The sequence below is a fragment of the Paenibacillus sp. NPDC056579 genome, assembly GCF_042793215.1.
Classification (GTDB): Bacteria; Bacillota; Bacilli; order Paenibacillales; family NBRC-103111; genus Paenibacillus_S.
This window is the reverse complement of sequence record NZ_JBHTVD010000003.1, coordinates 1-115343: the sequence shown is the minus strand read 5'-3', so window position 1 is coordinate 115343 and position 115343 is coordinate 1. Positions and strand designations below refer to the sequence as shown.

119 protein-coding genes, 1 rRNA gene and 1 pseudogene (1 of these 121 running past the window's edge) are annotated in these 115343 nt (G+C 49.0%); 117 read left to right on the top strand and 4 right to left on the bottom strand.

Annotated elements, in window-relative coordinates; all coding sequences use genetic code 11:
* The 8 genes and pseudogenes from trmD to ACFQ88_RS13005 form a co-directional block, all read left to right on the top strand.
* On the top strand, positions 1–671 hold the 3' portion of the coding sequence (gene trmD / locus ACFQ88_RS13040) for a tRNA (guanosine(37)-N1)-methyltransferase TrmD (protein WP_239626483.1). 91 nt of this gene lie to the left of the window's left edge; 671 of the gene's 762 nt are visible here — the last part of the coding sequence; the start codon falls outside the window, past its left edge; the stop codon is at positions 669–671.
* 183 nt (positions 672–854) lie between these two features.
* A complete protein-coding gene (gene rplS, locus ACFQ88_RS13035) occupies positions 855–1196 on the top strand; it encodes a 50S ribosomal protein L19 (RefSeq protein ID WP_239626480.1) in 342 nt (113 codons plus the stop codon).
* 98 nt (positions 1197–1294) lie between these two features.
* Positions 1295–1870 carry a signal peptidase I gene (gene lepB, locus ACFQ88_RS13030; protein WP_239626477.1) on the top strand — a complete coding sequence of 192 codons (576 nt, stop codon included), beginning with the start codon at positions 1295–1297 and terminating at the stop codon, positions 1868–1870.
* 36 nt (positions 1871–1906) lie between these two features.
* The gene (gene ylqF, locus ACFQ88_RS13025) at positions 1907–2794 is read left to right on the top strand and encodes a ribosome biogenesis GTPase YlqF (RefSeq protein WP_379454424.1); all 888 of its coding nucleotides are present in this window, start codon (positions 1907–1909) and stop codon (positions 2792–2794) included.
* Positions 2795–2928: 134 nt separating this feature from the next.
* A pseudogene (locus tag ACFQ88_RS13020) lies at positions 2929–3567 on the top strand (ribonuclease HII); the annotation flags it as partial.
* A 101-nt stretch (positions 3568–3668) separates the two neighbouring features.
* The gene (locus tag ACFQ88_RS13015; RefSeq protein ID WP_379454423.1) at positions 3669–5780 is read left to right on the top strand and encodes a hypothetical protein; all 2112 of its coding nucleotides are present in this window, start codon (positions 3669–3671) and stop codon (positions 5778–5780) included.
* A complete protein-coding gene (locus ACFQ88_RS13010) occupies positions 5777–6115 on the top strand; it encodes an EscU/YscU/HrcU family type III secretion system export apparatus switch protein (RefSeq protein WP_239626467.1) in 339 nt (112 codons plus the stop codon). The genes ACFQ88_RS13015 and ACFQ88_RS13010 overlap by 4 nt, the downstream gene beginning before the upstream one ends.
* Positions 6105–6479, top strand: a complete 375-nt coding sequence (locus ACFQ88_RS13005; RefSeq protein WP_239626465.1) for a YraN family protein — start codon at positions 6105–6107, stop codon at positions 6477–6479. Before ACFQ88_RS13010 ends, ACFQ88_RS13005 begins: the two co-directional genes overlap by 11 nt.
* Before the next feature lie 35 nt (positions 6480–6514).
* On the opposite strand, the gene ACFQ88_RS13000 is transcribed toward ACFQ88_RS13005, so the two are convergent.
* A complete protein-coding gene (locus ACFQ88_RS13000; protein ID WP_379454422.1) occupies positions 6515–8059 on the bottom strand; it encodes a YifB family Mg chelatase-like AAA ATPase in 1545 nt (514 codons plus the stop codon).
* 175 nt (positions 8060–8234) lie between these two features.
* On the opposite strand from ACFQ88_RS13000, the gene ACFQ88_RS12995 reads away from it, so the two are divergent.
* The 103 genes from ACFQ88_RS12995 to ACFQ88_RS12485 all read left to right on the top strand — a co-directional run bounded on the left by ACFQ88_RS12995 (position 8235) and on the right by ACFQ88_RS12485 (position 111847).
* Positions 8235–8495 carry a hypothetical protein gene (locus ACFQ88_RS12995; protein ID WP_239626461.1) on the top strand — a complete coding sequence of 87 codons (261 nt, stop codon included), beginning with the start codon at positions 8235–8237 and terminating at the stop codon, positions 8493–8495.
* Between the two features lie 335 nt (positions 8496–8830).
* Positions 8831–9991 (top strand): ADP-forming succinate--CoA ligase subunit beta, encoded by a 1161-nt coding sequence (gene sucC, locus ACFQ88_RS12990; protein WP_239626459.1) that lies wholly within the window; start codon positions 8831–8833, stop codon positions 9989–9991.
* 63 nt (positions 9992–10054) lie between these two features.
* Positions 10055–10987, top strand: coding sequence for a succinate--CoA ligase subunit alpha (gene sucD / locus ACFQ88_RS12985; protein ID WP_379454421.1), 933 nt, complete (start codon positions 10055–10057; stop codon positions 10985–10987).
* 117 nt (positions 10988–11104) lie between these two features.
* Positions 11105–12208 carry a DNA-processing protein DprA gene (dprA, locus tag ACFQ88_RS12980; protein ID WP_379454420.1) on the top strand — a complete coding sequence of 368 codons (1104 nt, stop codon included), beginning with the start codon at positions 11105–11107 and terminating at the stop codon, positions 12206–12208.
* A gap of 46 nt (positions 12209–12254) precedes the next feature.
* Positions 12255–14339 (top strand): type I DNA topoisomerase, encoded by a 2085-nt coding sequence (gene topA / locus ACFQ88_RS12975; protein ID WP_379454419.1) that lies wholly within the window; start codon positions 12255–12257, stop codon positions 14337–14339.
* 30 nt (positions 14340–14369) lie between these two features.
* Positions 14370–15698, top strand: coding sequence for an FADH(2)-oxidizing methylenetetrahydrofolate--tRNA-(uracil(54)-C(5))-methyltransferase TrmFO (trmFO, locus tag ACFQ88_RS12970; protein WP_379454418.1), 1329 nt, complete (start codon positions 14370–14372; stop codon positions 15696–15698).
* A 163-nt stretch (positions 15699–15861) separates the two neighbouring features.
* The gene (gene hslV, locus ACFQ88_RS12965) at positions 15862–16407 is read left to right on the top strand and encodes an ATP-dependent protease subunit HslV (RefSeq protein WP_379454417.1); all 546 of its coding nucleotides are present in this window, start codon (positions 15862–15864) and stop codon (positions 16405–16407) included.
* Positions 16408–16430: 23 nt separating this feature from the next.
* Positions 16431–17825 (top strand): ATP-dependent protease ATPase subunit HslU, encoded by a 1395-nt coding sequence (gene hslU / locus ACFQ88_RS12960; protein ID WP_275590421.1) that lies wholly within the window; start codon positions 16431–16433, stop codon positions 17823–17825.
* A gap of 57 nt (positions 17826–17882) precedes the next feature.
* Complete coding sequence (codY, locus tag ACFQ88_RS12955) at positions 17883–18656, top strand: GTP-sensing pleiotropic transcriptional regulator CodY (protein ID WP_239626447.1); 774 nt, start codon at positions 17883–17885, stop codon at positions 18654–18656.
* Between the two features lie 216 nt (positions 18657–18872).
* Entirely contained in the window at positions 18873–19274 is a 402-nt protein-coding gene (gene flgB, locus ACFQ88_RS12950; protein ID WP_239626445.1) for a flagellar basal body rod protein FlgB, read from the top strand.
* Positions 19275–19277: 3 nt separating this feature from the next.
* Positions 19278–19724 carry a flagellar basal body rod protein FlgC gene (gene flgC, locus ACFQ88_RS12945; RefSeq protein WP_379454416.1) on the top strand — a complete coding sequence of 149 codons (447 nt, stop codon included), beginning with the start codon at positions 19278–19280 and terminating at the stop codon, positions 19722–19724.
* Positions 19725–19754: 30 nt separating this feature from the next.
* The gene (gene fliE / locus ACFQ88_RS12940) at positions 19755–20054 is read left to right on the top strand and encodes a flagellar hook-basal body complex protein FliE (protein ID WP_239626441.1); all 300 of its coding nucleotides are present in this window, start codon (positions 19755–19757) and stop codon (positions 20052–20054) included.
* Between the two features lie 48 nt (positions 20055–20102).
* Positions 20103–21695: a flagellar basal-body MS-ring/collar protein FliF gene (fliF, locus tag ACFQ88_RS12935; RefSeq protein ID WP_379454415.1), complete on the top strand. Its 1593-nt coding sequence runs from the start codon at positions 20103–20105 to the stop codon at positions 21693–21695.
* Positions 21696–21706: 11 nt separating this feature from the next.
* Positions 21707–22723 carry a flagellar motor switch protein FliG gene (gene fliG, locus ACFQ88_RS12930; RefSeq protein ID WP_239626437.1) on the top strand — a complete coding sequence of 339 codons (1017 nt, stop codon included), beginning with the start codon at positions 21707–21709 and terminating at the stop codon, positions 22721–22723.
* Positions 22716–23537 carry a FliH/SctL family protein gene (locus ACFQ88_RS12925; protein ID WP_239626435.1) on the top strand — a complete coding sequence of 274 codons (822 nt, stop codon included), beginning with the start codon at positions 22716–22718 and terminating at the stop codon, positions 23535–23537. Before fliG ends, ACFQ88_RS12925 begins: the two co-directional genes overlap by 8 nt.
* Complete coding sequence (gene fliI / locus ACFQ88_RS12920; protein ID WP_379454414.1) at positions 23538–24860, top strand: flagellar protein export ATPase FliI; 1323 nt, start codon at positions 23538–23540, stop codon at positions 24858–24860.
* Between the two features lie 9 nt (positions 24861–24869).
* On the top strand, positions 24870–25310 hold the full coding sequence (fliJ, locus tag ACFQ88_RS12915; RefSeq protein ID WP_239626429.1) for a flagellar export protein FliJ: 441 nt from the start codon (positions 24870–24872) through the stop codon (positions 25308–25310).
* Between the two features lie 26 nt (positions 25311–25336).
* Positions 25337–26260, top strand: a complete 924-nt coding sequence (locus ACFQ88_RS12910) for a MotE family protein (RefSeq protein ID WP_379454413.1) — start codon at positions 25337–25339, stop codon at positions 26258–26260.
* 26 nt (positions 26261–26286) lie between these two features.
* Positions 26287–27756 (top strand): flagellar hook-length control protein FliK, encoded by a 1470-nt coding sequence (locus ACFQ88_RS12905; protein ID WP_379454412.1) that lies wholly within the window; start codon positions 26287–26289, stop codon positions 27754–27756.
* A 35-nt stretch (positions 27757–27791) separates the two neighbouring features.
* Positions 27792–28241 carry a flagellar hook capping FlgD N-terminal domain-containing protein gene (locus tag ACFQ88_RS12900; protein WP_239626422.1) on the top strand — a complete coding sequence of 150 codons (450 nt, stop codon included), beginning with the start codon at positions 27792–27794 and terminating at the stop codon, positions 28239–28241.
* Positions 28238–28615 carry a TIGR02530 family flagellar biosynthesis protein gene (locus tag ACFQ88_RS12895; protein WP_239626419.1) on the top strand — a complete coding sequence of 126 codons (378 nt, stop codon included), beginning with the start codon at positions 28238–28240 and terminating at the stop codon, positions 28613–28615. Before ACFQ88_RS12900 ends, ACFQ88_RS12895 begins: the two co-directional genes overlap by 4 nt.
* A gap of 93 nt (positions 28616–28708) precedes the next feature.
* Complete coding sequence (gene flgG, locus ACFQ88_RS12890; protein WP_239626417.1) at positions 28709–29533, top strand: flagellar basal body rod protein FlgG; 825 nt, start codon at positions 28709–28711, stop codon at positions 29531–29533.
* A gap of 58 nt (positions 29534–29591) precedes the next feature.
* Positions 29592–29813, top strand: coding sequence for a flagellar FlbD family protein (locus ACFQ88_RS12885; RefSeq protein WP_239626415.1), 222 nt, complete (start codon positions 29592–29594; stop codon positions 29811–29813).
* On the top strand, positions 29814–30290 hold the full coding sequence (locus ACFQ88_RS12880; RefSeq protein WP_239626413.1) for a flagellar basal body-associated FliL family protein: 477 nt from the start codon (positions 29814–29816) through the stop codon (positions 30288–30290).
* Positions 30291–30328: 38 nt separating this feature from the next.
* Entirely contained in the window at positions 30329–31327 is a 999-nt protein-coding gene (gene fliM / locus ACFQ88_RS12875) for a flagellar motor switch protein FliM (protein WP_239626410.1), read from the top strand.
* Positions 31317–32603 carry a flagellar motor switch phosphatase FliY gene (fliY, locus tag ACFQ88_RS12870; protein ID WP_379454411.1) on the top strand — a complete coding sequence of 429 codons (1287 nt, stop codon included), beginning with the start codon at positions 31317–31319 and terminating at the stop codon, positions 32601–32603. Before fliM ends, fliY begins: the two co-directional genes overlap by 11 nt.
* Before the next feature lie 26 nt (positions 32604–32629).
* Positions 32630–32992, top strand: coding sequence for a response regulator (locus ACFQ88_RS12865; protein ID WP_239626406.1), 363 nt, complete (start codon positions 32630–32632; stop codon positions 32990–32992).
* A gap of 47 nt (positions 32993–33039) precedes the next feature.
* Complete coding sequence (locus ACFQ88_RS12860; RefSeq protein WP_239626403.1) at positions 33040–33687, top strand: flagellar biosynthetic protein FliO; 648 nt, start codon at positions 33040–33042, stop codon at positions 33685–33687.
* 23 nt (positions 33688–33710) lie between these two features.
* Positions 33711–34445, top strand: coding sequence for a flagellar type III secretion system pore protein FliP (gene fliP / locus ACFQ88_RS12855; protein ID WP_379454898.1), 735 nt, complete (start codon positions 33711–33713; stop codon positions 34443–34445).
* Between the two features lie 34 nt (positions 34446–34479).
* The gene (gene fliQ / locus ACFQ88_RS12850; protein ID WP_379454410.1) at positions 34480–34749 is read left to right on the top strand and encodes a flagellar biosynthesis protein FliQ; all 270 of its coding nucleotides are present in this window, start codon (positions 34480–34482) and stop codon (positions 34747–34749) included.
* A gap of 11 nt (positions 34750–34760) precedes the next feature.
* Complete coding sequence (gene fliR, locus ACFQ88_RS12845) at positions 34761–35540, top strand: flagellar biosynthetic protein FliR (RefSeq protein WP_239626398.1); 780 nt, start codon at positions 34761–34763, stop codon at positions 35538–35540.
* Between the two features lie 18 nt (positions 35541–35558).
* Positions 35559–36650, top strand: a complete 1092-nt coding sequence (gene flhB, locus ACFQ88_RS12840; RefSeq protein ID WP_239626396.1) for a flagellar biosynthesis protein FlhB — start codon at positions 35559–35561, stop codon at positions 36648–36650.
* A gap of 25 nt (positions 36651–36675) precedes the next feature.
* Positions 36676–38709 carry a flagellar biosynthesis protein FlhA gene (gene flhA, locus ACFQ88_RS12835; protein ID WP_239626393.1) on the top strand — a complete coding sequence of 678 codons (2034 nt, stop codon included), beginning with the start codon at positions 36676–36678 and terminating at the stop codon, positions 38707–38709.
* The gene (gene flhF / locus ACFQ88_RS12830) at positions 38706–40049 is read left to right on the top strand and encodes a flagellar biosynthesis GTPase FlhF (protein WP_379454409.1); all 1344 of its coding nucleotides are present in this window, start codon (positions 38706–38708) and stop codon (positions 40047–40049) included. The genes flhA and flhF overlap by 4 nt, the downstream gene beginning before the upstream one ends.
* The gene (locus ACFQ88_RS12825; RefSeq protein ID WP_239626388.1) at positions 40042–40923 is read left to right on the top strand and encodes a MinD/ParA family protein; all 882 of its coding nucleotides are present in this window, start codon (positions 40042–40044) and stop codon (positions 40921–40923) included. Before flhF ends, ACFQ88_RS12825 begins: the two co-directional genes overlap by 8 nt.
* A gap of 56 nt (positions 40924–40979) precedes the next feature.
* Positions 40980–42134 (top strand): protein-glutamate methylesterase/protein-glutamine glutaminase, encoded by a 1155-nt coding sequence (locus ACFQ88_RS12820; RefSeq protein WP_379454408.1) that lies wholly within the window; start codon positions 40980–40982, stop codon positions 42132–42134.
* Between the two features lie 53 nt (positions 42135–42187).
* The gene (locus ACFQ88_RS12815) at positions 42188–44236 is read left to right on the top strand and encodes a chemotaxis protein CheW (protein WP_379454407.1); all 2049 of its coding nucleotides are present in this window, start codon (positions 42188–42190) and stop codon (positions 44234–44236) included.
* 51 nt (positions 44237–44287) lie between these two features.
* Positions 44288–44749, top strand: a complete 462-nt coding sequence (locus tag ACFQ88_RS12810) for a chemotaxis protein CheW (protein ID WP_239626382.1) — start codon at positions 44288–44290, stop codon at positions 44747–44749.
* 37 nt (positions 44750–44786) lie between these two features.
* Positions 44787–45374 (top strand): chemotaxis protein CheC, encoded by a 588-nt coding sequence (locus ACFQ88_RS12805; RefSeq protein ID WP_379454897.1) that lies wholly within the window; start codon positions 44787–44789, stop codon positions 45372–45374.
* On the top strand, positions 45371–45865 hold the full coding sequence (locus ACFQ88_RS12800) for a chemotaxis protein CheD (protein ID WP_239626378.1): 495 nt from the start codon (positions 45371–45373) through the stop codon (positions 45863–45865). Before ACFQ88_RS12805 ends, ACFQ88_RS12800 begins: the two co-directional genes overlap by 4 nt.
* Positions 45866–46012: 147 nt before the next feature.
* Positions 46013–46294, top strand: a complete 282-nt coding sequence (locus tag ACFQ88_RS12795; RefSeq protein WP_239626376.1) for a hypothetical protein — start codon at positions 46013–46015, stop codon at positions 46292–46294.
* An 18-nt stretch (positions 46295–46312) separates the two neighbouring features.
* Positions 46313–47095, top strand: a complete 783-nt coding sequence (locus tag ACFQ88_RS12790) for a FliA/WhiG family RNA polymerase sigma factor (RefSeq protein WP_239626374.1) — start codon at positions 46313–46315, stop codon at positions 47093–47095.
* 22 nt (positions 47096–47117) lie between these two features.
* On the top strand, positions 47118–48527 hold the full coding sequence (locus ACFQ88_RS12785) for a flagellar assembly protein A (protein WP_379454406.1): 1410 nt from the start codon (positions 47118–47120) through the stop codon (positions 48525–48527).
* A gap of 27 nt (positions 48528–48554) precedes the next feature.
* Complete coding sequence (locus ACFQ88_RS12780) at positions 48555–48881, top strand: hypothetical protein (protein WP_239626370.1); 327 nt, start codon at positions 48555–48557, stop codon at positions 48879–48881.
* A 68-nt stretch (positions 48882–48949) separates the two neighbouring features.
* Complete coding sequence (locus ACFQ88_RS12775; RefSeq protein WP_239626368.1) at positions 48950–49561, top strand: DUF6115 domain-containing protein; 612 nt, start codon at positions 48950–48952, stop codon at positions 49559–49561.
* Positions 49548–50042 (top strand): hypothetical protein, encoded by a 495-nt coding sequence (locus ACFQ88_RS12770; protein ID WP_379454405.1) that lies wholly within the window; start codon positions 49548–49550, stop codon positions 50040–50042. Before ACFQ88_RS12775 ends, ACFQ88_RS12770 begins: the two co-directional genes overlap by 14 nt.
* Before the next feature lie 205 nt (positions 50043–50247).
* Entirely contained in the window at positions 50248–50946 is a 699-nt protein-coding gene (gene rpsB / locus ACFQ88_RS12765) for a 30S ribosomal protein S2 (RefSeq protein ID WP_239626364.1), read from the top strand.
* A 92-nt stretch (positions 50947–51038) separates the two neighbouring features.
* Entirely contained in the window at positions 51039–51689 is a 651-nt protein-coding gene (gene tsf / locus ACFQ88_RS12760) for a translation elongation factor Ts (protein ID WP_239626361.1), read from the top strand.
* A gap of 207 nt (positions 51690–51896) precedes the next feature.
* On the top strand, positions 51897–52622 hold the full coding sequence (pyrH, locus tag ACFQ88_RS12755; RefSeq protein WP_239626359.1) for a UMP kinase: 726 nt from the start codon (positions 51897–51899) through the stop codon (positions 52620–52622).
* Between the two features lie 3 nt (positions 52623–52625).
* Positions 52626–53180: a ribosome recycling factor gene (gene frr / locus ACFQ88_RS12750; protein WP_379454404.1), complete on the top strand. Its 555-nt coding sequence runs from the start codon at positions 52626–52628 to the stop codon at positions 53178–53180.
* Between the two features lie 58 nt (positions 53181–53238).
* On the top strand, positions 53239–54006 hold the full coding sequence (locus tag ACFQ88_RS12745; protein ID WP_239626354.1) for an undecaprenyl pyrophosphate synthase: 768 nt from the start codon (positions 53239–53241) through the stop codon (positions 54004–54006).
* 20 nt (positions 54007–54026) lie between these two features.
* Entirely contained in the window at positions 54027–54824 is a 798-nt protein-coding gene (locus ACFQ88_RS12740) for a phosphatidate cytidylyltransferase (protein WP_379454403.1), read from the top strand.
* 20 nt (positions 54825–54844) lie between these two features.
* On the top strand, positions 54845–55984 hold the full coding sequence (locus tag ACFQ88_RS12735; protein ID WP_379454402.1) for a 1-deoxy-D-xylulose-5-phosphate reductoisomerase: 1140 nt from the start codon (positions 54845–54847) through the stop codon (positions 55982–55984).
* A gap of 164 nt (positions 55985–56148) precedes the next feature.
* Positions 56149–57402, top strand: a complete 1254-nt coding sequence (rseP, locus tag ACFQ88_RS12730) for an RIP metalloprotease RseP (RefSeq protein ID WP_379454401.1) — start codon at positions 56149–56151, stop codon at positions 57400–57402.
* Positions 57403–57432: 30 nt separating this feature from the next.
* A complete protein-coding gene (gene proS / locus ACFQ88_RS12725) occupies positions 57433–58881 on the top strand; it encodes a proline--tRNA ligase (RefSeq protein WP_239626344.1) in 1449 nt (482 codons plus the stop codon).
* Between the two features lie 125 nt (positions 58882–59006).
* Complete coding sequence (locus ACFQ88_RS12720) at positions 59007–63323, top strand: PolC-type DNA polymerase III (RefSeq protein WP_379454400.1); 4317 nt, start codon at positions 59007–59009, stop codon at positions 63321–63323.
* A 195-nt stretch (positions 63324–63518) separates the two neighbouring features.
* Complete coding sequence (gene rimP, locus ACFQ88_RS12715; protein WP_239626340.1) at positions 63519–63977, top strand: ribosome maturation factor RimP; 459 nt, start codon at positions 63519–63521, stop codon at positions 63975–63977.
* Between the two features lie 33 nt (positions 63978–64010).
* Positions 64011–65108: a transcription termination factor NusA gene (gene nusA, locus ACFQ88_RS12710; protein WP_239626338.1), complete on the top strand. Its 1098-nt coding sequence runs from the start codon at positions 64011–64013 to the stop codon at positions 65106–65108.
* Between the two features lie 47 nt (positions 65109–65155).
* On the top strand, positions 65156–65470 hold the full coding sequence (rnpM, locus tag ACFQ88_RS12705) for an RNase P modulator RnpM (RefSeq protein ID WP_239626336.1): 315 nt from the start codon (positions 65156–65158) through the stop codon (positions 65468–65470).
* Positions 65460–65786 carry a YlxQ family RNA-binding protein gene (locus tag ACFQ88_RS12700; protein WP_239626334.1) on the top strand — a complete coding sequence of 109 codons (327 nt, stop codon included), beginning with the start codon at positions 65460–65462 and terminating at the stop codon, positions 65784–65786. Before rnpM ends, ACFQ88_RS12700 begins: the two co-directional genes overlap by 11 nt.
* The gene (gene infB, locus ACFQ88_RS12695) at positions 65779–68577 is read left to right on the top strand and encodes a translation initiation factor IF-2 (protein ID WP_379454399.1); all 2799 of its coding nucleotides are present in this window, start codon (positions 65779–65781) and stop codon (positions 68575–68577) included. Before ACFQ88_RS12700 ends, infB begins: the two co-directional genes overlap by 8 nt.
* A 5-nt stretch (positions 68578–68582) precedes the next feature.
* Positions 68583–68939 (top strand): 30S ribosome-binding factor RbfA, encoded by a 357-nt coding sequence (gene rbfA / locus ACFQ88_RS12690; protein WP_239626329.1) that lies wholly within the window; start codon positions 68583–68585, stop codon positions 68937–68939.
* Complete coding sequence (locus ACFQ88_RS12685) at positions 68936–69943, top strand: DHH family phosphoesterase (protein ID WP_379454398.1); 1008 nt, start codon at positions 68936–68938, stop codon at positions 69941–69943. Before rbfA ends, ACFQ88_RS12685 begins: the two co-directional genes overlap by 4 nt.
* Before the next feature lie 2 nt (positions 69944–69945).
* Positions 69946–70863, top strand: a complete 918-nt coding sequence (truB, locus tag ACFQ88_RS12680; RefSeq protein ID WP_379454896.1) for a tRNA pseudouridine(55) synthase TruB — start codon at positions 69946–69948, stop codon at positions 70861–70863.
* A 38-nt stretch (positions 70864–70901) separates the two neighbouring features.
* Positions 70902–71849, top strand: a complete 948-nt coding sequence (locus tag ACFQ88_RS12675; protein ID WP_239626325.1) for a bifunctional riboflavin kinase/FAD synthetase — start codon at positions 70902–70904, stop codon at positions 71847–71849.
* 154 nt (positions 71850–72003) lie between these two features.
* Positions 72004–72273, top strand: a complete 270-nt coding sequence (gene rpsO, locus ACFQ88_RS12670) for a 30S ribosomal protein S15 (RefSeq protein ID WP_239626323.1) — start codon at positions 72004–72006, stop codon at positions 72271–72273.
* A gap of 201 nt (positions 72274–72474) precedes the next feature.
* Positions 72475–74577 (top strand): polyribonucleotide nucleotidyltransferase, encoded by a 2103-nt coding sequence (gene pnp, locus ACFQ88_RS12665; RefSeq protein ID WP_239626321.1) that lies wholly within the window; start codon positions 72475–72477, stop codon positions 74575–74577.
* 185 nt (positions 74578–74762) lie between these two features.
* Entirely contained in the window at positions 74763–75812 is a 1050-nt protein-coding gene (locus ACFQ88_RS12660) for a polysaccharide deacetylase family protein (protein ID WP_239626318.1), read from the top strand.
* Between the two features lie 51 nt (positions 75813–75863).
* On the top strand, positions 75864–77114 hold the full coding sequence (locus ACFQ88_RS12655; RefSeq protein ID WP_379454397.1) for a M16 family metallopeptidase: 1251 nt from the start codon (positions 75864–75866) through the stop codon (positions 77112–77114).
* Positions 77107–77553, top strand: coding sequence for a dUTP diphosphatase (dut, locus tag ACFQ88_RS12650; RefSeq protein ID WP_239626314.1), 447 nt, complete (start codon positions 77107–77109; stop codon positions 77551–77553). Before ACFQ88_RS12655 ends, dut begins: the two co-directional genes overlap by 8 nt.
* A gap of 181 nt (positions 77554–77734) precedes the next feature.
* Entirely contained in the window at positions 77735–78634 is a 900-nt protein-coding gene (gene dpsA / locus ACFQ88_RS12645) for a dipicolinate synthase subunit DpsA (protein ID WP_379454396.1), read from the top strand.
* A complete protein-coding gene (locus ACFQ88_RS12640; RefSeq protein WP_239626311.1) occupies positions 78631–79227 on the top strand; it encodes a dipicolinate synthase subunit B in 597 nt (198 codons plus the stop codon). Before dpsA ends, ACFQ88_RS12640 begins: the two co-directional genes overlap by 4 nt.
* A gap of 31 nt (positions 79228–79258) precedes the next feature.
* On the top strand, positions 79259–80299 hold the full coding sequence (locus tag ACFQ88_RS12635) for an aspartate-semialdehyde dehydrogenase (RefSeq protein ID WP_379454395.1): 1041 nt from the start codon (positions 79259–79261) through the stop codon (positions 80297–80299).
* A gap of 205 nt (positions 80300–80504) precedes the next feature.
* The gene (gene dapG, locus ACFQ88_RS12630; protein WP_239626306.1) at positions 80505–81722 is read left to right on the top strand and encodes an aspartate kinase; all 1218 of its coding nucleotides are present in this window, start codon (positions 80505–80507) and stop codon (positions 81720–81722) included.
* A gap of 21 nt (positions 81723–81743) precedes the next feature.
* Positions 81744–82619, top strand: coding sequence for a 4-hydroxy-tetrahydrodipicolinate synthase (gene dapA / locus ACFQ88_RS12625; RefSeq protein WP_379454394.1), 876 nt, complete (start codon positions 81744–81746; stop codon positions 82617–82619).
* A gap of 186 nt (positions 82620–82805) precedes the next feature.
* Positions 82806–84482 carry a ribonuclease J gene (locus ACFQ88_RS12620; RefSeq protein ID WP_239626302.1) on the top strand — a complete coding sequence of 559 codons (1677 nt, stop codon included), beginning with the start codon at positions 82806–82808 and terminating at the stop codon, positions 84480–84482.
* 207 nt (positions 84483–84689) lie between these two features.
* Entirely contained in the window at positions 84690–85427 is a 738-nt protein-coding gene (locus ACFQ88_RS12615; RefSeq protein ID WP_239626300.1) for a ClpP family protease, read from the top strand.
* Positions 85424–85648 carry a YlzJ-like family protein gene (locus tag ACFQ88_RS12610; protein ID WP_239626298.1) on the top strand — a complete coding sequence of 75 codons (225 nt, stop codon included), beginning with the start codon at positions 85424–85426 and terminating at the stop codon, positions 85646–85648. The genes ACFQ88_RS12615 and ACFQ88_RS12610 overlap by 4 nt, the downstream gene beginning before the upstream one ends.
* A 78-nt stretch (positions 85649–85726) precedes the next feature.
* Positions 85727–88264, top strand: a complete 2538-nt coding sequence (locus ACFQ88_RS12605) for an FtsK/SpoIIIE family DNA translocase (protein ID WP_379454393.1) — start codon at positions 85727–85729, stop codon at positions 88262–88264.
* 176 nt (positions 88265–88440) lie between these two features.
* A complete protein-coding gene (gene sleB / locus ACFQ88_RS12600) occupies positions 88441–89244 on the top strand; it encodes a spore cortex-lytic enzyme (protein ID WP_379454392.1) in 804 nt (267 codons plus the stop codon).
* Between the two features lie 87 nt (positions 89245–89331).
* Positions 89332–90615, top strand: coding sequence for an EF-P 5-aminopentanol modification-associated protein YfmF (gene yfmF / locus ACFQ88_RS12595; protein WP_379454391.1), 1284 nt, complete (start codon positions 89332–89334; stop codon positions 90613–90615).
* Between the two features lie 3 nt (positions 90616–90618).
* Positions 90619–91905, top strand: a complete 1287-nt coding sequence (gene yfmH, locus ACFQ88_RS12590; protein ID WP_379454390.1) for an EF-P 5-aminopentanol modification-associated protein YfmH — start codon at positions 90619–90621, stop codon at positions 91903–91905.
* Complete coding sequence (ymfI, locus tag ACFQ88_RS12585) at positions 91902–92660, top strand: elongation factor P 5-aminopentanone reductase (protein WP_239626287.1); 759 nt, start codon at positions 91902–91904, stop codon at positions 92658–92660. The genes yfmH and ymfI overlap by 4 nt, the downstream gene beginning before the upstream one ends.
* Before the next feature lie 75 nt (positions 92661–92735).
* A complete protein-coding gene (locus ACFQ88_RS12580) occupies positions 92736–92984 on the top strand; it encodes a DUF3243 domain-containing protein (RefSeq protein WP_239626285.1) in 249 nt (82 codons plus the stop codon).
* 95 nt (positions 92985–93079) lie between these two features.
* Entirely contained in the window at positions 93080–93925 is an 846-nt protein-coding gene (locus ACFQ88_RS12575) for a hypothetical protein (protein ID WP_379454389.1), read from the top strand.
* A gap of 110 nt (positions 93926–94035) precedes the next feature.
* A complete protein-coding gene (locus ACFQ88_RS12570) occupies positions 94036–94800 on the top strand; it encodes a DUF3388 domain-containing protein (protein WP_379454388.1) in 765 nt (254 codons plus the stop codon).
* A gap of 42 nt (positions 94801–94842) precedes the next feature.
* Positions 94843–95703 carry a helix-turn-helix domain-containing protein gene (locus ACFQ88_RS12565; RefSeq protein ID WP_239626278.1) on the top strand — a complete coding sequence of 287 codons (861 nt, stop codon included), beginning with the start codon at positions 94843–94845 and terminating at the stop codon, positions 95701–95703.
* Positions 95704–95779: 76 nt separating this feature from the next.
* Positions 95780–95941: a Sec-independent protein translocase family protein gene (locus tag ACFQ88_RS12560; RefSeq protein ID WP_239626276.1), complete on the top strand. Its 162-nt coding sequence runs from the start codon at positions 95780–95782 to the stop codon at positions 95939–95941.
* A 112-nt stretch (positions 95942–96053) separates the two neighbouring features.
* Positions 96054–96548, top strand: coding sequence for a YajQ family cyclic di-GMP-binding protein (locus ACFQ88_RS12555; protein ID WP_239626274.1), 495 nt, complete (start codon positions 96054–96056; stop codon positions 96546–96548).
* A gap of 128 nt (positions 96549–96676) precedes the next feature.
* Positions 96677–98005 carry a 30S ribosomal protein S12 methylthiotransferase RimO gene (gene rimO / locus ACFQ88_RS12550; RefSeq protein WP_379454387.1) on the top strand — a complete coding sequence of 443 codons (1329 nt, stop codon included), beginning with the start codon at positions 96677–96679 and terminating at the stop codon, positions 98003–98005.
* A complete protein-coding gene (gene pgsA, locus ACFQ88_RS12545) occupies positions 98002–98580 on the top strand; it encodes a CDP-diacylglycerol--glycerol-3-phosphate 3-phosphatidyltransferase (RefSeq protein ID WP_239626270.1) in 579 nt (192 codons plus the stop codon). The genes rimO and pgsA overlap by 4 nt, the downstream gene beginning before the upstream one ends.
* Before the next feature lie 56 nt (positions 98581–98636).
* Entirely contained in the window at positions 98637–99878 is a 1242-nt protein-coding gene (locus ACFQ88_RS12540; protein ID WP_379454386.1) for a competence/damage-inducible protein A, read from the top strand.
* Between the two features lie 234 nt (positions 99879–100112).
* Complete coding sequence (recA, locus tag ACFQ88_RS12535; protein WP_275590420.1) at positions 100113–101162, top strand: recombinase RecA; 1050 nt, start codon at positions 100113–100115, stop codon at positions 101160–101162.
* Between the two features lie 68 nt (positions 101163–101230).
* The gene (locus tag ACFQ88_RS12530) at positions 101231–101944 is read left to right on the top strand and encodes a RecX family transcriptional regulator (protein WP_239626267.1); all 714 of its coding nucleotides are present in this window, start codon (positions 101231–101233) and stop codon (positions 101942–101944) included.
* 297 nt (positions 101945–102241) lie between these two features.
* On the top strand, positions 102242–103786 hold the full coding sequence (gene rny / locus ACFQ88_RS12525; RefSeq protein ID WP_239626266.1) for a ribonuclease Y: 1545 nt from the start codon (positions 102242–102244) through the stop codon (positions 103784–103786).
* Between the two features lie 92 nt (positions 103787–103878).
* The gene (locus ACFQ88_RS12520) at positions 103879–104673 is read left to right on the top strand and encodes a TIGR00282 family metallophosphoesterase (protein WP_379454385.1); all 795 of its coding nucleotides are present in this window, start codon (positions 103879–103881) and stop codon (positions 104671–104673) included.
* 140 nt (positions 104674–104813) lie between these two features.
* Positions 104814–105074 (top strand): stage V sporulation protein S, encoded by a 261-nt coding sequence (locus ACFQ88_RS12515; RefSeq protein ID WP_006286829.1) that lies wholly within the window; start codon positions 104814–104816, stop codon positions 105072–105074.
* Positions 105075–105290: 216 nt separating this feature from the next.
* Positions 105291–106235, top strand: a complete 945-nt coding sequence (locus ACFQ88_RS12510; RefSeq protein WP_239626264.1) for a dipeptidase — start codon at positions 105291–105293, stop codon at positions 106233–106235.
* 228 nt (positions 106236–106463) lie between these two features.
* Positions 106464–108215 carry a 2-oxoacid:acceptor oxidoreductase subunit alpha gene (locus ACFQ88_RS12505; protein ID WP_379454384.1) on the top strand — a complete coding sequence of 584 codons (1752 nt, stop codon included), beginning with the start codon at positions 106464–106466 and terminating at the stop codon, positions 108213–108215.
* The gene (locus tag ACFQ88_RS12500) at positions 108203–109069 is read left to right on the top strand and encodes a 2-oxoacid:ferredoxin oxidoreductase subunit beta (protein WP_239626261.1); all 867 of its coding nucleotides are present in this window, start codon (positions 108203–108205) and stop codon (positions 109067–109069) included. The genes ACFQ88_RS12505 and ACFQ88_RS12500 overlap by 13 nt, the downstream gene beginning before the upstream one ends.
* A gap of 131 nt (positions 109070–109200) precedes the next feature.
* The gene (gene pduL / locus ACFQ88_RS12495; protein ID WP_239626259.1) at positions 109201–109770 is read left to right on the top strand and encodes a phosphate propanoyltransferase; all 570 of its coding nucleotides are present in this window, start codon (positions 109201–109203) and stop codon (positions 109768–109770) included.
* Between the two features lie 112 nt (positions 109771–109882).
* Positions 109883–111358: a tRNA (N6-isopentenyl adenosine(37)-C2)-methylthiotransferase MiaB gene (gene miaB, locus ACFQ88_RS12490; RefSeq protein ID WP_379454383.1), complete on the top strand. Its 1476-nt coding sequence runs from the start codon at positions 109883–109885 to the stop codon at positions 111356–111358.
* A gap of 39 nt (positions 111359–111397) precedes the next feature.
* Positions 111398–111847: a YlbF/YmcA family competence regulator gene (locus tag ACFQ88_RS12485; protein WP_239626253.1), complete on the top strand. Its 450-nt coding sequence runs from the start codon at positions 111398–111400 to the stop codon at positions 111845–111847.
* 63 nt (positions 111848–111910) lie between these two features.
* Here the strand turns inward: ACFQ88_RS12485 and ACFQ88_RS12480 are convergent, their stop codons facing one another.
* Both ACFQ88_RS12480 and ACFQ88_RS12475 read right to left on the bottom strand, forming a co-directional pair.
* Positions 111911–112249, bottom strand: coding sequence for a L,D-transpeptidase (locus tag ACFQ88_RS12480; RefSeq protein WP_379454382.1), 339 nt, complete (start codon positions 112247–112249; stop codon positions 111911–111913).
* Positions 112250–112287: 38 nt separating this feature from the next.
* Positions 112288–112752: an Hsp20/alpha crystallin family protein gene (locus ACFQ88_RS12475; RefSeq protein WP_379454381.1), complete on the bottom strand. Its 465-nt coding sequence runs from the start codon at positions 112750–112752 to the stop codon at positions 112288–112290.
* Between the two features lie 153 nt (positions 112753–112905).
* Here ACFQ88_RS12475 and ACFQ88_RS12470 point away from each other — a divergent pair, with 153 nt between their 5' ends.
* From ACFQ88_RS12470 to ACFQ88_RS12450, 5 genes are all read left to right on the top strand, one after another.
* Positions 112906–113145 carry a spore germination protein gene (locus ACFQ88_RS12470; RefSeq protein ID WP_239626245.1) on the top strand — a complete coding sequence of 80 codons (240 nt, stop codon included), beginning with the start codon at positions 112906–112908 and terminating at the stop codon, positions 113143–113145.
* Positions 113142–113348 carry a spore germination protein GerPB gene (locus tag ACFQ88_RS12465; protein ID WP_239626243.1) on the top strand — a complete coding sequence of 69 codons (207 nt, stop codon included), beginning with the start codon at positions 113142–113144 and terminating at the stop codon, positions 113346–113348. The genes ACFQ88_RS12470 and ACFQ88_RS12465 overlap by 4 nt, the downstream gene beginning before the upstream one ends.
* A 73-nt stretch (positions 113349–113421) precedes the next feature.
* Positions 113422–114054: a spore germination protein GerPC gene (gene gerPC / locus ACFQ88_RS12460; protein WP_379454380.1), complete on the top strand. Its 633-nt coding sequence runs from the start codon at positions 113422–113424 to the stop codon at positions 114052–114054.
* A complete protein-coding gene (locus tag ACFQ88_RS12455) occupies positions 114035–114214 on the top strand; it encodes a spore gernimation protein GerPD (RefSeq protein ID WP_239626238.1) in 180 nt (59 codons plus the stop codon). The genes gerPC and ACFQ88_RS12455 overlap by 20 nt, the downstream gene beginning before the upstream one ends.
* Positions 114215–114216: 2 nt before the next feature.
* Positions 114217–114600, top strand: coding sequence for a spore germination protein GerPE (locus ACFQ88_RS12450; protein WP_379454379.1), 384 nt, complete (start codon positions 114217–114219; stop codon positions 114598–114600).
* Positions 114601–114663: 63 nt separating this feature from the next.
* On the opposite strand, the gene ACFQ88_RS12445 is transcribed toward ACFQ88_RS12450, so the two are convergent.
* Positions 114664–114816 (bottom strand): hypothetical protein, encoded by a 153-nt coding sequence (locus ACFQ88_RS12445; protein WP_239626234.1) that lies wholly within the window; start codon positions 114814–114816, stop codon positions 114664–114666.
* A 428-nt stretch (positions 114817–115244) separates the two neighbouring features.
* On the opposite strand from ACFQ88_RS12445, the gene ACFQ88_RS12440 reads away from it, so the two are divergent.
* Positions 115245–115343, top strand: a 16S ribosomal RNA gene (locus ACFQ88_RS12440); the annotation flags it as partial.

Sequence of the window (115343 nt, the reverse complement as noted above, 5' to 3'; positions counted from 1 at the left end):
TGGAGCTCAATACCGTGAACTTTCGCGATTTTTCCAATAACAAGCACAACACGGTGGATGACTATCCCTATGGCGGAGGCGGAGGCATGGTGTTGAAGCCCGAGCCGATTTTTGCAGCAGTGGAATCGTTGACGGAGCCGCTATCCATTAAGCCTCGCGTAATACTGATGTGCCCGCAAGGTGAATCGTTCACACAGAGGAAGGCTGAGGAGCTGGCGCAGGAAGAGCATCTGATCTTCATTTGCGGCCATTATGAGGGCTACGACGAGCGGATACGCGAGCATCTGATCACGGACGAGCTTTCAATAGGAGATTACGTTCTGACAGGCGGTGAGCTGCCTGCCATGGTGATCATCGACAGCGTAGCGAGACTTTTGCCCGGCGTATTGGGCAACGAATCCTCTGCCGTGACGGACTCCTTCAGCACGGGCTTGCTGGAGTATCCGCACTATACGCGACCCGTGCAGTTCCGCGGTTGGGAAGTGCCTGACATTTTGCTGTCGGGGCATCATGCGAACATTGAGAAATGGCGTAAACGCATGGCGATTGAGCGGACTTGGCGCAAACGTCCCGATTTGCTGGAAACTTACCCTTTAAGCAAAGAAGAGCAGAAGTGGTTGAAGGAGCTGCAGGATGCCCGGGAGGGCACTGATTCGGCAGCCAAGGATTGAAGAGACGGCTTCTTATGAAAATAATAAGAATAGGTTGAAAAACCATTTGTGTTTGTCTCGCGGTTATGGTATTATATACAACGTTGTGGCATTTTGCCCGATTACGGTGGTCCTCTACGCATACAACATGAGATTCGACTTCGGAGGCGGAATGAACACCTGTGTGGAAGGAGGGAGTCATACATGAGTTTAATTCAGGAAATTACTAAGGAACAACTTCGTTCTGATTTGCCAAGCTTTCGTCCGGGTGATACGGTGAAAGTTCACGTAAAAGTTATCGAGGGTTCCCGTGAGCGTATCCAGCTGTTCGAGGGTGTTGTAATCAAACGCCGCGGCGGCGGAATCAGCGAAACTTTCACAGTAAGAAAAATTTCTTACGGTGTTGGCGTTGAAAGAACGTTCCCAGTACATTCGCCGAAGATTGACAAGCTTGAGGTGGCTCGCCGTGGTAAAGTTCGTCGCGCGAAGCTATACTACTTGCGTGGTCTTCGCGGTAAAGCGGCAAGAATTCAAGAAATTCGTTAAGACGAAAACAAACGGGGGCTTGTTTAGCAAGCTCCTTTTCGTTTTTTTTGCAAAGATTTCTCGAATCCGAAATTTCGTAATGGAAAGGGCAGGTCTTTATGGAGCAGGAACATACCGCTGACAAACCGAATGCGCTCAAAAACGAAGCATGGGAATGGGTAAAAGCGCTGCTCATCGCCGCGATACTCGTCTTTTTTATACGCTGGTTGATTTTTGCTCCGTTTATTGTCGACGGACCGTCCATGGAGCCAAATTTCTATACCAAGGAGCGGTTGATCGTCAACAAGATCATCTACTCGTTCCGAAAGCCTGAACGGGGTGAGGTCGTCGTATTTCACGCCACGAAAGACAAAGATTACATAAAACGGGTTATCGCGCTTCCCGGTGAGAAGATTAGAGTGGAAGGCGATAAAGTGTACGTAAACAATAAGGTGCTGGACGAGCCGTATTTGAAGGAAGCTCTGGATGAGGCGGCCAAAAACGGGATACCTTATAATTCGAGAAACATGAATAACGAGCAAACGGTTCCGGATGGAATGGTGTTTGTTATGGGTGACAATCGTTCCAACAGCCAGGATAGCAGGGATATCGGTCCTGTCAAGTACGAGCAGATCGTCGGCCGCGCCGATTTGATTTTTTGGCCGTTCGATAAGATCAGCCTGGTTCATTTCTAGTAAATTACGTTGTTGAAAAGAAGTTGAGGTGACCGTATGACGATTCAATGGTTTCCAGGTCACATGACGCGAGCGCGCCGTCAAATCGAGGATAAGCTGAAGCTGATTGATGTCGTAATCGAGCTGCTGGATGCTCGCATTCCGCTATCCAGCAGAAATCCGATGATTGATGAAATATTGCAAAACAAGCCTCGCCTTGTACTGCTGAACAAAAACGATTTGGCGGATCCTGCCGTAACGGCTAAGTGGGTCGCTTATTTTGCGGATCATGGGCTGGATGCGCTGCCGGTTGACGCAGCGAACGGGAATCAAATGAAGGAAATTATGGCGCGGTGCAAGCAGCTGATGGCTGCCAAGTTCGAAGCACAGAAGCGCAAGGGCATTAAGAATCCTAGAGCCATCCGGGCGCTGATCGTCGGCATTCCCAACGTCGGCAAATCGACTTTGATCAACCGTTTGGCCGGACGCAAAATCGCGGCAACCGGAGACAAGCCCGGCGTAACCAAAGGCCAGCAGTGGATTAAAGTGGGAACCGAGATGGAGCTGCTCGATACTCCCGGGATATTGTGGCCGAAATTCGAAGATCAGCAGGTCGGAATGCGGCTTGCCGCAACAGGCGCCATCAAAGAGGAAATTTTATATCCCGAGGATATTGCGTTCCACACGATGCGCTACATGATCACCCATTACGGGGCATCATTGCAGGAGCGATTCGGTATTGAGAAGCTGCCGGACGACCCGGACAATAACGATGCCGTTATTGAAGTCATGGAGGCGGTAGGGCGTAAAAGAGGCGCTCTGATGAGTGGTGGACGGGTAGATCTCGAGAAAACGTCCCTGACGATTTTGCGCGAGCTAAGAGCGGGGAAAATGGGGAGAGTCAGCCTGGAAACGCCGGAGGATATCCAGCAAGATCCGTTATAAGTTGAAGTCACTCGATTAGGGTGGCTTTTTCTTTTTTTTACCATATAGGATAGTGTAAGCCCGGCAAAGCGATTGAGAGCCCGGCAGTATCCGGCTAGCGGGCTTTCTAGTATAATGAACTTTATGAATTACATGAGAGAAGGGAATACGTCATCATGCTATTGGATCATGAGCAATCCCTCTGGGATCAAGGAGTCGAGTTTATTGCCGGGGTCGATGAAGTGGGGAGAGGCTGCTTGTTCGGCGATGTCGTCGCAGCCGCCGTTATTTTGCCCCGAGGGCTTGTATTGGAAGAAGTGAACGACTCCAAAAAGCTGAGCCACAAAAAAAGAGAAGAATTGTATGAGCTTATACATAAGGAAGCAATAGCAATTGGCGTCGGCATCGTCGATGTGAAAACGATCGATACGATCAATATTAAACAGGCGGCGCGGCTTGCGATGAAGCAGGCGGTGCAGCAGCTGAAGCCTCAGGCGGATTATTTGCTGGTGGACGCGGAGAAAGTGGACGTGGAGCTTCCGCAAATGGCGCTCATCCATGGAGATGCGTTGAGCCAGTCGATCGCCGCCGCCTCGATCATTGCCAAAGTAACCCGAGACCGAATGTGTCTGCATTGGGATGTGGAGTTTCCCGAATACGGCATCGCCGCGCATAAAGGCTACGCAACCAAGCAGCACCGCGAGATGATCCTCGAATACGGAGCTACCCCGATGCACAGACAATCGTTTCTGAAAAATATTTTGGTGCAGCAGGAGCAGCTGGAGCTGTTCTAAAGGCCTATTCGTTTCGTTTCCATATGAAATTATCATCCCTTTTTACCGATATATAAGGTAAGTTTACATATTGATTGATAGCGATTGGAAGGGGACGGCCCGTGAATATAAGTGGAATTATCAAAGGCTTCCTCGGCGACGCCAAGCCGTCCGAACCGAAGACGCTGGAGCTGAAGACCGGCGAAGTCGTCAAAGGCATGGTCGTGCAGCAGCTGTCCGAGCAGGAAGCAATCCTCAATATCGGCGGCGTGCAGGTCCGGGCGAAGCTCGAAACGCCGCTTAAGCAAGGTGAAGTCACGATGCTGCAGGTGCAGCCGGAGACGGCTTCAGGGCAAATCGTGCTAAAGCCGCTGGACGCGTCGGGCGTCAAAATTGCCGACGGCTCTTTGACGGATTTAATGAAAAACTTAGGCTTGCCGGACACGACATCCAATCGGCAGCTGATTCAGGCGATGCATCAGGCGGGCATCCCGCTATCCAAAGAGAATGTCCAAGCCTTCGTGAAGCTAATGGCACAAATGCCTCCAGGGACGGCGCAGGAGCAGTGGATGCCTTCGGCGGTCCTGGCTTTCCAGAAAGGAATTCCCCTTACGCCGGAAACGGTAAATGCCGTAAGAATGGCCGTATCCGGTCCGGCATTTCATGAGACGCTGCAGCAGCTTGAGGCCCAATTAACCAAGCTGGCGGATCAGGAGCCTGCTCTATCGTCATCTACACGTTCGATGATCGATACGTTGAAGCAAGTCGTCGCATCGCTGAAAGAAGCTTCCGCTCCGATCGCAGCACCTCTCTCTGGGCTCGCCACAGGCGAAATGACAGGCGGAACGGCGCAAGGTGCAGGCCGCCCTGCATCCGCATTGTTAGCGCCCTCAGGAAGCGTTACAGCGCCTCTGGTAACGGACGGAACCGCCGTATCGTCCAATGGAAACAGTGCAGCGCCTGAAACGGCGTCTGCCGGAAGGATAGCGGCGGCTGCTTCAGGCGTGCAGAGTGGCGCAGGAACTGCTGTAGGGGAGGCGCTTAACGGAGCTGACGATCAAGCCAGCGCAGCCGGGCATCCTCGGGCGGCGCAGCTTCAAGGCGGTGCAGCTGTCCAGGACGGCGATGTGCCGGGACAGGAACGGCCGGCCTCTGCGTCGGCCAAGCCTGCTGCCGGGCAAGAAGCGCCTCAGCACGCTTCGGCTGCGTCGGCGCCTTCCGCACCGGCACCGGCTGCGGCTTCAGCTGCTCCGGTGCCTGCAGCATCGTCCGCAGGGATGGCCGGACAAGCAGCGGCAGCTGCAGCGACGGCGGGTGAGCAGCTTCCGGGTGAAGCTCAAGCAGCCCCGGCTATTTCCGGCGCAGCCGCCAAAGGAAAGGCTGCCGAGACTGCTGCTGGCGTTCGTCCGGCGGCAGCCGAAACCGCCGTCAGCCAGGACGAAGCGGCAGGCCATTCAAGAAGCAGCGGTGCGGAGAGCTCCGCCCAGCGCGGTGCCGGTACCGCCGAGCATTGGATTCCGAAGCTCATGAAAGCTATCGGGATGGAGCATGAGCATCAGCTTTTCAAATTGCCTGATCTGGATACTCCGGACGGCCCGATCCGTCTAGATGGAATGTCCAAAGATGCATTGCTGCTGCAAGCATCATCCAACGAGCAGCTGAAGCCGGCAGACTCGTTGAAAAGCGTGCTCATGCAGCTCGCTCAAGCAAATGACATTCCTCCGGCCATGAAGGAATCGGTCCAACAGGCCATCCAGCAAATTACCGGTCAGCAGCTAATGCTGAATTCGGATAAAACGTCCATGTTTTCGCATATTACGATGTTTGTGCCATTGCTGAACGGCAACGGGGAGCAGACCGCCGCCATCCACATCCAGTCCCGCAAAGGAAAGCGCGGGGAGATCGATGCCCGCAATTGCAGGCTCGTCTTTGATTTGCGGATGTCAGCGTTGGGGGATACCATGGTCGATGTTAAGGTCGTGGATCGTATCGTAAGCTTGCATGTGCACAACGATCAGCCGTTTCTGCAGGAGCTGCTGGAATCGTACCGCGATGAAATCGCCCAAGGCATAGCCGGTATCGGCTACCAGTTTATTTCCTTAAAGTACAGCCCTTATCCGGAAAAATTGCAGGGAGCCGCGGAAGCGGCGAGTGCACAGGACACGGGAATACCGGGGGCTTTGCAAGCAATTTATGGCAATAAACCATATAAGGGAATGGATGTTCGCGTATGAGCAATGAGTATTTCAAGCAAGCGGACAAAGGAAGCGAACCGGTTCCGAATCCCATCAAAAAGGCGGTTGCCCTTAAGTATTTGCCGGATGAGGCCAAGGCACCTGTACTCGTAGCGAAAGGCAAAGGGCATATTGCAGAAGAAATTTTGAAAAAAGCAAAGGAAAACGGCGTTCCGGTTCAGGAGGATTCTTCTTTGGTTGAGGTGCTGTCCAAGCTGGACCTCGATCAGGAAATTCCTCAGGAGCTGTACCAGCTCGTTGCCGAAATATTAAGCTTTATTTACCGATCGGATCAACGGGCAAAGGAATTCGGGAGGGGCCTACATGACCGTTAAAGGGATAAGCCGCAAGCAGCTCGGGGCGCTAGGGGAGCAATATGCCTTCGAGTATTTGCGGCAGCAGGGGTATAGGGTGATCCAAAGAAATTGGCGCTGCCGTACGGGCGAAATCGATTTAATTGCGTGGGATGGACCGCTGCTGGTGTTTGTCGAAGTAAGGACGAGAACCGGCGGAAGCGGCCAATTCGGCTCTCCTCAGGAGTCCGTAGATTACAGAAAGCAGCTGCAGGTGATGGAGACTGCGCAAGTATACGCCCATACCCACCAGCTGCAGCATCAAATGCGCTTCGACGTCGTATCGGTAATTACCGATAAAGAAGGAAACCAACAGTCGTTGGATCATATTATGAACGCATTCTGAAGGAAGAACAGCTTCCTCAGGTGCGTTTTTTTGCTTTAGACAGGCGTCTTCTTGTCCAGACAGCGATATTGCAGCGCCTCCGCTAGATGGGAGGCATTCAGCTGCTGCGAGCCCTCCAAATCGGCGATCGTTCGCGCAATTTTCAATATCCGGTCGTAGGCGCGGACGCTTAAGCCGAGTACTTCAAACGATTTTCTGAGCATGGCTTCCGCTTCCGGCATAAGGTTGCAATGCGTTCTTAGCAGCTTGCCGTACAGCTCGCCATTGAACATGATGCCGGTATCGCGGTACCGGTCAAGCTGAATCTGCCGGGCTTTATCAACCTGCTCCTTCATGGCTTCGGAAGAAAGCTGGGGGAGCGATTCGATGATTTGCCCATAATCAATTCGGGGCACTTCAATCTGCAGATCGATCCGGTCGAGCAGCGGTCCCGATATTTTGGCGCGGTAGTGCTCGATTTTGAGCGGGCTGCAGGTGCAAGGATGTGATGCCGACTCCGAGCCATAATATCCGCAAGGACAAGGGTTCATCGATGAAGCGAGGATGAAATGGGCTGGAAAACGATATACGGCTCTAGCCCGGCCTATCGTGACATGGCGATCCTCCAGCGGCTGGCGCAGCACCTCCAGCACAGCGCGGGAAAACTCGGGCAGCTCGTCGAGAAACAGCACGCCCCGATGGGCGAGGCTGATTTCTCCCGGCTTCGGGATCGTACCGCCGCCAACTAAGCCTGCGGCCGAGATCGTATGGTGCGGCATGCGAAACGGCCGTTCCTGGATGAGGCTGCTGCGGTCGGCAAATTTACCGGAAGCACTGTAAATTTTGGTGACATCAAGTGCTTCCTGCTCCGACATATCCGGAAGTATGGACGGAAGCCGCTTGGCGAGCATCGTCTTGCCGGTTCCCGGCGGGCCGAGCAGCAGGATATTGTGCATCCCTGCGGCACAGATCATTAAAGCCCGCTTGGCGTGCAGCTGACCGTACACATCGCTGAAATTATCGCCTTGCCTTGGGGCGTACATGGTATCGGAGCCAGCCGCCGAAGCCGACAACGACCTGCTGCACCTAAACAGCGAATCGGTCCCTGCCTTCAAGTCGGCTATATGGTCGATCGAACCAAGCTCCATTCCCGTTACAAGCGAAGCTTCCCGTGCGTTGGGACTGGGCACGATCGCACGGAGGATGCCGTTCTCCCTGGCGGTTGCCAGCATGGAGAGCACCCCGGGAACCGGACGAACGGACCCGTCCAAAGCCAGTTCTCCTAGGATAATCGTCCCTTCGGACCGTTCGAGCTGCAGCTGCCCGCTCGTTTGCAGGATTCCTACTGCAATTGCCAAGTCAAACGCAGCGCCCTCTTTACGAATATCGGCGGGAGCCAAGTTCACCGTTATGCGCTGCAGCGGAAATTGGAAGCCGCAGTTTTTAATCGCAGCGCGCACCCGTTCCATCGATTCTTTAATCGCGCTGTCGGGCAATCCGACAATGCTCATGTGCGGCAAGCCGTTGCTCAGATCCACCTCCACCTCGACGAGCTTCCCATCTACTCCATGCAAGCAAGCGCTCATAACTTTTCCGTACATAACAAAAATACACCTTCCCCTCAGGATCATTCGTCCTTCGGCAAAAGGTGCTTCCTTATTGTCCGACTTTTTGTTAGGGATATTGTACAGCCTGCGGCAAAATTTCGCAATGGTTCCATTGCCAAAGCGGATAAACCATTCAAGAAATGGTTATAAAAGTAAGGGGGTGAAAACGATGCAGGAAAAACCTTACTTCTGTCCCAATTGCCGCTCCAATCGAATCAAGTTCAGTATCATCTCGAGCTATTCGCAGCGCTTTCTGAAGGATGCCATTTCCGGTTCTATTACGGAGGTAAACGATGCGCAGCAAATTCAAGACTCGGAGCCGATGATTCAATGTCTCGTTTGCAACTTTACGGGAAATGAAATGCGGTTTGTCAAGCAGGCCGAACGGGAGCCTCGCTCGATGACGCCAACGAATCCAACCTATATGTAGTGCATGAATGCTTTAACCTGAACGCATTTTTTCTGAGAGGAAAAGGTGCGTTTTTTGTTTGCTTTCTATTTCCTTGGGAATGATATAATACGGGAAATTTTTCAGAGGCATAAAAAAGTTTGATTGAAAAATGTAGGGTTTGACGTAAAAACTAAGGAAACTGTCGAAAAAAAGTGGTACAATAATGAAGGTTTTGTTGAGTTTTGCAAAGCCAAGCAGGAATTACAATGCATCATATCGAACTTTTCTTCGTTTGATGCGGGGCTCAGCGGTTCAGTCCGCTGTTTAGCTCTGGTCCATATAGAAAGCTATCACTGATAGGAGGATTTTGCTAAATGAATATTCATGAGTACCAAGGCAAAGAAGTGCTGAAACAGTATGGTGTTGCCGTTCCTGAAGGAAAAGTAGCTTTTACGGTGGATGAAGCGGTAGAAGCTGCAAAACAGCTCGGAACTTCCGTAGTTGTTGTTAAGGCGCAAATCCATGCAGGCGGACGCGGTAAAGCAGGCGGCGTTAAAGTAGCTAAAAACCTGGACGAAGTCCGCACTTATGCCGAGCAAATTTTGGGCAAAGTTCTTGTTACTCATCAAACGGGTCCTGAAGGTAAAGAAGTAAAGCGCCTGCTTATCGAGCAAGGCTGCGATATTAAGAAAGAATACTATGTCGGCGTAGTCGTTGACCGCGCGACCGGCCGTGTCGTTATGATGGCTTCCGAAGAAGGCGGTACGGAAATCGAGGAAGTTGCAGCTCATACGCCTGAGAAAATTTTCAAAGAAGTGGTAGACCCTGCTGTAGGCCTGCAAGCATTCCAAGCTCGCAAACTGGCTTACGCTATCAACATCCCGACTGAATTGGTAAACAAAGCCGTTAAATTCATGATGGCTCTCTATACTGCATTCGTTGACAAAGATTGCTCGATTGCCGAAATCAACCCGTTGGTTGTAACAGGCGGCGGCGACGTTATGGCTTTGGATGCGAAATTGAACTTCGACTCCAACGCATTGTACCGTCACAAAGACATCCAAGCGCTTCGCGACCTTGATGAAGAAGACGAGAAGGAAATCCAAGCGTCCAAATTCGACCTGAGCTACATAGCGCTTGACGGCAACATCGGTTGCATGGTTAACGGCGCAGGCCTTGCTATGGCCACTATGGATATTATCAAATATTACGGCGGCGACCCTGCCAACTTCCTTGATGTAGGGGGCGGCGCTACAAAAGAGAAAGTTACCGAAGCTTTCAAAATCATCCTTTCCGATGATGCGGTTAAAGGTATTTTCGTTAACATTTTCGGCGGCATCATGAAGTGCGACGTTATTGCTGAAGGCGTCATTGCTGCGGCAAAAGAACTCGGCTTGACTCGTCCGTTGGTTGTTCGTCTTGAAGGCACGAACGTTGAGCTCGGCAAGAAAATGTTGAACGAGTCCGGCTTGAACATCGTAGCTGCGGATTCCATGGCTGACGGCGCGCAAAAAATCGTTGCTCTTGTTAAGTAAGCTGCGCGCTTGCTAGTAACGTATCATCTTCTTCAAATAATTCAAGGGATGTGAACTATACAAATGAGTATTTTGGTTAATAAAAATACAAAAGTTATCACACAAGGTATTACAGGTTCCGTAGGTATGTTCCACACGAAAGGTGGTCTTGACTACGGTACGCAAATGGTTGGCGGCGTAACTCCAGGTAAAGGCGGCACTAACGTCGATATCACTTTGGAAAACGGCGAAACCGTATCTCTTCCGGTATACAACACCGTTGTTGAAGCCAAAGCGGCTACAGGTGCAACAGTATCCGTAATCTACGTTCCGCCTGCATTCGCAGCCGATGCGATCATGGAAGCGGTAGACGCTGAGATGGAGCTTGCTATTTGTATCACTGAAGGTATTCCTGTATTGGACATGGTTAATGTTGCCCGTTACATGGAAGGCAAGAAAACCCGCTTGATCGGACCTAACTGCCCTGGCGTTATTACTCCAGGCGAGTGCAAAATCGGCATCATGCCGGGCTACATTCATACTCCAGGCCATGTAGGCGTTGTTTCCCGAAGCGGAACATTGACTTACGAAGCGGTTCACCAGCTGACTACCCGCAACATCGGACAATCGTCCGCAGTAGGTATCGGCGGCGACCCTGTTAAAGGCTCCGAGTTCATCGATATCCTAAAATTGTTCAATGATGATCCGGATACTTATGCCGTTATCATGATCGGTGAAATCGGCGGTACAGCGGAAGAAGAAGCAGCTGAATGGATCGCAGCCAACATGACGAAGCCGGTAGTAGGCTTCATCGGCGGCCAAACGGCGCCTCCAGGAAAACGTATGGGCCACGCAGGCGCTATCATTTCCGGCGGCAAAGGTACTGCAGCAGAGAAAGTGGCTACTATGGAACGCTGCGGTATTAAAGTAGCTCCAACACCTTCCGAAATGGGCTCCACGCTCGTTAGCGTTTTGGAAGAAAAAGGACTTTTGGAAAAGTGCATCACTAAAAAATAATAATAAGTTCCTACAGGCAAGCAGCCTTCTATTCCCGTCCGGGAGTGGAAGGCTTTTCTTTTTTTCAGGGGTCAAAAGCACAAAAGTTGTTCTCAATGAAGGAGTGATATATACTAGATGGACGATAGAACCATTTTAATCGCGTTACATCATATAGAAGGAATCGGTTGGAAGACGATTCGCAGGATCGTGGACCGGGTACGAACGCTGGCGGATATCACCTCGTTCCAACTGCAGGATTGGTTGAATCTGGGGCTGCCGTTATCCCGAACCGAACTGCTTCATGCAGCCGTGAAGAAAATGAGCTCCGACGGAATCGACAAGCTGCTGGAGACGTACCGGGATAAAGAAATCGGCATCGTCACCGTCTTCGACGAACGATACCCTTCTTTATTGAAGCAAACCGCCGAGCCTCCATGGGTCATGTACTATCGGGGACGGCCGGAGCTGATGAGCCGGCTTTGCATTGGGGTTGTCGGAACGCGAACACCAACGGCTTATGGACGTAATGTCGCCGAACAGCTGTCGAAGTCGCTTTCAGCGGCTCATGCTTGCATCGTCAGTGGTTTGGCGAGAGGAATTGACAGCGCTGCCCATATAGGAGCCTTGTGCGAGGCTGGGAGCACGATAGCCGTGTTAGGCTGCAGCATCGATCAAGTATACCCGCCGGAAAATAAATCACTGTATCAGCAAATTTCCAGCCAAGGGCTGATCTTGAGCGAATATCCGCTGCATACGAAATCCCATCCAGGCTTATTTCCTCAAAGAAACCGCATAATCGCAGGACTCAGTGCAGGAATCGTTGTCATTGAAGCCGCTTTAAAAAGCGGATCCCTTATTACGGCGGATCAGGCTCTGGAGGAATCGCGGGATGTATATGCCGTTCCGGGCCCCATCCATTCGATCAAAAGCCAGGGCGCGTTGTCATTGATCAAGCAGGGCGCCAAGCTGGTCACGTGTGCGGAAGACATACTAGAAGAGTACCCTCATTGGATATCATTGGACCGTTTGACACACATTAAGACAGAGACGGTGAAGCTGCCACCGCTGTCACCGGACGAACAAATGATCGTAGACCTGCTAGGCGATCAGCCGCAGACCGTCGATGAGCTGATGGCCAAAAGTCAATTTACCTTTGGACATTTGCATTCAGTTCTGTTAAATTTACTAATGACTAAACGAGTGGTACAATTGCCAGGTTCTGTATACACATTAAGTTAACCCGTACAAATATAAATACTTTTTAAACGAAGGGGGAAGGACGCCTATGGCAGATTCGCTAGTCATTGTGGAGTCACCCGCAAAAGCAAAAACCATCGGTAAATATTTAGGCAGCAAATTTATTGTCAAGGCATCCATGGGTCATATCCGTGATCTTCCGAAAAGCCAAATCGGCGTGGAGATAAAGAAAAATTTCGAGCCGAAATATATTACGATCCGCGGAAAAGGCTCCGTGCTTAAAGAGCTGAAGGATGCGCGCAAGAAAGTAAAAAAAGTTTATCTGGCGGCTGACCCGGATCGCGAAGGGGAAGCGATTGCCTGGCATCTGGCTCATTATCTCGAGCTTAACGAGACGGAAGCTTGCCGTGTCGTCTTTAACGAGATTACGAAGCAGGCGGTTAAGGACGCTTTTAAAACACCGCGCAAAATCAATATCGATTTGGTCAATGCGCAGCAGGCCCGCCGAATTTTGGACCGGCTTGTCGGATATAAGATCAGTCCGCTGCTGTGGAAAAAGGTGAAGAAGGGCTTGTCCGCAGGACGGGTGCAATCAGTAGCCGTCAAGCTGATCTATGACCGGGAGAACGAAATCAAAATGTTCGTTCCCGAGGAGTATTGGTCCGTTACAGCGAAGCTGTTAGCGGGCTCGTCCGAGTTCGAAGCCAAATTTCACAGCTTGAACGGGGACAAGAAGGAACTGAAGAATGAGCAGGAAGTCAACGAAATCTTGGCAGGCATCGAGAAAGCCGATTTCGTAGTTTCCGAAGTGAAAGAGAAGGAGCGGCAGCGCAATCCGTCCCCGCCTTTCATTACAAGCTCTTTGCAGCAGGAGGCGGCGAGGAAGCTGAACTTCCGCGCTTCCAAAACCATGTCCGTCGCACAGCAGCTTTATGAGGGCATTGACTTGGGGAGTGAGGGAACGGTAGGCTTAATCACTTATATGCGTACCGACTCCACGAGGATCTCCCCGGTTGCTCAAGAGGAAGCTCGCGAGTACATCGTGCAAAAATACGGCCCGGATTTTTATCCGGAAACGCCGCGGGTTTACGTGAAAAAAGCGGCAAACGCCCAGGATGCGCACGAAGCGATTCGGCCGAGCTCGGTTCTGCGCGAGCCGGATCAACTGAAGGAATATTTGAGCCGCGATCAGCTGAGACTGTATAAGCTCATTTGGGAACGGTTCGTTTCAAGCCAGATGGCATCCGCTGTGCTCGATACGATGACCGTAGATATTGCCGCGGGCGATACCGTATTTCGTGCAGTCGGCTCGAAGATGAAATTCCCGGGCTTTATGAAGGTATACGTCGAAGGCAACGACGACGGTACCACCGAAGAAGATAAGCTGCTCCCGCCGCTTAAACAAGGTGATAAAGTTAAGAAGAAGCAGATCGATCCGAAGCAGCATTTCACGCAGCCGCCTCCGCGCTATACGGAAGCAAGGCTCGTCCGGGCTTTGGAGGAAATGGGCATCGGCCGTCCAAGTACGTATGCGCCGACGCTTGAAACGATTCAACGCCGCGGTTACGTCGCCATCGAGGAAAAGAAATTCGTCCCTACCGAGCTTGGCGAGCTGGTAATCCAGCAGATGATAGAATTTTTCCCCGAGATTCTGGATGTAGAGTTTACCGCTCATATGGAAGAAGAGCTCGACCATGTGGAGGAAGGCAAAGAAGATTGGGTGAAAGTGCTGAGCTCTTTCTATGAATCGCTGGAGAAGCGTCTCGAAGTAGCTGAGGAAGAGATGGAGAAGATCGAAATTCAAGATGAAGTGTCCGATGAAATCTGTGAAAAATGCGGACGCCATCTTGTGTATAAAATGGGCCGGTTCGGCAAGTTCCTTGCTTGCTCGGGCTTCCCGGATTGCCGCAATACGAAGCCGATCGTCAAAGATATCGGGGTGACCTGTCCGAGCTGTAAGGAAGGGAAGATCATCGAGCGCCGAAGCAAGAAAGGTCGCGTGTTTTACGGCTGCGACCGCTACCCGGAATGCGAATTCGTATCTTGGGATAAGCCGGTGGACCATCCTTGTCCGAAATGCGGAGCGATGCTGATCGAGAAGCGGAACAAGAACGGTCTGTTCCACCAATGCACGCAGTGCGATTTCAAGGACGAAGTCCAAGAGAAAGAATAGGTTAAGTTTACGTTTCAGGAGGTTAACATCTTGTCAGATACACCCAAAGTAACCGTTATCGGTGCCGGTTTGGCCGGAAGCGAAGCCGCATGGCAGATCGCAAGCCAAGGCGTGCCCGTTGTATTATATGAAATGCGGCCGGTGAAAAAGACGCCGGCCCATATATCCGATCAATTTGCCGAATTGGTGTGCAGCAACTCGCTGCGCGCCAACGGCTTGACTAACGCCGTCGGCGTGCTGAAAGAAGAAATGCGCATACTGAATTCACTCATTATGCGCTGTGCGGACAAGCATGCGGTTCCGGCCGGCGGCGCTTTGGCCGTTGACCGAGATGGCTTCTCCGCCGAGGTAACGACGATGCTGCGCAGCCATCCGCTTATCGAGGTGCGCAACGAGGAGCTGCAGGAGCTTCCAGACGGAATTACCGTCGTCGCAACGGGACCGCTCACGTCGCCGGCACTTTCCTCCCATTTGCAATCGCTGATGGGAGAAGAGTACTTGTATTTTTACGATGCAGCAGCTCCGATCGTCGAGAAAGATTCGATAGATATGAGCAAAGTATATTTGGCTTCCCGTTATGACAAGGGAGAAGCGGCTTACTTGAACTGTCCGATGACGGAAGAAGAGTTTAACGTGTTCTATGATGCTCTCATTTCCGCTGAGGTTGCTCCGATCAAAGAGTTCGAGAAAGAGATTTACTTTGAAGGCTGCATGCCGATCGAGGTTATGGCGAAGCGGGGCAAGCAAACCGCATTGTACGGACCGATGAAGCCGGTGGGCTTGATCAACCCGCATACGAATCAGCTGCCTTATGCTGTAGTTCAGCTGCGTCAGGACAATGCGGCAGGGACGCTCTACAATTTGGTAGGCTTCCAGACGCACCTGAAGTGGGGAGAGCAAAAGCGGGTGTTTTCCTTGATCCCGGGACTGGAAAATGCGGAGTTTGTACGTTACGGCGTTATGCACCGCAACACCTTTATCAATTCGCCTAAATTATTGAAACCGACATACCAATTTATGAAGCGGGACAACTTGTTTTTCGCCGGACAAATGACGGGTGTGGAGGGCTATGTGGAATCCGCAGCCTCCGGTCTTATTGCCGGCATGAATGCGGCGCGCTTCGCCAAAGGCTTGGACTGCCTCGTGCTTCCGCAGGATACGACGCTCGGAAGTATGGCCCATTATATTACGACGGCGGACTTCAAGCATTTCCAGCCGATGAATGCCAACTTCGGGCTTCTTCCTCCTTTGGACGAGAAGATCAAGGTGAAGAAAATCCGTTATGAAAAAATCGCTTTGCGTGCAATTGAGAAAATTCAGAATTTTTCACAAAACGAATACAATTCCACTTGTAAGTAAAAGCTCCAGTATGATACTATAAACTTGTTTTTGAAATTTGCTGATTTATGGAACCTCTGCATCGTGGCTGCTTGGTAAGCGCGTCCTCGAACGAGGTTTTTCTATTGAATACCTGAATTTCGATTATGATCCGATAGAGGTTATCTCATGGAGGTATCGCATAATGGAACAAACCTTTCATGCCACGACGATCTTTGCCATTCGTCACCAAGGCAAAGGGGCTATTGCCGGTGACGGCCAAGTCACGTTCGGCAACAGCATGGTGATGAAGCATACCGCGAAAAAAGTGCGCAGATTATACCGCGGCAAGGTGATTACGGGTTTTGCGGGCTCGGTAGCCGATGCCATTACTTTATTTGAAAAGTTTGAAGCTAAGCTTGAGGAGCACCACGGCAACCTGCAGCGGTCCGCCGTCGAGCTGGCCAAAGATTGGCGCTCCGATCGCGTGCTGCGTCGCTTGGAAGCGATGATGATCGTAATGGATTCGAGCAACGTGCTGCTCATCTCGGGTAACGGCGAGATCATCGAGCCGGATGACGGTATTCTCGCGATCGGCTCCGGAGGAAGCTTCGCATTGGCTGCGGGCCGGGCGCTTCACCGCTATGCGCCGCAGATGAGCGCCAAAGAGATCGCTCATGCATCGCTTACGATGGCTGCAGATATTTGTGTATTCACCAACCACAATATTATCGTGGAAGAAATCGAGTAGACGACAAAGAAGGAGGCTCTATCGTGAAGCATACTGCCATGACACCGAAAGAGATTGTGAATCAGCTGGACAAATATATCGTCGGGCAAAAGAAGGCTAAAAAGTCCGTAGCCGTCGCGCTCCGCAACCGATATCGCAGAAGCCTGCTGGATGAGTCGCTTCGCGATGAAATTGTCCCGAAAAATATATTGATGATCGGTCCTACTGGAGTAGGTAAAACGGAAATTGCCAGAAGATTGGCGAAATTGGTTAACGCGCCTTTCGTCAAGGTGGAGGCTACCAAGTTCACCGAGGTCGGCTATGTCGGCCGGGATGTGGAAGCCATGGTCCGCGATTTGGTGGAGACATCAATCCGTATGGTAAAGGCGGAAAAGACCGAGAAGCTGAAGGATAGAGCGGAGCAAATGGCCAATGAACGCATCGTATCGATTCTCGTGCCTAATCCTGCGAAGCAAAAGTCGCAGCGCAATCCGCTGGAAATGCTGTTCGGCAATCACGGACAGGCGGAAACACAGGAAACGGAGCCGGATCAAAGCATTTACACGCGCAGACAGGAAGTGAAAGCGCAGCTGGCCAAAGGCGAGCTGGAGCAAACAGTCATCGAGATTGAAGTCGAAGACGCTTCCCCTTCCATGCTCGATATGTTGTCCGGGCAAGGAAACGAACAGGCCGGCATGAATATGCAGGAGCTGTTCGGATCGCTGATGCCGAAGAAAACGAAGAAACGGAAGCTGCCGATCAAAGAAGCGCGGAAGGTTCTCATCCAGGAGGAAGCGCAAAAGCTGCTCGATATGGATGAGGTTATCCAGGACGCCGTGTCAAGAGCGGAGCAGCTCGGCATTATTTTTATCGATGAGATTGATAAAATCGCTAGTTCCGGCCGCGGCGGCGGACCCGATGTTTCTAGGGAAGGCGTGCAGCGCGATATTTTGCCGATCGTTGAAGGCTCAACGGTAATGACTAAGTATGGTCCGGTGCAGACCGATTATATTTTATTCATTGCGGCAGGGGCGTTCCATATAGCTAAGCCTTCAGACCTAATTCCGGAGCTTCAAGGCAGATTTCCTATTCGGGTAGAACTAAGCAGCTTAACGCAACAGGACTTTGTGCTCATTTTAAAGGAGCCTAAGCATGCTTTGACCAAACAGTATACGGCACTTTTGGAAACGGAAGGAATCCAGGTGCAATTTTCCGATTCGGCGATAGATGAGATTGCCAAAATAGCCGCGGAAGTAAACCAGAATACCGATAATATCGGTGCAAGAAGGCTGCATACCATATTGGAAAAGCTTCTGGAGGATTTATCGTTCGAGGCTCCCGAAATCACGCTGGAGCAGATTGTCATTACGCCCGAATACGTGCGTGAGAAGCTTTCCGACATAGTCCAGAACCGCGACTTAAGCCAGTATATACTGTAATCGGTGCAGCAGGTATGGCACTATTCTAACCGTTAAGTCGCTCTAGGAGGCAGTATCATGACATTGTTGACAAAGACAAGAAGGTTAAATAAATTGTTGCAGAAGGAAGCCGGCAATCCGGTCAGCTTCATGAATATGGCCGAAGTGCTGAGCGACATCCTGCAGGCGGATATATTCGTAGTCAGCAGGAAGGGCAAAGTGTTGGGCAAAGCTTGGTCCCCTTCAGGCCTTGGGGAGCATTTGGGCGAATCGGTTTTGACCGAGAACCGCTTCCCGGCTGAGTACAATCAGCTGCTATTGAAGGTAGAGGAAACCTCTTCCAATCTCAGCGCCCTCAGCGATTACAATGTATTCGCGGAGGGAATTGCCGATGACGGCATCTCCATTACCATCGTTCCTGTAATCGGAGGCGGCGACCGGCTGGGTACGCTTATATTGACCCGTCGGGAGGCCGGCTTCATCGATGACGACCTCATTGTAGCTGAATACGGATCGACGGTCGTAGCGATGGAGATCCTTCGGGAGAAGGCGGAGCAAATCGAGATTGAGGCGAGAAGCAAGGCTGTCGTGCAGGTGGCTGTGGGCTCGCTGTCCTTCAGTGAGTTAGAGGCGGTTGAGCATATTTTCGAACAATTGGAAGGCTCGGAAGGGCTGCTCGTTGCAAGCAAAATAGCGGATCGTGTCGGAATTACTCGATCGGTTATCGTCAATGCACTCAGAAAACTGGAAAGCGCAGGGGTCATAGAAACACGGTCACTTGGTATGAAAGGGACTTATATCCGGGTTCTAAATGACCAGTTGATAAGTGGCATTCAAAGTGTGAAAATATAGTAAAACCACAGGTTTTAAGCCCTATATTCCAAATATAGGGCTTTTTTCATATTGTAATAAATTGCATATTTCTTCAATATAGAAATAGTTCTGGGTGACTACATTTTCTTCCAAATGGTCATATAATTTTTAGATTATTATGTCGAACAAAGGAGGATAATGAAGCGAACCTGTTGAATAGGTAAACCTAACATCATCTTGAAGGTAGGATAGCGGATGAATATTCTCAATAAGCCCGTTTTTAATCAGATGGAACGCACCTTGGATGCGGCGACCATGAGACAGCGAGTCATTGCGGATAACGTAGCCAACGTCGACACGCCTTACTTTAAGCGTTCGGATGTCAAGTTTGAAGAGCTGCTTCAAAGTGAGCTGAATGGATCCTCACTGCAGGGCTACCGCACGGATCCGAGACATTTTTATATCGGACGCCCTCCGAGACCGGAGCCGCAAATTGTAAGAGATAATTCTTCGGCCATTAACAACAACTTGAACAATGTGGATATGGATTACGAAATGTCATTGTTGGCCAAAAACCAATTGCGGTATAACGTGATGGCCCAGCAGGTAAGCAGCGAGATTAAAAAATCCAGAATTGCCATTGAAGGGAGAGCTTAATGAATGAAACTGACCAATGGCTTTGATATTAGCTCATCCGCCTTAACCGCACAACGGTTTCGGATGGATGTCATATCCTCCAACATTGCCAATGCAGACTCGACAAGAGCAAGGATGGTCAACGGTAAATGGGTGCCGTATCAACGCAAGCTGGTAACGATCGAACCGAAAACCCCCACATTCCAACAAGCGCTTGAAAATGCGCAGTCCGGTGCGAGCGGAGAAGGAGTCAAGGTAACGAAAATTATCGATGATACTTCTCCCTTTAAGCAGGTTTACAATCCAACACATCCCGATGCCGATGAGAACGGATTTGTCATGATGCCGAATGTTGACGTGCTTAAGGAAATGGTTGATATGATTTCCGCTACTCGTTCCTATGAAGCAAATGTGACTGCATTAAATGCATCCAAATCAATGATCACCAAAGCTTTGGAAATCGGAAGATAATAACAACCTTACGATAAAGGAGAATTCATCATGATCGATAAAGTGGGCTTACTGCCAATGCAATCCATTGCTCAACAGCCATCGAAGAGCATGAGCGCTTCTGAAGTTTCGGAGCAATTCGGACAGTTCCTGAATGATGCGATGGTTAAGCTCAATAATCAGCAAGCAGAGGTGGATAAGTTTAACGATCAGTTCGCTAGAGGAGAGAATGTGGATGTGCATCAGCTGACGATCGCTTCCGAAAAAGCTTCCCTGGGTCTGCAGCTTACCGTGCAGGTTCGCAATAAAGTCGTCGAAGCCTACCAGGAAATTATGAGAATGCAGGTATAACGGGGTTTAACGAATGACTAGCGACGGCTTATTAGATGGGGTGAAATAGTGAACGAGAATATTTCCCGGTATTGGAGCCGAATTACCCAGTACTGGAATCAATTCAGCAAAGCACAGAAGATGACTTTCGCAGCGACCGTGATTCTTGTCATACTTACGATCGGGATCATTAGCTATAATTTTTCGAAGACGGAATACGCACTTGCTTATACGAACCTTCAACCGAGCGATGCGGCGGCGATTAAAGGATACTTGGACGGAGCGAAAATTCCGTATCAGCTAAGCGAGGACGGCAAGAGCATCGGCGTTCCGCGAAGCGATGTTGCTAGCGTCAAGCTGGCGGTAGAATCTCAGGGCTTGAATAAAACGGGCAACATCGGGTATGGAGAATTCGCCAAATCAAGCACTTTCGGGACAACGGACAAAGAGTTTAACGTCAAATACATAAATGCGGTTCAAGGGGAACTGCAGCAGCTGATCAACTCGAACAACGCGGTAAGCAGCTCCAAGGTGTTGATCAACATGCCTGAGGAAAGCGTGTTTCTTCCGAAGGGAGCGGAGAAAGAAAAAGCTTCGGCTTCCGTAGTCGTCAATGTAAAGCCGGGTTATTCTCTCGATCAGGCAAAGGTAGACACGATGTATAACCTTGTATCTCACAGTGTCAAGGGCTTGCCGGTGGAGAACATTACAATTTCCGATCAAAACGGGGAACCGCTTGAGTATTCCAAAGGCAATAACAAAATTAACAACGCGAATGTAGCGCTGCAAAATTTTGAAATCAACAATCAGTTCCGAAACGACATCCAGAAAAACGTGCAGCAGATGCTCGGAGCGATTCTTGGCAGAGACAAAGTCATCGTACAGGTAGTTTCTACGATGAACTTCGATCAAATGAATACCAAGCAACAGCTTGTAACCGCACCTAACGCCGTCGACCAAAAAGGCTTGGAAATTTCCGTTCAGGAAATTCAGAAAAATTATACCAGCGACAGCTCGGCAGGCACTGGCGGCGTACCTGGCACAGGCCAGACGGATGTTCCGGGGTATCCGGGCAGCAACACCAACGGCAAGTCCCAATCCGAGGAGCTTCAAAGAACCGTCAATTCCGAAGTAAACCGGATTACGAACGATATTATCGCCACACCGTACGTTGTAAAAGATTTAACCATTAACGTGGGAATTGAACCACCGACTCCCAATGATCCGAACTCACTGACGCAAGAAACGAAAGACGCCGTACAGCGAATTCTTGTCAATGTCGTCAGAGCGGCCCTTGCGGACAATAAGCAAACGTTGACGGATGAAGATTTGAATAAGAAAGTAACCGTATTTGCTCATCAGTTTGCAAGACCGAATGCCGACACTACGGCTAATGCCAATTCGATGCTGTTGTACGGAGCATTAGGCGGCGTAGCTCTCGCACTTCTGGCCGGCGGCGGATATTTGTGGATGAGACGACGCAAGGCACGGGAGCAAGCAGAGGAAGAGCTGGATGAACAACCGGCCAAGCTCGAATTCCCAACAATCGATATTGATAATGTGACTAACGATAATCAAGTTCGCAAGCAGCTGGAAACCTTGGCGAAAAGAAAACCGGAGGAATTCGTCAATCTGCTTCGTACCTGGTTAGTAGATGAATAGAGGTGTAGTTGTTGGCTAAAGTGCAGCAGCAAGTATTATCAGGCCGTCAAAAAGCTGCCATTTTGTTAATCAGTCTGGGTCCTGAAGTTTCGGCACAAATATTCAAACATTTGCGCGATGAGGAAATAGAGCAGTTAACATTGGAAATTGCAAACGTTAGAAAAGTCGACAGCGTAGAGAAGGAAGCCATTTTAGCCGAGTTTCACCAAATATGCCTGGCACAGGAGTTTATCTCCCAAGGCGGTATTGCTTATGCGAAAGATATTTTGGAAAAAGCTCTCGGCTCTCAAAAAGCGCTCGACATCATTAACCGATTGACGGCAACGTTGCAAGTCCGTCCGTTCGATTTCGCCAGAAAAGCGGACCCTGCACAAATATTGAACTTTATTCAGAACGAAAATTCGCAAACTATTGCACTGGTGCTTGCTTATTTACAGCCGGAGCAATCCTCCATCATTTTATCGTCGCTCCCTCAGGACAAGCAGGCGGACGTCGCCAAACGGATTGCATTGATGGACAGCACGTCTCCGGAGGTTATCAGCCAGGTTGAACGGGTGTTGGAACAAAAGCTGTCGGCTACCGTAACGCAGGATTACACCAATGCCGGCGGTATTGCGGCTATCGTACAAATCTTGAACGGCGTCGATCGCGGTACCGAGCGTACGATTCTCGATTCGCTGGAAATTCAGGATCCTGAGCTGGCAGAAGAAATCAAGAAAAGAATGTTCGTGTTCGAAGACATCGTCAACATCGACAACCGGTCTATCCAACGGATTATCCGGGATATCGAGAACGCCGATTTGCAGTTGGCGCTTAAAGTGGCCAGTGAAGAAGTACGCGATGCCATATTCAAAAATATGTCCAAGCGAATGGCGGAAACGTTCAAAGAAGAAATGGAATTCATGGGTCCCGTTCGTTTGCGTGATGTGGAAGAAGCACAGACCCGTATTGTCGCTACCATCCGTCGCCTAGAAGAAGCAGGCGAAATCATCATTGCCCGTGGCGGAGGAGATGATATTATTGTCTAATGTCATCAAGTTTACGCAATATGTATCTTTAGACGATAAGAAAGTCGTAGAGGTTGCATCGAAATATGTATTGGATGAAAATGGTTCCGAATCCTCATCGGGATATTCGGAGGAAGCTCAGCAAGAAATTAATGAAGTTAACGAATTGAAGATGCAAATACTGCAGGATGCCCAAACGTTCGCCGAAGAGCAGCTCAGAGTGGCCATGGATGAAGTATCCGCCATCCGCGAGCAAGCCCAGACCGATATCGATCAATGGTGGACGGAGCAGCGCCAGCACGATGCAGAGCTGCAAGCCGATCTTAGAGAAGAAGGCTATAAGCAGGGCTACGAGCAAGGGATACAGGAAGCGGAAGAACAGCTTCGCCGCCAGTATAACGACATGCTCCAGGAAGCATCGCAAATATTGAACCAGGCTTATGTATTGAAACAGCAGATCATTCAAGAGGCGGAGCCTTTTCTCATTCAAATGAGCTGCGCCATTGCCGAAAAGATTGTTTCCCGCCAATTGACGGTAGAGCCGGAATGGATCATCGATTTAATCGAGACGGTACTGGCAAGACGCAGGGAAAAAGGGATCATTACGCTTTGCGTAGCACCGGCACACTTTTCTTACATTCAGGACGCCAGGGAGGAATTGCTTCTCCATATCGATTCCCAGGCGGAATTGCAGATCATACCGGATCCGTCGGTGCATGACCATGGCTGCGTAGTCCGTTCATCATTCGGAAGTATCGATGCAAGAATCGATACGCAGTTAAAGGAAATCAAAACCGCGCTTCAGCATCTCGCTGTCAGAAATGAGGGATCGTAGATGAATCCGGCGCTGGACGTATCCAAATATTTGGAGCAGCTGAAGCAAATCGACCCGATTCGCGTCAACGGCAAAGTAACGCAAGTCATCGGCCTGACCGTTGAATCGGAAGGTCCGGACGCAAGCATCGGGGATGTCTGTTACATCTACCCGCTGAAGTCCAATCAGCCTTTAAAAGCCGAAGTCGTAGGCTTCAAGAACAATAAGGTGCTGCTGATGCCGCTCGGAGAGCTCCATTCGATAGGACCCGGCTGCGATGTCGTCGGTACAGGTAAACCACTGACGGTGCAAGTAGGGCACGAGCTTCTCGGCAAAGTACTGGACGGGCTCGGCCAGCCTTTGGACGGCACGTTCCTGTCATCGCGAATGACCCAGTATTCTACCCATAACGCACCCAGCAATCCATTAAAAAGACCACGTGTGCTCGAGCCGATCAGTGTCGGCGTCCGTTGCATCGACGGTCTGCTGACCATCGGAAAAGGACAGCGCGTCGGGATATTCGCCGGATCCGGCGTAGGTAAAAGTACATTGATGGGCATGATAGCCCGAAATACTTCTGCCGACGTCAACGTTATTGCTTTAATTGGAGAACGCGGCCGGGAGGTACTCGATTTCATCGAACGCGACCTCGGTCCCGAAGGATTGGCGCGATCGGTCGTCGTAGTGGCCACATCCGATCAACCGGCATTAATCCGGATTAAAGGCGCTTTGATCGCTACAAGCATCGCAGAATATTTTCGCGACCGCGGATTGAATGTCATGCTTATGATGGACTCGGTAACCCGTTTCGCGATGGCTCAGCGTGAAGTCGGGCTGGCTGTCGGCGAACCGCCGGCGACTCGCGGATACACCCCTTCGGTATTTGCCACATTGCCGAAGCTGCTGGAGCGTTCGGGTACGGGGCCAAAAGGATCCATAACCGCATTCTATACGGTGCTCGTCGACGGGGACGATATGAATGAGCCTATCGCCGATGCCGTCCGAGGTATCCTCGACGGACACATCGTTTTGGACCGCAATATAGCGAATCGCGGGCATTATCCGGCCATTGACGTGCTATCCAGCATAAGCCGTGTCATGAAAGAAATTGTTCCTCAGGAGCATCAGCTGGCTGCCGAAAATTTGAAGCGACTCTTATCTGTTTATAAAGATTCGGAGGACCTTATCAATATAGGGGCGTACCAAAGAGGATCGAATCCGGAAATTGATAATTCTTTGGAACATATTCAATCGATCTGGGATTACACCAAGCAAAGAGTCAATGAGAAGATGACGGTTATGGATGCACAAGAGCGGTTAATTCGAGAATTTTACAAAGGGTGAGCTTAATCTATGCGTTTCCGTTATGCCTTTCAAAAAATCGTCGACTTGAAAATCAACGAAAAAACGCAAGCGGAATGGTTGTTATCCGAAGCTATCGGGAAAGTGCGCGAGGAGGAGTCGAGCTTGTCCGAGCTGCACGCCGAAAAAAACGGGATCCAGGAGCAGCTGCACCGGGCGTCTGCGAATAAGGCAACAATTTCGCAAATGATGATGTATCAGCAGTATGCGGATCACATCGACAATCGGATCACACTGAAGAACAAGGATCTGGAAAAAGCTCAGCAGGTTGTTCTGGTTAAGCAGGACAATCTGGCGGGGAGAATGATGGAAGAGAAAGTATGGACCAAAGCGAAGGAAAAAGCGCAGCTCCGGTTTAAAGCGAATATGCTCAAAACCGAGCAGGATCAGTTGGATGAAATGGCGACGAACCGATACCGGAGATTGTCATAGAACCAAAGAAACAGGGGGTGAGGATAATGTCAGACATGGATTTGGAGAATACCTCTTCGTCTGGAGCCATGGAACGGTTTCTGATCTGGTTTTTGATCCCGTTTGTGTTTACGGCCGTGCTGCTTGGGGTGCTGCTTACCATATTCGACTATGACGTTATGAATAATGTGCTTCGCGCAGCAAATAGAGTGCCTATCGTGAAAAGTATTGTGCCGGATCCCAAGCCGTCGGCATCCGACTCGACAACGACTTCTGGAACAACGCAGCAAAATTCGGCAGAGAGTCAAACGCAAGAAGAAATAGTGCAGTCGTTGAACGCTAAATTAAGCACAAAGGAGCAGGAGCTTACCCAATCGAACAACCTGATTCAGCAGCGCGATCAACTGATCAAGGAGCTCCAGCTGAAAAACAGCTCGCTAGAAGAGCAAATGAAGAGCAAGACGCAATCGGATGAGGACTATACGAATCAAATTCAACAATTGGCATCGATGTACGCCAAGATGACGCCTTCAAAGGCGGCCCCTATTATGGAAAATTTGACGACATCCGAGCTCGTGCTGGTGCTAAGCATGATGAAGACGGATGAGCGGGTTAAAATTTTGGAGAAAATGGATGCCAAGAAAGCGGCGGACGCCACGATCTTGTTAAAGGACCAAACCTCGACCAAGGACCGTGAAATTGCAGCTTTACAGGATCGGGTCAAAGAATTATCCAAGCCGAGCGCTGCAAGTACGCAAAAAATAAGCAAGGACGATTTGGGAGCCACGTTCTCGAGTATGACGCCGAAAAGCGCAGCTACCGTATTGCTGGAGATGCAAAATGCGAATCCGGAGAAGGTCATTTCCATATTAAGCTCTATGGATAGCGCAGGCCGTTCCAGAGTATTGACTGCTTTATCGGAGCTATCTAAGGAAACCGCTGCCCTTATCTCGGCGAGACTGGTACAATAACCGATTTGGAAAGGAGGTGACAAAATATGGAAATTCAAACACAAATGCCTATGAATAGTGCAGCAGCGGCTTCGGCAGGAGCTGCGGCAGGAAATGCCAATTCGGCGTCAGGGCAAGGAGCGGGAGGTTTCTTATCCACTTTGGTAGGAATTCTCGGCAATGGGCAAACAAATGAAGCAGCAGCTCAGCAAGCTGCGGTAACTCCCGGATTAAGCGCTTTGATCCAACTGCTCGGCACAAGCGACAATGCAGCCGTTCCAACCCAGGGCGCAGCCGATGAAACCGTGCTTAAGCAGCTTGATGCTTTAATCGACTTGCTGAATCAGAACTCGGAGGATACGGCGGCACTGCTGGCGAATCCGGAGCTTCAAGCGCTGCTTGCGCAGCTTCAAGCTGCTCTGCTCGTTCAGCCGACTGCTCAATCGATCAACGATGAGACGGCAGTGGAAACTTCGGATGCTTCGGCGATATCGGCGCAGCCTATACATACGGACGCAGCTAGTGATGTTGAAACGGATGGTGGAGCAGTCGAGCTGAATCCTGCATTATTCGTACCGGCAGACAGCGAGCAGACTGCGGACCAGGCTGTGGATGCTGATGCGGCGCCTGTATTCAAGCCCGTATCCCGTCAAGAGGCGCAGGAGATTCTAAAGCAGCTGCAGCAGCTGCTGCAAAATGGCGAAGCAGAAACACCTGTTATTGTGAATGGCAAACCATTGACTCTGCAAAGTGTTGCAGCGGAACTGAGGACCATTCTCGCTCAGCAGATTACCGTCCGTCACACGAATGAAACAACTGCAGTGTCCAGTCCATTAACAGTGGCGGCGCCTGCGGTGAATTCGAACCTAGAGTATTTGGCTGCCAAATCGGGTTCGTTCCGTTTCGAAGCACAAACCGATAGCCATGACAGCCCGCTATTCGAACCGTTAACGGACATGATAAGCAATAACGACGATATGCAGCCAGTTCCGATGAGCGAGTATTTGAAGCAAGTCTCTAACGGAACGCATTCGACGAAGACACCGATCGTAATGCATGCACCGACTTTCGTTGAGGATATGACCCAGCTGGTGATGAAATCATTCAGCATTAACTCCTTTGCGGATGGCATAACGGAAGCAAAGCTATCCTTATATCCGCAGCACCTTGGACACGTCGAAATCAAATTGACGATGCACAACGGCCAACTGATCGCTCAGTTTATGGCGGACAGCGTGTCGGGGAAAGAAATGCTGGAAAGCCAGCTGTCCCAGCTAAGAACAACGCTGCAAAATCAGGGCATTCAAGTGGATAAGCTTGAAGTTTCGCAAAACCAGGCGTTCCAATCCGGTTTGTTCCAGGAGCAAAGACAGCAGCAGTTCCAGCAATCCGGCAAGCAGTCGAAAGGCACGAACGGAGATAATTCGATTTCGATGGAAGATGAGCTTGTAACTGCAGCCAAAGAAGTGAAGCTGCCTTCCGGATTATCATCCACATCGATTGACGTTACGGCTTAAAGGAAATACCTTAACAAGGACCGGGAGGTGAGACCGTGTCGGATTCACCCGTAAGCACCAAGAACGTATGGCCCTATTATGCCAAAACGAACATCAGCAACGTGGAGAAGGAGAAAAAGACCAACGACCTGGGGAAAGATCAATTTTTGAAAATTTTGATTGCCCAGCTGAGAAACCAGGATCCTTCCCAGCCGCTTCAGGACAAAGAATTCATCGCACAGATGGCGCAATTTACTTCCGTTGAGCAGCTGTCGAACATGAGCAACGAAATGAAGCTGCTGCGCCAATCGCTAGGATTTGCTTCAGGCTTGATCGGCAAGTCGATTACTTGGAACACGACGAACGATAAAGGCGAGAATACGCCGAAGTCTGGTGTAGTCGATTCCATAACCGTAAAAGACGGCGCCCAATTTGCTGTGGTAGGCAGCGAGAAGATCGCTCTGGATCAAATTACGCAAATTGCTAACGCGGAGGAGAAGAAATGACCGATCGCATCCAAGTCGGACAGTTATTCCCCGGCAGCCTAAGGCCTGCTCCTCTCCAGAGAAGCGAAGCCCAAATCCCAAAGAAGGATTCGGCGTTTCAAAGTGTATTGAATCAACAGATAGTCCGTTTCAGCCACCATGCGGAAGAGAGGCTGCGCCAGCGAGGCATTGAGTTTAAGCCGGAGCAGCTGTTGAAAATTCAATCGGCAATTGATAAGGCCGCTTCCAAAGGGGCGAAAGATTCATTAATGGTGATTAATGATACGGCTCTCATTGTCAATATTAAGAACAGAACGGTGGTTACCGCTGTAGACGGAGCCTCGATGAAAGACAATATGTTCACACAGATCGATAGTGCAGTTATTATTTCTTGATTTACAGGGCTGGACCGATAAGGAGGCCCCTGGTTGCGGATCGACCGAAGCAGCCTACTATCAACTATCCACATTTTTGGGAGGCAATGGCGCATGTTAAGATCTCTGTACTCCGGTGTATCCGGTATGAGAGGATTCCAAACGAAGCTTGATGTCATCGGCAACAACATTGCGAATGTCAATACCACCGGCTTTAAAGCAGGACGGGTTATGTTTAAGGACATTCTGAGCCAGACGGTTTCCGGTGTAACCGCACCGGAAGAAGGAGCCAAAGGCGGCGTCAATGCCAAGCAAATCGGCTTGGGCGTTTCCATCAGCGCCATCGACACGGTACACACGCCAGGGAGCGCGATGACGACCAACGTGCCGACCGATCTGCGTATCGACGGTGACGGATTTTTCGCGGTTTCAACGGATGGAACAACCGACTCCATGTTCCTGACACGCGCAGGGAACTTTACCATTGATGCTTCTCGCCAGCTGGTTAATGCAGACGGCATGTTCGTTCTAAGCACCGAAGGCGGACCTATTACGCTGGAGGAAGACGACACGGCGTTCTCCATTTCTCAGAACGGTGAGGTTATTACAACGAAGTCTGACGGCACGACCAATGTAGCAGCAGTGATCGCTGTGGCGAAAGTAACGAACCCTGCAGGTCTGGAGAAGGTCGGAGGCAACTTGTACCGCAGTACGGCGAACTCCAACATCGATCCGGAAATTGATCTGGGAGCTGCGATTCCTAACGATCCTACTACAGGAACGGGCGCAATCATTGCCGGTCAGCTGGAGATGTCCAACGTAGACCTGACTTCCGAGTTTACTGAAATGATCGTTGCTCAGCGCGGGTTCCAATCGAACTCGAGAATCATTACTACATCCGATGAAATTTTGCAAGAAGTCGTCAATCTGAAACGCTAATTCAAATGAACGGGGGAGCCTCGTTCTCCCCCTATCTTTTTAGTATCGGAGGCTATTCATGATTCGACTTACCCGACTCAATGGTAAGCACATTACCGTTAATGCCTTATTGATCGAAAGCATCGAAAGCACGCCGGACACGATGATCACGCTCATTACCGGCAAAAAGATTACCGTATTGGAGCCAGCTGCCGATGTGGTCCAGTTTGTAACACAGTATATGCAAACCATAGGATCCGTCGTCGGAACCATCAAGAGTTTGGATTCGGAGGGGTTGTAGTTGTTAAAAAGTAGAATTTTCCTGCTCGTCGTTGCGATCCTTATAGCTATAACCTTAATATTGACAGCAGCTTTCGTATTATGGAACTACATGGACAAGGCGAATCAAAACCCGCAGGAGCAGGCGTTAAGCTCCGCAAGCCAAGTGAAGCCGGGCAAGCCGGCGACACCGGATCAGCAGAAAGAAAACACTGTGATCATTAAAGATGTTTTGACAAATCTTGCTGCCAACAACCGTTTTATTAAAGCAAGCTTTGCCGTTGAGATGGAAAATAAGAAGGCGAAGGAAGAGTTTGAAAAGCTGGATTTTAAAATGAAAGCTATTATCGTGCAAACGCTGTCCGACATGACACCTGAACAAGTGCAAGGCAGCAAAGGCTTCGATAATCTGACTTCGGTCCTTATGAATAAAATGAACCCGCTGCTTTCTACCGGTAAGATCAAGCAAATTTGGATCACGGATAACGTTCTTCAATAGAAGCATACATAAGACTTGCGAAAGGGAGGTGACGCTTTATGGTTGATGTACTTTCACAAAATGAGATTGACGCGTTATTGGCTGCGTTATCCTCCGGCGAGATGGATGCGGAAGAACTGAAAAAGGAAGAAACGCAGAAGAAGGTTCGTGCCTACGACTTTAAAAGAGCCGTACGATTCTCCAAGGACCATATCCGCAGCTTGACGAGAATCCACGAGAACTTTGCCCGGTTTTTGACGACGTACTTCTCCGCACAATTAAGAACTTTCGTGCAGATCAACGTGGTACAGGTCGAGCAATTGCCATACGACGAGTTTATTCGCTCCATTCCGAAGATGACGATTCTCAATATTTTCGAAGCTGAGCCTTTGGAAGGAAGAATGGTGCTGGAAGTGCACCCGAACGTTGCGTTCGCCATGCTGGACCGTCTTTTAGGCGGAAGCGGGACAACCCCTTCGAAAATCAGCGCACTGACCGAGATCGAGACGATCGTCATGGAGCGCATTTTCAGCCGGGCGTTCGAAAGCTTGCAGGAGGCATGGAAGACGGTAGTCGATCTGTCACCGCGAATGGAAGCGTTGGAAACCAATCCGCAATTTATGCAAATTGTTTCGCCTAACGAGACGATTGCGCTAATCTCGCTCAGCACCAAAATCGGTGACACGACCGGGATGATCAATCTATGTATCCCTCATGTCGTTATCGAGCCTATTATGCCTAGGCTTTCCGTGCATCACTGGTTCGTATCCCAGAAGAAGACGAGTGCGCCGGAAGAAGCGATGGCTTTGCAGTCCAGGCTTCATAAGGCCAAGCTTCCGATTATAGCGGAATTAGGCGAATCGACCATCTCCATTCGCGAATTTTTAAATTTAAGCTCAGGCGATGTGATCTCCTTAAATAAGCCGGTCGAGCAGCTTCTGAATATCCGGATTGGCGAAAAGCTGAAGTTTCACGGCACTCCCGGTACCACAAGAGGCAAGATGGCAGTGCAAATAACCGATATAGTCCAAGAAGGAGCGGAAGAGAATGACGAATAGCAAAGATTATTTGTCTCAAGAAGAGATTGACGCATTGCTGAGACAGACATCCGGCGACAGCTCCGACGACAGCTCGAGCGGATTCAGCGGGCCTGTCCAAGTTGAAGATTATTTATCGTCTTTGGAGCAGGATGCACTGGGGGAAATCGGCAACATTACGTTTGGAAGTGCGGCCACGGCTTTGTCGACATTACTCGGCAAAAAAGTGGATATTACGACGCCTAAGGTTTCGATCATCGCAAAGGAAGATTTGATTGAAGAATTTCCGAAGCCTCATGTCGCCGTGCATGTTAACTATGTAGACGGATTCCATGGAATCAACCTGCTGGTTATTAAAACCCGCGACGCACAAGTCATAGCAGACTTGATGATGGGCGGTGACGGCACCGCACAAAACGGTGAGCTGACCGAGATTCATATTAGCGCCGTTCAGGAAGCGATGAACCAAATGATGGGGTCGTCTGCTACATCGATGTCTACCATCTTTAACCGGTTTGTCAATATCTCTCCGCCAGGAATCGACATATTAAATTTAGCAGAAGCAGGAGGAACTTCGACACTTCCCCCCGAAGATGTATTTATAAAAATATCCTTCCGTCTAACGATAGGAGATTTGATCGATTCAACGATTATGCAGTTGCTTCCTGTCAATTTTGCGAGGGATATGGTATCTACTTTAATGGGAGGTGGAGACAGCTTAGAAGAATCTGCGGCAGCGGCAGCTCCGGTATCGGTACCTGCACCAGAACCTGCACCGGCTCCGGCTCCTGTATCCCATATGCCGCCACCGGCACCGCAGCAGCACATTCCTACAGCGCCGGTACAGGATCCGTACGCTCAACCGATGTACCAGCAGCCACCGCAGCCGATGTATCAACAACCGATGGCTCCGCCTCAGCAACCGATGTACCCTCCGCAGCCTGCTGCTTACGGTACAAGCCCGGCACGCAATGTCAATGTGCAGCCAGCGCAGTTTTCCAGCTTCTCGCCTACGAGCTTGACGCCTACCGAAGATACCAACCTGAATTTGCTGCTCGATATTCCTTTGAAAGTGACGGTGGAGTTGGGCCGGACTCACAAGGTAATCAAGGATATTCTGGAGCTGTCGCAAGGGTCGATCATTGAATTGGACAAGCTTGCCGGCGAGCCGGTCGATATTCTTGTCAACAACAAGCTTATCGCCAAGGGCGAAGTTGTCGTCATTGACGAAAACTTTGGGGTTCGTGTTACAGACATTGTGAATCAATGGGATCGCATTCAAAAATTACAATACTAAACATACTCTAGGAGGACTGTTCAACCATGGCAAACCGAATTTTGATTGTAGACGACGCAGCATTTATGAGAATGATGATCCGCGATATTTTGTCCAAAAACGGTTACGAAGTAGTAGGGGAAGCAAACGACGGGGCGCAAGCCATCGAAAAATTTAAAGAATTGCGTCCGGATCTGATCACGATGGATATTACGATGCCGGAGATGGACGGTATTGCCGCATTGAAGGAAATTAAACAAATCGACCCTAACGCAAAAGTGATTATGTGCTCCGCTATGGGACAACAGGCGATGGTTATCGATGCTATTCAAGCCGGTGCCAAAGACTTCATCGTGAAGCCGTTCCAAGCGGACCGCGTAATCGAAGCGATTAAGAAGACTTTAGGGTAATTAGTGTTCAGGGGAGAGTTTTACATAAGCCGAAAGGAATGTGAATCTTGAACAGACTCGCAGCCAGATTAGCTTCTTTCATCTTTGTGGGGATGATTCAACTTGCCGGTTTCTCTATGGTTTGTTACGGGGAATCCGGCGCTCCATCTGAGCGACCGATGAATGAGTCACCTGATCTTACTTATCCCGGTCTGGATACGGCGAGTACGTTCTGGATGGTTACCAAAGTTATTTTCTTCCTCATTGTTATTATCGGAATCTTTTTTGTAATTATTAAGTTTCTTTCGCAAAAAAATAAATTATTGTTCGGCCGCTCCTTGCGCTCCCTCGGCGGAGTGCCTCTCGGTCAGAACAAATCGATTCAAGTCGTTGAAATCGGCCGTTCGTTATACATTGTAGGTGTAGGCGACAATGTTCAGCTTCTCGAGAAAATTGAAGACGAAGAAGAGGTCGCCTATTTGACCGACATGTTGACAACCAGCACCTTAAGCGGACCGAATCTGGAAACGCTGAGCGGATGGTGGAGCAGATTGCTCAAGAAGGAAGACCGTAATGAAAATGAAGAAGCGGACATTACGGCTTCGTTCCAACAAGTGTTTCATAAGAAGATGCAGCATCTGTCCGATCGGAAGAAGATCGTGGATGAGGTTTGGACGGACGAGAATAACAAAGATCGGTTGAATGATAAACCATGAAATTAAAGACTCTCGCATTTACCATGATGGCTTTGCTCGCTATGACCGCTGCATGGACTTCAAACGCTTATGCGGCGGACCCGATTCCGGGAATCAATATCGATATTGGCAGCTCCAACAGTGCAACAGGAGCTTCCAATACGATCAACATTATTCTGCTGCTGACGATTTTGAGTATTGCTCCGGCCATACTGGTGATGATGACCTGCTTTACTAGAATCATCATCGTACTCGGCTTTGTCCGGACATCTCTCGGCACACAGCAGATGCCGCCGAACCAAGTGCTTATCGGATTAGCCCTGTTTCTCACGTTCTTCATAATGGCACCGACATTGGGAGATTTGAACCAAAACGCACTGCAGCCCTATATGAGAGGTGAATTGACGCAGACTGCCGCACTGGATAAAGCAACCGTTACGATGAAGAAATTCATGTTCCAGTATACGAGGCAAAAGGATTTGAAGCTGTTCCTGGATTACACCAAAGCGCCGCCGCCAAGCGGTGTGGAGGATACACCGTTGACAGCACTGGTTCCTGCTTATGCGATCAGCGAATTAAAGACGGCTTTTCAAATGGGATTTATGATATTCATACCGTTCTTGGTTATAGACATGGTCATCTCAAGTACGCTGATGGCGATGGGGATGATGATGCTGCCTCCCGTCATGATTTCACTGCCGTTCAAAATCCTCCTGTTTATATTGGTGGATGGGTGGTATCTGGTCGTGAGGTCCCTGCTGCTAAGCTACAATACATGATTCCAACTATAGGATAAGCAGGAGGAGAACTATCGTGAGTACCGAGTTTGTCATTCGTTTAGCCAGCGAGGCTGTCTATACAACCTTGAAAGCCAGCGCGCCGATGATGGTGATTGCTCTTGTTATCGGTCTGGTCATCAGTATCTTTCAAGCAACGACTCAGATCCAGGAGCAGACGCTTGCTTTTGTACCCAAAATCGTTGCCGTGCTGCTATCCATCCTCATCTTTGGGCCGTGGATACTGACGACACTGGTGGATTATACATATAACCTATTCAATAACTTATATAAATTTATCGGCTAGGCTGTGAGTAAATGGAATGGGTAACGCAATATTTTCCTGGTTTTATGCTCTTTTTTTGTCGCATTGCCTCGTTTTTTGTCGTGGCACCTGTGTTTTCAGCCCGAAACGTTCCGCATCATGTTAAGATCGGGCTTGCTTTTTTCGTTACTTTCATGGCTTATCCGCTATTCGGAATGTCTAAACCGTTGACATTTGATTCTTTGTACCTGCTATCCATTTTCAGGGAAATATTGGTCGGTGTACTGCTCGGCTTCATCGCTTATATGTTCTTTACGGTATTCCAAATTGCCGGATCGTTTATCGATATACAGATGGGATTAGGGATTGCTAATGTCATCGATCCAATGACCGGGGCTCAGAGCCCGATTGTAGGTAATTTGAAGTATACTATCGCAACGCTGCTGTTCATAACGTTAAACGGCCATCATTTGCTGCTTAAAGCCATCATGGAGAGCTACGAATGGATTCCGGCCGACAACGATATGTTCGCCAGGATGTACTCCGGGCAAATAGGAGAATTTCTTGTCCACACGTTCTCCAGCGTATTTAGTTTAAGCTTTCAGATGGCCGCTCCGTTAATTGCCGCATTCTTCCTGACGGATGTCGGGCTTGGCTTGCTGGCAAGGGTAGCGCCGCAGTTCAATATTTTCGTAGTGGGTATTCCGCTGAAGATCATTGTCGGACTCTTATTGCTCATATTGCTGTTTCCCGGCTATCAATTTGTTTATAACGATTTATTCACGGCAATGCTGGACTCTCTACAAAAGTTTATCGGCTTGTTCACGGGTTAAGGGGAGGACTGGACGGACTTGGCAAGTTTTCGTTTAAAGCTCGATTTGCAATTGTTTTCCGGGGAAAAGACGGAGCCCGCCACGCCCAAGAAGCGGCAGGAATCCAGGCAAAAGGGGCAAGTCGCCAAAAGCATGGAAGTGCCTGCTGCATTTATCTTGTTTTTTTCGTTCTTGGCTTTCAGCCTGTTCGGCGGTTATATGAAAGATCAGACGATGCATGTATTCCGGTCGATTTTTTACGACTACTTATTATGGGATATTACGATCGACAATATTATCGTTTTGTTCGAGCAGCTGATGGTTCAGAGCTTGCTTATCATCGCACCGCTTTTGCTGGTGACGGTGGTCATCGCGATTTTTAGCAATTATTTGCAATTCGGCTTCTTGTTGACCGGGGATCCGCTCATGATGAAATTCAGCAAGCTGAACCCGATCGAAGGCGCCAAAAAAATATTCGGCCTGCGTTCGCTGGTCGACTTCTTGAAATCGGTTCTCAAAATGACCATCATCGGCTATGTCGTCTACTCTACCTTGTGGGGTGAAAAAGGCAACCTGATGGATTTGGCCCGGCTGCCTGTCGAGAACGTACTGATGTTCGCATCGTCGCTAACGGTCAAGTTAGGCCTCAAAATCGGTCTCGTGTTAATCGTACTTGCATTGCTCGACTTTCTGTATCAGAAATATGAGTTTGAAAAAAGCATCCGCATGTCGAAGCAGGACATCAAGGATGAGTATAAAAAGACGGAGGGTGACCCTCAGATCAAAGGAAAAATCCGTGAGAAGCAGCGAAGAATGGCTCTGCAGCGCATGATGCAGGATGTCCCCAAAGCGGACGTCATCATCACGAACCCGACGCACTTTGCGGTAGCTCTTCGCTATGACGCGAAGAAAATGCAGGCTCCTACGGTTATCGCCAAAGGAACGGATTACATTGCTTTGAAAATTAAACAAGTTGCAAAGGAACACCGGATTATAACGATGGAAAATAAGCCTTTGGCCCGAGCCCTGTATGCCCAAGTGGAAATTGGTGAAGCCATACCGGCGGATATGTTCCAGGCCGTGGCCGAAGTATTAGCATATGTGTACAAGGTTAAAGGAAAAGCCAACTAGAGTATGAGGAAGGAGGACATCTGAAATGAAAGCGAAAGATCTGGTCGTACTGATCGGGATTATAGGCATCATCCTGATGATGGTCGTACCTGTGCCGATATGGCTGTTGGATGTCCTGTTGATCATCAACATCTCCATTGCTCTGATGATTATATTAGTAGGAATGAATACGCAGGATGCGCTGCAGTTTTCGATTTTCCCGTCATTGCTGTTGATCACGACGCTGTTCCGGCTGGCGTTAAACGTATCGACCACCCGTAACATTCTCGCGCACGCTGATGCAGGGAACGTAGTAAGCACATTCGGTTCTTTCGTTGCCCAAGGCAATATCGTCGTTGGATTTGTCGTGTTTATCATCCTAGTGCTCGTTCAATTCATCGTTATTACGAAAGGCTCCGAGCGCGTGGCAGAGGTTGCCGCACGGTTTACTCTCGATGCGATGCCCGGCAAGCAAATGAGTATCGACGCCGATTTGAACGCAGGATTAATCAATGAGCAGCAAGCGAAGGAACGCAGGGAGAAAATATCCCGCGAAGCCGATTTTTACGGGGCGATGGACGGTGCCAGCAAATTCGTTAAAGGTGACGCGATCGCAGGGATTATCATCCTGATCATCAATATTTTGGGTGGCTTGATCATCGGCGTATCGATGAAAGGGATGGATATCGGCGAAGCCGCAGAGAAGTATTCGATCATGACGATCGGCGACGGACTGGTCAGCCAAATTCCAGCGCTGTTGATATCCACGGCAGCCGGTTTGATTGTCACGAGAGCTTCTTCCGACGGCAACCTGGCTCACGATTTAACCTCACAAATCTTGTCATATCCTAAACTGTTATATATCGTAGCGGGAACGATTACGCTGCTGGGTATTTTTACTCCGATTCACTTGATTACTACTTTACCGATCGCAGCTCTCCTTGCCTTCGCGGCGATGAAGATGCAGCAAAATATGGTTCGCAAGCAAGCTCAGGAGGACCAGCTGGAGGAAGAACAGCAAATTGAGGAGGTTCGCAGTCCGGAGAGCGTAATCAGTTTGCTGCAGGTGGATCCGATAGAATTCGAATTCGGCTACGGCTTGATTCCTCTAGCTGATACGCAGCAGGGCGGGGATTTGCTGGACCGGATCATTCTCATCCGCAGACAATGCGCCTTGGAATTGGGTCTGGTTGTACCGGTCATTCGGATCCGAGACAACATTCAATTGAAGCCTAATGAATATGTCGTGAAAATCAAAGGCAATACGGTAGCACGCGGCGAGCTTCTGCTGAATCATTACCTTGCGATGAGCCCGGGCATCGATGACGATTCGATTTCGGGGATTGATACCGTAGAGCCTGCCTTTGGACTTCCGGCGCTTTGGATCGACGAGGCGATGAAGGAACGTGCGGAATTGTCAGGCTACACCGTTGTCGATCCGCCGTCCGTAGTAGCGACTCACTTGACGGAAATTATCAAGAAGCACGCACACGAGCTGCTGGGTCGTCAGGAAACGAAGTCGCTCATCGAGAATGTACGGGAGAGCTACCCGGCTCTCGTGGACGATCTGATTCCGAACGTGCTGTCCACAGGCGATGTTCAGAAGGTGCTTGTCAAGCTGCTTAGAGAGAAAATATCGATTCGCGATCTGGTAACGATAATGGAAACGTTAGCCGATTACGGAACTTACACCAAGGATCCGGAAATATTGACGGAATATGTGAGACAATCGTTGTCGCGGCAAATTACGCAGCAGTTCTCAACGGGCAGCGATTCCTTGAAGGTCATTACGGTAGGGCCTTCCCTGGAGAAGAAAATTGCGGAATCGGTTCAGCAATCCGATCAAGGAAGCTATCTGGCGCTGGACCCGGGTTCGACCCAGGTGATCTATCAGCGTATTTCCGATCAAGTCACGAAGCTGATTCAATCCGGTCAACAGCCAATCGTGCTAACTTCACCGACTATTCGCATGTACTTGCGGCAGCTGCTGGAGAGGACGATGCAGGATATTCCGGTCCTGTCGTACAGTGAGCTTGAGCCGAATGTAGAAATTCAAAGCATGGGGGTCGTTAACATATGAGGGTAAAGCGCTACGTAGTTGATTCCATGCCCGATGCTCTGCAAAAAATACGTACGGATCTCGGAAAGGATGCCGTTATCTTGAACACGAAAGAAATTCGCTCGGGCGGATTTCTCGGCATGTTTTCCAAAAAAAAGATTGAAGTCATCGCTGCTACCGATGCGGCTGAAACGGCGGGTGCTGGCGGCAAAGCCGGTGTCGCAGATATGAGAGCGACCGTAGCGGTTAAACCGGCTGTGGCCTCGAATCTATCGGAAGCCGCTGGTACCTACACCAGGCCCGTGCCGGTACCGTCGCCGAACAAGGCGCCGGTCCAGCCGGCGGAGCCGCTTGCTTTTCCTGTCGTGCCCGACGTATTGGTACCGGACACGCCGAGGCAGACGGATTCTGCGGCTTACGCCGACAAGCAAGTGAAGGCAGCGGCATCACAGCAAGCTGCAGCAAGAACGGAAGCAGCAAAGGACGACTTGCTTCTTAACGAAATGAAGCAAATGAAAGAATACATGCATAAGCTGTCTGTCCAAGTGGTTGGCCAAGCTCCTGTGGACCCGGTGCTGGAGCAATTGCAGCAGCGATTGCTGGAGCATGAGATCGATCCCGAGCTTGTAAGCCGCCTGATTGAACGGGCAGTGGAGGAATTGCAGGCGGACGGAGAGCCTGTCCGTGAGAAAGACGCCCGCCAATCTTTGAAACGTCAGCTCTTGGAGCTGTTCCCTGTACTTAGCGGGAATGCGTTGGAGGGGGATACGAAAATTGCTCATTTCGTAGGTCCGACCGGCGTCGGCAAGACGACGACGATAGCCAAGCTGGCTGCCGAGCAGGTGCTGAAATATCAGCGGAAAGTCGGCTTTATCACATCCGATACGTACCGGATTGCAGCGGTAGAACAGCTGAAAACCTACGCCACCATTTTGAACGTACCGTTGGAAGTCGTGTTTTCGCCGCAGGATCTGCCCAAGGCATTCGAGTCGCTGAAGGATCGGGATATTATTTTCATGGATACGGCGGGAAGAAACTTCCGCAACGAGATGTATGTGTCCGAGCTCAATGCCCTGCTTCAATCGGGCGGCAAGAGCGAAACGTATTTGGTCATGAGCCTGACTACGAAATACAAGGATATGAAGGCGATAGCCGAGAACTTTTCCAAGTTCAAGCTGGATAAAGTGCTTTTTACCAAAATGGATGAAACCGATTCTTATGGCGCAGTGATCAATCTAGTCCACGATTTTCAACTGTCGCTTTCCTATATCACGAATGGTCAAAGCGTTCCTGACGATATTACCGAGTTAAAGGCACAGCAGATCGTTGATCTGATATTGGGGGTTCACTCCCATGAATGACCAGGCACAAGGGCTGCGTGATCTGATATGGAACCGAAATCATCAACGGCAGCACGAAGCCAAAGCAACGCGCATTCTTACGGTAACGAGCGGCAAAGGCGGGGTCGGAAAATCGAATTTCACCTTGAATTTTGCCTTAACCCTGCAGAAAAAGGGATTCAACGTCCTCGTCTTTGACGCAGATATCGGGCTGGCTAACATCGATGTATTAATGGGAGTCACAGCCAAATACAATTTGTATCATTTGCTCAAGAAAGAAAAGACGATTTGGGATATTATCCAGAAAGGGCCGAACAATCTGCAATTTATTGCGGGAGGGTCGGGCTTTCACGATCTGATCCGGTTGACCGAGGAGCAGCTGGATTATTTTGCAGAGCAGGTTCAGCAGCTGAACGGGACTGTCGATTACATCATATTCGATACAGGGGCAGGCTTGTCCAAGGAAACGTTGAAATTTATTCTGGCTGCGGAAGAAACGATCGTCGTGACCACCCCGGAGCCCACTTCTATTACTGATGCTTATGCCATCATCAAAATGGTTCATGCGATGAACGAGCCGGTTCGATTCAAATTGGTTGTCAACCGCGTAGCGGACTGGAAGGAAGGGAAGCAGACAGCCGATAAAATCAATTTGGTCGCCAAGCAATTCCTTCAATTGGATATACCGACTCTAGGCTTTGTGTATGATGACAAAAACGTCTCCAAAGCGGTTAAGAAGCAAGTGCCGTTCACCGTGGAGTACCCGTCGAGCCCCGCTTCCCAGTCTCTGTCCAGGCTGACGAATGATTTCATTGCCGAGCAGCCGCCGGCGGATATGCAGGGTAGTGCTGTGAAAGGCTTTATGAACCGAATGATGAAGTATCTTCGACAGTAGCACACAATCCTCTTGCCAGCGGCCAACAAAACAGACAACCTGGGGGGAATAACAATATGCGAATCTATGACATTTTGGTTGTTGACGATTCGATTTTTATGAGAAAAATCATTTCCGATCTCATATCGGAGGACCCTCAATTTCGAGTCGTAGCGACAGCCAAGAACGGTAAAGAGGCTGTAGAGCTGATAAAAAAGCTGAAGCCGAATGCCGTTACGATGGATATTGAAATGCCGGAAATGAACGGATTGGATGCGTTGAAAACGATCATGTCGGAGCATCCGACGCCGATCATTATGCTGAGCAGCCTGACTCAGGAAGGGGCCAGGGAGACCATTATCGCCCTGGAGAGGGGCGCCGTCGATTTCGTCGGCAAACCGTCAGGCTCCATTTCTTTGGATTTGCATAAAGTAAAAACCGCCTTGATCGAGAAGCTTCATATTGCGGTAAAAACGAATGTTAACAAGTTCAATGCCAAGCTGGCGCCGCCGAACCCGCTTCGATTCAACAAACCGGCGGGGGAATCCAAGGCGAGCATTCCGTCTGCTCCGGTTGCTCAGCCTGCACCAAAGCCCTACAAGCAGGAAGGGAACCATTCTTCCGGCAAGCTGATGAATCCCCCTGCTTCCCAAGTACAGCAGCTGGCTGCTATCGGTACTTCAACCGGCGGGCCTCGGGCGCTTCATCAAGTGATCTCCAACATACCCGGCGACTTCGCGGCGCCTGTTGTCATAGTCCAGCATATGCCGCCTAATTTTACAAAGTCGTTGGCGCAGCGGCTGGACTCCGTATCCGAGCTGACGGTTGTCGAAGCGGAGGATGGCATGATCCTTCATAACGGAACCGCGTATGTGGCTCCGGGCGGGTTTCACATGATGGTTGCGCGCAATGGCCCCGGAATGTACAAGATTCATTTGTGCAAGGAAGATCCGAGGAATGGGCACCGCCCTTCGGTAGACGTGCTGTTTGAGTCGTTATTGCCGTTAAAGGAGCTGCGCCGGCACATCGTGCTGATGACGGGAATGGGTTCGGACGGAGCCAAAGGAATGCTCGCTTTGAAGCAGGCGGGCGCCGTAACCACGATAGCTGAATCGGAGGAAACCTGCATCGTATACGGTATGCCGAGAGCGGCCGTAGAACTGCAGTGCGTATCACATATTCTGCCTCAACAGGAAATTGCCCATATGCTTTCCAAAGCTGTGTTGACATAGCCGGGGAGCTCGGGTGTACATATAGGTTGCATGACATTGACGGAGGTGTGGTTATGGAATTAAATCAATATTTATCGATGTTTATTGATGAATCGAAAGAACATCTTCAGGCGATGAACGACAATTTGCTAAGCCTGGAAAGCAGTCCCGAGGATGTAAGCATCGTACATAACATTTTCCGCTCGGCGCATACGTTGAAGGGCATGTCCGCAACAATGGGCTTTGAGGATTTGGCCTCGTTGACCCACGAGATGGAAAACGTGCTGGATTTGGTCCGGAATTCGAAGCTGAAGATGGACTCGTTTATTTTCGACTGGATTTTCAAAAGTCTGGATGCTTTGGAGGCCATGGTAGAAGATATCATCCAGGGCGGCACCGGTAAGCTGGATGTCAGTGAAATCGTAGCTGCGCTCAAATCCATTGTCAGCGGTGACTATTTGAAGGGCGGCGCGGCATCCTCTGCAGCCGTCAAGAAGCAGGACAGTGCACAAGAGCCTGTGCTGGATGAATTTCAGCTTTCGATTATCCAACAATCGATTGAAGCCGGACTGGCCGTTTGCTTGATCGATGTAACGGTTCGCGAGGATTGCGTCCTTAAAGCGGCTAGAGCTTATATGGTCTTCAATGTGCTCGAGCAAAACGGCGAAGTAATCAAATCGACGCCATCGGTTGAGGATATCGAGCAGGAGCGTTTCGATAACAGCTTTTCCGTGTTCTTCATCTCCTCTACGGATAAAGACAGTCTGGAGAAGCAGGTCGGCAGCGTGTCCGAAATCGAAAAGGCGACGGTTACGCTGTTGACCCAAGCTAAGCTGGACGAGCTGATGAGCCCTCCGGCATCGTCGGCACAAGCGGAAGTAGCGGCAGCGGTTGCGGAAGCGCCACGCGCTTCGGCGGCACCTACCTCACCGGCTGCCGAATCCAAGAAGCCGGCTGGTAATGCTCCTGTAGCGAACCGGACGATCCGCGTCGATATCGAGCGGTTGGATACGCTGATGAACCTGTTCAGCGAGCTGCTGATCGACCGCGTGCGGCTTGAACAGCTGGCGAGCGAGATCAAGCGCAGCGACCTTACCGAAACGGTCGAGCATATGACTCGTGTGAGCAGCGATTTGCAAAATATCGTGTTGAAGCTACGGATGGTTCCAATCGATACGGTGTTTAACCGGTTCCCTCGTATGATCAGGGACGTTGCGAAGACACTGGACAAAAAAGTCGATCTGGTCATTACCGGAGCCGACACCGAGCTCGATCGAACGGTAATCGATGAGATCGGGGATCCGCTGGTTCACTTGCTTCGAAACTCGGTGGACCACGGGGTTGAGCCTGTCAGTGACCGGATTAACGCGGGTAAGTCGGAAACAGGCACGATTCATCTGCGCGCATATCATAGCGGAAATCATGTATTTATTGAGATTGAAGATGACGGTCGCGGAATTAACCGCGAGAAGGTACTGAGCATCGCCGTCAAAAACGGCGTCATTCAGCAAGACCAAGCTGCAAAAATGACGGACGAAGAAGTGTACATGCTCTTATTCGCTTCAGGATTCAGTACTGCTGATAAAATTTCCGACATTTCCGGTCGCGGCGTCGGTCTGGACGTTGTAAAGACGAAGATTGAAAGCCTTGGCGGTACCGTTCAAGTGGAATCCAAATGGGGAAAAGGCTCCAAGTTTTCCGTCCAGCTTCCGCTTACCTTATCGATCATCTCAGCGATGCTCATTCGTCTGGGCGAGGAGAAGTATGCTATCCCTCTTTCGTCCATTGTCGAAACGGCGGCGATCAAGCGGGAGCAGATCCGCATGGTACACGGCAACCGGATGATTGATTACCGGAACAGCGTCATTCCGTTAGTACCGCTTGGCAATTTGTTCGATGTGCCCGGCTTGGCGGTATCGATAACCGGTGATACTCAAATCGTCGTCATCCGCAAAGGCGAGCGCCTGGCCGCTCTTGTTGTTGAAGAGTTCATCGGACAGCAGGAGATCGTTCTGAAATCGCTCGGCAAATATTTAACGAACTTGTTTGCCGTATCCGGCGCAACCATCCTGGGTGACGGACAAGTTGCATTGATCATAGACACGAACGCTTTAATCAAGTAACCGTAGCCAACGCAGATTACATAGTTAACCAAACTTAGGGAGGCATGAAACATGGGAGAGGAAATCAAAGTCATCGTTTTTGCTTTGGCACATGAGGAATACGGCGTTGAGGTTGAAAAGGTTAGAACGATTGAGCGTATGCAGCCGATGACCCGAGTGCCGAAAACACCGGAATTTGTAAGAGGCGTAATCAACCTGCGCGGCGTCGTTACCCCGGTTATCGATTTGCGGGGACGGTTCGGCTTCGAGGAATGCGAATTTACGGATAGCACACGCATCATTATTGTTGCTGTGAATGATATTGAGGTCGGCTTGATCGTTGATTCCGCGAATGATGTAATCGACGTGGACAGCGACAGCATTGAAGACCCGCCTGAAATCGTAGGGGGCATTAAAGCCAAATATTTGCGCGGCATTGCCAAGGTAAGCGACACTCGTCTCTTGATTCTCCTCAACTTGGCGGAAGTTTTGAATAAAAGCGAAATTGTCCAATTAGAAAACCTAGAGGAGTAGTCGCGTGGAATTATTCAACCGGTTAGCCGATTTTCAAATGGATGTGCTTAAGGAAGTGGGGAACATTGGCGCAGGTCATGCGGCGACGGCATTGTCCAAGCTGCTGGATAAGCCGGTCGATATGCTCGTTCCGAAAGTACGCATCGTAGCTTTTGAAGAAATTGCCGATAGTGTAGGAGGGGCGGAGCAAGTCGTTATCGCCATCTTCCTCCGTGTCGAAGGGGAGACTCCCGGGAATTTATTTTTCATCATGACCTTGGAATCCGCTAAAAAGCTGCTGCGAAGTCTCGTAGGGATCACGGTTACCCATGACGACAATTATACGGATATGGAACTTTCTGCGTTAAACGAAATCGGCAATATACTGGCAGGCTCGTATTTGTCTTCCTTGGCGGATTTTACCCAGCTTTCCATGTCGCCGACCGTACCGTCGTTGGCTATAGATATGGCGGGCGCGATTCTCAGCTTTGGTCTTTTCCAGTTCGGTCAAATGGGAGATCATGCGCTGCTGATTGATACGAAGTTTTTGGATGGCAATGAAGAGGTGAAGGGCCACTTCTTTCTCATTCCGGATCCGGAGTCGTTTGATAAAATCTTCAAAGCTCTGGGAGTCGACACTCCATGATCCAAGATAACTTCATCAAGGTAGGAATGGCTGACCTTAATGTTACTCACTTGACCGGAGTGCTTAAGACAACAGGATTAGGATCTTGCGTAGGAATCACTCTTTACGACGGCAAGGCGAAGGTCGCGGGAATGGCTCACGTTATGCTCCCGACCTCCGACATTGCCAGGGAAGGCAAGCTGAATATTGCTAAATATGCGGATACGGCAATTCCCGAGATGATTCAAAAGATGGAGGCGCTTGGAGCCTCGGTCGCCCGAATGGAAGCCAAAATGGCAGGTGGAGCACAAATGTTCGCATTCGGCGGCAGCTCGGATACGATGAGAATCGGACCGAGGAACGTAGAGTCGTGCAAGGAAATGCTGAAGCGGTATTCCATCCCTTTGAAGGCTGAAGATACAGGCGGTAACTATGGAAGAACGATTGAGTTCGATTGCGTTACCGGTAGCCTGCTTATTAGAAGCGTTCAGCAAGGAGTGAAAGAACTCTAGATTATGATAGGATCGATTCGTTGGAATTTCATAATTGGACTCGTAACTTTCGTTATTACTTTTGTTTCTTCTATTATAAATAATATTTGGCTCACAAGCTTACTTCGAAGTATATACAGCTTTGCTATAGTATTCGTGCTCATCTTTTTGTTTCGATGGGTACTCGGCACATTAGCCGGTTTAAATCGGCTGGGTGAAGCCGGGATTCCGCAAGAGTCGGACGAAGCCGATAAAGGAGTCTCGCTAGACATAACGACTCCGGACGATGAAGCCTCATTGCACCGAATGTTAAAAGATTCGCTTGATCCTAATGCACCCGCGGTGGATTCCGGATTCGCTCCGCTGAATCCACCGAAGCTGTCCAGCAAAACGAACAACATGGAACCAGGAGAGATGGCGCAAGCGGTACGTCGAATGACGGAAGAATAAGGGTGGTGACAACCGGTCATGATTCAAAAATCGCATTTACCGAATATCGATTTGTGGAAGCAATGGAAGGAATCTGGATTGGTTGAGGCGAAGCAGTCTTTAATTGAAAGCTATTTGCCTTTAGTAGATTATGTATCCAACCGGCTTTCCATTGGCTTGCCGAAAAATGTATCCAAAGACGATTTGGCCAGCTATGGCATCATGGGCCTCATCGACGCTATAGAAAAATTCGACTATGAGCGAGGGCTGCAGTTCGAGACTTATGCTTCCTGGCGTATCCGCGGCGCAATCATCGACGGATTGCGTCAAGGAGACTGGGTACCCCGCTCGGTACGCGAGAAATCCAAGAAAATCGAAGAGGCGTACCAGAAGCTGGAGCAGCAATATTTGCGGTCGGTAACGGATGCGGAAATCAGCGCCTACCTTCAGGTTAGTGAAACGGAATTTCAGCAAATGGTACAAGAAATCGCCGTTACGACCGTATGCTCGATCGACGACCCTATCCGTGAAGAAGATTCCGAGACGCGGCTTTCCTTGCTGATTGATGAGAAGGCCAAAAATCCTGAATATAAAGTGAATGAGTTTTTCTTGAAAGAGACGTTAGCCAAAGCAATAGAGCGGCTTACGGAGAAGGAAAGAACGGTTGTTTCCTTATTTTATTTCGAAGAATTGTCATTGAGTGAAATTGCGGAAGTCATGTGCTTATCTCCATCACGAATCTCTCAGCTTCATTCCAAAGCGATTCTTCGCCTCCGAGGCTCGTTAAGCCGGTTTAAAACGCAGCTGTTTCAAGAAACTTAACTTGGAGAAAGTGGGGGCAATAATGAGTGAACCTGCGATGCCGCTCAGTTACTATGTAGAAATTTCTCTGTCCGACGATAAACTGCAAGCCTATCTTCAATTTAAAAAAAGCGAGGATAACCTTTCGTTCTCCGCGGCACAGCTCGAGGAGGTTGTTGCATCCTATCATATTTCTCATGGAATTGATATAGACGTCCTTCAGGCCATTGCCCGGGAACCTAAAGCCTATTTTCTAAGCAAAACGGTGATAGCGTATGGAACTCCTCCGGTTCCCGGTCAAGACGGCTACGTCAAGCTGCTGCACGACATATCCGACGATTCCAGGAAGCCGATGGAGCTGGAGGATGGCAAGGTCGATTTTCGGGAAGTGACTACGATCAATAATGTTCGCAAGGGCCAGCTATTGGCCCAGAGAATATTCGCGACGAAGGGAACTCCGGGCAGGGCGGTAACGGGGGAAGAATTGGCAGCCAAAGACGGGAAGGAAGCGCGTCTGAAAGTAGGTAAAAATGTCGTTGCAGATCCGGAGCAAAAGGCGATCTACTCAGCGATTGACGGCATGATATGTAAAACGGATCGGGACAAGATCAATGTGTTCCCGATTTTTGAGGTTAACGGGGATGTCGATTACAACGTTGGCAATATCGATTTTGTCGGCTCCGTCGTAATCCGGGGCAATGTGCTCAGCGGCTTCAAGATCAAAGCTTCGGGCGATATTCGTATTACAGGCAGTGTGGAGGGGGCCGACCTGGAAGCGGGTGGCTCTATTGAAATTAGTGCCGGTATTTTGGGACATAACAAAGCGATGATCCGGGCCGGAAGCCGATTCAAGAGCTCCTTTATCCAAGATGCAACCGTTTCCGCCGATGAAGTATTGGTAACGCAAAGTATTATGCACTCGAGTGTGAGAGCGGCGAGAAGCGCCGTTTGTCTGGGGACGAAAGGTCTTATTGTAGGCGGAACGATTCAGGCCGGCGAGAGCGTTACGGCACGGACGATAGGTAACTCCATGTCCACAGCGACCGTTATCGAGGTAGGAGTCCTGCCGGAGCTTCGTAATGAAATTGGACAGCTGCGCATTCAGCTGCGCTCCGTCAATGACAATCTCGATAAAACTGAGAAAGCGTTAAACTTGCTGGATCAATTAGCGGCGACCGGACAGTTGGGTCCAGATAAAATGGCGATGAGGATCAAGCTAAATCATACGAAGAAGCAAACCGTAGAGGAGCAATCCTCGATGAAAGAACGGATTCTGGAGATCGAGAAGTCGCTTGAGGATTCCGACAAAGCCAAAGTGGAAGTCGTTTCGACGGTATACAGCGGGACCAAGATTGTTCTCGGCCGTTACACGAAGTTTATTAAAGATCCGGTATCCCATGTGAAATTTCAGCTAGCCAATGGCGATGTTGCCATGTTTCCCGTCGTACGATAAGCTTTAACAGCTTGAGGAGGGATGGAGATGAGCTTAAGGCCAGTGGAATTGCAGTTCGTTTTGCACAAGAACGACGAAGCCGGGACCGTGCAAAATCAATTGAATCATAAGCCGGGGCAGGATCAGGCGGCTCTTGCGGATGCTGCGGCCAAACATACGGAGAAGGAGCGGCAAAGCGTTAGTAAAAGCGAGAAGCCGCATCATTCCTCAATCCTGAATGAAGATAAGGAACAGCCGGGCCATAAGCGAGAGCAATCTTCCAACAAACGCGAACAAGAGCAGGCAAAGACCCGATCGGAAATGGAACGAATCGAGCACCCTTTTAAAGGAAAGCATATCGACTTGACTCTTTGAGAGGCGGTTGGACATGCGCTTATGTGACCTCTTGGCTTATGAACATTACAGAAATAAGGTGAACGGATTTGAACCAGCCCTGGGTATATATAGTTTTAATCGGTTTATTAGTCATAGTTTATGCCACGCTTTTGCCTAGAACACGCTCATCCAAAGGTGCTCAAGGACCGACCATTCAAGAGATCGAAGAAACGATGGAGCATTTCGCCGCAGAGCTGGAAGAGCAGAACGAGGCCTTGATCCGTCAATTAGCCGAAACGAAGCGGGATTATGACGTCCAAACGGCTAAATTAAGCTCTCGTGTGGAGATGCTGGAGAAGCAGGCCGCCGGCACCAGCCAGGAGCTGGCCAAGCTCGGCATGGCGTACGAGCAGCTGCTGCAGGCAAGCGTACAGTCAATGGGCGGGCATGAGAAAAAGACTGCCGAGTCGCCATCTCAAATTAGGAACACGCAAGAGGAGACTACGGCATCGGAGGAGTCCCATCTGCAGGAACAGGATGAGGAAGGGCTGTCTAATGCTCCTATGAATATGAAGCAGCGTTATGCAGACTTGTTTGCTCTGTACGATCAGGGCAAATCGACCGATGTTATCGCCAAAAAATTGAATATGAACAAAGGGGAAATCAACCTGATCATTCAATTGGCCAAGCAGGAGGAACAGCTGAATGCTCAAAAATAAAGCGTTTCTCATCGGTATGGGCGGAGGTCTTATTGCCGGTGCCTTGCTGCTGCAATTGATGAGTGTGACTGTCCCTCCAGTAAGCCGGGCCAGCGCAGGAGCGGATCCCCAGGCTATGAATCCGCAGCAGTTGAAGGAAGCGGCAGCGGGCTATTTTCAAGTGTTTGAGAAGGATCAAAAGCTGTACAATCAGGCGCAAGCGGATGCCCTCGTTCAGCAGAAGCTGAAGGAAGCGGCGAGCCAAGCGGCTCAGCCTGCGAAAGAAACGGTTCAGGAGGCAACGTACATTTATATATCGAAGGGAATGACCGCGGGTAATGTCGCCGACTTGCTTGTTCAAAGCGGGGTTATTTCCGATCGGAAAGCATTTGAAGACGCGATTCTGAAGCAGCAGCTTAACGATAAGATTGTTGCCGGCGTCCATGCGTTCAAAGGCCCTCAAGATCTTCCTCAAGTATTAGCCAATATTACTTCGAAATAAGCCCGGTCCGATTGCTCAGGGACGGGCTTTTGTTCTAAAATGAGAAGTTGTTGCATACGATTTTCAGTTGTGGTATATTTATTGACGGTGTTAAAACGCACGCTGGTCAATTCGCATAATGGTGCTTCGAAATTCGGAGTTTTATGTCGAAGATGCGACTCGGCGGAGGAGACACAAAAAACCATTTTAGAGGAGGTGTGTGAAGATGGCAGTAATCTCCATGAAACAGCTTTTGGAAGCTGGGGTACACTTCGGTCACCAAACCCGTCGTTGGAATCCGAAAATGGATCGTTACATCTTCACTGAAAGAAACGGTATTTACATTATCGACCTGCAAAAAACGGTCAAGAAAGTAGAAGAAGCTTACAACTTCGTTAAGTCCATTGCTGAAGACAATGGCACGATTTTGTTCGTGGGCACTAAGAAGCAAGCTCAAGATTCCGTTGCGGAAGAAGCTGAGCGTTGCGGCATGTACTTCATCAACCAACGTTGGTTGGGTGGTACATTGACTAACTTCCAAACGATTCAAAAGCGTATCGATCGTTTGAAGCAGTTGGAGAAGTGGGAAGAGGACGGCACGTTCGAAGTTCTTCCTAAGAAAGAAGTTATCATCCTTCGCAAGGAAAAAGATCGTCTTGAGAAATTCCTTGGCGGAATTAAAAATATGAAGGGTCTTCCTAGCGCTTTGTTCGTTATCGACCCTCGTAAAGAGCGTATTGCTGTTGCAGAAGCTCGCAAACTGGGTATCCCAATCGTTGGTATCGTTGATACGAACTGCGATCCGGATGAAATCGATTATGTAATCCCTGGTAACGACGATGCAATCCGTGCCGTTAAATTGTTGACAGCTAAAATTGCTGACGCAGTTATCGAAGCACACCAAGGTGAACAAACAACAGCTTAAGTGCTGAATAGGAAAGGGTGGTTCAAAGGTGCAAAATCCTTTCACCGCCCTTTTTTTAGGGTACATAGTCTAAAATATAAGGAGGCCAAATCATGGCAGTTAATGCAGCATCGGTAAAAGAATTGCGTGAAAGAACTGGAGCGGGTATGCTCGATTGTAAAAAAGCGTTGGAAGAAGCTAACGGCGATTTGACCAAAGCAGCTGAAATTCTTCGCGAGAAAGGCTTGTCGGCAGCGGCTAACAAAGCAGGACGTATTGCTACGGAAGGCGTTGTTGAGTCCTACATCCACGCTGGAGGCCGTATCGGCGTTCTGGTTGAAGTAAACTGCGAAACGGACTTCGTTGGTAAAACCGATCAGTTCCGTGATTTTGTAAAAGACGTTGCTATGCAAATCGCGGCAGCTAGCCCGTTGTATGTTCGTCGCGAAGAGGTTCCACAAGAAGCTCTTGATAAAGAACGCGAAATTTTGACTGCACAAGCTTTGAATGAAGGCAAACCGGCTAACATCGTTCAAAAAATGGTAGAAGGCCGTCTTGGCAAATACTATGAAGAGTATTGCTTGATGGAGCAGCCGTTTGTTAAAGATCCGGACAAAACGATCGGACAATTGGTTAACGAGAAAGTAGCAACAATCGGTGAGAACATCACGATCCGCCGCTTCGCTCGCTTTGAATTGGGCGAAGGCTTGGAGAAGAAGCAAGAGAACTTTGCTGAAGAAGTTATGGCTCAAGTTAAGAAATAATGGGATGTTCCGTACGCTTCGTACGGCTGTCCATTGAATCATATACGCTTTAGGAAACGCCGGGTGAGCGATAAATGGTCCTTCTTAGGAAAAAGTTTATCGCTTGCCTTGCATAAATACGGAAAAGTAAAACGTAGGGACACTTAGTGTTCCTTCTTTTTTAAACATAAACCATCATAGCTGCTTTACGAACGGGGGTACTTGAGCTTGGAACAACCTATCTTTAAAAGAGTTATCTTGAAACTGAGCGGAGAAGCGTTGGCAGGCCAGCAAGGATACGGCATCGATTCAGAAATGATTACATCGATTGCTCAGCAAGTCAAAGAGGTCGTGGACCTCAATGTAGAAGTGGCTATCGTAGTGGGCGGAGGCAACATCTGGAGAGGCATTGCCGGCAGTGCAAAAGGAATCGACCGGGCGACTGCGGATTACATGGGGATGCTGGCTACCGTTATGAACTCTTTGGCACTCCAGGATGCGTTGGAAACGATCGACGTACCGACACGGGTACAAACATCGATTACGATGCAGCAAGTTGCCGAGCCGTACATTCGCCGCAGAGCGATTCGTCACCTGGAAAAGGGCCGCGTCGTTATTTTTGCCGCAGGCACAGGCAATCCGTATTTCTCCACAGATACGACCGCAGCTCTTAGAGCGGCGGAAATTGAGGCCGAGGTAATCCTGATGGCCAAGAACAAAGTAGACGGAGTGTACTCGGCGGATCCGTTCAAAGATGCGTCTGCACAGAAGTTCGAGTCGCTGACTTATATGGAAGTGTTGAGCAACAATCTGGGCGTTATGGACTCCACCGCTTCCTCGCTTTGCATGGACAACAATATTCCATTGATCGTCTTTTCCATTACCGAGAGCGGCAATATTAAAAGAGTGGTGCTCGGAGAGAAAATAGGTACGATTGTAAAAGGGAGTGTTTAACATATGCCACAATCCATTAAGAAAAATGCGGAAGAGCGCATGGAGAAAGCGATCAGCTCTTTGAAAAAAGAATTGGCCAGCCTGCGTGCAGGCAGAGCAACTCCATCTCTTCTCGACCGTGTACAAGTTGAATATTACGGAGCTTTGACCCCGGTCAATCAATTGGCCAACATCAATACTCCGGATTCCCGCACGCTGATGATTCAGCCTTGGGACAAAAGCTCGATGAGCGCCATTGAGAAGGCGATCATGAAATCGGATCTCGGTTTGACACCGTCGAACGACGGAAGCGTCATCCGCATCGTAATCCCTGCTTTGACGGAGGAGCGTCGCGCCGAGCTCGTTAAGATGACGAAGAAGTACGGCGAGGAATCCAAGGTTGCAATCCGCAACATCCGCCGCGATGCCAACGATGATATCAAGAAGCTTGAAAAAGCAGGCATCTCCGAGGACGAGTCCCGTAAGCATCAAGAGGACATTCAAAAGTTTACGGATAAGTACATCGCTGAGGTTGAGAAGGTTTTAGCGGCAAAAGAAAAGGAAATTATGGAAGTGTAATGATAGAAGACCCCCTTTCGAGGGGGCTTTTAGTCTTTCCTTACTGGAGGAAATTGAAATGATGCCTTTCAAAAAGTGGTTTGGAAGCAAGGCTGAACACGACGAACTAATAGAACGTATTGACGCCGACAATATTCCGAACCATGTTGCGGTAATCATGGATGGCAACGGCCGATGGGCTCAGAAGCGGGGCTTGCCGCGCATAGCGGGCCACCATTCGGGAATGAAGAACGTCAAGAAAATAACGATGGCAGCCAACGCCATTGGCGTAAAAGTTCTTACGATGTATGCTTTTTCTACGGAAAACTGGAAGCGCCCCAAGGAAGAAGTCGATTATTTGATGAAGCTTCCGATGGAATTTTTTCCGAAAGAAATCGATGAGCTGATCGCCAATAATGTGCAGATCCGGATGACGGGATGGCAGGACGGACTACCTGACTATACGCTCAAGGCTATTCAGGATGCTATTGAACAAACGAAGACCAATACCGGCCTCATATTAAATTTTGCGCTCAACTATGGCAGCAGGAAAGAGATGTTATCGGGGGTCAAGCGATTGGCAGAGGATGTAGCGGCAGGAAGCTTGCCTTTGGAAGCGATTGACGATTCGGTGTTTTCCAGCTATCTGCTTACACATCCTCTGCCGGATCCCGATCTTTTGATTCGTACTAGCGGCGAACTCCGTATAAGTAATTTCATGCTGTGGCAATTAGCTTACTCGGAGCTGTGGTTTACGGAATTATGCTGGCCCGAATTCACGGAGCGGCATTTTTATGAGGCGATTCAGGAATACCAGCGTCGTGCCCGTAGATATGGCGGATTGTAGCAGCTATTGGAGGAATTGAATTGAAACAGCGTATTACAACAGGAGTCATTGCCGGCATAGCGTTTATAATTTTGCTGTACTTGGGCACATATTGGTTTACCGGTCTGATCGTCGTGCTGTCTTTGATCGGATTCGATGAATTTTTACGGATGAACGGGTTGAAGAGCTATAAGCTCACAGCCCTCTTCGGATACATAGGTACGGCTATGCTGACGATCCCCTGGAATTTCGGCGGTTTGCAATTGGCAGGGTCAATGGAACGGCTGATCTGGCTGTTTTTGTTCTTGTTGTTGTGCGCAACTGTCGTATCCAAAAACAAAGTGACGATAGATCATATTGCGATGATGTTTATCGGAATGGTCTATATTGGACTCGGGTTTCACTATATGATCGAGACCCGGATGATGGACAACGGATTGTTCTGGACTTTGCTTATTTTCATTTGCATATGGGCGACGGATTCAGGCGCCTATTTCACCGGATCCGCTATCGGCAAACACCCGCTCTGGCCAACGATAAGTCCCAAGAAGTCGATTGAAGGGGCGGTTGGAGGAACGGTCATTTCCATTATTATTGCCGTCTGCTTCTCACTTGCTTACCCGGATCGATTGTCCTGGCAGCAGGCTATATGGCTGGGCCTTATGATTGCGATTGTGGGCCAAATGGGCGATTTGGTGCAATCCGCGTACAAAAGGGTCAAAGGGATCAAGGATACCGGCGCTATCTTGCCGGGGCACGGCGGAGTATTGGACCGGGTCGACAGCTGGATCATTGTATTTCCTATGGTACATTTGCTGTCATTGATTCCAGGCGCATAAAACAAGGGGAGAAGTGAAGCATGAAACGCATTTCCATTCTTGGATCGACCGGGTCGATCGGTACGCAAACATTGGATGTCGTAGAACATCATCCGGAGCAGTTTATCGTCGAAGGTCTTGCCGGAGGCTCGAACCTGCAACTGCTGATCGAACAAGTACAAAAGTTCAAGCCGAAGAAGGTTTCCATTTCGACCCAATCGTTGGCAGAGCAGCTGGCTCCTTATGTTCCTGAAGGAACCAAAGTGTACTATGGAGACGAAGGGCTAGTAGAAATTGCTGCAGGAACGGACGCGGACTATGTTGTCACGGCGCTGGTTGGAAGTCAGGGACTCCACTCGACGCTTGCTGCCATCGAGGCAGGTAAGCATATCGCGTTGGCCAATAAAGAGACGCTGGTGAGCGCAGGTCATTTGGTTACGGCGGCGGCCAAACGGCGCAACGTGATGCTGCTGCCGGTCGACAGCGAGCATTCCGCTATATTCCAGTGCTTGAACGGGGAAGGAACCGGCGATGTCCGTAAAATAACGCTGACGGCTTCGGGCGGCTCGTTCCGAGACCGGACGCGGGAACAGCTGCATGGCGTCACTGTCGAACAGGCGCTTCAGCATCCGAATTGGTCCATGGGCGCCAAAATAACGATTGATTCGGCGACGATGGTAAACAAAGGGCTGGAAGTCATCGAAGCGCATTGGCTCTTCGGATTGGATTACTCGAGGATCGAAGTCATAATTCATCCGGAAAGCATCATCCATTCCTTCGTAGAATTTAACGATCACAGTATCATCGCGCAGCTGGGCAATCCGGATATGCGGGTTCCCATTCAGTATGCGCTTACGTATCCGCATCGTTTGAGCAATCCATCCCGGCCGTTGAACTTGGCTGAGATCGGCAAGCTGCATTTTCGCGAAATGGATTTTGAACGGTTTCCTTGCCTGAGAATGGCTTATGACAGCGGGAAGGCCGGTGGTACGGCGACGACCGTATTCAATGCAGCCAACGAAGTGGCTGTTGACCGGTTCCTGAAAGGCGAGATTGCCTTTCTTCAGATTGAAGACATCATCGCACGAACATTGGATAAGCATGAAACGGCTGCTGATCCGGATTTGGAGCAGATTACAGCCGCGGATGCGTGGGCTCGACAAACAGCTCGGAATATTTGATTAGCATGAATTCCCTTGGCATCATTTCACTGACAGGATAATATGTTCATAACATGGCTCGGCTTGTATTCATATCGTAAATAATGTTAATCTTAATGAAAGTATGAGCCCGAACCAAAGAACAGGTCATGACTATTCGCGATGCTTAAGGGAGGACGTTAGATTTGGCGACACTGCAGAATGCATTTCAAATCGTACTGTTATTTTTTGTCCTTGTGACTATACATGAGTGGGGACACTTCTATTTTGCCAAACGGGCGGGAATTCTCGTGAGGGAATTTGCCATCGGCTTCGGTCCCAAGCTGCTTTCCTTTAAGAAGGGAGAGACTCGCTATACATTGCGGCTGCTTCCCATCGGCGGATTTGTCCGAATGGCCGGAGAAGACCCGGAGATCGTCCAAATCAATCCGGGACAGCGTATTGCGTTGGCATTAAAAGGAAACGAAGTAACCCATATTTATATTAATGACTTTGACAGCCGTTCCGACTCTATTGTCGGCGTTGTAGAAGATATTGATCTGGAGCGTCGCCTGTTCGTCAAGCTGGATATGGACGGGGAAATCAAGCAATTCCCGGTGCATCCGCAAGCACTGATGGTCAGCAAAGATAAGGAGACCCAGATTGCGCCATGGGACCGCCAATTCGGCAGCAAAACGGTCGGCCAGCGGGCTATGTCCATTTTTGCCGGACCTATGATGAACTTTTTTCTCGCTTTCATCTTGTTCGTCACTGTGGTGTTCATGGCCGGCGTACCCGACAAGGTGAAAATTCAAGGAACTACGGCCGGTTCCGCAGCGGAAAAAGCGGGACTCATGGCTAATGATATCATCGTTCAGGTAAACGACGTAACGATCGGCGCTGACCGCAACAAGCTGACTTCTTTGATCAAGCAGTCGGTGAACAAGCCGATGGTCTGGATTATTGAACGGAACAAGGAGCAGATCCGCAAGGAAGTCACCCCGGCAGATATTAACGGGGGGCAGGTAGGCGTCACATTAATGGCCGAAACGCGCAAAGCGAGCTTCGGCGAGGCGATATCCAACGGCTGGAGCAGCATGACCTCAGCAACAGTATCCATACTGGACAGCTTCGGCAAACTGGCTACGCTGCAGTTCAAGATGGACGATCTGGGCGGTCCGGTCCGAATCGTTGAATTTACAAGCGAACAAGCAAGCGCAGGATGGGCGCAATACACATTCTGGGCGGCGCTGATGAGTCTATATTTGGGATTGTTCAATTTGCTGCCGTTCCCGGCGCTGGATGGAAGCCGTCTCGTGTTCCTCGGTTTTGAGGCGCTGCGCGGCAAGCCGGTAGATCCGGGCAGGGAAAGCATCGTTCATTTCGTCGGCTTTGCTATGCTGATGCTTCTCATGATCGCTGTAACTTATAATGATATTTTACGTTTGATAAAGGGTTAAGTTAATTGTTGTAGAAGGAGCCACACCACCATGTCCAAAGAAAAACAGTTCGTTAAGGAGATCACGCCGCAAAGCGAGGATTTCTCCAGATGGTACATCGATGTCATTAAAAAAGCGGATTTAATGAGCTACTCTCCCGTGCGCGGTTGTATCGTGTTTAAACCGGACAGCTACGAGATTTGGGAAAACATTCAACGCGAGCTGGATGCCCGCTTCAAAGCGACGGGACACCGCAATGCCTATTTTCCGATCTTTATTCCTGAGAGCTTCTTCCAGAAAGAGAAGGAGCATGTCGAGGGCTTTAACCCTGAGCTGCCATGGGTGACCGAAGCTGGCGGCGAGAAGCTCGAGGAGCGTCTTGCGATTCGTCCTACATCGGAGACGATGATCGGTCATATGTACTCGGAATGGATCAACTCCTACCGCGATCTGCCGCTTCTAATCAACCAGTGGGCCAACGTCGTGCGCTGGGAGAAGAGAACGCAGCCGTTTTTGCGGACAAGCGAGTTCTTATGGCAGGAAGGTCATACGGCTCATGAAGATGAGGCGGATGCACGGAAAGAAACGATGCAAATGCTTGAAATTTACCGGGATTTCGCCGAAAACTTCCTGGCTATACCGGTTATTGTAGGGCAGAAGACACCATCTGAGAAGTTCGCCGGTGCGGTGGATACGTACTCAATCGAAGCGATGATGAAGGACGGCAAGGCGGTACAAGCCGGTACGTCCCACTATTTGGGCACGAACTTCGCCGTTGCGTTCGACATCAAATATTTGGATCGTGAAAATCAGCACACGTTCTGCCACACGACTTCATGGGGCGTAAGCACCAGGTTGATCGGAGCTTTGATCATGGTGCACGGAGACGACCGCGGACTGGCGCTGCCGCCAAAGGTTGCTCCAACGCAAGTTATTATGATTCCGATCGGACCTCCGAAGACACGGGATCAGGTTGTTGGCCGCGTGAACGAATTGTTCGCCGAGTTGAAGCAGGCTGGAGTCCGCGTGAAGGTGGATGACCGTCCGGATCAAAGTCCGGGCTGGAAATTTAACGAGTACGAAATGCGCGGCGTACCAATTCGTGTCGAACTGGGACCACGCGATATGGAGAATGGTCAAGTCGTTCTGGTTTCCCGGATTTCGGGAGAAAAACGTGTCGTCCAACAGGATCATTTTGTCGAAGAAGTGCAAAATATGCTGGCGGAAATCCATCAACAAATGTATGATAGAGCTAAGCAGTTCCGCGATGAGAGTTTTACGTCCGTTGATAGCTTGGACGAGTTCAAATCGTTCCTGGAAGAGAAGCGCGGCTTTGCGCTGGCGGGCTGGTGCGGTTCCGATGCATGCGAGGCGCAGGTGAAGGAAGAAACGGGGGCTACGAGCCGTAACATTCCGTTTGAACCGGCGGAGCATAAGTCGACGTGCATTGCTTGCGGTGAAGCTGCCAAGCATACTGTTGTTTTTGGCAGAGCCTATTAATCGTTATCGTGGAGTGCTAGAGATGCCTGGCTTTCATTGCGGGTATGTATACAACCTCTATAAGGGCAAATCGGAAGCTACATCTCCTGTTTGCCCTTTGTATGTTTTTGTGGGGGAGGATGTTCATGAGCAGTACGAGCAGTACAGCGGTGAAAAGAGAACGTTTCGAGATGCTGATGCAGCAGGCGCATGTGCCGGCAGAGGTAGTGAACTCTTTTTTTCAAGACGGATATATTGATAGAGTAGAAACAACACGGAAAAATAGGGAATGGACCTTCTTTATCATCAAAAGCAGCCTCGTTCCGAATGACGTATATCGTTCGTTTTGCAAGATGATTCGCGACAAATTTGCGCATATTGCTGCAATCCGTTTCATGCTGAGGTATACGGAAGACGTTTCGCCTTCAGAGGTGGCGCATGAATATTGGAGCATGTTCATCGAATGGGTGCAGCGGGAAGCGACGTCGGTCAACGGCTGGATGAGCAGAGCCAAAATCGAGGTTCAGGGCAACCAGCTGACGCTGATTTTGCTGGATTCCATAGGCTTGGAGCTGGCAAAGAAGAAAAATATTGCACAATGGGTGCAGTCGTATTTTACCGATTTTTTCGGTGTCGAGTTTCAAGTCCGCTATGCAATGAATGAGAACCGCGAGGCGGAATTCGAGAAGTTCGCCAAGAAGATTGAAGAAGAAGAAAAAGTGGTCACGCAAGAAATCATGACCTCCATCGAAGCGGAGCAGGAATCCGAGCTGGTGTCGGATGCCGAGCTGAAGCTGATGGTCGGCTACGAGATCAAGGATCCGCCGGTGCCGATTCAAATGGTCCAGGACGAAGAGAAGAAAGTTACGCTGCAGGGTGCCGTGTTCGGTTTGGAATCGAAAGAGCTGAAAAACGGCAGCACTCTGTTTACGTTCAATATAACGGATTTTACGGATTCCATGATGATCAAGGCTTTCGCCAAGACAAAGGAAGACGTCAAAATTTTTGGATTAATCCAAAACGGTACTTGGGTAAAAGTGCGAGGGAAAGTGGAATATGACCGGTTCATGCAAATCCCTGAGCTTGTACTTATCCCTAATGATGTCAACGAAGTGATGCCTCCGCCGGATCGGAAGGACGATGCCACGGAAAAACGGGTAGAGTTCCATCTACATAGTACCATGAGTACGATGGACGGGATTACGCCGATCGACCAGTATATCAAGATGGCGGCCAAATGGGGACATAAAGCGATTGCCGTAACGGATCACAGCGGCGTGCAGTGCTTCCCGGAAGCTAACAAGGCGGCCAAGAAGAACGGCATTAAGATGATCTACGGGGTTGAGGCCAATATTGTGGATGACGGGGTTCCGGTAGTTGTCAATCCGAGACCAATGGAACTGAAGGACGCCGAGTACGTTATCTTCGATATTGAGACGACGGGATTGTCCATCGTTCATAACAAGATCATAGAGATCGCCGGCGTTAAGATGAGAGATGGCAAAGAGATCGACCGGTTCGCCACCTTCATCAATCCGCACGAGAAAATTCCATACAATATCCAGCAATTGACCAATATTACGGATGATATGGTTCAAGATGCGCCGGAATTGAAGGATATGCTGCCGAAATTCATAGAGTTCGTCGGCGATTGCGTATTGGTTGCGCATAATGCGAGATTCGATATGGGCTTCATTCAGGCAAACTGCAAGTCGTTAGGGCTTCCGGAAGTGAAGAACCCGGCGTTGGACACCCTGGAGATGGCAAGACTGCTGTTCCCTACGATGAAAAATCACCGTTTGAATACGCTGGCCGATAAATTCAAGGTCGGCCTGGATAACCATCACCGTGCCATCGACGACTCCATTGCATTGGGATATATTTTGTTTCATTTGATAAAAGAAGCGAATGAGCGCGGCATTACCGATCTGGAGCGCTTGAACGATAACGTCGGGAAAAACTTGAAAACTGCAAGACCGTTTCATTGCTGCATCTATGCCAAGGACATGGTCGGCAAAAAGAATCTGTACACTTTGGTCTCATTATCTCATACGGAATATTTTCATAGAGTGGCATGCATCCCCAAAAGCTTGCTGCAATCGATGCGAGAAGGTCTCATTATTGCATCGGGCTGCGAGAAGGGCGAATTTTTCGAAACCGTCCTTAATAAGACGTTGGAAGAAGCCGAAGAGGTGGCTCAATTCTACGACATACTGGAAATCCAACCCCCCTCCATCAACATGCATTTGGTTGAAAAGGGCTTGGTAGGAAGCAAAGATCAGCTTGAGGATGCAACACGAAGAATTATCGATATCGGCAGAAAGCTGAACAAGCCGGTCATTGCCACGGGCAACGTGCACTATTTGCACCCCCGCGATAAGATATGCCGTGACATTACGATCAACGGGATAACGGGCTTCAGTCCATTGAAGGATATGCGCAAGCCGGATGTCCATTTCCGGACAACCAAAGAAATGCTTGCGGAGTTTCAATTTCTCGGCGAAGAGACGGCATATGATGTCGTTGTGAAAAATACCAACGATCTGGCCGATCGGTTCGAGGAGCTGGAGCTGTTCCCGGATAAGCTGTTCGCTCCGATTATCGAAGGTGCAGACGAGGAAATTCGGACGAAGTGTTACGATACGGCCAAACGCATTTATGGGGAACCTATTCCTGAGGTCGTTACCGCGCGGCTGGAAAAAGAGCTCGTGCCGATCATTAAATACGAGTTCTCGGCGAACTATCTTGTATCCGAGCGTCTTGTGAAAAAATCGAACTCGGACGGCTACCTGGTCGGCTCGCGGGGATCCGTCGGATCTTCCGTCGTTGCAACGTTCTTAGGCATATCGGAGGTTAATCCGCTGCCTCCACATTATGTCTGCCCGTCGTGCCAGCACAGTGAATGGATCCTTGACGGAAGCGTTCCGTCCGGCTTCGATTTGCCTGATAAAAATTGCCCGAATTGCGGAACGAAGATGAAGGGAGAAGGCCAGGATATTCCGTTCGAAACGTTCCTGGGCTTTAAGGGAGATAAGGTTCCCGATATCGACTTGAACTTCTCCGGTGAATATCAGCCGGTTGCCCATAACTATACGAAGGTGCTGTTCGGTCCGAAGAACGTATTCCGCGCCGGCACCATCGGTACTATCGCCGAAAAAACGGCGTTCGGTTATGTGAAGAAGTTCGAGGAGGAGCAAGGGAAGAAGTGGCGCGGTGCTGAGATCAACAGGCTGGCCTCCGGCTGCACCGGGGTCAAAAGAAGCACCGGCCAGCATCCGGGCGGTATCGTCGTTGTGCCGGACTACATTGATGTCAACGACATCACGCCGGTCCAATACCCTGCTGACGATACGGGAGCGGAATGGCAGACGACGCACTTCGATTATCACGCCTTCGACGCGAACTTGCTGAAGCTCGATATTCTGGGGCACGATGATCCGACGATGATGCGGATGCTGCAGGATTTGACCGGTGTCGACCCGACGACGATTCCAATGAACGATCCGAAGGTTATGAGTATGTTCAATAGCACCAAGGCGCTTGGAGTAACGCCGCAGCAAATACGTTCTACCGTGGCAACTTACGGTGTACCGGAAATGGGGACGAAGTTCGTTCGTCAAATGCTCGAGGAAACGCAGCCTTCCTCCTTTGCCGACTTGCTGCAAATATCGGGACTGTCTCACGGAACCGGCGTTTGGCTCGGTAATGCGCAGGAGCTGATCAAGAAAGGCACCTGCACGATCAAAACCGTTATCGGCTGTCGTGACGAGATCATGCTTTACTTGATCTATAAGGCCGGTATGGATGCGGGTCTGGCGTTTAAAATTACGGAAAGCGTCCGTAAAGGGAAGGGGCTCACGCCCGAATGGAAAGAGGATATGAAGAAGCATAAAGTTCCGGCGTGGTACATTGAGTCATGCGAACGCATAGAGTACATGTTCCCGAAAGCTCACGCAGCCGCTTATGTTATTTCCGCGGTACGGACAGCCTTCTTCAAGCTTTATCATCCGATTGCCTACTACGCCACATATTTCACGGTTCGCGCTGAGGATTTCGAGCTCGAGATGCTGTGTCAAGGGTATGATGCCATTTTGCGCAGATTGATAGAAATCGAGGAAAAAGGGTTCCAAGCCACTCCGAAGGAGAAGGCGATGATCTCCATTCTCGAGATGAGTCTGGAAATGACGGCGAGAGGCTTCTCGTTCAAAGGGATCGATTTGTACAAATCCGATGCCACGAAATTTTTAATCGACGGCGACTCACTTATTCCTCCGTTTTCCGCTATTGCCGGGATCGGGGAGAATGCGGCCAAAAATATCGCCGCTTCCAGAGAAGGCGGACCGTACTTGTCCATAGAGGACTTCCAGACGAGAAGCAAGGCGTCCAAGACGATTGTCGAGCTGCTTGGGTCGATGGGCTGCTTCCGGGGACTTCCGGAGTCGAATCAATTGTCTCTATTCTAGGATAGCGGTCCGATGCAGGAAAACAAAGGAAGGCGCGCACTCATCATATTGCATACACATAAGGCTTATGGTATAATCTTCTTTGGTAACAAACGTTATAAGTTCCGATCTTAGAGAGTGGGGAAACCCACTCTTTACATTTTGTTACAGAGATGAAAGCATTAGGCTTTCCATTTGATGATAGGGGGTTGCAGGTTGATTTCGCAAATTAAACCCGTAGTTGAATCACTTCTTCAGCCTTTTTTGGACGAAAATCATTTTGAACTGGTTGATGTTGAGTATGTGAAAGAAGGCAGCAACTGGTTTTTGCGTGTTTATGTGGACAAAGAAGGCGGCATTGATATCGATGATTGCGGCCGTATCAGTGAGTTTTTGAGCGAGAAATTGGATGAGAAAGACCCGATTCCTACCGCCTATTTCTTGGAGGTATCGTCCCCCGGGGCGGAACGTCCGTTGAAAAAAGTGCAGGACTATTATAAAGCTGTGGGTCAGCATGTGTTTGTTACTACCTATGAGCCGATCAACGGATTGAAAGAGTTCGAAGGGAAGCTGGTGTCGTTCGACGAGCAGACGGTAGCGGTTGAAGTCGGAAAGAAGACACACGAAATTCCTTACAACAAAGTGGCAAGCGCCAGATTGGCGATTGTGTTCTAGCGTCGATTTTATGAGAGGGGGAGCTCCGTTCAAATGAACATGGATTTTATTGAAGCATTGTCGGAAATAGAAAGGGAAAAAGGAATTGCGAAGGAAGTGCTGATCGACGCTATCGAGGCTGCACTGATTTCGAGTTATAAGCGCAATTTTAATACGGCGCAAAATGTTCGTGTTGACATTAACCGTCACACCGGATTAATTAAAGTATACGCGCGCAAAACGGTAGTAGAGGATGTGCTCGATCCCCGTTTGGAAATTTCGCTTTATGCAGCGCGTGAAATGAATCAAAACTATCAGTTGAATGATATCGTTGAGATAGAGGTTACACCTCGTGATTTCGGACGCATTGCAGCGCAAACCGCCAAGCAGGTCGTTACCCAGCGTATTCGCGAAGCGGAGCGCGGCTTGATCTATAATGCTTTCGTAGACAAAGAGGAAGATATCGTAACCGGCATCGTACAGCGGCAGGATCTGCGTAACCTATATGTAGATTTGGGCAAGATAGAAGCGGCTCTGCCGTTAACCGAGCTTATGCCTACCGACAAATTCAAGCAAGGCGACCGTGTCAAGGCTTATATTACGAAGGTGGAAAATACGACTAAAGGACCGCAAATCATTTTGTCGCGTACACACCCGGGCTTGCTGAAGCGCTTGTTCGAGCTGGAAGTACCGGAAATTTTCGACGGTGTAGTGGAAATTCGTTCCGTAGCCCGCGAAGCCGGCTTCCGTTCCAAGATTGCAGTGTATTCCCGTAACGCTGAAGTCGATCCTGTAGGCTCCTGTGTCGGTCCTAAAGGAATGCGCGTGCAGACGATCGTCAATGAGCTGAAGGGCGAGAAGATCGATATCGTCCGTTGGATTGAAAATGTCGACGAGTATGTGGCCAATGCACTCAGCCCGTCCAAAGTACTGGAAGTGAACGTATTCGAGAGCGAGAAAATGGCGCGCGTTATCGTTCCTGACTATCAATTGTCTCTGGCCATCGGGATTAAAGGGCAAAATGCTCGTCTAGCAGCCAAGCTGACAGGATGGAAGATCGACATCAAGAGCGAGACGCAAGCGGAGCAGGAATACGGGCGACCAAAAACATATACAGAAGAAATGCATCAGGATTCGGTCAGCATCGATTGATCGATATCATAACGGAGAGAAGCCGGACAGATAGAAGGTGAACACGGATGAAGCAAAGAAAAACCCCACTTCGCAAATGCGTCGCATGCCAGCAAATGATGCCCAAAAAAGAGCTGATCCGCGTCGTGAAAACACCTAATGACGAAATCATCATTGATTTGACGGGTAAAAAAGCAGGTCGCGGAGCCTATCTGTGCGGCAAACTGTCGTGCTTCAAGCTGGCGAAAAAAAGCAAAGCACTGGATCGTGCATTGAAGCATGCGGTTAGCCCGGAAATCTATGACGCGTTGGAGCAGGATTTCATCAAGGTGGAAGATGAATTCATTGCCGGCAAAGAAGCGGCGGTGGACGATGAATCATAAATTTTTTAACAATCTAGGTTTGGCCATGAGGGCAGGCAAGGTCGTCACCGGCGAGGACGCCGTCGTCGATTCGGTCAGAAAAGGCGAGGCCAAGCTTGTTATCGTGGCGGAGGACGCCTCAGTCAATACTTTGAAGAAAGTAAACGATAAGTGCATTACGTATCGGGTTCCCCTACAACAGTACGGCAGCCGTGAGCAGTTAGGAGCAAGTATCGGCAAGGAAACGCGGGTTGTCATCGCCGTAACCGATGCAGGATTTGCGAAAATGCTGAAGAAGAGTCTGGAAAATCGTACGGAGGTGGACAGTATTGAGTAAACAAGATAACAATAAGGATAAACTTAGAGTATACGAGTACGCCAAGTCTTTAAATATGAGCAGTAAAGAGATTATTACGATCCTTAAAAGATTAGGCATACCAGTAAACAATCATATGAGCGTAATGGAGAACGATACCGTGGAGAGTGTGGAAAAATTTTTTAAAGACGTTAAAGCAAATGCAGCGGCCAAAAGGGGAGGAAATGAAGCTTCCGTCAGCACGACGAGCACGGCAGCTAAAGACTCCGGCCAACAGTCGGCAACTCAAGGACAGGGACAAGGACAGCATGTGAAGGCGGAGTCAAGACCGCAATCTTCGCAAGGTCAAGGTCAAGGGCAAGGGCAAGGTCAGGGACAATCCGGAAATAACAACAGACCAAACGGCGGCTACCAGCAGCGTTCCGGCAACGATCGTCGTCCGGATCAGCAAGGACAAGGCGGTAATCGCGGCGGCCAGCAGGGAGATCGCAGACCGCAAGGTCAAGGCTCCCAAGGCGGGTATAATCAGCAGCGGTCGGGCAGCGGCCAGCAGGGCGGAGGATATCAGCAGCGCTCGGGCAGCGGCCAGCAAGGCGGCTACAATCAGAACCGCGGCGGACAATCAGGCGGCCAGGGGAATCAAGGCGGCCAGAACCGTCAAGGCGGGGGAGGCTACGGCCAAGGTCAGCAAGGCAACCGAGGCGGCGCATCTGGCGGCTATAACAACGCCAACCGTTCCGGTGATCAGCGCCCAAGCCGTCCTCAAGGCTCCGATCAACGGAAGCCATTTGAACAGCGCGGAGCAGGTCAAGGCGGCTCGAACGGTTTTAACAAATCGATCGCTGTCAATGCCTCCAGACCGGCGCCTAACGTAGATGTGGATCAGGACGATGCTTCAGGAAACAAAGGCAAGACGACCAAGAAGACGAAGCCGAATCAGAAGCGTTTTGATGATAACAAAGTCAGCTCGTCCAGAGGGCCTCAGAACAATAGAGGCAACAACCGGAATCAAAAGGGCAGATATCAGCAGGAACCTGTTAAAAAGGAAAAAATCGATAACACACCTAAGAAGATTATTGTCCGCGGCACGATGACCGTTGGTGAGTTGGCCAAAGCGCTTCACAAGGACGCTTCGGAAGTCATCAAGAAATTGCTGTTCCTGGGTATTATGGCCACGATCAACCAAGAGCTGGATCTGGATGCGATTCAACTGCTGGCCGGTGACTACAATGTTGAAGTCGAGCTGAAGATTCCTGTCGAGGAAGATAAATTCGAGAATTTTGAAGAGAAGGACGACGAGGCGGATCTGCAGGAACGTCCACCGGTTGTTACGATCATGGGTCACGTTGACCACGGTAAAACGACATTGCTCGATGCAATCCGTAAAACGAGCGTAACCGAAGGCGAAGCAGGGGGCATTACCCAGCATATCGGTGCGTATCAGGTCGAAATTCATAACAAGAAAATTACGTTCCTCGATACTCCGGGCCACGAAGCGTTTACTTCGATGCGTGCCCGCGGTGCGCAAGTTACCGACATTACGATCATTGTAGTAGCAGCCGACGACGGTGTTATGCCTCAGACGGTTGAAGCCATCAACCATGCCAAAGCAGCCAAGGTACCTATTATCGTAGCTGTGAACAAAGTGGATAAGCCGGATTCCAACCCGGATAAAATTAAACAAGAGCTTACCGAATATGAGCTGGTGCCTGAGGAGTGGGGCGGAGATACTATCTTCTGCAACATTTCTGCGAAACAACGCATCGGACTCGAGAACTTGCTTGATATGATTCTTCTCGTAGCCGAGGTGCAGGAGCTTAAAGCTAACCCGGACAAACGTGCGAGAGGTACGGTTATTGAAGCCGAGCTCGACAAAGGAAAAGGCCCGGTTGCTCGTGTGCTCATTCAACACGGTACGCTCAAAGTCGGCGACAGCTTCGTAGCCGGCGTATGCTTCGGCCGCGTTCGCGCAATGGTTAACGACAAAGGCAAGCGCCTGAAGGAAGCGGGCCCGTCTACTCCGGTCGAGATTACCGGTTTGACGGAGGTTCCGCAGGCGGGAGATCCGTTCATCTGCTTCGAGGATGAGCGTAAAGCCAGAACGATCGCAGAGAAGCGTGCTGTAACATTGAGACAGTCCGAAATGGGCGCTAACGTTCGCGTCACTCTGGACGATCTTTACAAACACATCAAGGACGGCGAGATCAAGGATCTTAACGTTATTATTAAAGGGGACGTACAAGGCTCCGTTGAAGCGCTGCGCGGCTCTCTTGAGAAAATCGACATTGAAGGCGTGCGCGTCAAAATTTTGCACAACGGCGTAGGCGCGATTACCGAGTCCGACGTAATTCTTGCATCTGCATCGAATGCTATCGTCATCGGCTTTAACGTTCGTCCAGAGCCTCAAGCCAAAAATACGGCAGATCAGGAAAAAGTCGACATTCGTCTGCACAGCATCATTTACAAAGTCATCGAAGAGATCGAACAAGCGATGAAAGGGATGCTGGATCCGGTATACAAGGAGAACGTCATCGGGCAAGCCGAAGTCCGCAATATTTTCAAGGTTTCCAAAATCGGGGTTATTGCCGGTTGTATGGTTATTTCCGGTAAAATTGCCCGTAATGCACAAATGCGCTTGATCCGCAGCGGCATCGTAGTGTTCGAAGGCAACATCGATTCCCTCAAACGTTTCAAGGACGACGCGAAGGAAGTAGCCCAAGGTTACGAGTGCGGTATATCTCTCGATAAATTCAACGATATTAAAGAAGGAGATATTATCGAAGCGTTTGTGATGGAAACTGTTGAGAGGTGATCTGAATGGCGCGTATTCGCGTAGGAAGAGTCGGAGAACAAATTAAGAAGGAATTAAGCCAGATCATTCAGTCCGAGCTGAAAGATCCGCGCATCGGTTTTATTACGGTAACCGGAGTAGAAGTGACGAACGATTTGTCGCAGGCCAAAATTTTTCTTAGTGTTCTAGGTACCGACGAACAAAAAGAAGAAACGTTAAAGGCGCTTGGAAGAGGCAGCGGCTTTATCCGGTCGGAGCTCGGCAAACGAATCCGTCTCCGTAAAATTCCCGACCTGATCTTCAGGTTCGACGCTTCCATTGATTATGGAAGCCATATCGAGAAGCTGTTGAATCAAATTAACGGGGAGAATGCCCCATCATGACGGTAATCGTTCAATCGGACGACTATACCGCGATGCTGGAGCAGGCGGCCCAATTTATACGATCCAACGATCATTTCCTGGTGGTATCCCATGTTCAGCCGGACGGGGATGCCGCCGGGTCCACTTATGCCGTAGCCTGGATGCTACAATCGTTAGGCAAAACATTCACATTAATCAACGAAGGGCCTATACCCGATAAGTTCATCTATATGGCGGCTGATCGGCATTCCGTCGTTCATTATGAAGCAGATCCCGGATCCGTTACACAGCGGTATACTCGTGTAATCAGCGTGGATTGCGCCGATTATTCGCGTATCGGGTCCGTCCATAAGCTGTTTGCCGAAGATGTTCAACTATTGAATATCGACCATCATGCAACGAATGACCGTTTCGGAAGCAGTAACCTTGTGCTTGAACAAGCCGCTGCTACAGTCGAGGTGCTGTACGACTTGTGTGTTCATATGGAGATTCCATTTACGCATGAGCTGAACGTATGCATTTATTCCGGCTTGTTAACCGACACGGGCGGGTTTCGTTACGCCAATACGACTCCCAAGGTCATGCAGATTGCTGCCGACATGCTGAATCGAGGAGTCAAGGGCCATGAGCTTGCGGAACGGCTGCTCGAAAAGCTGTCGTACCCGCAAATTTCGCTGATTAAGACCAGCCTGTCCACTCTGTCGTTCGCTCACTCGAATCGGGTGGCGTGGCTTTCCGTGACATTGAATGACGTAAAAGCAAGCGGAGCAAGCAATGAAGATCTTGACGGCCTCGTCAACTACCCGAGAAATATTGAAGGCGTTGAAGTGGGGGTCTTGTTCAAAGAACGAGGCGAAGGAATCGTGAAAGTTAGCCTTCGTTCAAACGGAAGAGCGGATGTGGCCAAGGTCGCCAAATCGTTCGGCGGAGGCGGTCATGTACGCGCTGCAGGCTGTGCCGTCCAAGGCACACCGGAGGAAGCGATTGAACGGGTCGTGAAGGAAGTAGGTTTGGCATTGGAATGACAATGGAATTGGAAGGCATTTTACCTATCTGGAAGCCTGCCGGCTTTACTTCGCATGATGTCGTTGCCAAAGCGCGGCGCATATTGAGAATAAAACGGATCGGCCACACGGGTACCCTGGATCCGCAGGTTACCGGCGTTTTGCCCTTATGCATAGGACGGGCCACCCGGCTCGTGGAATATATTCAGGAGCTTCCGAAGGAGTATGAAGCTACGCTGAAAATCGGTATTGCTACGGATACGGAGGATGCCGGCGGTCAAATAACCGCGCAGGTAGATGACGTGCGATTGACCGAAAAGCAGGTAATCGATACAATCCAATCGTTCGTCGGCGATATTTTTCAGGTGCCTCCCATGTATTCCGCGGTCAAGGTGGATGGGAAACGGCTGTACGAGCTTGCCCGTCAAGGAGTGGAGGTCGAACGCAAATCGCGTACGGTTACCATATATCATATCGATATTATTGAGATGAACCTGACGCTTGACCATCCGGAAATCCGTTTCCGGGTAAAATGCTCCAAAGGGACGTACATTCGTACTCTTTGCGTCGATATCGGCAAAGCGCTCGGGTATCCTGCGGTTATGTCTCATCTGGTTCGTACGTCCACAGGCAACATAGGACCGGAGCAATGTCTGACACTGGAGCAGGTCGAACAGCTGCAGCAGGAAGGACTTCTGTCAGGGAAGCTGATTCCGGCTGAACAGGCTATGGCTCATATGCCGGCGGTGCAATTGAACGACAGTCAGGCACGCAAGGCGCTGCTCGGACAGAAGCTTCATATAACTCCCGCGGAGATGGCGCCGTTAACTGCGTCCATGGACGGCAATTACGCGGCGTATAGTCCGGATTCCCGGTTTATCGGCATATTTCAATGGGACAGCGCCCAATCGGAGCTGCGGCCGGTAAAAGTTTTTTCGTAAGCCAGCTTCGTCTGAAGAGAATGTAGGTGATGTATAGGATGCAAACGATACAATTATCATACCCCATCAACGAAAGCAATCATTCCGAAGCCATGAGGCCGCAGGTGCTGGCCATCGGAGAATTCGACGGTATACATCTCGGCCATCAGGAAGTCATCAAGCGTGCGGTTACTACGGCGGAGAAACTGAGGATTCCGGCTTCGATCATGACCTTCCACCCTCATCCCAAAGAGGTGCTGGGGCAGGAGAAGTACGCTGAGCTTCTTACTCCGATTCAGTATAAGCAGAGCGTTCTCTCGCAATTAGGCGTCGACACAATGTATCTGGTAGCTTTCAATTCCGATCTTATGAAAGTAACTCCTGAGGAATTCGTTGAGCAAATGCTGGTTCCGATGAAAGTGAACACGGTCATAGTTGGATTTGATTTCACCTTTGGATATCGTGGAGCCGGGACGCCTGATACGCTATGCGAGCTAGCCAAGGGTAGATTCACCGTTGAAATTATTCGCCCTTACCATCAGGACGGAATCAAAGTAAGCAGTACGCAAGTGAGAGAGCATCTGAACGACGGTCATATCGAAAAGGTATCCGCGCTGCTGGACCGCCCTTATTCCGTTACCGGTACGGTCGTGACCGGAGACGGCCGCGGCAGCAAGATCGGCTTTCCTACCGCAAATATCGAGCTCTCTGAATCTTTCGTTATTCCCGTCCTAGGCGTTTACGCCGTGAGAGTAACCATAGACGGCGAAGTCCATGATGCGGTGATGAACGTCGGTAAGAAGCCTACTTTTGTCGACAATTTGGAGCGGCCTACTCTGGAGGCGCATTTGTTCGACTTTTCGCAGCAAATCTACGGCAAGGCGGTATCGGTGCAATTTATTTCCTTTCTCCGCCCGGAACGCAAGTTCGGTTCGGTGGATGAGCTGGTTGCGCAAATCCGCTCGGATGCGGATCGGGCCCGATCTATTTTGGCTGCGAAAAAATAATCACGGTTCTCTATTTTACTTTTATAGCACTTGTGTGCTATACTGATATTCGTTGTCGGTCATAAGACCCGGCAAGGAACCTTGGCATGGAGATTCGAGGACTCCGACGTTCTCTGGGCCAATGGGGATATACACATACGGAGGTGAACGAACGATGGCATTGACACAAGAGCGTAAGCAAGAATTGATCCAAACGCACAAAACTCATGAATCCGATACAGGATCTCCTGAAGTGCAAATCGCAATTCTTACTGAGAACATTGTTAACTTGACTAGCCACTTGAAAACGCACAAGAAGGATCACCATTCTCGTCGCGGTTTGTTGAAAATGGTAGGTCAACGCCGTAAACTGTTAGCTTATTTGAAAAACAAAGACGTTAGCCGTTACAGCGCCCTGATCGAGAAGCTTGGTCTTCGTCGATAATAGGATTGACATCAAAGAGCAACCTCGGTTGTCTGCTGTTCGAGTCCGTTTCGGGCTGGAGCAGCGGACAAAGCGGTTGCTTTTTCGTATGTTTCTTTATTCGATGAGAGATTTATTTCGAAAAAGAAGGAAATACTAGGCATTATGCAGAAGTGATAGTAGTTCATTTTAGCAGCGTGTAATTTTTCTTAGGAGGATTTTATGGAAAATAAAGTACAAATGGATTTAGGCGGCCGTCCGTTAATTCTGGAGACCGGGCGTTTGGCTAAGCAGGCTAATGCCGCTGTAACAGCACGCTATGGGGATACCGTCGTGCTTTGCACAGTGACCGCTTCTGCTGAGCCTAAGGATCTGGACTTCTTTCCTTTGACCGTGAATTATGAAGAACGGTTGTATTCCGTAGGGAAAATTCCCGGGGGATTCATTAAAAGAGAAGGCCGTCCAAGTGAGAAGGCGATTTTGGCAAGCCGGTTGACCGACCGTCCGATTCGTCCGCTATTTCCGGAAGGTTTCCGCAACGATGTACAGGTTGTAGCGATTGTTATGAGTGTGGATCAAGAATGCTCGCCGGAAATTGCTGCGATGATCGGGGTTTCGGCTGCACTTAGCATCTCCGACGTTCCATTTAACGGGCCGGTTGGCGGAGTTATTGTTGGCCGCGTAGACGGACAATTCGTCATTAACCCTACCCTAGAGCAGGCGGAGAAGAGCGATATTCACCTGGTGGTGGCAGGAACTAAGGATGCCATCATGATGGTTGAAGCGGGCGCGGATGAAGTGCCTGAGGAAGTTATGCTTGAAGCAATCATGTTCGGCCATGATGAGATCCGCAAAATTGTCGCCACTCAAGAAGAGCTGGTTAAAGCAGCGGGCAAGCCGAAAATGGACGTGAAACTACATAGTGTTGATGCAGAAGTCAACAGCGAAGTTCGCGCTTATGCTCAAGAGAGATTGGTTGAAGCTGTTAAAATCGCCGAGAAGCATGCAAGACAAGATGCGATCGATGCGATCAACGCAGAAACCGTTGCGCACTTCGAGGTTCAATATGAGGAAGCGCCGGAGAAGCTTGGCGATGTGAAGGAAACGTTGTATGACATCGTGAAGGAAGAGGTTCGCCGCCTGATCACTCATGATAAAGTGAGACCGGACGGCCGCGGCTTGGATGAAATCCGCCCGATCGAGTGCGATATCAACCTGCTGCCTAGAACTCACGGTTCCGGATTGTTTACTCGTGGTCAGACACAGGCGTTGAGCATATGTACTTTGGGCGCACTAGGCGACGTACAAATTCTCGATGGATTGGATCTGGAAGAAACCAAACGGTTCATGCACCATTACAACTTCCCGCCGTTTAGCGTTGGGGAAGCAAGACCGCTTCGTCCTCCGGGCCGCCGTGAAATCGGTCATGGCGCACTTGGTGAGCGTGCATTGGAGCCGGTGATTCCATCGGAAACGGATTTCCCTTACACCATTCGTCTTGTATCCGAAGTATTGGAGTCCAACGGTTCTACTTCGCAGGCAAGTATTTGCGCAAGCACGCTGGCAATGATGGATGCAGGCGTACCGATCAAAGCTCCGGTTGCAGGGGTAGCAATGGGTCTGATCAAAGACGGAGAGCATTTCTCCATTTTGACTGATATCCAGGGTATGGAAGATCATCTCGGCGATATGGACTTTAAAGTGGCAGGTACGGCGACAGGTGTTACAGCACTGCAAATGGATATTAAAATTGACGGCATCGACCGAGCCATTTTGACACAAGCATTGGAGCAAGCGAAGAAAGGCAGAATGCACATTTTGGGCAAAATGCTCGAGCGTATTCAACAGCCTAAGCCTCAATTGTCCCCCTATGCGCCTAAGATCCTTACCATGCAAATCAATCCGGACAAAATCCGCGATGTTATCGGTGCAGGCGGTAAGATCATCAATAAAATTATTGAAGAAACCGGCGTAAAAATCGATATCGAACAGGATGGCCGCGTATTCATTGCTTCCTCCAATGAGCAAATGAACGAAAAAGCCCGTTCTATCATTGAAGGTATCGTGAGAGAAGTGATAGTCGGCGAAACGTACCTTGGTACAGTAAAACGAGTGGAGAAGTTCGGTGCATTCGTTGAAATTTTACCGGGCAAGGAAGGCTTGGTCCACATTTCTCAGCTGTCTACAGAGCGTGTGGCAAAAGTGGAGGATGTCGTAGCAGTTGGCGATACCATTACGGTCAAAGTGACGGAGATCGATCAGCAGGGCCGCGTCAATTTGTCCCGCAAAGCAGTATTGCAAGCGCAAGTACCGGCACAATCGTAATACCGATTTCAATAGCATGAACGACAAAGAGCCAGAGACCGTCTGTCTCTTTTTGTTTTTTTTACCACCTCATCTTCGAAGAACTTCGATTGGAGTTTTTTATCATAAGGAGAGGAAGACATAATCTTGTCCGATTGCGCATATGAATGGGACAAACGATTCTAACTAACGACAGGAGCAGGGGTATGAAACGTGTTCGGGTGTTAGTGTTGTCGGGGCTCTTTGTCACCGTGTTTATTGGTTTAAAGCAATCGGATAGCATAAATACCTTTGTCGAGTACGCGCAAATCCATAATGTCCAAGCCGCCGCATCCACACCTTATCTGCCGGATATTTCTTCAGCTGCAATGGCGGTATGGGAAGGAGCCAAGAAGCTTCAGCTGGATCGCCGTGAGGTGCTGCTGGAGCAAATAAGGCAGGAGGCGGCAAAACGAAACGTCGCTCCCATCAATGCCACAATCGATCGTGTATGGAAGGCGATTCCCGGCTACAACGGATTGGAAGTGGATGTGGAGCAGTCGCTTTTTTTGTCCGAGCACCAGCAGGATAACGGCAAGCCCAAGATCGTCATGAAGGAAGTGGCACCTGCCATTGGTCTGGAGCAGCTTGGCGCACAGCCGATTTATAAGGGCAATCCGAACAAGCCTATGGTCGCTTTTATGATTAATGTAGCATGGGGCAACGAGTATTTGGATAAAATGCTGGACGTAATGGAGAAAGAAAAAGTACATGCCACCTTCTTTTTTGACGGCAGCTGGTTAAAGGACAATATCCCCGTCGCTAAGAAAATTAAAGAAAAGGGACACGAGCTCTCCAATCACGCCTACTCTCATAAAGATATGAGCACGCTGGGCCGCTCACAAGCTGCGTTGGAAATAACGAAAACGGAGCAGCTTCTCCAAAAAGAGCTCGGCGTTCAAAATAAACTGTTTGCTCCGCCATCGGGTGATTTTAATCAACAGACGGTGGAAGTAGCGCATGATTTGAAGCTGAAGACGATACTATGGACGCTCGATACGGTGGATTGGAGACGACCGGCTCCGCAGACGATCGTTCGTAAAGTGCAAACCAAGGTGGAGCCGGGGTCATTAATTCTGATGCACCCGACTTCTTCTTCAAGCGAAGCACTCCAGCAGATGATTCAGGTTATTAAAAGCAAGGGCCTCCATCTGGGAACGGTAAGCGAGGTTATCTCGCCAAATCGTGTTCCGGAAGTTGAGTCTACAAAGCAATAATGGTAATATCATAAAGGTATATAGAGAGATATTCCAAGGAGGCACCTTTCATTGAATAAATACACATTAAATAACGGCTTGCGCGTCATTGTGGAGCCCATCCCTACATGCCGCTCCGTATCCTTCGGGATCTGGGTCAAGACCGGATCGCGTAACGAAACGAAAATAAACAACGGGATCTCCCATTTTATTGAACACATGCTGTTCAAGGGGACCGATAAATATTCGGCCAAGGATATTGCTGAAATATTCGACGGTATCGGAGGAAATGTCAACGCGTTTACTTCCAAGGAATATACGTGTTATTACGCCAAGGTACTTGACGAGCATTTGCCGATAGCGGTCGAAGTGCTTGCCGATATGTTCTTCCGCTCTGCATTTGACCCAACGGAGCTCGAGAAAGAGAAGAACGTCATATTCGAAGAAATTTCGATGTATGAAGATACTCCGGACGATATGGTACATGATTTAATCGCTAAGGCGACATTTGAGGAACATTCCTTAGGCTACACCATCATCGGAACCGAAGAGAATTTAACCGCAATGAATTCCGATACGCTTCGTCAATATATGAAAGAGCAGTATTCGGTTGACAGGACGGTTATCGCCATCGCGGGCAACGTAGACGACAGCTTGATGCCGCTGATCGAGAAGCATTTCGGCCAATTCCAAAACGACGGGATAGAGCAGTCGCTGACGGCCCCGGGCTTTGCCGGGCAACTGATGTTTCATGAGAAGAAGTCGGAGCAAAACCATATTTGTCTTTCTTTCCCGGGATTGTCTGCGAAGGATGATCGCTTGTACGCGATGGTTCTGCTCAACAACGCTATCGGAGGCGGAATGAGCTCCCGGTTGTTCCAGGAAATCCGCGAGAAGCGCGGGATGGCGTATTCCGTGTATTCCTACCATACGTCTTATCAGGACGGAGGAATGTTTACGGTGTATACCGGCACGGCTCCTAAGCAAACCGCGGATGTGTTGAACGTTACCATGGAGCTGCTGCATGAGATTAAGGACAAAGGCTTGACGGCAGCGGAGCTGAAGAAGGGCAAGGAGCAGATGAAAGGCAGCTTGATCCTCAGTCTGGAAAGCACAAGCAGCCGCATGAACCGTCTCGGCAAAAACGAGCTGATGCTAGGCAAGCATTACAGCATGGATGAAATTATTGAGAAGATCGAGAGTGTAGAGCTGGAGCATATCCAAGAAATGGTGCAGCACATGATGTCCGTTCCGTTCGCACTTGCAATGGTCGGCCAAAAGGATGACGTTCTCGAAGGCTTCAGGAGGGATCAGCTTGTTTAACGTACAAATCAAACGACTTCCGGGTAGCGAAGGCATCCCGTTACCGCAAAAAATGTCCTCGCTTGCGAGCGGCTTCGACCTATATGCAGCCGTAACCGAGCCGGTTACCTTACAGCCAGGGGATCGTACTCTGATCCCAACCGGTTTTGCACTGTCCATGCCGGCGGAGCTGGAGGCGCAAATTCGCCCCCGCAGCGGTTTGGCTCTGAAACACGGCATCAGTTGCCTGAACTCTCCGGGCACGATCGATGCGGATTACCGCGGCGAAGTCAAAGTGCTTTTAATCAATCATGGTTCCGTACCGTTTACCATAGAACGAAATGAAAGAATTGCCCAAATGGTGTTCCAAATCGTTCCTGTCGTTGAGCTGCAGGAAGTCGACGAATTGACGGATACCGATCGAGGCGCCGGAGGCTTCGGCCATACCGGTACGAAGTAAGGAGCGGCACCTTCCTGAAACCAGGGAGGTGTTTTTTTTGTGCCTGCTTTATAGACGACTATTTCTCTCGGAAAACCTAAGTATTATTTATTGCCTGCGTAGACTCGGGGGCAGTAACCCATTAATGGGCGGCCGCATAAGATGAGTTATCGAAAGCGACTTAGAAAGAGGTGAGAAATGAATGCTTACAGGTATTCAAGTGGCTCTCATCGGTGGTGATGCACGCCAGCTTGAAGTTATCAATAAATGCTCTGAGCTTGATGCTTCGATAGTTTTGATCGGATTTGACAATCTGCAAAATCAATTTAGCGGGATCACCAAAGCCGAATTGACACCTGATGCCCTTGAGGCATTAGATGCCATCATTTTGCCGGCGGTCGGCACAGACGATCACGGCATTGTGGAAAGCATTTTCTCTACGTCGGAGCTGCGGTTAACGGAGGATCATTTCAAGGCTTTGCCCAAGCATGCAAAGGTGTTTACAGGTATGGCGAAGCCGTATTTACGCAAGCTGTGCACTCAATTTTCCATCCAGCTTGTAGAGTTGTTCGATCGGGATGACGTCGCTATTTACAACTCCATTCCGACCGCTGAAGGTGCCATTATGATGGCGATTCAAAACACGGATTTTACGATTCACGGCTCTAACAGCATGGTGCTTGGATTCGGCAGAACAGGGATTACGGTGGCGAGAACATTACAGGGGCTCGGGGCGAAAGTCAAAGTCGGCGTCAATAAACCGGAGTATTTTGCAAGAGCTTGGGAGATGGGCTTCACCCCTTTCTATACGCAGGATCTATATGCTCAGGTGGCGAATATTGACTTGCTTTTTAATACAATTCCATCTATGATAGTCACAGCACAAATTATTGCCAATATTCCACATCGCGCAGTAATCATTGACTTGGCCTCGAAGCCCGGCGGGACGGATTTTCGTTTCGCGGAGAAGCGGGGGGTCAAGGCATTGCTTGCTCCGGGACTCCCTGGCATTGTCGCACCTAAGACAGCCGGTCGCATTATTGCCGACACCTTGAGCCGGATCATTCTTGAGGATGCAGGACAGAGGAGGAATAAGGAATGAATTGGCAAGGAAAGACCGTAGGCTTTGCGTTAACGGGATCGCATTGTACATTTGCTGAGGTAATGCCTCAAATTCAGCGTTTTGTAGATGCCGGAGCCCGGGTGGTTCCTATCGTTTCTTATACGATACTTACTACGGATACTCGTTTCGGTACCTCTGAAAATTGGCAGAAACAGTTGAAAGAGATTACTGGAAATGATATTATTGCTTCAATTGTAGATGCGGAGCCGTTAGGTCCGTCCAAACTGTTAGATGTGCTGGTTATTGCGCCGTGCACAGGGAATACGACAAGCAAGCTGGCGAATGCCATGACGGAAAGTCCGGTGTTGATGGCGGCCAAAGCGCAAATGCGCAACCAGAAGCCTCTTGTATTGGCTATTTCCACCAATGACGGTCTTGGATTGAATGCTATGAATATCAGCAAGCTGTTAATCACCAAGAACATATACTTTGTTCCGTTCGGTCAAGACGCGCCAACGGCCAAGCCGAATTCTCTCGTCGCGCGCATGGATCTGATTATGGAAGCCTGCGAGGCGGCCCTTGAAGGGAAACAGCTGCAGCCGATGATTATCGAACGGTTCAATTATCAATAATGATTACTAGCCCAGGGGAGAGACAAAAAAAATGTCGAATCAGAAGCTATTCAACGTTGCCGTAGTCGGTGCAACAGGAGCCGTAGGTGAGCAGATCATCCGTTTGCTGGATGAGCGCAACTTCCCCATTCAACAATTGAAGCTTTTGTCCTCCGCTCGTTCTGCTGGCACCAAGCTGCAGTTCAAAGGGCAGGAGATTACAGTGGAGGAAGCAACGGCAGACAGCTTCAGAGGCGTTGATATCGCGTTGTTCAGCGCAGGCGGAAGCGTCAGCCAGGAGTTGATTCCCCAAGCAATCGAGCATGGAACCGTTTGTATCGATAATACGAGCGCCTTCCGGATGGATCCGGATACTCCGCTTGTTGTTCCCGAAGTGAATATCGATAGAATCAATGAGCATAAAGGAATTATTGCCAACCCGAACTGCTCTACTATCCAAATGGTTGCTGCGTTAAAACCGTTGTACGACCGGTTCGGGATTTCCCGTATTATCGTATCGACTTATCAAGCGGTATCCGGCGCAGGCGCCCGGGCCATTGATGAGATGCTGCGCCAATCCAAGGAGATTTTGGCAGGCAAAGATATGGAACCGCAAATTTTGCCTGTCGGCTCATTGCCGGTGAAACATCAAATCGCTTTTAACGCTATTCCGCAAATTGACAAATTTACGGAAAACGGTTTTACTTACGAAGAAATGAAAATGATCAACGAGACCAAAAAGATCTTGGGTGACGACTCACTGGAAGTAACCGCGACTTGTGTACGCATTCCGGTTGTTTACGGCCACTCCGAGTCGGTTTATGTCGAATTGAAACAGGATTTTGACATCGAAGAAGTCAAACAATTGATCGCTGACGCGCCGGGCATCGTGCTGCAGGATAATCCTGCCGAGCAGCAATACCCGCTCGCAACGGACGCCGCAGGCAAGCTCGAAACGTTCGTAGGCCGCGTTCGCCGCGATCTGAGTAACCCGCGAGGTCTTAATATGTGGATTGTGTCTGACAATCTTTTAAAAGGCGCAGCTTGGAATGCCGTGCAAATTGCAGAATATATTGCTATTGAGCAAGAGTAAGGTGCAAGCCACCGCCAATAGGAATAATTCTCGTTGCGCTTATTCGGCAAGCGATCCTATTGGTGAAAAAGCGGGCTTCCATCAGGAAGCCTAGCTTTTGTTTGCATATAGGGAAAAGCTTACGAAACAGGCTTTCTTATGAAAGCCCAGAATACGCTTACGAAGCAGGTTTTGCTAACGCAAAAACTCTTAGGAGGGACCTCTCATGAAAATTCTGGTACAGAAATTCGGAGGCACGTCCCTTTCCAACGTCGAAGCAAGAGCACTCGTCCTAGAACACATCGAAGACGCTTTGAAGCAAAATTACAAGCTAGTTGTCGTCGTATCGGCCATGGGAAGAAAAGGCGAGCCCTACGCAACAGACACGCTGCTGGATTTCATAGCGAATAACGGCAATCACTTGCCGCCAAGAGAACGAGATATGTTATTATGTTGTGGAGAGCTTATTTCCGCTGCCACCTTGTGCAGCCTTCTCCACGCAAAAGGGATTTCGTCCCGCGCACTTACGGGAGCGCAAGCCGGAATCGTTACTAACGATGAATACGGCAACGCTCAAATCGTTTCCATTCAGCCTCAACGGATCCTGGACCTGCTGGAACAAGAGCAGGTAGTTATCGTCGCCGGCTTCCAGGGCCAGACGAAGAATTATGATTTTACAACGTTAGGCCGGGGCGGCAGCGATACGACAGCGACAGCTCTCGGAGCTGCGCTGAAAGCGGAAATTGTCGATATTTTTACCGATGTAGACGGCATCCTGACGGCCGATCCTCGAATTGTCGAGGACGCAAGACGATTGCCTATCGTATCGTATTCCGAAATATGCAACATGGCTCACCATGGTGCCAAGGTGATTCATCCCCGTGCCGTTGAAGTGGCGATGAATGCGAACATACCGATTCGCGTCCGTTCTACATTCAGCAAAGATCCGGGAACGCTAGTAACCCATCCGGATGCTATACCGCATGATAAGGATTGGATTCAGGACCGGTTCGTTACGGGCATAGCGAATTTCTCAAGCATCACTCAAATCCAGGTCGCCGCGGGCGAAGGGGTCTACGATCTGCAGCTCAGAGTGTTCAAAGCAATGGCTCAGCACCATATCAGCGTAGATTTCATCAACGTGAATCCATCAGGCGTAGTTTACACCGTATTCGATCACGAAGCGGACAGAGCCGTAAGGATATTAACCGAATTAGGATATAAACCGCAACATACCTCGAATTGTGCCAAAGTATCGATCATCGGCGGCGGAATGAATGGCGTACCGGGGATTATGGCGCATATTGTCGAGGCATTGACGGAAGAAGATATAAGCATTTTGCAGTCGGCGGATTCGAACACAACCATCTGGGTGCTTGTCCAAGGGATGGATATGGCCAAAGCGGTCCGTGCCCTGCACAGGAAGTTTGAGTTACACAGATAAACAATGTAGGAGGAATTATTCGTGGATTTCGGAAGACTTATTACAGCAATGGTCACCCCATTTGACGCCAACTTGCAAATTGATTGGGATCAGGTTGCAAAATTAATGGACTACTTGATTGACGAACAAGCAAGCGACAGCTTAGTCATTTGCGGAACGACCGGGGAATCCCCTACGCTTAAGGAAGAGGAAAAGCTGAAGCTGTTCGAGTTTGCAGTGAAGCATGCCAACGGGCGCTGCAAAATTATTGCCGGTACGGGCAGCAATGATACCGAGCACACCATTCATTTGTCCAAAGAAGCCGAGAAGCTTGGCGTAGACGCGCTGCTGCTTGTAGCGCCATATTATAACCGTCCATCCCAAGAAGGGCTGTATCAGCATTTCAAAGCGGTTGCCGAAGCGGTTTCCGTACCTTGCATCATTTATAACGTGCCTGGACGAACCGGTGTAAATATTAACGTGGATACGACTATCCGCCTGTCTCATATTCCTAATATCGTTGCGACGAAAGACTGCGCCGACCTGGACCAGCTTACGCAAATTGCAGCCAACGCGGCTCCGGGCTTTATCGTATACAGCGGTGAAGACAGCATGACTTTACCTGCCTTGTCCATTGGAGCCTACGGGATTATCAGCGTAGCGAGCCATGTGATTGGAAAAGATATGAAGAATATGATAAACTGTTATTTGCAGGGAGACATCCGAGAGGCAACTCAGCTCCATGCCAAGCTTCACCCCGTATTCAAAGGACTGTTTGAATGCCCGCATCGTGTACCAAGTCCTGCTCCTGTTAAATTCGCATTGAACCATAAGGGCATTGAAGTGGGGGGAGTTCGTTTACCGTTAATAAATGTAACCGAAGAAGAAGGACGATTCATTGCTTCCTTGTTTGAATGAGAAGTCTTGGAAAATCGGTGCGTTTTTTAGCATCGGTTTTATTTTTTTAGGGGACAATAGGTTGTAAAAGAGCCAACTTGTAATTGCAGTTTTGCTTAATGTATAATGGTGGCAAGTGACTGGTGCGGTTTTTGGTTTTTCGTTCATACAAAAATTCGTCGTCAATTTGAATTAGGAGGTATTTCTTTGTCTAAGAAAAATATAGATAAACTCTTGATTTTCGCTCTGGGCGGCGTGGGCGAAATCGGGAAAAATATGTACGTCATTCAATATGCCAATGATATCGTAGTGGTGGATTGCGGGTTGAAATTCCCTGAAGAGGACATGCTGGGTATCGACATTGTTATTCCGGATATCAGCTATTTGACGGAGAACCGGGATAAAGTCAGAGGGATCATTATAACTCACGGACATGAGGATCACATCGGTGGTTTACCTTATGTGCTGAAGCATCTGAATGTTCCTGTATACGGTACCAAGCTGACTCTGGGGCTTATTGAAACCAAGCTGAAGGAAGCGAATTTGCTCGGTGAAACGAAGCGGATAATGATCAATTCTGACAGCGAATTGAAGCTCGGTACGATAACGGCTACGTTTTTCAAAACGAACCACAGTATTCCCGACTCCGTAGGGGTATGTCTGGAGACACCGGAGGGCAATGTGGTTCATACCGGAGACTTCAAGTTCGATCAGACACCTGTTAACGAACAGTATGCAGATCTTCACAGCATGGCTGCCATCGGTGCAAAAGGAGTTCTGGCGCTGCTGTCCGACAGTACGAATGCAGAACGTCCGGGATATACAGGCTCAGAGAAAAGCGTTGGAGTTCAGATCGAAGAAGTGTTCCGCAAAGCGAAGCAGCGGGTTATTATAGCGACTTTCGCTTCTAACATTCACCGTATTCAGCAAGTGGTGGATGCGGCGGAAGCTACCCGGAGAAAGCTGACGGTAATCGGGCGCAGTATGGTAAACGTTGTCAGCATTGCAAGCGAGCTAGGCTATTTGCGTATTCCGGATGGAATGCTGATCGAGCCGGAGGAAGTGAATAAGCTGGCGGCGGACCGCGTTGCCATCCTCTCGACGGGAAGTCAGGGAGAGCCTATGTCGGCGCTGACTCGAATGGCAAGATCCACACATCGCAAGGTGGATATTTTACCTGGGGACACGGTCATTATCGCTGCAACGCCGATTCCGGGCAATGAGCGTTATGTAGGAAGAACCGTAGATGAGCTGATGAGAATTGGGGCCCATGTTATTTATGGACCAGGTTCGATTACAGGCGTTCACGTATCGGGACACGGAAGCCAGGAAGAACTGAAGCTGATGCTTAATATTATGAAGCCGAAATATTTTATTCCGATTCACGGTGAGTATCGCATGCTTCGTCAGCATGGATTGCTCGCGGAATCTGTCGGCATCCCGAAAGAAGACATTTTCATCGTTGATAACGGGGAGACCGTAGAAGTTCAAGACGGTGTCGCACGTAAAGGGTCGAAAGTTCCGGCCGGTAATATTTTGATCGACGGTCTTGGAGTAGGAGACGTCGGGAACATCGTACTTCGCGATCGCAAGCTGCTTTCGCAGGATGGGATCCTGGTCGTCGTCGTTACTCTTAGCAAACAAGATGGTGCGATTTTATCCGGGCCTGATATTATATCCAGAGGTTTCGTGTACGTTAGAGAATCGGAAGGCTTGCTGGATGAAGCAAACCGGATCGTAACCAGTACGCTGAACCGTTTGATGAGCGAAAATGTTAACGAATGGGCATCGTTAAAAACTCATGTTAAAGATGCACTTGGACGATTTTTATATGAACAAACCAGAAGAAGACCTATGATCCTTCCAATTATTATGGAAGTATGATCAAAAACCACCAGTCAACCGCTTGAAACCGTTCATCATACAGGTGTTGCAATCACGTCACAAAAAAGAGATCCTATGAGGCGAGTCCTCATGAGGTCTCTTTTTTTGCAGACAGAAGTCAGTCCGGATAATTGACTGTTTAATGGATAAGGGACGGTTGCGCTAACCATACTATGGGGGATGATGAAACGATAGGGGGATTTCCTAATGAACGATTCCTTTAAACAAGAAGCGCCGCCTGCACAACCCGTAACGGATGAGGCGAAGAAGAATCCGGTTGTAGACACGATTCAGCAATTAGGTCAGACCGGTACGCCGGCCGGAGAATCAAATATTTTTTGCATGACGATAATCGGGCAAGTGGAAGGGCATCTCGTGCTCCCGCCGCAAAACAAAACGACGAAGTATGAGCATTTGATTCCACAATTGGTAGCAGCGGAACAAAATCCGAAAATTGAAGGCGTATTGATCATTTTAAATACGGTAGGCGGGGATGTGGAAGCAGGGCTCGCCATTGCAGAAATGATCGCTACCTTATCCAAGCCGACAGTGACGTTAGTGTTGGGCGGGGGACATTCGATCGGCGTGCCGATTGCCGTCTCGGCGAACTATTCGATTATTGCGGAGACAGCTACCATGACGATTCACCCGATCCGTTTGAACGGACTTGTCATCGGCGTTCCGCAAACCTTTGAATATTTGGATAAAATGCAAGAACGCGTCATCCGCTTTATTACCGGCCATTCCCGAGTAACGGAAGAGAAGATCAAAGAATTGATGTTCAAAACAGGAGAGCTGACGCGAGATATCGGAACGACGGTAATCGGCGCGGATGCGGTCAAATACGGCTTGATTAATGCCATCGGCGGATTGGGAGACGCGATCCGTGAGTTGAATCGGAGAATTGATGAGAAACGCCAAATGCAGGGAGGGATCGTACAATGATTCAATATACGGTCATGCCGCTGGAAGTCGTAATGGAGGGCATCGAGAACATGGAGTCGAATCAAATGGAAATCGTGGTCAACGGTATTTCCATGCAGGTACAGCCCTTGAATGCGAATCAAGCATCCATTGTTCGAATCATCAGCTGTAATCCGCAGGACTTCATGAATCCGCAGTACAGTCCGGGTAGAGTCATCGAGTTTCAACCGACGATCAAATAGTTCTATGGTCTGATTTTTGCCTTCTTGTTATGGTTCCACCCAAAGTATGGTATAATTTGTACTTGGGGGTGAGCCGATTTGGCAAGGCCAAAGAAGAGAGGCAAAGCGATTAAAACGAATTTGAAATACGAGCTCTATGGGATAGTCATCCTGACTTTATCCATTATCGCCCTTACCCAGGAAGGTCCGGTATCGCGTGCATTAACGTATTTGTTCCGGTTTTTCATAGGGTCATGGGATTTTGTCATTCCGCTCGTATTTATCTACATAGGTTTATACGTTATGGTAAAAAGGGAATGGCCCGTTTGGAGAACAACGCGCAAGGCAGGGGTACTGCTGATCATACTGGCTGTGATATTAATGAATCACATTTCCCTGTTCGACAAATTGTATCCCGGCGGAAAGTTTACATCCGGCATGATTTTGACCCAAACCTGGAGCACCATGATGGATGGACTCTCGGCTACGGATAAAGGTAGAGTCATCCTGAAGATTGAGGTCGGCGGAGGGATGATCGGTGCTGCCTTGTACAGCTTGCTGTATTTTCTGTTCGCCAATCTCGGAGCGAAGCTGATCCAGTATACGATGATCGTCATCGGGGCGATCTTGATTACCCGTTTGTCGATCGGCGATATTATCATGAAGCTGAGAGGGCGCCGTACGTTTGCCGATACGCTGCTCGGGCAGTATATCAAACGCAAGCTGATGGAACGCAAGGCCAAGGCTTCGGCGGTTACTGTTAAGAAGAAGCCGGCTACGGTGCCTTACATTCCCGATGACAACGAATTTGACGAGGAGACGCTTAAGCCGGAACGTAAGGAAAAGAAACCTGCGAAGAAACGTTCTTCTTTGTTCTTTGATCTGATTCAGCCGAAATCGAAGACGACGGAATCGCCGTCTGCATCGACAAATGTTAAGGAAGAGGATTTCTCCGATGCTTCGGATTCCAATGAGGAAGTCGTTGTCCATAAGCACGTGCCTCCGGAATATGACGATGACGAAGAATATGTGGATCCGTTGATTCCGGTTATCCGTGACTTCCAAGAGCATGTGCAAGAGTCCACTTCTGTACAGCCTCCGCAGCCTGAGCAGAACAAGGCTGCCGCGAACGCAGCGGCTGCGAAGGTATCACCAGCCGATGACGACGAGCAAACGCCGCCGGAGGATTTCAATATCAACAACAAGCCGCTTGCGGTTCCGTATGAGCTGCCGTCATTTCAATTGTTGGCCAAGCCGAATGTAGGCAAAGGCGGGGAGTCGATGGACTATAAGGCGGTGGCCCGCAAGCTGGAAGCGACACTAGAGAGCTTTGGCGTACGTGCGAAGGTGCTGGAGGTAGTGCGAGGGCCATCGGTTACCCGCTATGAAATACAGCCGGACGTCGGCGTGAAGGTCAGCCGGATCGTAGGCTTGACCGACGATATCGCTCTGGCTCTCGCTGCCAAGGATATTCGGATGGAGGCGCCGATCCCGGGCAAATCCGCTATCGGCATCGAGGTACCGAATACTGAGGTTTCCATCGTTACGATGCGGGAAGTGATGGAGAGCAACGCTTTCCATGAATCGAGCTCCAAGCTTTCCATCACGCTCGGCCGCGATATATCGGGTCAGCCGATTGTTGGCAACCTGGCACGCATGCCTCATATGCTCGTTGCAGGAGCCACCGGCTCGGGTAAGTCGGTTTGTATCAACGGGATCATCACGAGCATTCTGTACAAAGCGAAGCCGGACGAAGTGAAGTTTCTCATGATTGACCCGAAGATGGTCGAATTGAACGTGTATAACGGGATTCCGCATTTGTTGGCTCCTGTCGTTACTGACCCTCGCCGCGCATCGTTAGCGCTGAAAAAAGTCGTACTCGAAATGGAAAAACGGTACGAGCTGTTTTCCAAGAGCGGCACCCGTAACATGGAAGGCTACAATAACATGCTGCTGGAGACTCAATCGGGCGCACCGCTTCCGTATATCGTAGTCATTGTGGATGAGCTTGCGGACTTGATGATGGTCGCGGCCAATGATGTGGAGGATGCGATCTGCCGTTTGGCACAGATGGCCCGTGCAGCCGGCATTCACTTGATTATTGCGACGCAGCGTCCTTCTGTCGACGTCATTACCGGTGTAATTAAGGCGAACATTCCTTCGCGTATTGCATTCGGCGTATCCTCCCAAGTAGATTCGCGAACGATTCTGGATATGGCCGGGGCCGAAAAGCTGCTGGGCCGCGGGGACATGCTCTATTTGCCGATGGGTGCGTCCAAGCCGGTTCGCGTCCAAGGCGCGTTCTTGTCCGACAGCGAAGTCGAGTCTGTAGTCAACTTCGTCAGAACTCAAGGGCAAGCGAATTATGTAGAGGATATGGTGCCGCAGATCGAGGAGCAGAGCGAAGCGCAGGATCAGGTCGAAGACGAGCTGTACGACCAAGCGGTCCAGATCATTTTGGAGGCCAAGCAGGCTTCCGTATCCCTTCTGCAAAGAAGGATGCGGGTCGGTTACACCAGGGCAGCCCGCTTGATCGACACGATGGAAGCGAAGGGCATTGTAGGCCCTTACGAGGGAAGCAAGCCGCGTGAGGTCCTGGTTTCGTTAGAACAGTATCAAGCGAGATTATCATCATAATAAGCGCGTCGTCCTTGAGTGGACGACGTGCTTTTTTATGTATTCCAAGCTTGGCCGGAACACAAAAGAGTCCGCCCATTACTTTCCTTTTTTGACTGAATAGAAGCATTCTTCCTTTCTCATAATAACTTTAAAAAGGTTGCCAATATGAATGTGGGAAAGGTGAGTACAAATCGATGAACAAACGTCTGGTGGTTATAACGTTCTGCTTGATTTTTGTCTTATTCGCAGGGTATCAGCTCAAGCACCGCTTCGAGGTGACGCAAACCTTCAGCAAAAATGATATTAAATACGGCGCTAGCGGTAAAGACGTATACGAGCTGCAAGGCCGGCTGAAGCTGCTGGGCTTCTATTACGGAGATGTAGACGGAGACTTTGGTTACAATACACTGCGTTCTCTCAAATGGTTTCAGTCCGAATTCGGCTTGAAGGTCGACGGCATTGCAGGTGATAAATCGAAGCTGAAGCTGTGGGAAGCAACCAAGCATTATAAACCGACGGCGGATGAGCTTCCACCTTCGACAGGTGCAGGTGCAGGTGCAGGTGGAGGAGCTGCAGCAGGAGGCGGTGGACAAGCCGAGCAGCCTCCGGCGAACAACTTGTCGCCTTCCAATCACCTCGGACTATCGGAAGAGGACATCAATATTATGGCTAACGCCGTATATGGCGAATCCAGAGGTGAGCCTTACATCGGGCAAGTCGCCGTAGCCGCCGTAATTTTGAACCGCGTCAAATCGCCAAGCTTCCCGAATACGGCTACGGGCGTTATATTCCAGCCGGGTGCCTTCACAGCCGTTGCCGACGGTCAAATATGGCTGACACCCAATGAAACAGCCAAACGAGCCGTTAGAGACGCAATCAACGGTCAAGATCCGAGCGGCGGATGCTTATATTACTTTAATCCGGTGACCGCAACTTCGAAGTGGATCTGGACCCGCCCGCAAGTTAAACAAATCGGTAAGCATATATTTTGCAAGTAACGCCGTGAAGAAGTAACCCTTTGTGGTTGCTTCTTCTGTTTCTGAAGGAATATAATGGAATAAAGGATACGAAAGGAGTTTTGTCCGTTGAAAAACATCCAATTTGAGCGAGGCACCGTACGCAATATCCGTGTGCATGTGCTGCCTACGGAGCAATTCAAGACGTACGCCATATCCGTCTACATCGGCACACCTTTGGAAGAGGAAAAGGTTACGCCTACGGCTTTCACCCCTTTCGTGCTTCGCCGCGGCACGCAATCGTTCCCGGAAACGAAGCAGTTCCGCGAACGGCTGGATGATTTGTACGGAGCCGGCTTCGGCTTCGACATTTATAAGCGCGGCGATTATCAGATGGTGCAGTTCCGGATGGATCTTATCCAGGATCAATTTGTGAACAGCCCGGAGTCCCTGCTTCAGAAGGGCATCGAATTTGTCGGAGAAGCGATTACGAAGCCTGCGCTGGAGAACGGCCGTTTTGTAAGCAAATACGTCGATTCCGAGAAAATCACGCTGCAAAAACGAATTCAAGCGATTATTAACGATAAAATCAGATATGCCGCGGAGCGTTGTATCGAGGAAATGTGCAGCCAGGAGCCATACCGTCTACATCCGCTCGGGAAGCTTGACCAGATCGAGCAAATAACGCCCGAGGGGCTGTACACGTACTATCAGCAATGGCTGGAGACGGCTGTTATCGACATTTATGTCGTGGGGCAGACGAACCTGCAGGAAGTGCTGCCGTTAATCGAGAAGAGTTTCGGTATTACTAAAGCATCGGCAGGTCGTTACGCAAGGAAGCCGGAGCATCGGAACGTAGAGCAAGTGAAGGAAGTCATCGAGCGTCTGGACGTCAATCAAGGCAAGCTGAATATGGGGCTGCGAGCTTATACGACATATGCGGATTCTACATATCCAACGATGCTGATGTATAACGGAATTTTAGGCGGTTACCCGCATTCCAAGCTGTTTACCAATGTACGGGAAAAAGCGAGCCTGGCTTATTACGCATCCTCGCGACTAGATGGGCACAAAGGGATATTGACCATTCAATCCGGGATTGAAATCGATAATTACAGCAAAGCGGTCACCATTATCAAAGAACAGCTTGAAGCGATGGCGAAGGGAGATATCAGCGATATCGAGCTGCAGCAGACGAAAGCGATGATTACCGGACATCTGCGCGAGCTGCAGGATTCCGCATTCGAGCTGATTTCTTTCGATTTCAACAACATTTTGTCCGGTGTGGAGCGTACCGTCCCTTCATTAATTAGCGATGTGCTGGCTGTGGACAAAGGGCATATTCAAGAGGTAGCCAACCAGGTGAAGCTCGATACGATCTACTTTTTGCGAGACCGGAAGGGAGGAGAATAAGCGATGCAGGCGATACCATATCCTCATGTCAAAGAAACGCTGTATGTAGAGCAGCTTCCTAACGGCTTGTCCGTGTTCATTTTGCCGAAAGAAGGTTTTCAGAAGACGTATGCGACCTTCTCAACCAAATATGGCTCGATCGATAACCATTTTCAAGTGCAGGGCGGCGAGAAGAAGCAGGTTCCCGACGGTATAGCGCACTTTTTGGAGCACAAAATGTTCGAGGAGCCAACGGGCGATATTTTTGCCGTTTTCGCCTCCCAAGGCGCGTCCGCCAATGCTTTTACGAGCTTTGACCGTACAACGTATTTGTTCTCGGCGACGGAGCATATTCACGAGAATTTGACCACGCTGCTGAATTTTGTGCAAAATCCTTATTTTACGAATGAGAACGTGGAAAAGGAAAAAGGGATTATCGGTCAGGAAATCAAAATGTATCAGGATAATGCCGACTGGAGATCCTATTTCGGGCTTATCGAGACGATGTATCATAACCATCCGGTGCATATCGATATTGCCGGAACCGTCGAATCGATTTCCCACATTACGAAAGAGCTGCTGTACGATTGCTACCACACGTTCTATCACCCGAGCAATATGAGCTTATTCGTGGTCGGCGGCGTGAAGCCGGAGGAGATCATTGAGCTGGTTCGTCAAAATCAAGCGGCGAAGGACTATAAGCCGCAAGGAAATATCGAAAGGTACTTTCAGCAGGAGCCTGCCTCCGTTAAGCAAAAGGAGAAAGTGACAGTGCTTCCTGTGTCGCTTCCCAAATGCTTGTTCGGCTGCAAAGAGCCGAATCAGACCGCACAAGGAAAAGAGCTATTGAAGCGGGAGCTGACTATGAAGGTACTGCTGGATATATTGCTCAGCCCAAGCTCCGCGATCTATCAGAAGCTGTATGACGAGCAGCTCATTTCGGACAATTTCGGAACCGAATATAATATCGGGGAGAATTATGCTTTCTCCGTCGTCGGTGGAGATACGAAGGATCCTAACCTGATGATTTCCAGAATCAAGGACGAAATCGATAAAGTGAAGGAGCAAGGCATTCAGGCGTCGGACTTCGAGAGAAGCCGGAAGAAGAAGATCGGCGGCTTCATGAGACAGCTTAACTCTCCTGAAGCCATTGCCAATGAGTTCACGAAATACCGGTTCAAAGGAATCGAGCTGTTCGACATTTTGCCGGTGTATGAAGAAATGAAGCTGGAAGAGGTTAATGAGCGGCTTCGCGAGCACTTTGACTGGAATCAATTGGCGGTTTCCATCGTAAGAAGCGAGCAGCCTTGAATCAAGCCAGCCGCCCCTTTACGGAGCAAACGGTGCTGATTACCGGCGCCAGCAGAGGGATTGGGGCTTCTATTGCCAAGAGATTTGCCTCGGTTGGGATGAATGTAGTGATTCATTATTTGCAATCCCACGAGGCTGCCAATGAAACGGCTCGCAGCTGCATGAAGCACGGCGCCAAGGTGCTGACAGCTACGGCCGATTTGCGAAACAGAGAACAAATCATGAGACTCCAGGAAAAGCTGGATCATCACAACATGATGCCGGACATCTTGGTTAATAATGCCGGCATCGCGCATTACGGGGTTTTGTCCGACGTTACGGAAGAGCAGTGGGATGAAATTATGGGAATTAACCTGAAAGGCACCTTTCTAACCACACAGCAATTCATGAAACCGATGATAAGCCAGAAGTATGGCAGAATCATCAATGTCTCCTCGATTTGGGGAATATCGGGCGCGTCCTGCGAGGTCGTTTATTCCACGGCAAAGGGCGGTATGAACGCATTTACGAAGGCGCTGGCCAAAGAGCTGGCTCCTTCGGGCGTTACCGTCAATGCGGTAGCCCCAGGCGCTGTGGACACATTGATGATGGCAAATTTTGATTCGGAGGAGAAAGCGGCTCTCGAGAGCGAAATTCCGGTCGGACGGTTTGCCCAGCCTGACGAGATTGCATCGTTGGTGTATTTCCTTGCCCTGCCAGAATCCGGCTACATTACCGGACAAATCATAAGTCCGAACGGCGGCTGGCTCACTTGACGTACTGCATAATTCGCCTCCATTTTGCGAACCTTAGTATTTGTAATGCTACTTTATCTAAGGGAGGCTGACATTATGGCTACTGCGTTGAAAGTGTTTGATCGTTGGAAGGAATTTTTGGGCGAGCGTGTAAACCAAGCTGAAAAATCCGGGATGAGCGAAGAAACCATCAGCAAGCTGGCATTCCAAATCGGTGAGTTTTTGTCCGATAAGGTCGATCCCGAGAACAATGAAGAACGGGTATTGAAGGATCTATGGGATGTAGCCGACGAGCAGGAACGCAAAACGATGGCGAAATTGATGGTTAAGCTTGTAAGCAAATAATGGATTCATTTGAGGCCTCCTTGCATAGGAGGCTTTTCCTTGCTTTTCATGATATACTTAGGTAAAGTATTTCAAGAAAGGCGGCAAGAAGCAGTTTGAGTACATGGAGATGGGCAAGATGGATAACCGTTATTATTAGCATGCTGCTTGTAGTAAGCGGGTGCGGCAAAAACATTCCTGAGATCGATCCGGCACTGGCGCAAAGCAAGCTTTCGGTGCTTGTCATGACAAAACCGAATCTGCAGGAAACGACAAAATCTGCAATTCAGAAAACATTGTTAGCATGGAGGAATACTCAACATATAGCATTCGAATGGATGCCGGACGTCGCTTCGATTTCGGAAGATCAGACGAACAAATTAAAATCGGTGACTTATGATTACATAATCGTTGTCGGGAACGAATTGAACCGGCAAGTCCTGCCAGTTGCAAGCGCGATAGCAGACAAGAAATGGTTTTTGCTGGACGATGCCATATCGTATGATACACCGGCAGTTTCCGCTCCGAATATCAGCTGGAGGCAATCGGGGCCGGCTTTGATGGAGAACCAGTGGGCTGAATGGGTAAAACAGCAGCAGGTGATCGGAAAAACCATCGAATGGGTGACCGTTTCCACGAATCCAATACCCTCGTTATGGGCCCCGTCCGAAGAGGCGGAGCGAATATCCCTATCGGATGCGGAAGGATGGTATCCGCAATTTCAGAATCAGGTGAAGCAGCATGGACCGAGCTGGATCGTCGTATACTCCCCTCTGGAGAACAGCACGCTGCAGCGGATGAAAAACTTGCAGGTGCCTATTATGAACATGGCTTCCACGACTACAGAATTAAAGTGGGATGCCGTCTTTGCCGGTTTATTAAATCAAATGCAAAATAAACAATGGAATGCCGGCTTGAACGGCTATGACCCGCAAGAATTCCAAGTGAACAAGCCTCAATAAACTTTTTACATGAGAGAGCAGGAATTTAGCGAAAATTGTAGAATATTTTCGTAAGATGTTACAAAATATGAATAGATGATCGATTGACATCGAATATGAGGTGTGGATAATTGGAAACGAAACAATGGTACATGGAATATAAAATTCATAAAAACCGCCCGGGCTTGCTAGGGGACGTTGCATCCTTGATGGGGATGCTTGATATAAATATTGTAACCATTAACGGGGTTGAGGACCGCACACGCGGCATGCTGCTCCAAACCAATGATGATGAAAAAGTAGATTTAATGGGTAAAATGTTGAGAAAAGTGGATAATATAACTATAACCGCTTTAAGGGAACCTAAACTGGTCGATATTCTCGCCGTCCGTCACGGCCGATATATCGAGCGGGATTCGGATGACCGTAAAACTTTTCGTTTTACTCGGGACGAGTTAGGTTTACTTGTTGATTTTCTTGGAGAGATTTTTAAACAAGAGGGAAATCAGGTTGTCGGATTAAGAGGGATGCCGCGTGTCGGCAAAACGGAGTCCATTATTGCCGGCAGTGTATGCTCCAATAAGCGCTGGACGTTCGTTTCGTCCACCTTGCTTCGCCAAACGGTTCGCAGCCAGCTGTCGGAAGATGAGATGAATCCTAATAATGTATTTATTATTGACGGGATTGTCTCGACTATCCGTTCCAATGAAAAGCATCATATGCTGATGCAGGAAATTATGGCTATGCCTTCCACCAAAGTGATCGAACATCCGGATATATTTATTCGCGAGTCCCAATATGCTTACGATGATTTCAATTATATTATCGAGCTCCGCAATACCCCGGATGAGGAAATATCGTACGAAAGCTTTATTAACGGCTTCGACGAGTATTAATGGACGGAGTAATATCATTTCAAAACCGAAAGGGGTGAGAACATGACTGATCTTGGTCAACTGCTGCGAAAGGCGAGAACGGAAAAGAAAATTTCGCTGGAGCAATTGGAAGAAACGACTAAAATCCGCAAGCGCTATTTGGAAGCAATTGAAGAAGGAAACTATAAGGTACTTCCGGGTAATTTTTATGTACGGGCTTTCATTAAGAGCTATGCCGAGGCGGTAGGGATGGACCCTAACGAAGTGCTTCGCATGTACCAGAATGTGATCCCGACCCCGGAGCCGGAACACATAGAGCCTATCCGTTCCAAGAGAACGAATCGGAACACCGAGAAAATAGGCAAATATGCATCTACGATCATGATGATCTCTTTTGTAGTTCTCATCTTGGGGATCATCTATTACTACTTGAATATGAATTATACCGGCAAAGCCAATGACGCGAATTCGAACAATGAGCCTAAACGCGTTACGGACAAGGCGGAGCCTGCTCCAACCGTTACCGGAGATGTGTACGGTGTGTCACTGAATGAGAAAAAAGCGGAAGCAACGCCTACTCCAACACCGACACCTCCGCCTGCTCCAAAAGCGGAAGTGAAGTTGGTGAGAAGCCAGGGCGGAACCGATTATTATTCCGTTTCCAATGTCGATAAGCTGAATATTGAAATGAAAGTGACGGGCGACGCTTGCTGGGTGCAGGTCGATTCCTTGGGACAGAAGCGGGAAACGCTGGAATCGGGCACTTACACGAACGGTAAAACGCAAACGTGGGAGATGCCGAACTCGGCCTTCATGATTTTCGGACGTTCGAATGCGGTGGAGCTTACCGTGAACGGAACGGTAGTGTCGGTAGGAGACACTCCTAACGCGAAGCGGATTCAATTCGATCTTCAAAAAGCGTAGGTTTAATAAGCGGCTTTTTGGGACATCCTGTTACCATTTCAGTACAGTTTTTTGCTTAAGGAAAGGGTTGCAGGATATGACCGCCAGTTGGATCGTCGTCGTATTGGGGATTATCGTAAGCTCTTTTGGCTGGTATATAACTCCCGGCGCATGGGGTTACGGTCTGTTTGGGTTCGGGATGGCGCATATCGTGCTGGGGATTATAGATATGTTCCGGTTCTCGCCGAATCATCGGTAATTGAGTTAATCATCGTAAAGACACCGGAGAGCAATGAATTGGCTGCAGGTGTCTTTTTGTGTTATCCTCATGGATGGAGAAAAATTTAGGAAAATTAAGGGGCTGTGGGATCATGAGTAGTTCAGAAAGTTCATTCGATATCGTTTCCAAGATGGATATGCAGGAATTAAATAATGCGATCAACCAGGCGGAGAAAGAAATCAGTACCCGATTCGATTTCAAAAACAGCAAAAGCTCCATCAAGCTGGAAAAAGAAGAGCTCGTCGTCGTCTCGGACGATGAATTCAAGCTGCAAAACGTATTGGACATTTTACATTCGAAGATGGCCAAGCGCGGCATTTCGTTGAAAAACCTGGAGTATGGCAAGGTGGAAGGGGCTTCATCGGCTACCGTTCGCCAGAAGATCAAGCTGAAGCAGGGCATCGATCAAGACCATGCGAAAAAAATTAATATCCTGATCCGCGACTCCAAATTAAAAGTGAAGAGTCAAATTCAAGGAGATCAAATTCGCGTAACTGGAAAAAGCAAGGACGATTTGCAGGAGGTAATCCAGCTGCTTCGCAAGGCGGATTTGCCGCTGGAGCTGCAATTTTTAAATTTCCGCTAGTCCGATGAACAAGCCATTTTTGCCTATTTCAGCAGCGTGGATACGCATGGGGCTTCTTTGACACTTTTGTTACCCATGTATTATACTTGATACTAATATAGTAAGGCTTGAACATTGGAGGATATGAAATGACAGAGAAAGTGAAAGTAGTTACGCTGGGATGCGAGAAGAACCTCGTCGATTCCGAGATTATGTCGGGATTAATTCACGGCCGTGGCTATGAGCTCGTTAATGATAAAGAAGAAGCAACGGTGATTATTGTCAATACATGCGGATTTATCGATGCGGCGAAGGAAGAATCGGTAAATACGATTTTGGATATGGCCGAGCTGAAGCAGACGGCGAATTTGAAAGCTCTCATCGTTTCGGGCTGTCTCACCCAAAGGTATAAGGATGAGCTGCTCAAGGAAATGCCGGAAATCGACGGGATTGTCGGAACGGGTGATTTCCATAAAATCAATGATATTGTGGATGAAGCGCTGGCCGGAAAGAAACCGGTTATGGTCGGAAATCCGGTATTTAATTACGAAGCCTCGCTGCCTCGCCGTGTGACTACACCGCGTTATACCGCTTATGTCAAAATTGCCGAAGGCTGCGACAATGCCTGTACGTTCTGCAGTATCCCTATTATGCGGGGGAAATTCCGCAGCCGGAGCATTGAATCTATTATTACCGAAGTAGAGCAGCTGGCTTCCCAAGGCGTGAAGGAAATCAGCCTGATCGCACAGGATTCCACGAACTACGGTACGGACTTGTACGAGAAGTTCATGCTGCCAGAATTGTTGAATAAAGTAAGCGAAGTGCCGGGAATCGCGTGGGTACGGCTTCATTATGCTTACCCGGGCTTCTTCACGGATGAGCTGATCGAAACAATCGCGAACAATCCGAAGGTATGCAAATATGTGGATATGCCGCTGCAGCACAGCGAAGACCGCATATTGAAAAGAATGAGAAGACCCGGCAGACAGCAGGATGCAAGAGCTCTCATTCAAAAAATTCGCACGCGCATTCCGAACGTTTCCTTGAGAACGTCGCTGATCGTAGGCTTCCCTGGAGAAACCGATTCGGATTTCGAAAACTTGAAGCAGTTTATCCGCGACGTTGAGTTCGATCGTCTTGGCGTATTTTCCTATTCTAAGGAAGAGGATACTCCGGCGGCGCGCCTTCCAGAGCAAGTGGAGGAGGACGTCAAGGAATTCCGCGCCAATACGCTGATGGAAATCCAACGCGAAATTTCCAACATTCGCAACGGCAGCCGCGTAGGCCAAGTTATCGATGTGCTTATTGAAAAGTATGACGGTAGAAGCGACGTATACGTAGGCCGTTCGCAATATGATGCGCCGGAAATTGACGGTGAAGTATTCGTCAAAGGTACGCAGCTGCAAATCGGTGAAGTAGCCAAAGTTCGCATTACCCACTCGTTCGAGTTCGATTTGTCCGGGGAGGTCGTGGCATGAATCTGGCCAACCGGATTACATTGGCGAGGATTTTTCTCGTCCCTATCATCATGTTCTTTTTGCTAGTGAATGTGAAATTTCCTCATATCAAAATAGAACAGTTCGTCATCACCTATAACCAGATTATAGCTGCGCTCATCTTTATCATAGCTGCCAGTACGGATAGTCTGGACGGTTATATTGCGCGCAAAAGAAAATTGGTGACGAATCTCGGTAAGCTGCTCGATCCGCTTGCAGATAAGCTCCTCGTGTCCGCTGTTCTCATTTCCCTTGTAGAGATGGACAAAATTGGGGCTTGGATAGCCATTGTCATTATTAGCCGCGAATTTGCGGTTACAGGGCTGCGGCAGATCGCTCTTGTCGAAGGGGTTGTTATAGCTGCAAGCAAGTGGGGGAAATGGAAGACGGCGACGCAAATTACGGCCATTATCGCCTTGTTGATCAATAATTTCCCGTTCGCCTTCATTAACTTCCGTTTCGATATTTTCGCGAGCTGGGTGGCTGCCATCATCACTTTGTATTCCGGTTTCGATTATTTTATTAAAAATAAACATGTGTTGAATTTCAGCGAATAAAACAGTAGGGTTTTCCTATTGTTTTTTTGTTGATTTCTTGGGAGGAGAAAAAGGATATGAAAGCGGAAATCATTGCAGTCGGCACCGAGCTATTGCTTGGACAAATCGTTAACACGAACGCGCAATTTCTATCGCGCGCTTGTGCGGACTTAGGTGTTAGCGTGTACTTCCAAACGGTTGTGGGAGACAATGAGGCCCGTCTGACCGAGGCGCTTAGACTGGCATCCAGCCGCGCCGATCTGGTCATTTGCACCGGGGGGCTCGGACCTACGCAGGACGATTTGACCAAGGATGCATTGGCCGCATATCTTGGCCGCAAGATTGTGCTCCACCAGCCTTCGATGGATAAAATAACGGACTTTTTCAGCAAGCGCGGCATACATATGGTGGAAAGCAATAAGAGACAGGCTTATATGCTCGAAGACAGCGATCCGTTAGCTAATGATACGGGAATGGCGGTTGGCGTAGCGCTGACCCAGGATCAAACACACTACGTTCTGCTGCCGGGGCCTCCCAAGGAAATGAAGCCGATGTTCGAGCGCTACGCGGCTCCATGGATCGCATCGAAGATGGAAGGCGTTTATCCGCTGTACTCCCGTATGCTGAAATTTGCAGGGATAGGAGAATCTCTCCTGGAGCATGAGCTGCTTGATCTTATTAAGGACCAAACAGACCCTACGATCGCTCCTTATGCCAAAGAAGGCGAAGTGGCGATCAGGCTCACAACCCGATCCGCATCCAAGGCAGAGGCGGACGCCAAGCTGGATCCAGTGGAGAGTGAAATCCGCAAAAGGCTGGGACTGTATATTTATGCGAACGAAGACGTCAGTATCGAGCAGCAGATGGTTGGCATCATGCGCGAAAAGTCATTGAAGCTTGCCGTCGCCGAGAGCTGCACGGGAGGGCTCCTGAGCGATATGCTGACGGCTGTTCCAGGCAGCTCGGCGGTGTTTCAAGGCGGTATCGTATGCTATACGAACGAATGGAAGCACAGACTCCTGGGCGTGCCTCAGGCCGTCCTGGAGGGCGCAGGTGCGCCTGGCGCCGTCAGCGATGTCACCGCTCGCCTGCTGGCAGACAATCTGCTTAAGCAGTCGGACACCGACTACTCGATTGCGATTACGGGAGTCGCCGGCCCGGATGAGTCCGAAGGGAAGCCGGTCGGGCTCGTCTATGTAGCGGTTGCGAAGCGGGATCACGAGACGGTAGTGCAGCAGCTGCAGCTGTCCGGCAGCCGTGAGATGATCAAGCTGAGAGCGGCCAGAAGCGCGCTGTATCAGCTATGGAAGCTGCTTTAGGAGGGTTCGGAACTCTCTATCATTTCTCGTATGGGACTCGGAAAAATAGTGCTTGAAATAGTTTCGCGAAATGTAATATAATAGGTTTAACGGAAGAACCGTAACAATGAATATCCCTTGTTGCGGTTTTTATTTTGACCAGCAATCGAATGTATGTTCGCAAAAAATGCTTGGCAATACAACCAAAACAAGTTATCATGGAAGTAACCAATAAGAGAAAAGGAAGTGACCGTTGTGTCCGATCGGCGCGCAGCTTTAGAAAATGCACTTCGTCAAATTGAGAAGCAGTTTGGCAAAGGCTCCATTATGAAACTCGGTGAGTCCACTCACATGCAAGTAGAAACGATTCCTAGCGGTTCCTTGGCCCTGGATATAGCACTTGGTATCGGAGGGTTCCCGCGCGGTAGAATTATAGAAGTGTACGGTCCGGAGTCTTCCGGTAAAACGACGGTCGCTCTTCATGCGATCGCAGAAGTACAGAAAGCTGGCGGACAAGCCGCTTTTATCGATGCGGAGCACGCATTGGATCCATTGTATGCCAGCAAGCTGGGCATCAATATTGATGATCTGCTGTTGTCCCAGCCGGATACGGGAGAGCAGGCGCTGGAGATCGCTGAAGCACTTGTGCGCAGCGGTGCTGTCGATATCATCGTCATTGACTCGGTAGCGGCACTGGTGCCTAAAGCGGAGATCGAAGGCGAGATGGGCGATTCCCACGTTGGTCTGCAAGCGCGCCTAATGTCGCAGGCATTGCGCAAACTGTCCGGTGCGATTAACAAGTCGAAAGTTATCGCGATCTTCATTAACCAGCTTCGCGAGAAGGTCGGCGTAATGTTCGGTAATCCGGAAACAACGCCGGGCGGTAGAGCATTGAAGTTCTACTCGACCGTACGCTTGGATGTTCGCCGTGTAGAGACGATCAAGCAAGGAAACGATATGGTAGGTAACCGTACACGGATCAAAGTCGTTAAGAACAAGGTTGCGCCTCCGTTCAAGCAGGCCGATATCGACATTATGTACGGTGAAGGCATATCGAAGGAAGGCAGCATTATTGACATCGGAAGTGAAATGGATATTATCCAAAAGAGCGGCGCATGGTACTCCTTCAACAATGACCGTCTGGGTCAAGGACGCGAGAATGCGAAGCAATTCCTGAAAGAGAATCCTCAGATCGCCGACGTTATCGAGAAGAAGATCCGCGAGAACAGTAACTTGATTGTTGCCAACGGCAGCGATCTTACCGACACGGATGAGGATGAGGAAGATTTGCTGGCATTTGAATAAAACCGTAATGGCAGGCACCTTTACCTATGGTATAGGGTGCCTGTTCGTTCATATGGGGTGACAATCTGGTGAGTGAAGATGAAACGAAGGAAGAGGTCGTACATACAGGGACGATATCGAAGATAGAAAGGCAGAAGAGATTCAAGAATAGATATAACTTGTTCATGGATGACCAGTATGCCTTTTCCGTTCACGAGGATACTTTGATCAAGTATAGGCTTGTTAAAGGTTCTGAGATACGCGTAGAGGACTTTAGAGAGATTATTTTTGCCGAGGAGAAGCAGCAGGCTTATTTGTACTCTATCAAGCTCCTATCGTCACGTCTGCGCTCTGAGCACGAAATGAAAGTCAGGCTGAAACAGAAAGGCTATGAAGCGAAGCTGATCGAGCTGACCGTCGATCGTTTACGGAGAGAGCAGTACGTAAATGACGAGCTTTTTGCAGAGCAGTTAACGAAGCAGCGGATCCGGTCGCAGAAGAAAGGCCGCAACTGGGTACGGCAGGAGCTTCAGCATAAAGGGCTGCCGCCTGAACATATAACCAGCGCATTGAGTCAAGTCGACGAAGAGTTGGAGTATAAGATCGCTTTCGACCTTGCATTCAAGAGATACCGGGCGGAGTTCACGGCCGACAGGCAGAAGGCGCGGAATAAGGCGATGGGCTTTCTGCTGCGCAGAGGCTATTCATCCGGTATCGTATCGCGCGTCCTGAGGGATTTGGTTCAAGCATCCGGACAAACTGATTGGGAGGAGCACTATACGGATACATACGATTTGGAGTAATGTAATGCATCTAGCGGGGCGAATTATTTATAAGCATTCGGATATTACCTCCTATTGCAGCAGCGTGACTAGCCGTAGGGAATCATTTCTGCAGGGGACACCTTGACAAGCTTCTTCGACAAAAGATAAAATAATCATGTATATTTTTATACACAGATTCTTCCTGCCAAGCCTGAACAGGAAGTTTCGTAAAAGTAAAATCGCCAATTTTTACTTTATTTTAAAGCTTGTTAAACGGATTAAAAACCATACTGTCCCAAGCTTACCCCTTGGAGAAATGACGAGGAGGTGAACTGGATGCCAAGTCCGGCTATCTGGATCATAATCATCCTCTTAGTTGGTGTAATTTGCTTAGGGATTGGTTATTTTATCCGCAAGTCCATTGCAGAAGCGAAGATTTCTAGTGCTGAACAAGCCGCTGAATTGATTAAGGATAATGCCAAGAAAGAAGCGGAGGCACTGAAGAAAGAAGCGGTTCTGGAAGCGAAGGATGAGATTCACAAGCTCAGAACCGAAGCTGAAAAAGACATTCGTGATCGTCGAAATGAAACACAACGACTAGAGAGACGACTGTTGCAAAAAGAGGAATCGCTGGATAAAAAATTAGAATCTCTGGAGAAAAAAGAAGAGCAGGTCGCCAACAAAGAGAAAAGAATCGAAGAAACCCAGTCGCAAATTGATAATATTTACAAAAATCAAGTTGCAGAGCTGGAGCGGATTTCCGCCCTCACTATGGAGGAAGCGAAGAACATTATCCTCACGAATGTGGAGCAGGAAGTTCGTCATGAGACAGCTCAACTGATCAAAGAAATTGAACAGCAGGCGAAAGAAGAAGGCGACAAGAAAGCCCGCGAAATCATTACCTTGGCTATCCAGAGATGTGCCGCTGATCATGTGGCGGAAACAACCGTATCGGTGGTTTCTTTACCGAATGAAGAGATGAAGGGTCGCATTATCGGACGCGAAGGCAGAAATATCCGGGCGCTGGAAACTTTGACGGGTATTGATCTTATCATCGACGATACACCGGAAGCGGTAATCCTATCCGGATTTGATCCAATTCGTCGGGAGATCGCCCGAACATCCCTAGAGAAATTGGTCGCTGACGGCCGGATCCATCCTGCCCGAATTGAGGAAATGGTGGAGAAGTCCCGTAAAGAAGTGGATGAGCGGATTCGTGAGTACGGGGAGCAAGCTACATTTGAAACCGGAGTTCACGGATTGCATCCGGATCTGATCAAAATTCTGGGACGTTTGAAGTTCAGAACAAGCTATGGTCAAAATGTGTTGAAGCATTCTATGGAAGTGGCCTACTTAAGCGGATTGATGGCTGGAGAGCTCGGGGAAGACGTGACATTGGCGAAACGTGCCGGTCTCCTGCATGACATCGGTAAAGCGTTGGATCATGAAGTAGAAGGTTCGCACGTTGAAATTGGCGTAGAGATTGCCAAGAAATATAAAGAGCATCCTGTTGTTATCAACAGTATCGCTTCACACCATGGCGATTGCGAAGCAACATCGGTTATTGCGATGCTCGTCGGTGCGGCTGACGCATTGTCCGCTGCTCGTCCGGGTGCACGCCGCGAGACACTGGAAACGTACATTAAGCGTCTTGAGAAGCTGGAGGAGATTTCCGAATCGTTCGAAGGCGTCGAGAAATCGTATGCGATTCAAGCGGGACGCGAAGTGCGCGTAATGGTACAGCCGGAGAAGGTGGACGATACGGAAGCATTCCGTCTTGCCCGCGATATAACTAAAAAAATCGAAGGCGAACTGGATTATCCAGGTCACATCAAAGTAACCGTTATTCGCGAAACGCGAGCGGTTGAATATGCAAAATAAGCAACTGCATACACTATGTTGAAAAGTGGCTGAATAAGCCACTTTTCTTTTCCTTAAAAAAGGTTGTCGACAGCAGTGAAGGGAGTCAGGTTATGAGAATATTGTTTATCGGAGACATCGTAGGCTCAGTAGGACGAAAGGCGGTTAAAGCGTGTCTTCCGGGCTTGAAAGCGAAATATAATCCGACCTTTATTATAGCCAACGGCGAGAATGCCGCCGCAGGACGGGGTATTACAGCAGCGATTGCGAAGGAGCTGTTCGAGCTCGGCATTCAAGGGATCACTATGGGCAATCATACATGGGATCAAAAAGACATATTCGACTTTATCGACGATGAGGAGAGAATGGTAAGACCGGCGAATTTCCCTAAAGGCACTCCGGGCAGAGGATTTACGACCATTAAATCCAAAGATCAGGAGCTTGTCATTATCAATATGCAAGGACGGACCTTTTTGCCACCGCTGGATTGCCCGTTTGAAAAAGTGGATTCGATCCTGGAGAAGGTCAAAAAGCGCAATAAATATATTTTCGTCGACTTCCATGCTGAAGCGACTTCGGAGAAGCTCGCTATGGGCTGGCATTTGGACGGAAAGGTATCTGCGGTGGTAGGTACTCATACGCATGTTCAGACGAATGACGAGCGTATTTTGCCGCAAGGAACGGCTTATGTAACGGACGTAGGGATGGTTGGCCCGCGGGATGGTATATTAGGCATGGAAAGAGGGGCTGTGCTGCAAAAGTTCAAAACGCAGCTTCCGGTCCGTTTCGTTGTGGATGAAGGAAAATGGCATTTTCATGCAGTATGCATCGATTTGGATCCTGCTACGGGGCTAGGTAAGAAAGTCCAGCTCATCCGGATGGATGAAGATTCCATATTATTTGAATAATCCAGGGCCTTCAGCACTGAATTGACAAATAATTCGAAATTATTAGTTAGTACGATCTTCGGGAAGAAGGAATTAACGGCTATTTCCTAGAATATGATTAGTACTGGAAGCAATCCATCATTCCCGAGGAGGTACTTTTCATGGAAGTATTAAAAGTTTCAGCAAAGTCCAATCCTAACTCCGTAGCCGGCGCGTTGGCGGGGGTATTGCGTGAACGCGGAGCAGCTGAGCTGCAGGCAATCGGGGCCGGGGCTCTCAACCAAGCTATTAAAGCTGTAGCTATCGCACGAGGATTTGTTGCTCCCAGCGGGGTTGATTTGATTTGCATACCAGCCTTCACCGATATAGTCATCGACGGAGAAGACCGTACAGCTATCAAACTGATAGTGGAGCCGAGATAATCGTCCAAAACTCCATATTCAAGCTTGCTTAACCACCTGTTTACTTAGTAGACAGGTTTTTTTACCTTACAGAGAGATTATATTCGCTTATCTGCTTTAGGACATAACCTCGATAGAGGTTTTTTTCTTTTATCCATTAACGTGTTGAATTGCCGCTTGTCCTATTGTGAAGTGCTGAGTTCGTGTTATCAAATATGCCGAAAAGGGTGATAGAGTATGACAATTATCGATGGTCATTGCGATGTGCTCTACAAAATGTATGAAAAACCGGCTATTGATTTTTACGACCCGCTAAATACAGAGCTTGATGTAAGCTTTTCCAAGCTGGTGAAGTCCGATGTGAAGATTCAGTTTTTCGCCATTTACTTGTCGGAGAAAATTAGGCAGCCGCAATTCGATCATTATTTGGAGTACATAAATATTTTTTATCAGAACGTCGTGAGCAGCGACCGGCTCATGCCTATCAGGAGCCAGGCCGATTTGCAGAAGGTCATGGCCGGGAGTATGAGAGGCGCAGTCCTTACGCTGGAAGGAGCGGATGCGATCCGGGATAATCCTCTCTATACGCAAACCTTGTTCCATCTCGGAGTGCGCTTAATTGGGATAACGTGGAATTATGCGAACTGGGCGGCTGACGGCGTACTGGAGCCTCGTCAAGGAGGTTTTTCAAAAAAAGGGAAAAGATTTATTAAAGAATGCAATGATTTGGGTATAATACTAGATGTGTCTCATTTGTCCGAACAATCATTCTGGGATGTGGCCGACTTATCTCAGAAGCCTTTTGTAGCCACGCATTCCAACGCTAAGGCGGTTTGCCCTCATCCGCGCAATTTGGACGACGAGCAAATCAAGACGTTGATTCAAAAAAAGGGAGCGATCGGCATTACATTCGTCCCCTGGTTTGTAAACAATAACGGAGCTGCCGCGGTGGAGGATTTGGTCCGGCATATTGAGCATATCGGCGCGCTCGGAGGAGGAGGGAATCTGGTCATCGGCTCCGATTTCGACGGGATTGATCAGTGGATTCCGCATCTGGAGAACGCCGGGAAGTTTGATTACTTGGCGCAATGCTTAAGCAAGTATTACAAAGATCAATGGATCGAAGACTTCTTTTATCGCAACTGGCTGCGGTTTTTGCAAACCAATTTGCCGGCAATCTGACTTTTATCTGGATTGGATATATATGAAGGTTTTATTGATCTAATTGTGATATGGATATCATCTAAAAATACTATCTTTAAAAATAGATGAAACCACTTGCTTTTTACCATGTAAAGTCATAAAATTTGGTTGACAACTGAAAGAAATTTTTTATCCATTTGTAAAATTTCTTTGAACCATAAGTTGATCTGTTGCAATGTCAGTGACAATTAAAAGGAGTGGACAACGGTGATTAGCCAATTATCTTGGAAGATCGGAGGACAACAAGGGGAAGGTGTTGAGAGTACCGACAAAATCTTCTCGACGGCGTTAAACCGTCTTGGATATTACTTGTACGGATACCGTCATTTCTCCTCTCGTATTAAGGGGGGACACACCAACAACAAAATCAGAATTAGTACGAAACCAATTCGTGCAATTTCCGATGACTTGGACATCCTTGTTGCATTTGACCAAGAAACAATCGATTTGAACGCGCATGAGCTTCGTGAGAACGGCGTAATTGTAGCAGACGCCAAATTTAATCCTGTTGTACCTGAAGGTATCAAAGCTCGTATGTTCCCAGTGCCAATTACGGCGATCGCTGAAGAGCTCGGAACATCCCTATTTAAGAACATGGCTGCTTCCGGCGCATCTTGGGCATTGCTCGGTTTGCCTTTGGAAGTTTTTAATAAAGCGGTTGAAGAAGAGTTCGGACGTAAAGGTCCGGCTGTCGTTGAGAAAAACATTGAAGCGGTTCGCAAAGCAGCTGAATTCATTCTGGAAATGAACGGCGGTCCATTGCCAGAGTTCCAGTTGGAGCCTGCTGACGGTAAGCAAAAGCTGTTCATCATCGGTAACGATGCTATCGGTTTGGGTGCGGTTGCCGCAGGATGCCGTTTTATGCCTGCATACCCGATCACACCTGCTTCCGAGATCATGGAATATTTGATCAAAACATTGCCTAAGTTCGGCGGTACCGTTATCCAAACGGAAGACGAAATTGCTGCCGTAACCATGGCTATCGGCGCTAACTATGGCGGCGTTCGTACGATGACTGCATCTGCAGGCCCTGGTTTGTCCTTGATGATGGAAGCAATCGGTCTTGCCGGTATGACGGAAACTCCGGTTGTTATCGTGGATACGCAACGCGGCGGTCCAAGTACAGGTCTTCCTACCAAGCAAGAGCAATCCGACGTGAATGCCATGATCTACGGTACGCACGGTGAAATTCCGAAAGTGGTTCTTTCCCCGTCCACTATCGAAGAGTGCTTCTACGACACGATCGAAGCGTTCAACATTGCTGAGAAGTACCAAGTTCCGGTTATTTTGCTGACCGACCTGCAGTTGTCCCTCGGTAAGCAGTCCAGTGAGATGCTGGATTACAATAAAATCGTTATCGACCGCGGACGGTTGGTTCAAGGTGAATTGCCTCCTACCGAAGAGAACAAATTGTTCAAACGTTACGAGTTCGCTCAAGACGGCGTATCTCCGCGTTCAATTCCTGGTCAGAAATATGGTCTCCACCATGTTACCGGCGTAGAGCATGACCAAGAAGGCCGTCCATCGGAAAGCACGGAAAACCGTAAGAAAATGATGGATAAACGTATGGATAAAATGAAGCACATCAAAGTTGCGAATCCGATTCTGGTTGACGCTCCTCATGCTGAAGCGGACTTGCTTCTTATCGGTATGGGCTCTACAGGCGGTACGATCGACGAAGCACGTGCACGTCTGGAGAAACAAGGCATCAAAACAAATCACGTAACGGTTCGTTTGCTGCATCCGTTCCCGGTTGAGGAATTGAAGCCGCATTTGGAAAAAGCAAAAACTGTCGTAGTAATCGAAAACAACGCAACGGCTCAATTGGCTTCCTTGATCAAATTGAACGTTGGTTATGCAGATAAAATCAAAAGCTTGCTGAAATACAACGGTAACCCGTTCTTGCCGGCAGAAATCACTACATTTTGTCAGGAGTTGAGTCCAGTATGGCAACGTTAAAAGATTTTCGCAATAATATTAAACCTAACTGGTGTCCAGGGTGCGGTGACTTCTCCATCCAGGCCGCAATCCAAAGAGCTGCTGCCAATGTAGGATTGGAGCCGGAGCAGCTGGGCGTTGTATCCGGTATCGGCTGTTCCGGGCGTATCTCCGGTTATATCAATGCATATGGCTTCCACGGTGTACACGGCCGTTCCTTGCCAATCGCACAAGGCTTGAAAATGGCTAACCGCGAATTGACGGTTCTTGCTGCTGGCGGCGACGGCGACGGTTTCGCGATCGGTATGGGCCACACGGTTCATGCTATCCGCCGTAACATCGACATTACTTACATCGTTATGGATAACCAAATTTACGGCTTGACGAAAGGTCAAACTTCGCCGCGAAGCGCTGAAGGCTTCAAGACGAAAAGTACGCCGTCAGGCTCTATCGAATCCGCATTGTCTCCGCTTGAAGTTGCTTTGGCGGCAGGTGCTACCTTCGTAGCCCAATCGTTCTCCAGCAATCTGAAGCAGCTGACTTCTTTGATCGAAGCGGGTATGAAGCACAAAGGCTTCTCCTTCATCAACGTATTCAGCCCATGTGTTACGTTTAACAAAGTGAACACATACGACTGGTTTAAAGAGAACATCGTTGATCTGGAAGAAACTCCGGACTACGATCCTAGCAACCGTGTAATGGCTATGACCAAAATCATGGAAACTAACGGTTTGCTGACAGGCTTGATCTATCAAGATACAAGCAAAACCAGCTATGAAAACCTCGTTACTGGTTTCAAAGAAGAAGCCTTGGCGAAACAAAACATCAAAATCACGGAGCAAGAATTCGAGAAATTGATGGCAGAATTTAAATAATTTTATGAACTTTACGAAAGCATGCGGCGCTGCCGTATGCTTTTTTCATTGCCTTACGTTATAATCAAGAGGAGATTTGGCATAATGGAAATGGTACATAGAAACAATGACAAAATGCGGGGTGTTAAGAGATGAAGCAAGTACCTGTAGGCGTTTCGGCCAGACATATACATTTGTCGGCAGAGCACATCGAACAATTGTTCGGCAAAGGGTATCAACTAAGCGTTCTTAAGGATTTATCTCAGCCTGGACAATATGCAGCACAGGAGACTGTGGCCGTTGTCGGACCGAAGGGCCGATTCGATAAAGTAAGAATACTGGGACCGGCAAGAGGCAAAACCCAGCTGGAAGTATCCCGGACCGATGCGTTTACTCTCGGCTTGAATCCGCCTGTGCGCGAGTCGGGTAACATTGCCGGTACGCCGGGCATTACGGTTATTGGGCCTGCCGGACAAGTAGATATACCGGAAGGCGTTATAGTAGCGGCGCGCCATATTCATTTTCATACGGAGGATGCGGCACGCTTCGGGATTGCGGACAAGCAGCAGCTCACCGTGCGAGTGGAAGGCGAACGGCCGCTTATTTTTGAAAAGGTTATTGCCCGTGTATCGGACCAATATGCTCTGGACATGCACATCGATACGGATGAAGCGAACGCGGCTGGAGTGAAAACCGGCGATGTCGCGGTAATTTTATCATAAGCTGAGCAGTTTATTCGTTCCTTCTGAGCTGTGATTTTCTTTGAAATTATTGCTGTAATAATGATATAATCAAAGGTATGATCTTTGCAGCTTATTTCAGGAGGAACGTCTTATGACAACAAAGAATCGATCTGAAAAGGATTTTTCTATATATTTTCAGCCTCCTTCTCTGACCGATGCCAAAAAGAGAGGGAAGGAAGATATCAAGGTTCATTATAACTTTGAAATTCCGGAAGATATGCAGCAATTCGGCAAGGACAAATACTATTTGATCCAAACGTACGGCTGCCAAATGAACGAGCATGATACGGAAACGATCATGGGCTTGCTGGAGCAAATGGGCTATAAAGCTACCGATGACCGCAGACAGGCGGATGTGATCCTGCTCAACACCTGTGCGATCCGTGAGAACGCCGAGGATAAAGTGTTTGGCGAGCTCGGACATCTGAAGCATTTGAAGGCGGAGAAGCCATCGCTTGTGCTTGGCGTATGCGGCTGTATGTCGCAGGAAGAAGCCGTCGTCAACCGGATTATGCAAAAGCACGCCTTCGTCGATCTGATCTTCGGAACGCACAATATTCATCGACTTCCGTTTTTGCTGAAGGAAGCTTTTTTCAGTAAAGAAATCGTCATCGAGGTATGGTCCAAAGAAGGAGATATCGTCGAGAATCTTCCCAAGAAGCGGGAAGGCATCAAAGCCTGGGTGAACATTATGTATGGCTGCGATAAATTCTGTACGTACTGTATCGTTCCCTATACCCGCGGAAAAGAGCGGAGCCGCAGACCGGAGGATGTATTGGCGGAAGTCCGGGATTTGGCCCGACAAGGCTTCCAGGAAATAATGCTTCTCGGTCAAAACGTCAATGCTTACGGCAAAGACTTCGAAGATATCGAATACCGGTTCGGCGATTTGATGAACGATATTTCCAAAATCGATATTCCGCGAGTCCGTTTCACGACTTCGCATCCGCGCGACTTTGACGATCATCTGATCGAAGTTCTTGCTCAAAAAGGCAATCTGGTAGAGCAAATCCATCTCCCGGTCCAATCGGGAAGTAATGAGATTTTGAAGCGGATGAGCCGTAAATATACACGTGAGCATTACTTGGAGCTGGTGGCCAAGATCAAACGGGCGATTCCGGATGTCGGGCTTACGACCGATATTATCGTCGGTTTCCCAGGGGAGACGGATGAGCAGTTCGAGGATACGCTGTCTCTCGTGAAAGAAGTGAAGTACGACAGTGCATACACGTTCATTTATTCGCCGCGGGAAGGGACTCCGGCTGCAGGCATGGAAGACGATGTGCCGATGCAGGTCAAGAAGGAGCGCTTGTACCGTTTGAACGCCGTTTTGGCGGAATTCAGCAAGGAAAGCAACGAAAGCATGAAGGACCAGGTGTTGGACGTTCTTATCGAGGGAGAGAGCAAGAACAACTCCGACGTATTGGCAGGACGTACTCGTACGAACAAGCTTGTACACTTGGCTGGACCTAAAGATTTAATCGGCAAGATCGTTCCGGTAAAAATAACAGATGCCCAAACCTGGTATATTAAAGGAGAATGGGTACCGGAGACGATCGCACAATAAATGCGTAAAAAATTTACATGTTGAGGGGCGTGACCGGCCATGTCGGGACAACATCACCACGATCATAACCATGATCATAATGAAATGCAGTGCAGCGGGATGGAGACTTACACCAATACGGAGATGATCGTCCGTGAGGATATTATAGATAAGGCCAAAGAGCTGGCGGAGCTGCTTTCGACGTCGAATGAAGTTCAATTTTTCCAAAAAGCGGAATCTCAAATTTCGTCGAACGATCAGATTCAAACGCTTATTAGCGCCATCAAGAAAAAGCAAAAGGAAATCGTTGCTTTCGAATCGTTTGAGAACAAAAAAATGGTCGATAAGATCGAAAAGGAAATTGAAGATCTGCAGGATCAGCTGGACAACATTCCTATCGTCAATGAGTTCAGACAATCTCAAGAGGATATCAATTACTTGCTTCAGCTGGTAATGTCCGTTATTCGGGACAGCATTTCCGAGAAAATTACGGTAGAATCAAGCAAATAAGCCATAGCCACTAAGCCACTTTGTTATTATAAATAGCAAAGTGGTTTTTTGCTGTGCGCAGTTTTACTCTCGAATCGTTACCCGGGTACCGATAGGAACAAGTGAAGCCAATGCTAACACATCCTCGTTATACATCCGGATACATCCATGCGAAACGAGATGTCCGATAGAGGAAGGATCATTGGTTCCATGGATTCCATAGTGAGGGCGAGACAGCCCCATCCAGTAGACGCCGAAAGGTCCTCCGGGGTTGGGGGCTTTATTAACAATGGTATATTCGCCTATCGGAGTTTGGGTCAATACCTTCCCGATCCCGACAGGGAACCCTCGTACGACTACGTCATCGTTCAGCAAATAGAGCATCCGGTCAGACAAATCAACGATAATTCGATACATCGGCACCACCTCATTACCTTGACTCTTATGGATTGTACAATGGCTTATAAGTAGCGTACGTTAACTTCATGATACGATTTGTTGATTTTTTTCTTTTTCATTTTTATTTGTAGGATTCCGTCTTTATAGGAAGCTCTGCTTCCACTAGGAATAACATGACAAGGGAGCTTGATAATCTGCGCTTTATTTTTCACTAAGCCTTCGATTTTGATTTGATCTGTCCTTATCTTAACGTTCGGATTCGCTTGGTCGTTCATTTTCAGCTTAACAATGACGTAATTATGCGTCTCGAATACCTCAGCCGTATGGTTCGAGGAAGGATTCGGCTCATGACCCCCCCACTTTTTTGGAATGCTTTTCTCCAGCACTTTCTCCACATAATCTCCGACCCATGAAGTATCTTTCCACATCTCCATCTGTTGCTTGGAAGGCAGAGCGGGGAGTTTGGATCCAAGTATCGATTCAAGTGCTTCCCACCGGGCTTGGTTCATGCTATCGTCGCGGCTCATCGTCTTCCACCTCCATTTGCCTACTTGAAGTTCAACTCAGTATATGTAAAGAGCGATCCGGGTGACACACCTCATGAAATGCACCGGAGCAGAAAGTAGCAATAGGCTCATAACTACATACAATGACAGTAAGAAGAACAAAGGAGATCGCTTATGCCATCGATTGTCGGTAATATCAAAATTCTAAGCGTCGGGCCCAGCTCTATCGTGCAGATAGGCGATGCCGTGCAACTGTCTCCTCAAAGCACTTCCAAAACCTATGCAGGGGCAGGCTCATTCAATATCGGGGATCTTCCGACTACCAATAACGCGATCAGCAATACGAATACCAACGATCCGGATTTATTTGATTCTATTCAAAAGAATGTCGGAAATCAGGGGGTAGCTGGATGAATCTGATTGTCAATCAGCATATTGTAATCCATCAGCTGCGGGTCGACAGCGTATCCAACTCATCGGTTCTGCAAATCGGCAGTGCAGGGATGATTAAGCCGCTTTCCAATTTATATAATTCGGGAGGTTTCACAGGGCCAGCCCCGGAGTCCGGATCTTCGGAAGAAACTGCAGCACTAGTTCCGCTCCCAAATCCTAGTTGAAGGAAAATTGCAGTATGGGCATACACCCAGACATACCAAGCTGCATAACCTGTTACGGAAGGGTGGTGAGGCTATGTCAACGTGGCACGAATGGGTGCAGTACTGCCAAGACTTGCATCGATTTATCCAAGCCCAGTCCAGAAAGATTGACACAATGGAAAAAGAGCTCGATTCCGTCAAAACGGAATTAAACTCATGGAAAGATCAAAAACGAATTCATATTGACAAAATTGAATATAAATTTGACCAATTAAAGGTCGAAAAGCTCGACGGCACACTGAATATAGGACTCACTCCTCAGACGGTCGAAGATATGGCGGTAGAGGTAGAGCAGAAGTCGGGTACGGATTCAGGAGATAAGCCTGCTCAGCCTACTTCAGAGCTGCAGGAGAAGATTAATAGCGAGCTTCAAGCGTACCTTCAGAAGGACGTACCTAAGAAGATAGAAGATCTCGAGGACCGGACCGGAGTTCAATTGGATCCATGGCACCGGAAAATGATACAGAATGATCTCGGAAAGCAGATGGGGCAAAGAATGATGCATTATTTGAAGCAATTGGAGCAAGGGGCGACCGTAGATCAGCTTAGTTCTATAAAAGATTCCGTGCTGTTCCGGACGAAACACGATTTGATTGCAGCTATCGAAAGCTACTTCAGCAAAATGCCGAAAGAGGATGGGGAGAAAGATGAACTTTCAAGTAAATAATAAAGAGCTATGCGTAGGAGAGATTAAGATTGCCGGAGTGTCGATTTCATCGGTCGTTCTGATAGGGGATACTGAGCAAATCGTATTATCCTCACTGTACGATACGCCGCCTGAGTCATTGATTGTCGGTGCGTCGGCTCCTGTGTCACCGGCGAAATAATGATGGTACGCTGGTCATTAGTTCGTTTCTTAAAAGTCAACAGTGTTTCTCAAGGCTCTATATTGCAAATCGGCGATAACCAGACCGTGCAGCCGGAAGCTAAAGTACTGAATGTTCAGCGCGAGGTGGCGCATGATAACGGAAATGAAGTCGATATGGACGCATACGCTTCGTACTCTCGTGAAATTCCGGAAGTAACTGTACATGAGCCCGTTACGATGAGCGTTCATAATGAATGTGACTACATTCAAGTCGGGATAGTAAGGATACTTAGCGTATCTACTTCAGGAGTTGTACAGATAGGGCAAAATGAGAGGATCGAAGCGGTGTCAAGAGTGAAGCGTATTCGTCAAATGAATACTGCTGTGGATAAAAAGCAGGACTGAACATCGATAGGGGCTTCCTGAGCGTTAATTATTGTTAGCGGCAGGAAGCCTCGGCTATTTCACTTAAGCCTGCTGTTTATCGCCAATGGACTTCTGCTCCGAATAGGCGATCAGAACGATGTTTTCATTAGCAACGGTGCGGAGTTTTTGTTCAAGCTTCTGAATTTCGGTTAATACATCGGGATCTAAATGGGCTAAAGTAAAATGCTGGTTCACTGTAACTACCTCCAATATCGATATACCTTTATTGTGTCCATAAGAAAAATCCTTTATATAAGGAAGAAGAAGCCATTTTCTATATTTATTCATGAACGGTCATCTAATGATACCTGATAGAAAAAAGTCTAGATAAAAAGTTGCAATTATAGCAGTAACGTGATATATTATGAGTCTGTCACTTTTCAAAAATTAATAAATTGTAAAGCCTATGAAATATTCCACAAAAAAAGCTTGCAATGTGATAGTGAAATGTGATATATTGAAATTCCGGTCGTTAATGAGAAGTCAAAAACGATCGAAAAAAGAAACGATTGTCCTTTGAAAACTGAACAACGAGTGAGTGTTAAATAGAGAATGCAAATTCTCGCTAGCATTGAATTTTGAGCTTAAGACAAGCTCTGTTATACGGTCGCTTCGGCGACACTTTAATGGAGAGTTTGATCCTGGCTCAGGACGAACGCTGGCGGCGTGCCTAATACATGCAAGTCGAGCGGTCCCTTCGGGGATAGCGGCGGACGGGTGAG

Bases quoted from the DNA above. Each gene is read 5' to 3' on its own strand.
- yfmH (WP_379454390.1), top strand. From the start codon at position 90,619: ATGCAGGCGATACCATATCCTCATGTCAAAGAAACGCTGTATGTAGAG.
- ACFQ88_RS12455 (WP_239626238.1), top strand. From the start codon at position 114,035: ATGAACTTTCAAGTAAATAATAAAGAGCTATGCGTAGGAGAGATTAAG.
- ACFQ88_RS12800 (WP_239626378.1), top strand. From the start codon at position 45,371: ATGATCCAAGATAACTTCATCAAGGTAGGAATGGCTGACCTTAATGTT.
- rnpM (WP_239626336.1), top strand. From the start codon at position 65,156: ATGAAGCAAAGAAAAACCCCACTTCGCAAATGCGTCGCATGCCAGCAA.
- tsf (WP_239626361.1), top strand. From the start codon at position 51,039: ATGGCAGTTAATGCAGCATCGGTAAAAGAATTGCGTGAAAGAACTGGA.
- ACFQ88_RS12640 (WP_239626311.1), top strand. From the start codon at position 78,631: ATGAATTGGCAAGGAAAGACCGTAGGCTTTGCGTTAACGGGATCGCAT.
- ACFQ88_RS12465 (WP_239626243.1), top strand. From the start codon at position 113,142: ATGAATCTGATTGTCAATCAGCATATTGTAATCCATCAGCTGCGGGTC.
- ACFQ88_RS12660 (WP_239626318.1), top strand. From the start codon at position 74,763: ATGAAACGTGTTCGGGTGTTAGTGTTGTCGGGGCTCTTTGTCACCGTG.
- ACFQ88_RS12520 (WP_379454385.1), top strand. From the start codon at position 103,879: ATGAGAATATTGTTTATCGGAGACATCGTAGGCTCAGTAGGACGAAAG.
- ACFQ88_RS12485 (WP_239626253.1), top strand. From the start codon at position 111,398: ATGTCGGGACAACATCACCACGATCATAACCATGATCATAATGAAATG.
- rpsB (WP_239626364.1), top strand. From the start codon at position 50,248: ATGGCAGTAATCTCCATGAAACAGCTTTTGGAAGCTGGGGTACACTTC.
- nusA (WP_239626338.1), top strand. From the start codon at position 64,011: ATGAACATGGATTTTATTGAAGCATTGTCGGAAATAGAAAGGGAAAAA.
- gerPC (WP_379454380.1), top strand. From the start codon at position 113,422: ATGTCAACGTGGCACGAATGGGTGCAGTACTGCCAAGACTTGCATCGA.
- pduL (WP_239626259.1), top strand. From the start codon at position 109,201: ATGAAGCAAGTACCTGTAGGCGTTTCGGCCAGACATATACATTTGTCG.
- rbfA (WP_239626329.1), top strand. From the start codon at position 68,583: ATGGCGCGTATTCGCGTAGGAAGAGTCGGAGAACAAATTAAGAAGGAA.
- ACFQ88_RS13000 (WP_379454422.1), bottom strand. From the start codon at position 8,059: ATGTACGGAAAAGTTATGAGCGCTTGCTTGCATGGAGTAGATGGGAAG.
- ACFQ88_RS12785 (WP_379454406.1), top strand. From the start codon at position 47,118: ATGAGTGAACCTGCGATGCCGCTCAGTTACTATGTAGAAATTTCTCTG.
- lepB (WP_239626477.1), top strand. From the start codon at position 1,295: ATGGAGCAGGAACATACCGCTGACAAACCGAATGCGCTCAAAAACGAA.
- ACFQ88_RS13005 (WP_239626465.1), top strand. From the start codon at position 6,105: ATGACCGTTAAAGGGATAAGCCGCAAGCAGCTCGGGGCGCTAGGGGAG.
- ACFQ88_RS12515 (WP_006286829.1), top strand. From the start codon at position 104,814: ATGGAAGTATTAAAAGTTTCAGCAAAGTCCAATCCTAACTCCGTAGCC.
- ACFQ88_RS12580 (WP_239626285.1), top strand. From the start codon at position 92,736: ATGGCTACTGCGTTGAAAGTGTTTGATCGTTGGAAGGAATTTTTGGGC.
- miaB (WP_379454383.1), top strand. From the start codon at position 109,883: ATGACAACAAAGAATCGATCTGAAAAGGATTTTTCTATATATTTTCAG.
- dpsA (WP_379454396.1), top strand. From the start codon at position 77,735: ATGCTTACAGGTATTCAAGTGGCTCTCATCGGTGGTGATGCACGCCAG.
- flgB (WP_239626445.1), top strand. From the start codon at position 18,873: ATGAATATTCTCAATAAGCCCGTTTTTAATCAGATGGAACGCACCTTG.
- codY (WP_239626447.1), top strand. From the start codon at position 17,883: ATGACATTGTTGACAAAGACAAGAAGGTTAAATAAATTGTTGCAGAAG.
- ACFQ88_RS12865 (WP_239626406.1), top strand. From the start codon at position 32,630: ATGGCAAACCGAATTTTGATTGTAGACGACGCAGCATTTATGAGAATG.
- fliM (WP_239626410.1), top strand. From the start codon at position 30,329: ATGGTTGATGTACTTTCACAAAATGAGATTGACGCGTTATTGGCTGCG.
- frr (WP_379454404.1), top strand. From the start codon at position 52,626: ATGCCACAATCCATTAAGAAAAATGCGGAAGAGCGCATGGAGAAAGCG.
- ACFQ88_RS12770 (WP_379454405.1), top strand. From the start codon at position 49,548: ATGCTCAAAAATAAAGCGTTTCTCATCGGTATGGGCGGAGGTCTTATT.
- ACFQ88_RS12780 (WP_239626370.1), top strand. From the start codon at position 48,555: ATGAGCTTAAGGCCAGTGGAATTGCAGTTCGTTTTGCACAAGAACGAC.
- ACFQ88_RS12995 (WP_239626461.1), top strand. From the start codon at position 8,235: ATGCAGGAAAAACCTTACTTCTGTCCCAATTGCCGCTCCAATCGAATC.
- ACFQ88_RS12450 (WP_379454379.1), top strand. From the start codon at position 114,217: ATGGTACGCTGGTCATTAGTTCGTTTCTTAAAAGTCAACAGTGTTTCT.
- ACFQ88_RS12735 (WP_379454402.1), top strand. From the start codon at position 54,845: ATGAAACGCATTTCCATTCTTGGATCGACCGGGTCGATCGGTACGCAA.
- pgsA (WP_239626270.1), top strand. From the start codon at position 98,002: ATGAATCTGGCCAACCGGATTACATTGGCGAGGATTTTTCTCGTCCCT.
- ACFQ88_RS12745 (WP_239626354.1), top strand. From the start codon at position 53,239: ATGATGCCTTTCAAAAAGTGGTTTGGAAGCAAGGCTGAACACGACGAA.
- ACFQ88_RS12700 (WP_239626334.1), top strand. From the start codon at position 65,460: ATGAATCATAAATTTTTTAACAATCTAGGTTTGGCCATGAGGGCAGGC.
- rplS (WP_239626480.1), top strand. From the start codon at position 855: ATGAGTTTAATTCAGGAAATTACTAAGGAACAACTTCGTTCTGATTTG.
- flhA (WP_239626393.1), top strand. From the start codon at position 36,676: ATGAAAGCGAAAGATCTGGTCGTACTGATCGGGATTATAGGCATCATC.
- rpsO (WP_239626323.1), top strand. From the start codon at position 72,004: ATGGCATTGACACAAGAGCGTAAGCAAGAATTGATCCAAACGCACAAA.
- ACFQ88_RS12685 (WP_379454398.1), top strand. From the start codon at position 68,936: ATGACGGTAATCGTTCAATCGGACGACTATACCGCGATGCTGGAGCAG.
- rimO (WP_379454387.1), top strand. From the start codon at position 96,677: ATGACAGAGAAAGTGAAAGTAGTTACGCTGGGATGCGAGAAGAACCTC.
- fliE (WP_239626441.1), top strand. From the start codon at position 19,755: ATGATCGATAAAGTGGGCTTACTGCCAATGCAATCCATTGCTCAACAG.
- ACFQ88_RS12885 (WP_239626415.1), top strand. From the start codon at position 29,592: ATGATTCGACTTACCCGACTCAATGGTAAGCACATTACCGTTAATGCC.
- ACFQ88_RS12610 (WP_239626298.1), top strand. From the start codon at position 85,424: ATGATTCAATATACGGTCATGCCGCTGGAAGTCGTAATGGAGGGCATC.
- ACFQ88_RS12790 (WP_239626374.1), top strand. From the start codon at position 46,313: ATGATTCAAAAATCGCATTTACCGAATATCGATTTGTGGAAGCAATGG.
- ACFQ88_RS12910 (WP_379454413.1), top strand. From the start codon at position 25,337: ATGTCAGACATGGATTTGGAGAATACCTCTTCGTCTGGAGCCATGGAA.
- ACFQ88_RS12500 (WP_239626261.1), top strand. From the start codon at position 108,203: ATGGCAACGTTAAAAGATTTTCGCAATAATATTAAACCTAACTGGTGT.
- ACFQ88_RS12820 (WP_379454408.1), top strand. From the start codon at position 40,980: ATGCGAATCTATGACATTTTGGTTGTTGACGATTCGATTTTTATGAGA.
- dprA (WP_379454420.1), top strand. From the start codon at position 11,105: ATGGACGATAGAACCATTTTAATCGCGTTACATCATATAGAAGGAATC.
- pnp (WP_239626321.1), top strand. From the start codon at position 72,475: ATGGAAAATAAAGTACAAATGGATTTAGGCGGCCGTCCGTTAATTCTG.
- ACFQ88_RS12895 (WP_239626419.1), top strand. From the start codon at position 28,238: ATGACCGATCGCATCCAAGTCGGACAGTTATTCCCCGGCAGCCTAAGG.
- ACFQ88_RS12635 (WP_379454395.1), top strand. From the start codon at position 79,259: ATGTCGAATCAGAAGCTATTCAACGTTGCCGTAGTCGGTGCAACAGGA.
- ACFQ88_RS12470 (WP_239626245.1), top strand. From the start codon at position 112,906: ATGCCATCGATTGTCGGTAATATCAAAATTCTAAGCGTCGGGCCCAGC.
- ACFQ88_RS12815 (WP_379454407.1), top strand. From the start codon at position 42,188: ATGGAATTAAATCAATATTTATCGATGTTTATTGATGAATCGAAAGAA.
- ylqF (WP_379454424.1), top strand. From the start codon at position 1,907: ATGACGATTCAATGGTTTCCAGGTCACATGACGCGAGCGCGCCGTCAA.
- fliY (WP_379454411.1), top strand. From the start codon at position 31,317: ATGACGAATAGCAAAGATTATTTGTCTCAAGAAGAGATTGACGCATTG.
- sucC (WP_239626459.1), top strand. From the start codon at position 8,831: ATGAATATTCATGAGTACCAAGGCAAAGAAGTGCTGAAACAGTATGGT.
- topA (WP_379454419.1), top strand. From the start codon at position 12,255: ATGGCAGATTCGCTAGTCATTGTGGAGTCACCCGCAAAAGCAAAAACC.
- fliP (WP_379454898.1), top strand. From the start codon at position 33,711: ATGATGGCTTTGCTCGCTATGACCGCTGCATGGACTTCAAACGCTTAT.
- ACFQ88_RS12825 (WP_239626388.1), top strand. From the start codon at position 40,042: ATGAATGACCAGGCACAAGGGCTGCGTGATCTGATATGGAACCGAAAT.
- flgG (WP_239626417.1), top strand. From the start codon at position 28,709: ATGTTAAGATCTCTGTACTCCGGTGTATCCGGTATGAGAGGATTCCAA.
- ACFQ88_RS12510 (WP_239626264.1), top strand. From the start codon at position 105,291: ATGACAATTATCGATGGTCATTGCGATGTGCTCTACAAAATGTATGAA.
- ACFQ88_RS12475 (WP_379454381.1), bottom strand. From the start codon at position 112,752: ATGAGCCGCGACGATAGCATGAACCAAGCCCGGTGGGAAGCACTTGAA.
- flgC (WP_379454416.1), top strand. From the start codon at position 19,278: ATGAAACTGACCAATGGCTTTGATATTAGCTCATCCGCCTTAACCGCA.
- ACFQ88_RS12720 (WP_379454400.1), top strand. From the start codon at position 59,007: ATGAGCAGTACGAGCAGTACAGCGGTGAAAAGAGAACGTTTCGAGATG.
- sucD (WP_379454421.1), top strand. From the start codon at position 10,055: ATGAGTATTTTGGTTAATAAAAATACAAAAGTTATCACACAAGGTATT.
- hslV (WP_379454417.1), top strand. From the start codon at position 15,862: ATGGAACAAACCTTTCATGCCACGACGATCTTTGCCATTCGTCACCAA.
- sleB (WP_379454392.1), top strand. From the start codon at position 88,441: ATGAACAAACGTCTGGTGGTTATAACGTTCTGCTTGATTTTTGTCTTA.
- fliJ (WP_239626429.1), top strand. From the start codon at position 24,870: ATGCGTTTCCGTTATGCCTTTCAAAAAATCGTCGACTTGAAAATCAAC.
- ACFQ88_RS12565 (WP_239626278.1), top strand. From the start codon at position 94,843: ATGACTGATCTTGGTCAACTGCTGCGAAAGGCGAGAACGGAAAAGAAA.
- ACFQ88_RS12615 (WP_239626300.1), top strand. From the start codon at position 84,690: ATGAACGATTCCTTTAAACAAGAAGCGCCGCCTGCACAACCCGTAACG.
- ACFQ88_RS12905 (WP_379454412.1), top strand. From the start codon at position 26,287: ATGGAAATTCAAACACAAATGCCTATGAATAGTGCAGCAGCGGCTTCG.
- truB (WP_379454896.1), top strand. From the start codon at position 69,946: ATGGAATTGGAAGGCATTTTACCTATCTGGAAGCCTGCCGGCTTTACT.
- ACFQ88_RS12810 (WP_239626382.1), top strand. From the start codon at position 44,288: ATGGGAGAGGAAATCAAAGTCATCGTTTTTGCTTTGGCACATGAGGAA.
- proS (WP_239626344.1), top strand. From the start codon at position 57,433: ATGTCCAAAGAAAAACAGTTCGTTAAGGAGATCACGCCGCAAAGCGAG.
- fliR (WP_239626398.1), top strand. From the start codon at position 34,761: ATGGAATGGGTAACGCAATATTTTCCTGGTTTTATGCTCTTTTTTTGT.
- ACFQ88_RS12805 (WP_379454897.1), top strand. From the start codon at position 44,787: ATGGATGTGCTTAAGGAAGTGGGGAACATTGGCGCAGGTCATGCGGCG.
- ACFQ88_RS13010 (WP_239626467.1), top strand. From the start codon at position 5,777: ATGAGCAATGAGTATTTCAAGCAAGCGGACAAAGGAAGCGAACCGGTT.
- fliI (WP_379454414.1), top strand. From the start codon at position 23,538: ATGAATCCGGCGCTGGACGTATCCAAATATTTGGAGCAGCTGAAGCAA.
- dapG (WP_239626306.1), top strand. From the start codon at position 80,505: ATGAAAATTCTGGTACAGAAATTCGGAGGCACGTCCCTTTCCAACGTC.
- ACFQ88_RS12555 (WP_239626274.1), top strand. From the start codon at position 96,054: ATGAGTAGTTCAGAAAGTTCATTCGATATCGTTTCCAAGATGGATATG.
- flhF (WP_379454409.1), top strand. From the start codon at position 38,706: ATGAGGGTAAAGCGCTACGTAGTTGATTCCATGCCCGATGCTCTGCAA.
- ACFQ88_RS12540 (WP_379454386.1), top strand. From the start codon at position 98,637: ATGAAAGCGGAAATCATTGCAGTCGGCACCGAGCTATTGCTTGGACAA.
- ACFQ88_RS12675 (WP_239626325.1), top strand. From the start codon at position 70,902: ATGCAAACGATACAATTATCATACCCCATCAACGAAAGCAATCATTCC.
- ACFQ88_RS12560 (WP_239626276.1), top strand. From the start codon at position 95,780: ATGACCGCCAGTTGGATCGTCGTCGTATTGGGGATTATCGTAAGCTCT.
- rny (WP_239626266.1), top strand. From the start codon at position 102,242: ATGCCAAGTCCGGCTATCTGGATCATAATCATCCTCTTAGTTGGTGTA.